Annotated in this window: 105 protein-coding genes and 2 pseudogenes (1 of these 107 running past the window's edge); 46 read left to right on the forward strand and 61 right to left on the reverse strand. The window is 63.0% G+C overall.

Annotated elements, in window-relative coordinates; all coding sequences use genetic code 11:
- The 6 genes from FJ527_RS00005 to FJ527_RS00030 all read right to left on the reverse strand — a co-directional run.
- On the reverse strand, positions 1–992 hold a 992-nt coding region (locus tag FJ527_RS00005), incomplete at its 3' end, for a VCBS domain-containing protein (protein ID WP_210241240.1).
- 717 nt (positions 993–1,709) lie between these two features.
- Positions 1,710–3,272, reverse strand: a complete 1,563-nt coding sequence (gene guaA / locus FJ527_RS00010; protein ID WP_140821097.1) for a glutamine-hydrolyzing GMP synthase — start codon at positions 3,270–3,272, stop codon at positions 1,710–1,712.
- Positions 3,273–3,327: 55 nt separating this feature from the next.
- Positions 3,328–3,996, reverse strand: a complete 669-nt coding sequence (locus FJ527_RS00015) for a 5'-methylthioadenosine/S-adenosylhomocysteine nucleosidase (protein ID WP_140821099.1) — start codon at positions 3,994–3,996, stop codon at positions 3,328–3,330.
- A 105-nt stretch (positions 3,997–4,101) separates the two neighbouring features.
- Complete coding sequence (locus tag FJ527_RS00020; RefSeq protein ID WP_015316525.1) at positions 4,102–4,560, reverse strand: PaaI family thioesterase; 459 nt, start codon at positions 4,558–4,560, stop codon at positions 4,102–4,104.
- 98 nt (positions 4,561–4,658) lie between these two features.
- On the reverse strand, positions 4,659–5,111 hold the full coding sequence (locus FJ527_RS00025) for a TspO/MBR family protein (protein WP_246677661.1): 453 nt from the start codon (positions 5,109–5,111) through the stop codon (positions 4,659–4,661).
- 72 nt (positions 5,112–5,183) lie between these two features.
- Positions 5,184–6,473, reverse strand: a complete 1,290-nt coding sequence (locus FJ527_RS00030; RefSeq protein ID WP_015316523.1) for an RsmB/NOP family class I SAM-dependent RNA methyltransferase — start codon at positions 6,471–6,473, stop codon at positions 5,184–5,186.
- A 315-nt stretch (positions 6,474–6,788) separates the two neighbouring features.
- Here FJ527_RS00030 and FJ527_RS00035 point away from each other — a divergent pair, with 315 nt between their 5' ends.
- Positions 6,789–7,466 carry an MIP family channel protein gene (locus FJ527_RS00035; protein ID WP_140821101.1) on the forward strand — a complete coding sequence of 226 codons (678 nt, stop codon included), beginning with the start codon at positions 6,789–6,791 and terminating at the stop codon, positions 7,464–7,466.
- A 65-nt stretch (positions 7,467–7,531) separates the two neighbouring features.
- On the opposite strand, the gene katG is transcribed toward FJ527_RS00035, so the two are convergent.
- Positions 7,532–9,742 (reverse strand): catalase/peroxidase HPI, encoded by a 2,211-nt coding sequence (gene katG, locus FJ527_RS00040; RefSeq protein WP_140821103.1) that lies wholly within the window; start codon positions 9,740–9,742, stop codon positions 7,532–7,534.
- A gap of 162 nt (positions 9,743–9,904) precedes the next feature.
- Between katG and FJ527_RS00045 the strand changes: the two genes are divergently transcribed.
- Complete coding sequence (locus FJ527_RS00045) at positions 9,905–10,813, forward strand: hydrogen peroxide-inducible genes activator (protein ID WP_015316520.1); 909 nt, start codon at positions 9,905–9,907, stop codon at positions 10,811–10,813.
- Between the two features lie 19 nt (positions 10,814–10,832).
- Here FJ527_RS00045 and FJ527_RS00050 read toward each other — a convergent pair whose 3' ends face one another.
- From FJ527_RS00050 to FJ527_RS00065, 4 genes are all read right to left on the reverse strand, one after another.
- Complete coding sequence (locus tag FJ527_RS00050; protein WP_015316519.1) at positions 10,833–11,639, reverse strand: amino acid ABC transporter ATP-binding protein; 807 nt, start codon at positions 11,637–11,639, stop codon at positions 10,833–10,835.
- Positions 11,636–12,577: an amino acid ABC transporter permease gene (locus FJ527_RS00055; RefSeq protein WP_140821105.1), complete on the reverse strand. Its 942-nt coding sequence runs from the start codon at positions 12,575–12,577 to the stop codon at positions 11,636–11,638. The genes FJ527_RS00050 and FJ527_RS00055 overlap by 4 nt, the downstream gene beginning before the upstream one ends.
- Positions 12,578–12,633: 56 nt before the next feature.
- Positions 12,634–13,491, reverse strand: a complete 858-nt coding sequence (locus FJ527_RS00060) for an ABC transporter substrate-binding protein (protein WP_140715524.1) — start codon at positions 13,489–13,491, stop codon at positions 12,634–12,636.
- An 80-nt stretch (positions 13,492–13,571) separates the two neighbouring features.
- On the reverse strand, positions 13,572–14,585 hold the full coding sequence (locus FJ527_RS00065) for a 2OG-Fe(II) oxygenase family protein (RefSeq protein ID WP_140614558.1): 1,014 nt from the start codon (positions 14,583–14,585) through the stop codon (positions 13,572–13,574).
- 102 nt (positions 14,586–14,687) lie between these two features.
- Between FJ527_RS00065 and FJ527_RS00070 the strand changes: the two genes are divergently transcribed.
- Both FJ527_RS00070 and FJ527_RS00075 read left to right on the forward strand, forming a co-directional pair.
- Positions 14,688–15,632: a nucleoside hydrolase gene (locus FJ527_RS00070; RefSeq protein ID WP_140614559.1), complete on the forward strand. Its 945-nt coding sequence runs from the start codon at positions 14,688–14,690 to the stop codon at positions 15,630–15,632.
- Positions 15,633–15,735: 103 nt separating this feature from the next.
- Positions 15,736–16,410, forward strand: a complete 675-nt coding sequence (locus tag FJ527_RS00075; protein ID WP_015316514.1) for a TetR/AcrR family transcriptional regulator — start codon at positions 15,736–15,738, stop codon at positions 16,408–16,410.
- A gap of 16 nt (positions 16,411–16,426) precedes the next feature.
- Here the strand turns inward: FJ527_RS00075 and FJ527_RS00080 are convergent, their stop codons facing one another.
- On the reverse strand, positions 16,427–17,068 hold the full coding sequence (locus FJ527_RS00080; RefSeq protein ID WP_015316513.1) for a class I SAM-dependent methyltransferase: 642 nt from the start codon (positions 17,066–17,068) through the stop codon (positions 16,427–16,429).
- Between the two features lie 174 nt (positions 17,069–17,242).
- On the opposite strand from FJ527_RS00080, the gene FJ527_RS00085 reads away from it, so the two are divergent.
- Positions 17,243–18,787 (forward strand): alpha/beta hydrolase, encoded by a 1,545-nt coding sequence (locus tag FJ527_RS00085; RefSeq protein ID WP_181166250.1) that lies wholly within the window; start codon positions 17,243–17,245, stop codon positions 18,785–18,787.
- 7 nt (positions 18,788–18,794) lie between these two features.
- Here the strand turns inward: FJ527_RS00085 and FJ527_RS00090 are convergent, their stop codons facing one another.
- The 4 genes from FJ527_RS00090 to hisS all read right to left on the reverse strand — a co-directional run bounded on the left by FJ527_RS00090 (position 18,795) and on the right by hisS (position 24,177).
- Positions 18,795–20,567: an AMP-binding protein gene (locus FJ527_RS00090; RefSeq protein WP_140821108.1), complete on the reverse strand. Its 1,773-nt coding sequence runs from the start codon at positions 20,565–20,567 to the stop codon at positions 18,795–18,797.
- Positions 20,568–20,661: 94 nt separating this feature from the next.
- Positions 20,662–21,360, reverse strand: coding sequence for an ATP phosphoribosyltransferase (gene hisG, locus FJ527_RS00095; protein WP_015316510.1), 699 nt, complete (start codon positions 21,358–21,360; stop codon positions 20,662–20,664).
- On the reverse strand, positions 21,357–22,475 hold the full coding sequence (locus tag FJ527_RS00100) for an ATP phosphoribosyltransferase regulatory subunit (protein ID WP_140821109.1): 1,119 nt from the start codon (positions 22,473–22,475) through the stop codon (positions 21,357–21,359). The genes hisG and FJ527_RS00100 overlap by 4 nt, the downstream gene beginning before the upstream one ends.
- A 178-nt stretch (positions 22,476–22,653) precedes the next feature.
- Positions 22,654–24,177, reverse strand: a complete 1,524-nt coding sequence (hisS, locus tag FJ527_RS00110) for a histidine--tRNA ligase (protein WP_140821111.1) — start codon at positions 24,175–24,177, stop codon at positions 22,654–22,656.
- Between the two features lie 249 nt (positions 24,178–24,426).
- Between hisS and FJ527_RS00115 the strand changes: the two genes are divergently transcribed.
- Positions 24,427–24,678: a hypothetical protein gene (locus FJ527_RS00115; RefSeq protein ID WP_015316507.1), complete on the forward strand. Its 252-nt coding sequence runs from the start codon at positions 24,427–24,429 to the stop codon at positions 24,676–24,678.
- 11 nt (positions 24,679–24,689) lie between these two features.
- Here FJ527_RS00115 and FJ527_RS00120 read toward each other — a convergent pair whose 3' ends face one another.
- Positions 24,690–25,328 carry a DNA-3-methyladenine glycosylase I gene (locus FJ527_RS00120; RefSeq protein ID WP_140821112.1) on the reverse strand — a complete coding sequence of 213 codons (639 nt, stop codon included), beginning with the start codon at positions 25,326–25,328 and terminating at the stop codon, positions 24,690–24,692.
- Positions 25,329–25,540: 212 nt separating this feature from the next.
- Here FJ527_RS00120 and FJ527_RS00125 point away from each other — a divergent pair, with 212 nt between their 5' ends.
- Together FJ527_RS00125 and FJ527_RS00130 are read left to right on the forward strand one after the other, a co-directional pair.
- Positions 25,541–26,287, forward strand: coding sequence for a L,D-transpeptidase (locus tag FJ527_RS00125; protein WP_140821113.1), 747 nt, complete (start codon positions 25,541–25,543; stop codon positions 26,285–26,287).
- Positions 26,288–26,576: 289 nt separating this feature from the next.
- Positions 26,577–27,497 (forward strand): bifunctional 5,10-methylenetetrahydrofolate dehydrogenase/5,10-methenyltetrahydrofolate cyclohydrolase, encoded by a 921-nt coding sequence (locus FJ527_RS00130; RefSeq protein ID WP_140821114.1) that lies wholly within the window; start codon positions 26,577–26,579, stop codon positions 27,495–27,497.
- Between the two features lie 8 nt (positions 27,498–27,505).
- Here the strand turns inward: FJ527_RS00130 and glcF are convergent, their stop codons facing one another.
- The 4 genes from glcF to FJ527_RS00155 all read right to left on the reverse strand — a co-directional run bounded on the left by glcF (position 27,506) and on the right by FJ527_RS00155 (position 33,261).
- Positions 27,506–28,831: a glycolate oxidase subunit GlcF gene (glcF, locus tag FJ527_RS00135; protein WP_140821115.1), complete on the reverse strand. Its 1,326-nt coding sequence runs from the start codon at positions 28,829–28,831 to the stop codon at positions 27,506–27,508.
- 10 nt (positions 28,832–28,841) lie between these two features.
- Complete coding sequence (locus FJ527_RS00140) at positions 28,842–30,047, reverse strand: FAD-binding protein (protein WP_140792916.1); 1,206 nt, start codon at positions 30,045–30,047, stop codon at positions 28,842–28,844.
- 238 nt (positions 30,048–30,285) lie between these two features.
- Positions 30,286–31,782: an FAD-linked oxidase C-terminal domain-containing protein gene (locus tag FJ527_RS00150; RefSeq protein ID WP_140792918.1), complete on the reverse strand. Its 1,497-nt coding sequence runs from the start codon at positions 31,780–31,782 to the stop codon at positions 30,286–30,288.
- A 156-nt stretch (positions 31,783–31,938) separates the two neighbouring features.
- Entirely contained in the window at positions 31,939–33,261 is a 1,323-nt protein-coding gene (locus FJ527_RS00155) for a DUF3422 family protein (RefSeq protein WP_140821116.1), read from the reverse strand.
- A gap of 207 nt (positions 33,262–33,468) precedes the next feature.
- Here FJ527_RS00155 and FJ527_RS00160 point away from each other — a divergent pair, with 207 nt between their 5' ends.
- The 3 genes from FJ527_RS00160 to FJ527_RS00170 are packed head-to-tail and all read left to right on the forward strand — an operon-like array spanning position 33,469 to position 36,241.
- Positions 33,469–34,272: an FCD domain-containing protein gene (locus FJ527_RS00160; RefSeq protein ID WP_140821117.1), complete on the forward strand. Its 804-nt coding sequence runs from the start codon at positions 33,469–33,471 to the stop codon at positions 34,270–34,272.
- Positions 34,273–34,297: 25 nt separating this feature from the next.
- Positions 34,298–35,434, forward strand: coding sequence for an alpha-hydroxy acid oxidase (locus tag FJ527_RS00165; RefSeq protein ID WP_015316498.1), 1,137 nt, complete (start codon positions 34,298–34,300; stop codon positions 35,432–35,434).
- 33 nt (positions 35,435–35,467) lie between these two features.
- Entirely contained in the window at positions 35,468–36,241 is a 774-nt protein-coding gene (locus FJ527_RS00170) for a metallophosphoesterase (protein ID WP_140821705.1), read from the forward strand.
- 66 nt (positions 36,242–36,307) lie between these two features.
- Here FJ527_RS00170 and FJ527_RS29775 read toward each other — a convergent pair whose 3' ends face one another.
- Positions 36,308–36,439 (reverse strand): hypothetical protein, encoded by a 132-nt coding sequence (locus FJ527_RS29775; RefSeq protein ID WP_013893872.1) that lies wholly within the window; start codon positions 36,437–36,439, stop codon positions 36,308–36,310.
- Positions 36,440–36,728: 289 nt separating this feature from the next.
- Complete coding sequence (locus FJ527_RS00180) at positions 36,729–37,427, reverse strand: type 1 glutamine amidotransferase (protein WP_140821709.1); 699 nt, start codon at positions 37,425–37,427, stop codon at positions 36,729–36,731.
- An 87-nt stretch (positions 37,428–37,514) separates the two neighbouring features.
- Between FJ527_RS00180 and FJ527_RS00185 the strand changes: the two genes are divergently transcribed.
- From FJ527_RS00185 to FJ527_RS00200, 4 genes and pseudogenes are all read left to right on the forward strand, one after another.
- On the forward strand, positions 37,515–38,162 hold the full coding sequence (locus FJ527_RS00185) for a hypothetical protein (protein WP_015316495.1): 648 nt from the start codon (positions 37,515–37,517) through the stop codon (positions 38,160–38,162).
- A gap of 31 nt (positions 38,163–38,193) precedes the next feature.
- Positions 38,194–38,928 (forward strand): 16S rRNA (uracil(1498)-N(3))-methyltransferase, encoded by a 735-nt coding sequence (locus FJ527_RS00190; protein WP_140821707.1) that lies wholly within the window; start codon positions 38,194–38,196, stop codon positions 38,926–38,928.
- Positions 38,929–39,072: 144 nt separating this feature from the next.
- Positions 39,073–40,446, forward strand: a complete 1,374-nt coding sequence (locus FJ527_RS00195; protein WP_140660864.1) for a glutamate--cysteine ligase — start codon at positions 39,073–39,075, stop codon at positions 40,444–40,446.
- A 90-nt stretch (positions 40,447–40,536) separates the two neighbouring features.
- Positions 40,537–41,567, forward strand: a pseudogene (locus tag FJ527_RS00200) (DUF937 domain-containing protein).
- A 160-nt stretch (positions 41,568–41,727) separates the two neighbouring features.
- Here the strand turns inward: FJ527_RS00200 and FJ527_RS00205 are convergent.
- A complete protein-coding gene (locus FJ527_RS00205; protein WP_140725632.1) occupies positions 41,728–42,018 on the reverse strand; it encodes a DUF1127 domain-containing protein in 291 nt (96 codons plus the stop codon).
- Positions 42,019–42,252: 234 nt separating this feature from the next.
- On the opposite strand from FJ527_RS00205, the gene FJ527_RS00210 reads away from it, so the two are divergent.
- The 3 genes from FJ527_RS00210 (at position 42,253) to FJ527_RS00220 (ending at position 46,036) form a co-directional block, all read left to right on the forward strand.
- Positions 42,253–43,209, forward strand: coding sequence for a LysR substrate-binding domain-containing protein (locus FJ527_RS00210; RefSeq protein ID WP_015316490.1), 957 nt, complete (start codon positions 42,253–42,255; stop codon positions 43,207–43,209).
- A gap of 72 nt (positions 43,210–43,281) precedes the next feature.
- Positions 43,282–44,913, forward strand: a complete 1,632-nt coding sequence (gene xseA, locus FJ527_RS00215) for an exodeoxyribonuclease VII large subunit (protein WP_140821118.1) — start codon at positions 43,282–43,284, stop codon at positions 44,911–44,913.
- Positions 44,914–44,917: 4 nt separating this feature from the next.
- On the forward strand, positions 44,918–46,036 hold the full coding sequence (locus FJ527_RS00220) for a P1 family peptidase (RefSeq protein WP_140821119.1): 1,119 nt from the start codon (positions 44,918–44,920) through the stop codon (positions 46,034–46,036).
- A 62-nt stretch (positions 46,037–46,098) separates the two neighbouring features.
- Here the strand turns inward: FJ527_RS00220 and FJ527_RS00225 are convergent, their stop codons facing one another.
- The 4 genes from FJ527_RS00225 to FJ527_RS00240 form a co-directional block, all read right to left on the reverse strand.
- Entirely contained in the window at positions 46,099–46,350 is a 252-nt protein-coding gene (locus FJ527_RS00225) for a DUF768 domain-containing protein (RefSeq protein WP_015316487.1), read from the reverse strand.
- Positions 46,351–46,750: 400 nt separating this feature from the next.
- The gene (locus FJ527_RS00230; protein WP_140821121.1) at positions 46,751–47,440 is read right to left on the reverse strand and encodes an SDR family NAD(P)-dependent oxidoreductase; all 690 of its coding nucleotides are present in this window, start codon (positions 47,438–47,440) and stop codon (positions 46,751–46,753) included.
- 284 nt (positions 47,441–47,724) lie between these two features.
- A complete protein-coding gene (locus FJ527_RS00235) occupies positions 47,725–48,744 on the reverse strand; it encodes an isopenicillin N synthase family oxygenase (RefSeq protein ID WP_140821711.1) in 1,020 nt (339 codons plus the stop codon).
- Positions 48,745–48,998: 254 nt separating this feature from the next.
- Positions 48,999–50,039: an ornithine cyclodeaminase gene (locus tag FJ527_RS00240; protein ID WP_140821123.1), complete on the reverse strand. Its 1,041-nt coding sequence runs from the start codon at positions 50,037–50,039 to the stop codon at positions 48,999–49,001.
- Between the two features lie 158 nt (positions 50,040–50,197).
- Between FJ527_RS00240 and FJ527_RS00245 the strand changes: the two genes are divergently transcribed.
- From FJ527_RS00245 to FJ527_RS00260, 4 genes are read left to right on the forward strand one after another with little or no spacing between them, the layout of a single operon-like run.
- On the forward strand, positions 50,198–51,136 hold the full coding sequence (locus FJ527_RS00245; protein ID WP_140715566.1) for a MurR/RpiR family transcriptional regulator: 939 nt from the start codon (positions 50,198–50,200) through the stop codon (positions 51,134–51,136).
- On the forward strand, positions 51,133–51,780 hold the full coding sequence (locus tag FJ527_RS00250) for an isochorismatase family cysteine hydrolase (protein WP_015316481.1): 648 nt from the start codon (positions 51,133–51,135) through the stop codon (positions 51,778–51,780). Before FJ527_RS00245 ends, FJ527_RS00250 begins: the two co-directional genes overlap by 4 nt.
- Positions 51,777–53,099: a glutamine synthetase gene (locus tag FJ527_RS00255; RefSeq protein WP_140821125.1), complete on the forward strand. Its 1,323-nt coding sequence runs from the start codon at positions 51,777–51,779 to the stop codon at positions 53,097–53,099. The genes FJ527_RS00250 and FJ527_RS00255 overlap by 4 nt, the downstream gene beginning before the upstream one ends.
- Complete coding sequence (locus FJ527_RS00260) at positions 53,099–53,896, forward strand: N-formylglutamate amidohydrolase (RefSeq protein ID WP_140821127.1); 798 nt, start codon at positions 53,099–53,101, stop codon at positions 53,894–53,896. The genes FJ527_RS00255 and FJ527_RS00260 overlap by 1 nt, the downstream gene beginning before the upstream one ends.
- Before the next feature lie 160 nt (positions 53,897–54,056).
- Here FJ527_RS00260 and FJ527_RS00265 read toward each other — a convergent pair whose 3' ends face one another.
- Both FJ527_RS00265 and uxuA read right to left on the reverse strand, forming a co-directional pair.
- Positions 54,057–55,403: an FAD-binding oxidoreductase gene (locus FJ527_RS00265; RefSeq protein ID WP_140821129.1), complete on the reverse strand. Its 1,347-nt coding sequence runs from the start codon at positions 55,401–55,403 to the stop codon at positions 54,057–54,059.
- Positions 55,404–55,722: 319 nt separating this feature from the next.
- The gene (gene uxuA, locus FJ527_RS00270; protein WP_015316477.1) at positions 55,723–56,907 is read right to left on the reverse strand and encodes a mannonate dehydratase; all 1,185 of its coding nucleotides are present in this window, start codon (positions 56,905–56,907) and stop codon (positions 55,723–55,725) included.
- Positions 56,908–57,005: 98 nt separating this feature from the next.
- Between uxuA and FJ527_RS00275 the strand changes: the two genes are divergently transcribed.
- Together FJ527_RS00275 and FJ527_RS00280 are read left to right on the forward strand one after the other, a co-directional pair.
- A complete protein-coding gene (locus tag FJ527_RS00275) occupies positions 57,006–57,791 on the forward strand; it encodes an SDR family oxidoreductase (protein WP_140821131.1) in 786 nt (261 codons plus the stop codon).
- Between the two features lie 123 nt (positions 57,792–57,914).
- Entirely contained in the window at positions 57,915–58,700 is a 786-nt protein-coding gene (locus FJ527_RS00280; RefSeq protein WP_140821132.1) for a DUF1236 domain-containing protein, read from the forward strand.
- A 160-nt stretch (positions 58,701–58,860) separates the two neighbouring features.
- On the opposite strand, the gene FJ527_RS00285 is transcribed toward FJ527_RS00280, so the two are convergent.
- A complete protein-coding gene (locus tag FJ527_RS00285; RefSeq protein WP_140821134.1) occupies positions 58,861–59,472 on the reverse strand; it encodes an alpha-ketoglutarate-dependent dioxygenase AlkB in 612 nt (203 codons plus the stop codon).
- 167 nt (positions 59,473–59,639) lie between these two features.
- Here FJ527_RS00285 and FJ527_RS00290 point away from each other — a divergent pair, with 167 nt between their 5' ends.
- The gene (locus FJ527_RS00290; RefSeq protein ID WP_015316473.1) at positions 59,640–60,077 is read left to right on the forward strand and encodes a GFA family protein; all 438 of its coding nucleotides are present in this window, start codon (positions 59,640–59,642) and stop codon (positions 60,075–60,077) included.
- A gap of 70 nt (positions 60,078–60,147) precedes the next feature.
- Positions 60,148–60,348 carry a KTSC domain-containing protein gene (locus FJ527_RS00295; protein ID WP_015316472.1) on the forward strand — a complete coding sequence of 67 codons (201 nt, stop codon included), beginning with the start codon at positions 60,148–60,150 and terminating at the stop codon, positions 60,346–60,348.
- Between the two features lie 11 nt (positions 60,349–60,359).
- Here FJ527_RS00295 and FJ527_RS00300 read toward each other — a convergent pair whose 3' ends face one another.
- The 9 genes from FJ527_RS00300 to cyoA (FJ527_RS00340) form a co-directional block, all read right to left on the reverse strand.
- Complete coding sequence (locus FJ527_RS00300) at positions 60,360–61,622, reverse strand: DUF763 domain-containing protein (protein ID WP_140821136.1); 1,263 nt, start codon at positions 61,620–61,622, stop codon at positions 60,360–60,362.
- Between the two features lie 78 nt (positions 61,623–61,700).
- Positions 61,701–62,309, reverse strand: a complete 609-nt coding sequence (locus FJ527_RS00305; protein WP_015316470.1) for an isochorismatase family cysteine hydrolase — start codon at positions 62,307–62,309, stop codon at positions 61,701–61,703.
- 229 nt (positions 62,310–62,538) lie between these two features.
- Entirely contained in the window at positions 62,539–63,075 is a 537-nt protein-coding gene (locus FJ527_RS00310; RefSeq protein WP_181166251.1) for a response regulator transcription factor, read from the reverse strand.
- Positions 63,065–64,417: an ATP-binding protein gene (locus FJ527_RS00315; RefSeq protein WP_140821138.1), complete on the reverse strand. Its 1,353-nt coding sequence runs from the start codon at positions 64,415–64,417 to the stop codon at positions 63,065–63,067. The genes FJ527_RS00310 and FJ527_RS00315 overlap by 11 nt, the downstream gene beginning before the upstream one ends.
- Positions 64,414–65,220, reverse strand: coding sequence for an SURF1 family protein (locus FJ527_RS00320; protein WP_140821140.1), 807 nt, complete (start codon positions 65,218–65,220; stop codon positions 64,414–64,416). The genes FJ527_RS00315 and FJ527_RS00320 overlap by 4 nt, the downstream gene beginning before the upstream one ends.
- Positions 65,217–65,594, reverse strand: coding sequence for a cytochrome o ubiquinol oxidase subunit IV (gene cyoD / locus FJ527_RS00325; RefSeq protein ID WP_140821142.1), 378 nt, complete (start codon positions 65,592–65,594; stop codon positions 65,217–65,219). Before cyoD (FJ527_RS00325) ends, FJ527_RS00320 begins: the two co-directional genes overlap by 4 nt.
- On the reverse strand, positions 65,591–66,223 hold the full coding sequence (cyoC, locus tag FJ527_RS00330; RefSeq protein ID WP_210241241.1) for a cytochrome o ubiquinol oxidase subunit III: 633 nt from the start codon (positions 66,221–66,223) through the stop codon (positions 65,591–65,593). Before cyoC ends, cyoD (FJ527_RS00325) begins: the two co-directional genes overlap by 4 nt.
- Positions 66,220–68,217, reverse strand: a complete 1,998-nt coding sequence (gene cyoB / locus FJ527_RS00335; RefSeq protein WP_140821146.1) for a cytochrome o ubiquinol oxidase subunit I — start codon at positions 68,215–68,217, stop codon at positions 66,220–66,222. The genes cyoC and cyoB (FJ527_RS00335) overlap by 4 nt, the downstream gene beginning before the upstream one ends.
- A gap of 10 nt (positions 68,218–68,227) precedes the next feature.
- The gene (cyoA, locus tag FJ527_RS00340; protein ID WP_140821148.1) at positions 68,228–69,409 is read right to left on the reverse strand and encodes a ubiquinol oxidase subunit II; all 1,182 of its coding nucleotides are present in this window, start codon (positions 69,407–69,409) and stop codon (positions 68,228–68,230) included.
- 206 nt (positions 69,410–69,615) lie between these two features.
- Here cyoA (FJ527_RS00340) and FJ527_RS00345 point away from each other — a divergent pair, with 206 nt between their 5' ends.
- Positions 69,616–70,938 carry an MFS transporter gene (locus FJ527_RS00345; RefSeq protein WP_140715589.1) on the forward strand — a complete coding sequence of 441 codons (1,323 nt, stop codon included), beginning with the start codon at positions 69,616–69,618 and terminating at the stop codon, positions 70,936–70,938.
- 56 nt (positions 70,939–70,994) lie between these two features.
- Here the strand turns inward: FJ527_RS00345 and FJ527_RS29780 are convergent.
- Both FJ527_RS29780 and FJ527_RS00355 read right to left on the reverse strand, forming a co-directional pair.
- Positions 70,995–71,087: pseudogene (locus FJ527_RS29780) on the reverse strand (SDR family NAD(P)-dependent oxidoreductase); the annotation flags it as partial.
- A gap of 171 nt (positions 71,088–71,258) precedes the next feature.
- Complete coding sequence (locus FJ527_RS00355; protein ID WP_140790268.1) at positions 71,259–73,328, reverse strand: FAD-dependent oxidoreductase; 2,070 nt, start codon at positions 73,326–73,328, stop codon at positions 71,259–71,261.
- Between the two features lie 224 nt (positions 73,329–73,552).
- On the opposite strand from FJ527_RS00355, the gene argE reads away from it, so the two are divergent.
- A complete protein-coding gene (argE, locus tag FJ527_RS00360; protein WP_041163727.1) occupies positions 73,553–74,710 on the forward strand; it encodes an acetylornithine deacetylase in 1,158 nt (385 codons plus the stop codon).
- Positions 74,711–74,725: 15 nt separating this feature from the next.
- Here the strand turns inward: argE and FJ527_RS00365 are convergent, their stop codons facing one another.
- Genes FJ527_RS00365 through FJ527_RS00385 form a run of 5 tightly spaced genes read right to left on the reverse strand, consistent with a single transcriptional unit; the run spans position 74,726 to position 79,637 of the window.
- Positions 74,726–75,661, reverse strand: coding sequence for a LysR family transcriptional regulator (locus FJ527_RS00365; RefSeq protein ID WP_015316459.1), 936 nt, complete (start codon positions 75,659–75,661; stop codon positions 74,726–74,728).
- A 49-nt stretch (positions 75,662–75,710) separates the two neighbouring features.
- Positions 75,711–77,201, reverse strand: coding sequence for an aldehyde dehydrogenase (locus FJ527_RS00370; RefSeq protein WP_015316458.1), 1,491 nt, complete (start codon positions 77,199–77,201; stop codon positions 75,711–75,713).
- Between the two features lie 20 nt (positions 77,202–77,221).
- Positions 77,222–77,896 carry a DUF1028 domain-containing protein gene (locus FJ527_RS00375; protein ID WP_140821150.1) on the reverse strand — a complete coding sequence of 225 codons (675 nt, stop codon included), beginning with the start codon at positions 77,894–77,896 and terminating at the stop codon, positions 77,222–77,224.
- 5 nt (positions 77,897–77,901) lie between these two features.
- A complete protein-coding gene (locus FJ527_RS00380) occupies positions 77,902–78,318 on the reverse strand; it encodes a RidA family protein (protein ID WP_015316456.1) in 417 nt (138 codons plus the stop codon).
- Positions 78,319–78,362: 44 nt separating this feature from the next.
- Complete coding sequence (locus FJ527_RS00385; protein ID WP_140821713.1) at positions 78,363–79,637, reverse strand: NAD(P)/FAD-dependent oxidoreductase; 1,275 nt, start codon at positions 79,635–79,637, stop codon at positions 78,363–78,365.
- A 382-nt stretch (positions 79,638–80,019) separates the two neighbouring features.
- Between FJ527_RS00385 and FJ527_RS00390 the strand changes: the two genes are divergently transcribed.
- Positions 80,020–81,639 carry a GMC family oxidoreductase N-terminal domain-containing protein gene (locus tag FJ527_RS00390; RefSeq protein ID WP_140821151.1) on the forward strand — a complete coding sequence of 540 codons (1,620 nt, stop codon included), beginning with the start codon at positions 80,020–80,022 and terminating at the stop codon, positions 81,637–81,639.
- A gap of 89 nt (positions 81,640–81,728) precedes the next feature.
- On the opposite strand, the gene FJ527_RS00395 is transcribed toward FJ527_RS00390, so the two are convergent.
- From FJ527_RS00395 to FJ527_RS00405, 3 genes are all read right to left on the reverse strand, one after another.
- On the reverse strand, positions 81,729–82,487 hold the full coding sequence (locus FJ527_RS00395; protein WP_167331150.1) for an ABC transporter ATP-binding protein: 759 nt from the start codon (positions 82,485–82,487) through the stop codon (positions 81,729–81,731).
- Between the two features lie 122 nt (positions 82,488–82,609).
- Complete coding sequence (locus tag FJ527_RS00400) at positions 82,610–83,413, reverse strand: ABC transporter permease (RefSeq protein WP_140660837.1); 804 nt, start codon at positions 83,411–83,413, stop codon at positions 82,610–82,612.
- A gap of 95 nt (positions 83,414–83,508) precedes the next feature.
- Positions 83,509–84,492: an ABC transporter substrate-binding protein gene (locus FJ527_RS00405; protein ID WP_140715593.1), complete on the reverse strand. Its 984-nt coding sequence runs from the start codon at positions 84,490–84,492 to the stop codon at positions 83,509–83,511.
- Between the two features lie 516 nt (positions 84,493–85,008).
- On the opposite strand from FJ527_RS00405, the gene FJ527_RS29525 reads away from it, so the two are divergent.
- The 4 genes from FJ527_RS29525 (at position 85,009) to FJ527_RS00430 (ending at position 87,459) form a co-directional block, all read left to right on the forward strand.
- On the forward strand, positions 85,009–85,320 hold the full coding sequence (locus FJ527_RS29525; protein ID WP_140725916.1) for a GFA family protein: 312 nt from the start codon (positions 85,009–85,011) through the stop codon (positions 85,318–85,320).
- Between the two features lie 49 nt (positions 85,321–85,369).
- Positions 85,370–85,786 (forward strand): HD domain-containing protein, encoded by a 417-nt coding sequence (locus FJ527_RS00415; protein ID WP_015316448.1) that lies wholly within the window; start codon positions 85,370–85,372, stop codon positions 85,784–85,786.
- Between the two features lie 158 nt (positions 85,787–85,944).
- The gene (locus FJ527_RS00420; RefSeq protein ID WP_246677662.1) at positions 85,945–86,292 is read left to right on the forward strand and encodes a hypothetical protein; all 348 of its coding nucleotides are present in this window, start codon (positions 85,945–85,947) and stop codon (positions 86,290–86,292) included.
- 447 nt (positions 86,293–86,739) lie between these two features.
- Positions 86,740–87,459, forward strand: coding sequence for a Crp/Fnr family transcriptional regulator (locus tag FJ527_RS00430; RefSeq protein ID WP_140790257.1), 720 nt, complete (start codon positions 86,740–86,742; stop codon positions 87,457–87,459).
- Between the two features lie 237 nt (positions 87,460–87,696).
- On the opposite strand, the gene FJ527_RS00435 is transcribed toward FJ527_RS00430, so the two are convergent.
- From FJ527_RS00435 to FJ527_RS00450, 4 genes are all read right to left on the reverse strand, one after another.
- The gene (locus FJ527_RS00435) at positions 87,697–87,960 is read right to left on the reverse strand and encodes a hypothetical protein (RefSeq protein ID WP_246677663.1); all 264 of its coding nucleotides are present in this window, start codon (positions 87,958–87,960) and stop codon (positions 87,697–87,699) included.
- A gap of 152 nt (positions 87,961–88,112) precedes the next feature.
- Positions 88,113–89,459 carry a sorbosone dehydrogenase family protein gene (locus tag FJ527_RS00440; protein WP_140821155.1) on the reverse strand — a complete coding sequence of 449 codons (1,347 nt, stop codon included), beginning with the start codon at positions 89,457–89,459 and terminating at the stop codon, positions 88,113–88,115.
- Positions 89,456–89,887 (reverse strand): DUF2231 domain-containing protein, encoded by a 432-nt coding sequence (locus FJ527_RS00445; RefSeq protein ID WP_140614612.1) that lies wholly within the window; start codon positions 89,885–89,887, stop codon positions 89,456–89,458. The genes FJ527_RS00440 and FJ527_RS00445 overlap by 4 nt, the downstream gene beginning before the upstream one ends.
- A 467-nt stretch (positions 89,888–90,354) precedes the next feature.
- Entirely contained in the window at positions 90,355–91,104 is a 750-nt protein-coding gene (locus FJ527_RS00450) for a Crp/Fnr family transcriptional regulator (protein WP_015316441.1), read from the reverse strand.
- Between the two features lie 602 nt (positions 91,105–91,706).
- Between FJ527_RS00450 and FJ527_RS00455 the strand changes: the two genes are divergently transcribed.
- The 4 genes from FJ527_RS00455 to FJ527_RS00470 all read left to right on the forward strand — a co-directional run bounded on the left by FJ527_RS00455 (position 91,707) and on the right by FJ527_RS00470 (position 95,012).
- Positions 91,707–92,798 (forward strand): flavodoxin family protein, encoded by a 1,092-nt coding sequence (locus FJ527_RS00455; protein ID WP_140821157.1) that lies wholly within the window; start codon positions 91,707–91,709, stop codon positions 92,796–92,798.
- Positions 92,798–93,652 (forward strand): alpha/beta hydrolase, encoded by an 855-nt coding sequence (locus FJ527_RS00460; protein WP_181166252.1) that lies wholly within the window; start codon positions 92,798–92,800, stop codon positions 93,650–93,652. Before FJ527_RS00455 ends, FJ527_RS00460 begins: the two co-directional genes overlap by 1 nt.
- Before the next feature lie 228 nt (positions 93,653–93,880).
- Positions 93,881–94,555: a LysE family translocator gene (locus FJ527_RS00465; protein WP_140725700.1), complete on the forward strand. Its 675-nt coding sequence runs from the start codon at positions 93,881–93,883 to the stop codon at positions 94,553–94,555.
- 28 nt (positions 94,556–94,583) lie between these two features.
- A complete protein-coding gene (locus FJ527_RS00470; RefSeq protein ID WP_246677664.1) occupies positions 94,584–95,012 on the forward strand; it encodes a GNAT family N-acetyltransferase in 429 nt (142 codons plus the stop codon).
- A gap of 220 nt (positions 95,013–95,232) precedes the next feature.
- Here the strand turns inward: FJ527_RS00470 and FJ527_RS00475 are convergent, their stop codons facing one another.
- The 3 genes from FJ527_RS00475 to FJ527_RS00485 are packed head-to-tail and all read right to left on the reverse strand — an operon-like array spanning position 95,233 to position 97,069.
- Entirely contained in the window at positions 95,233–96,072 is an 840-nt protein-coding gene (locus FJ527_RS00475; RefSeq protein ID WP_140660827.1) for a DUF3618 domain-containing protein, read from the reverse strand.
- Positions 96,069–96,461, reverse strand: a complete 393-nt coding sequence (locus tag FJ527_RS00480; protein ID WP_015316434.1) for a phage holin family protein — start codon at positions 96,459–96,461, stop codon at positions 96,069–96,071. The genes FJ527_RS00475 and FJ527_RS00480 overlap by 4 nt, the downstream gene beginning before the upstream one ends.
- On the reverse strand, positions 96,458–97,069 hold the full coding sequence (locus FJ527_RS00485; RefSeq protein WP_140821161.1) for a hypothetical protein: 612 nt from the start codon (positions 97,067–97,069) through the stop codon (positions 96,458–96,460). The genes FJ527_RS00480 and FJ527_RS00485 overlap by 4 nt, the downstream gene beginning before the upstream one ends.
- A gap of 406 nt (positions 97,070–97,475) precedes the next feature.
- Here FJ527_RS00485 and FJ527_RS00490 point away from each other — a divergent pair, with 406 nt between their 5' ends.
- Positions 97,476–99,059, forward strand: a complete 1,584-nt coding sequence (locus tag FJ527_RS00490; RefSeq protein WP_210241242.1) for a M20/M25/M40 family metallo-hydrolase — start codon at positions 97,476–97,478, stop codon at positions 99,057–99,059.
- A gap of 66 nt (positions 99,060–99,125) precedes the next feature.
- Here the strand turns inward: FJ527_RS00490 and FJ527_RS00495 are convergent, their stop codons facing one another.
- Entirely contained in the window at positions 99,126–99,971 is an 846-nt protein-coding gene (locus tag FJ527_RS00495; RefSeq protein WP_015316430.1) for a manganese catalase family protein, read from the reverse strand.
- A 179-nt stretch (positions 99,972–100,150) separates the two neighbouring features.
- Entirely contained in the window at positions 100,151–101,068 is a 918-nt protein-coding gene (locus FJ527_RS00500) for a hypothetical protein (RefSeq protein ID WP_181166253.1), read from the reverse strand.
- A gap of 358 nt (positions 101,069–101,426) precedes the next feature.
- Between FJ527_RS00500 and FJ527_RS00505 the strand changes: the two genes are divergently transcribed.
- The 3 genes from FJ527_RS00505 to FJ527_RS00515 are packed head-to-tail and all read left to right on the forward strand — an operon-like array spanning position 101,427 to position 104,321.
- Positions 101,427–102,599 carry a glycosyltransferase gene (locus FJ527_RS00505; RefSeq protein ID WP_140821165.1) on the forward strand — a complete coding sequence of 391 codons (1,173 nt, stop codon included), beginning with the start codon at positions 101,427–101,429 and terminating at the stop codon, positions 102,597–102,599.
- 2 nt (positions 102,600–102,601) lie between these two features.
- Positions 102,602–103,765: a UDP-galactopyranose mutase gene (gene glf / locus FJ527_RS00510; RefSeq protein WP_140614620.1), complete on the forward strand. Its 1,164-nt coding sequence runs from the start codon at positions 102,602–102,604 to the stop codon at positions 103,763–103,765.
- Positions 103,766–103,799: 34 nt separating this feature from the next.
- Entirely contained in the window at positions 103,800–104,321 is a 522-nt protein-coding gene (locus FJ527_RS00515; RefSeq protein WP_015316426.1) for a ferritin-like domain-containing protein, read from the forward strand.
- Positions 104,322–104,379: 58 nt separating this feature from the next.
- On the opposite strand, the gene FJ527_RS00520 is transcribed toward FJ527_RS00515, so the two are convergent.
- On the reverse strand, positions 104,380–105,549 hold the full coding sequence (locus FJ527_RS00520) for a beta-glucosidase (protein ID WP_181166254.1): 1,170 nt from the start codon (positions 105,547–105,549) through the stop codon (positions 104,380–104,382).
- A gap of 313 nt (positions 105,550–105,862) precedes the next feature.
- Here FJ527_RS00520 and FJ527_RS00525 point away from each other — a divergent pair, with 313 nt between their 5' ends.
- The 5 genes from FJ527_RS00525 (at position 105,863) to cyoD (FJ527_RS00545) (ending at position 111,031) form a co-directional block, all read left to right on the forward strand.
- The gene (locus FJ527_RS00525) at positions 105,863–106,732 is read left to right on the forward strand and encodes an MBL fold metallo-hydrolase (protein WP_140821167.1); all 870 of its coding nucleotides are present in this window, start codon (positions 105,863–105,865) and stop codon (positions 106,730–106,732) included.
- A 180-nt stretch (positions 106,733–106,912) separates the two neighbouring features.
- The gene (gene cyoA / locus FJ527_RS00530) at positions 106,913–107,929 is read left to right on the forward strand and encodes a ubiquinol oxidase subunit II (RefSeq protein ID WP_140821169.1); all 1,017 of its coding nucleotides are present in this window, start codon (positions 106,913–106,915) and stop codon (positions 107,927–107,929) included.
- 2 nt (positions 107,930–107,931) lie between these two features.
- A complete protein-coding gene (gene cyoB / locus FJ527_RS00535) occupies positions 107,932–109,935 on the forward strand; it encodes a cytochrome o ubiquinol oxidase subunit I (protein WP_181166270.1) in 2,004 nt (667 codons plus the stop codon).
- Positions 109,932–110,618 carry a cytochrome (ubi)quinol oxidase subunit III gene (locus FJ527_RS00540; RefSeq protein WP_140715610.1) on the forward strand — a complete coding sequence of 229 codons (687 nt, stop codon included), beginning with the start codon at positions 109,932–109,934 and terminating at the stop codon, positions 110,616–110,618. The genes cyoB (FJ527_RS00535) and FJ527_RS00540 overlap by 4 nt, the downstream gene beginning before the upstream one ends.
- Positions 110,615–111,031 (forward strand): cytochrome o ubiquinol oxidase subunit IV, encoded by a 417-nt coding sequence (gene cyoD / locus FJ527_RS00545; protein ID WP_015316420.1) that lies wholly within the window; start codon positions 110,615–110,617, stop codon positions 111,029–111,031. The genes FJ527_RS00540 and cyoD (FJ527_RS00545) overlap by 4 nt, the downstream gene beginning before the upstream one ends.
- 279 nt (positions 111,032–111,310) lie before the next feature.
- On the opposite strand, the gene FJ527_RS00550 is transcribed toward cyoD (FJ527_RS00545), so the two are convergent.
- Positions 111,311–113,024 carry the 3' portion of a DEAD/DEAH box helicase gene (locus FJ527_RS00550; protein WP_181166255.1) on the reverse strand. Its footprint extends 1,628 nt past the window's final position, so 1,714 of the gene's 3,342 nt are visible here — the last part of the coding sequence; the start codon falls outside the window, past its right edge — the gene reads right to left on this strand; its stop codon occupies positions 111,311–111,313.

Below are 113,024 nucleotides of genomic sequence, written 5' to 3' on the forward strand. Positions count from 1 at the left end.
TCGGTGCTCTTGAATACCGCCGACACCAGATGCACGTCGGTCAGGTCGACGTCGCTGAAGGCGATGGTGCCGGTCGCGGTCTCGGTGGGGGTATGGGCGTCCTCGGTGACGGCACCCACAAGCGTGGCGACGCCGATCACCGGACTGTCATTGGTGCCGGTGATGGTGATAACGACATCGCGGGTGATGACACCGCCGTGCTGGTCGTCAAGCGTGACCGTATAGGTCTCATGCACGACCTGGCCGGCCGCAAGTTTGTTGAGGGCCGAATCCGCAGCGCTGAAGGTCCAGGTGATCAAGCCGCCGGAGCCGTTGCCTGTGGTGTCAGTCGTCTTCACTGCGGCGAGTGAGCCAAGCTGGCCGCTGTAGTCGGTGCTCTTGAATACCGCCGACACCAGATGCACGTCGGTCAGGTCGACGTCGCTGAAGGCGATGGTGCCGGTCGCAGTCTCGGTGGGGGTGTGGGCGTCCTCTGTGACCGCGCCCACAAGCGTGGCGGTGCCGATCACCGGCTTGTCGTTGGTGCCGGTGAACTGAACTGTGGTCGTGGCCCAGCTCAGTGTGCCGTTGCCGAGTTGAATGGCATAAGTCAGCTTGTCGGTAAGAACCTGCCCCTGCGCAAGCGACTGCAACAGCGTATTGATATTCGCAGTGTCGTAGTGGATCGTGCCGTCGCTGGCTATCCAAATACGCGCTCCAAGCAAACTCGTGTCGGTGGTTCCGGCAAGGCCGGCACTGTCGTTGGAGTATGTGGTGTCGCGCGTGAGCAGGTCTATTGGCGATGGCGTTTTCGTTGCCGTCAACCCGCTCTCTGGGATTGAGTTGTCGATGGAGTAGAGCTGTTTGGCTGCGCCACCCAGATCATTCGCCAAAACGTTCAGGACAAGGACCCCGGTTACATCTTCCGAATAGAGGAAGGTGTCGTCCTTTGCCTGCGGTGTATTGGAGAACGACGCCGTGGTGCCGCCGGCACCGGTAACCTGAGTAGCCATTTTCAACCCCTGTTTGTGTAGCAGACGCCCCAACGCCTGTTTGTTGATAGTCCTGTACGACCACGCTCTGTCCGAGCATCGATCCCAAAGTCGCCACGCAGCTGGGTTGAAAGCGAGTGCGGCGCATCATCAGCGAGCCTGCCGGACAAGCAGTGCCGGCTGGAGCTAGCGGATGATGATCGCATGATGGCGGCTGCGACGGCGTTGTCGCAGCGCTGCGTCTCCCAACCCAATTGCATCATCTAAATCGCCGGTTTCCGATCAAGAGATTTTAGACAATGCTTATATTAGGAGATTATTAACTCTACTGGGGAGGAAGCGTCAACGTCCAACTTGGGCAAACAGTTAATATTCGAACATGAAGGAGCTACAGCCACCTGGATCGACTTGTGAGATCGAACGAGCGCACGTCTGATATGAGCCAGCGCGGCAGAAGATGCGGGGCAGCGTGCCACGGGCGAGCCGGACATCCGGAAGTTTCGCGCTCCAACGCAGATCACTCCGAGGATGACAAGGCGCGAAGCAGACCTTGCCTTTGTGCACGCCGTTTTACGCCGTATCCCCCTTCTTAAAGGTCTTTACCTCGTAAGGGACTTGGGCAGATCGGACTTGCCAGATTGGAGATGAAGAATACCAGTTCAGCGAAAGTGAGACACGGACACGAGAACAATTCTCGATGGCGAAAATCGCCGCCGAAACTACGCGATTGCCGCTCCTTCACTCCCACTCGATTGTGCCAGGCGGCTTCGACGTGACGTCATACACCACGCGGTTGATGCCGCGGACTTCATTGATGATGCGGGTGGCGGCGGCGCCCAGGAAGGCCATGTCGTAGTGGTAGAAGTCAGCCGTCATGCCGTCGACGGAGGTCACGGCGCGTAGCGCACAGACGAATTCGTAGGTGCGGCCGTCGCCCATGACGCCGACAGTCTGCACCGGCAGCAGCACGGCGAAGGCCTGCCAGATCGCGTCATAAAGGCCGGCCTTGCGGATTTCGTCGAGATAGATGGCGTCGGCCTCGCGCAGGATCTCCAGCTTTTCCCGCGTGATGCCGCCCGGGCAGCGGATGGCGAGGCCGGGGCCTGGGAACGGATGGCGTCCGATGAAGCTTTCGGGCAGGCCGAGTTCCTTGCCCAGCGCCCTCACCTCGTCCTTGAACAGTTCGCGCAACGGCTCGACCAGTTGCATGTTCATGCGCTCGGGCAGGCCGCCGACATTGTGGTGGGACTTGATGGTGACCGAGGGGCCGCCGGTGAAGGAGACGCTCTCGATGACGTCGGGATAGAGCGTGCCTTGCGCCAGGAAATCGGCGCCGCCGAGCTTCTTGGCCTCGTCCTCGAACACTTCGATGAACAACCGGCCAATGGTCTTGCGCTTCTTTTCCGGGTCGGACTCGCCTTCCAGCGCAGAGATGAATTTTTCCGAGGCGTCGACCAGGATCAAAGGCAGATTGTAGTGCTGGCGGAACATCGCCACCACACCAGCGGCCTCGTCCTTGCGCATCAGGCCATGGTCGACAAGAATGCAGGTGAGCTGGTCGCCGACCGCCTCGTGGATGAGCAGCGCCGCCACCGAGGAATCCACGCCGCCCGACAGCGCGCAGATGACCTTGCCCTTGCCGACCTGCTTGCGGATCGCCTCGACCGCGTGCTCGCGATAGGCGCGCATCGTCCAGTCGCCTTCGATGCCGGCGATGTTGTGGACGAAGTTCCTGAGCAGCCTGGCACCATCCGGCGTATGCACCACCTCGGGGTGGAACATGATGCCGTACATCCTGCGTTCGACATTGCCGAAAATGGCGAAGGGCGAGCTTTCCGATTTGCCGAACACCTCGAAGCCAGGCGGCAGGGCGATGACGCGATCGCCATGACTCATCCACACCTGATGGCGCTGGCCTGTGGCCCACAGGCCCTCGAATAGCGGGCTGTCCTTCTCGATCTCGACAAAGGCGCGGCCGAATTCGCGATGGTTGGAGCTTTCGGCGACGCCACCCATCTGCACGCACATGGCCATCTGGCCATAGCAGATGCCAAGCACAGGCACGCCGGCATCGAAGACGATCTGCGGCGCGCGCGGGCTGCCGATATCGGACGTCGAAGCCGGGCCGCCGGACAGGATGACCGCTTTCGGGTTGATGCGCTTGAATGCCGCCTCGGCCGACTGGAACGGCACGATCTCGGAAAACACGCCGGCCTCGCGGATGCGGCGGGCGATGAGCTGCGTAAACTGGCTGCCGAAATCGACAATCAGGATGGTGTCGGTGTGATTGGCTGTCGTCATGGCGAGCCTTTAGAGAAAGAAACGAGTCTGCGCAATGGGTTGCGTCGCCTGACTTTCAGAGCGGTATCGCCTCGTCACCAGGTGAATCCGGCCGGAGCAAGCCCGAACCGATCGCCTGTTCGAGCCGCATGACGGCGTCGGCCAGCTTTTCATCGATGACGTGCAGATATTCGGTCCAGTCGCCGACGTGCCTGAGATCAGCCGCGCCGTCGGAAATGCCGCGCAGCCCGATGAGCGGGATGTCGAAAAGCTGACAGGCGCGCAGGCAGGCGAAGGTCTCCATGTCGACCATGTCGGCGGCGATCGCTTCGTACGCCGCGCCGGTAATGACGGCGCCGCCGGTCGACAGTGTCGCCTCCTTGATTTCGGGAATACGCAACGGCAACGGTACGATCACCGGCAGGTCGAGAAACGGCGTCGCGCCTTTTTCGAAGCCCAGCGGCGAGGCATCGATGTCGCGATAGCTGACGGAGACGGCCTGGTAGATTTCGGTCTGCTCCAGGGTCCGGCTACCAGCAGAGCCGAGCGATACCACCAGATCGGGCAATGCCTTGTCCGATTTCAACCAGGAGAGCTCAGCGCCCAGCCGCACGCCGGCCTCGACCGGGCCCACGCCCGTCATCAGCGGCGTGAACAGCCGCTGCAGATGCGGGCCATATTCGGCCCGCGCCGCCATGACGAAGAGGATATCCTTGCCGCCAATGCGCACGACGTTGCCAGTCATGGCGATCCTCCTGCTTGCGCTACATTATGACCAACGGCCTGGCCGCTGCCGGCGGCAGCTCCGTGCCGCCGGCACGATTAAATTCGCCTGCGGCGAACCGGCCACTCACCCAGCGATACCATCGCGGCCTAGCACCGTCATCATCGTCCCGGTCATGGTGGCGATCAGCTTGGCCTCGCCGTCGGCGGCGAAGGCATAGGCCTGGCCGTCGGCAACGATGATGGTACGGCCGGGTTTGGTCACCGAACCGCGGAACAAAAAACGCTCGCCCCGGCCCGGCGCCAGAAGGTTGACCTTGAATTCGATGGTCAGCACGCCGGAATTCTCCGGCATGAGCGAGAACGCCGCATAGCCGCAAGCCGAGTCCAGCGCCGTCGAAATGACGCCGGCATGCAGGAACCCATGCTGCTGGGTCAGCGCCGCCGAATAAGGCATCTCGATCTCGATGATGCCGGGGGTCACCAATGTCAGTTCGGCGCCGATCGTCGCCATCGCCTGCTGGCGGGCGAAGGACGCCCTGACGCGATCCTCATAGTCCGGAGCCGGTACGATCTTTGCTGCCATCGCCGTTGCCTTCACGTTTGCCGGGAAAGCTTATCGCAGAGGCATGAGCGGCAGGCAAATGCTTTTGCTGCACTGCAGCAAACCGCATCGAACGCCACCTAGTTCAGCCAAAGAAGCGAGGCGTTGAGCAAGGTGGCGAACGCCACCCACGCCGCGTAGGGCACGAAAAGCCAGGCGGCGAGCCGATCGCGGGTCCAGACGCTTGCGATAAACAGCGCGATGACGGCCAGAAGAAGCACGATGATGACCAGAGCAGGCCCCATCATTTTTGCGCCGAAGAAGATTGGCGACCACAGGAAATTCAGGACGAGCTGAGCGCCCCAGATCTTCATCGCGGTGCCGGCCAGGTCCCGCAACCATGTCCGCCAGCCGGCCACGGCGATCAGCACATAGAGCAGTGTCCAGGCAGGCGCGAAAATCCAGTTGGGCGGATTGAAGGAAGGCTTGGCCAGCGATGCATACCAGGCACCTGGCAAGGTGGCGAAACCGATCAGCAGGCCTCCGCCCAGCACCAGGACGAGGAACAGCAGAAGCGACAGATATCTTTGCAAGCACTCACCCTGTGGCGGCGCAACGCCGCGCATCTGCAATTGGGGCGCTGCGGGCAGCTGTCAACGACAGCGTCAGTTCGCCCGGCGCAAGGCGCAAAAATAAAAGCCGTCTGTGCCGCTCAGCGCCGGCGAGAGCGAAATGCCACCCAGGGCACCGATCCGCATCGCGGCGGTATGGCCGGGAAAACGGCTGTCCCAGAGCTGGCGATGATCGACCGGGGCAAAGCCGCCGTGCCGCTCGCGAAACGCGGCGATTTGTTCACCGTTCTCCTCGTCGAACACGGAGCAGGTTACGTAGACCAGCAGGCCACCGGGTTTGACGTAGGTTCTGGCGGCATCGAGGATCGTCGCCTGCTCGCCCTTGCGGGCATCAAGCTGTCTCTGCGTCAGCCGCCATTTGGCGTCGGGACGCCGCCGCCAGGTGCCGCTGCCGGTGCAGGGCGCGTCGACCAGCACGATGTCCATGTGGCCGGTCAATGGGGCAAGCTCGGCCGGCTTGGTGGTGACCTGCACATTGCGGTTTTCCGAGCGGCGAATGCGGTCGAAGATTGGCGCCAGCCGCGCCTTTTCGGCATCGTGAGCGAAGATTTGACCGTGGTTGTCCATCGCCGCCGACAACGCCAGCGTCTTGCCGCCTGCGCCGGCGCAGAAATCGAGCACCTGCATGCCAGCCGTCGCGCCGGCAAGCGCCGCCGCAATTTGCGACCCCTCGTCCTGGACCTCGAACCAGCCTTTCTGAAAGGCCGGCTCGGCTTGCACGTTCGGATGCCGGCCGTCACCGTCGATCGGCGGGATGCGGATGCCGTAGGGTGCGATCCGTGCGGCACTGGCACCGGTCTGCGCGAGTTCGGCCAACACCTTGGCGCGATTGGCCTGCAGCGTGTTGACCCGGATGTCGAGCGGCGGACGTGTGGCGAGCGCCGCGCCCTCCTCGACCCATGTCTCGCCGAAGGCCCGCTCGAAAAGCGGTTCGCACCAATCGGGAATGTCGGCGCGAACAGCGGGCGGCGCGTCGGCAAGCCGGCGTTCCGCCATTGCCTGGAGTTCCGTGGCGCTCAGCAGCGGCGGCGCGAATTTGTCACCTTCGAGCGCTGCGTTGAGCGACTGCGCCGTCTGGCTCCATTCGAGCAGCAGCGCCCCGAAGCCGATGGCACGCGGCGTGTCTTCGCCCAGCAACCAGCCGGCGGAGCGCTTGCGGCGCAGCGCGTCGTAGACGATGTTGCCGATCGCGGCGCGATCCCCACCGCCGGCGAAGCGATGGGACAGGCCCCAATCCTTCAGCGCGTCGGCCACCGGCCGGTGACGCCGACCAATGTCCTCCAGCACTTCAATGGCCGCAGCCAGCCGTCCGCCCAGTCGCATTCGTCATTCCATCAATCGAGCACATTATCCGGTCTGCTCTTAAAGCCTTTCACGTCCGGATTGAACCCCGCCCGGCCTCGCCGCGAGCGCAAGCTGGCGATGGTCGGCTAAACCTGTCCGACCGGTAAATCTTCGCGGCGTTAGAAGCAGGCGGACTAGTAGATACAAGATCTCTAATGTTCTTAACTGGCGGCCGGAAGGACGGCGTGTGGCGCTACAGCTCTGCTTTCCAAGTTTTTCGGTTGGGAATACTCTTGCCGTCATGATTCGCGGCGCGGAAAACGTGGACCGGCGGATCGTCACGAGGAGAGGGCAATGAAGATTTATCTGGCGGAAGTTCTAGGCACATTTCTGTTGGTGTTCATCGGTACGGCGTCCGTGGTGACGGGGGGCTTAGGCGGCGCGCTGCCGCTTGGCCAGGAAGGCATCGGTCTGGCATTCGGCATCGGCCTCATCGCGGCGGCCTATGCGATCGGCCCGATTTCGGGCGCGCATCTCAATCCGGCGGTGACGCTCGGCGTGTTCCTGGCTGGCCGGCTGCCGGCCAAGGACGTCATCCCCTATTGGATCGCGCAGATCATCGGTGCCATCATCGCCTCGCTGGCGTTGTGGATCATCGTTTCCGGCCAGACCGGCGGCCATACCGGCGGCTTCGGCGCCAATGGCTGGGACGAGACGAAATGGGGCATGAGCTCGGCGTTCCTGTGGGAGCTGATCGGCACCTTCACCTTCGTCACGGTGATCCTTGGCGTTACCGCTGAAAAGCACTCGACGGCGTTTGCCGGCCTGGTCATCGGCCTGACGCTGGCGGGCATTCACTTCGCCATGATCCCGGTCACCGGTACCTCGGTCAATCCAGCGCGCTCGATCGGCCCGGCGCTGTTTACCGGCGGTGTCGCACTTAGCCAACTCTGGTTGTTCATCGTCGCACCGCTGATCGGCGGCGCCATTGCCGGCGTCGTTGCCAAGGCGCGTGTCTTCGAGAAGGATTGATTCCAGAGCCTGAATGCAAGAGGCGCGGGTGGCCCGCGCCTCTTTCGTAGATCCTCAAGCTCGGGTCAGGCCGCGATGTCAAAGCGGTCGGCGTTCATCACCTTGGTCCATGCCGCAACGAAATCCCGGGCGAATTTCTGCCCGGCGTCCGCCGATCCGTAGACCTCGGCCAATGCCCGCAGCTGCGCATGCGAACCGAAGATCAGGTCGGCACGGGTGCCGGTCCACCTGACTGCCTTGGTTTTGCGGTCGCGCGCTTCGTACACTTCTTCCGAACCCGGAACAGAACCGACAGCCGGATCCCAGACCGTGCTCATGCTGAGCAGGTTGACGAAGAAGTCGTTGGTCAGCCTACCCGGCCTGTCGGTGAACACGCCGTGCTTTGAGTGCCCGGTGTTGGCGCCGAGCACCCGCAAGCCCCCAACAAGCACCGTCAGTTCCGGCGCCGTCAGGCCCAGCAACTGCGCGCGGTCGACCAGCATGGCTTCAACCGACATGGGCTGCTTGCCCCTGACATAGTTGCGGAAGCCGTCGACTTTCGGCTCGAGCGCGGCAAAGGAGTGGACGTCCGTCTGCTCCTGCGATGCATCCATGCGGCCGGGCGTGAACGGCACCTTCACGTCGTTGCCGCCATCCTTCGCGGCCTTCTCGACCGCGGCGATACCGCCGAGCACGATCAGGTCGGCCAGCGAGACCTTCTTGTCGCCGGTCTGCGCGGTGTTGAATTCCGTCTGGATGCCTTCGAGCCTGGCAAGCACCTTCGACAGTTCGGCCGGCTGGTTGACCTCCCAGTCCTTCTGCGGCACCAGCCGGATGCGTGCGCCATTGGCGCCGCCGCGCTTGTCGGAGTTGCGGAAGGTCGAAGCCGAGGCCCAGGCCGTCGAGACCAGTTCGGAAACCGACAGGCCGGAGGCCAGGATCTTGGCCTTCAGCGATGCGATGTCCTGCTCGCTGACCAGTTCATGGTCGAGCGCCGGGATCGGGTCCTGCCAGATCAGCTCTTCCTTGGGCACCAACGGGCCGAGATAGCGCACCGCCGGACCCATGTCGCGGTGGGTCAGCTTGAACCAGGCGCGGGCGAAGGCATCGGCGAACTGATCCGGATGTTCATGGAAACGCCGCGAGACCTTCTCATAGGCCGGGTCGGCCCGCAGCGCGAGGTCGGTGGTCAGCATGGCCGGCGCGTGATGCTTCGAGGGGTTGTGCGCATCCGGCACCGTGCCGGCACCGGCGCCACCCTTCGGCGTCCACTGATGGGCGCCCGCCGGGCTCTTCGTCAGCTCCCATTCGAAATTGAACAGACTGTCGAAGAAGTTGTTGCTCCACTTGGTTGGCGTCGTGGTCCAGGTGACTTCGAGACCCGAGGTGATGGCGTCGCCGGCAATGCCTGACGCATGTTTGCTCGACCAGCCGAGGCCCTGCGCCTCGATGCCGGCACCTTCCGGCTCCGCGCCCACCAGCGAGGCATCGCCGGCGCCGTGGGTCTTGCCGAAAGTGTGGCCGCCGGCAATCAGCGCCACGGTTTCTTCGTCGTTCATCGCCATGCGGCCGAAGGTTTCCCTGATGTCGCGTGCCGAAGCCAGCGGATCGGGCTTGCCGTTCGGCCCTTCCGGATTGACGTAGATCAGGCCCATCTGCACGGCGCCGAGATGGCCGCGAAGCTCACGATCGCCCGAGTAGCGCTCGTCGCCCAGCCACTTGGTTTCCGAACCCCAGTCCACGTCCTGCTCGGGCTCCCAGACGTCGGCGCGGCCGCCGGCGAAGCCGAAGGTCTTGAAGCCCATCGATTCCAGCGCGACGTTGCCGGTGAGGATCAACAGGTCGGCCCAGGAAATCTTGCGGCCATATTTCTGCTTGACCGGCCAGAGCAGGCGGCGCGCCTTGTCGAGATTGGCGTTGTCAGGCCAGCTGTTGAGCGGCGCGAAACGCTGCTGGCCGGCTCCGGCACCGCCGCGGCCATCACCGATGCGGTAGGTGCCGGCGCTGTGCCAGGCCATGCGGATGAACAGCGGCCCGTAATGGCCGAAGTCGGCGGGCCACCAATCCTGCGAATCCGTCATCACTTGGTGCAGGTCCTTGATGACCGCATCGAGATCGAGGCTGGCGAATTCTTTGGCATAGTCGAAGTCCTCGCCCATCGGGTCCGACAGGTTCGACTGCTGATGGAGAACGCCAAGGTCAAGCTGGTTCGGCCACCAGTCACGGTTGGTCCGGCCGGCGGATCCATGCGCGACAGGGCATTTGCCCGCGCTGCTGTCGTCGGTTTTCGCGTCCATCTCTCACTCCAATTTGCCGAGGTTGATTTTTGCCGAGATTTTGGGGGCGGCCAGCGGCCCGCGCCAATCTGGAACCATTCCAGCCTAGGCCAGACCGTCGATAAAAACAAATTGTCTTTCCTGTTTATTTCGATAGGATTTTCTTATGATGGCCTTGACCGCATGATCGGACTGACAGTTCGCCAGATGCATTATTTCGACGCGCTGGCGCAGACGCTGCATTTCGGGCGTGCGGCGAAACTTGCCGGTGTCAGCCAGCCGGCGCTGTCCTCGCAGATCGCCGAAATGGAGCAACGGCTGAACTGCCGGCTGTTCGAACGCGGCGGCAAGTCGGTGCGCATGACGGACGAGGCGATCGCCCTGTTGCCGCGTATCGAGCGCATCCTGGCTGACATACGTGACGTGGAAACGACGGCCCGGCGCGGCCGCACGGCCATGGAGGGACGCTTCCGGCTGGGCATCATCCCGACTGTCGCGCCCTATCTTCTGCCACGCGCCTTGCCCGAACTGAAGAAGCATTTCCCGGCCTTGCTGCTCGAATTGCGCGAGGCGGTCACCACCTCCCTGGTCGAAGACACCGCATCGCGAAAACTCGACGCCTTCATCGCGGCACTTCCGCTCGACCATCCAGGACTGATCACCGAGGCGCTCTTTCCCGACCGGTTCTTCCTGGCCGTGCCGTCGGACGATCCGGCCTTTGCCTCGCCGCCGGTTCCACCCGAGAGCCCGGCGCTGGAAAGACTGATGCTGCTGGAAGAAGGCCATTGCCTGCGCGAACAGGCGCTGGCCGTCTGCGGCAATGTGCGGCCGGTGGCGATGGCAAGCTATGGCGCGACCAGCCTGACCACGCTCCTGCAGATGGTGGCGCACGGGCTCGGCGTCACGCTCATCCCCGAAATGGCGACCGGCCCCGCCGGCACCATCCCCGACCTCAAGATCGTGCCGTTCCAGGAACCGATGCCGCAGCGCATGATCTGCCTGGCCTGGCGACGCAACAATGCGCGGCACGGGGAATGCGTCGAGCTAGCCAAGATTATACGGGGGCTAGGCCCGGCGCTGTTGGCGGCCTGAGAGGTGGCCCTAACGCTCGTTACAGCACCCGCGATAGGAACTCGCGGGTGCGCGGCGACACCGGGTTGGCGATCATCTCGCGCGGCGCGCCGCGTTCGACGATCACGCCGCCGTCCATGAACACGAGCTGGTCGCCGATCTCGCGGGCAAAGCCGACCTCGTGGGTGACGACGACCATCGTCATGCCGCTCTCGGCAAGGTCGCGCATAACCTGCAGGACTTCGCCGACCAGTTCCGGATCGAGCGCCGAGGTCGGCTCGTCGAAGAGCAGCACCTTGGGCTTCATCGCCAGGGCGCGCGCGATCGCGACACGCTGCTGCTGGCCCCCGGACAGTTCGCGGGGATAGCGGTCGACCTTGTCGGCCAGGCCGACACGCCGCAGCAGCACCTCCGCCTCGGTCTTTGCCTGGTCGACTGGAATGCGCCGCACCTGCGTCGGCGCCTCGATCAGGTTCTCCATCACCGTCATGTGCGAGAACAGGTTGAACGACTGGAACAGCATGCCGATCTCGGCGCGGCGCCGGCACAGAAGATCGTCCTTCACCTCATAGAGCTTGTCGCCCTGGAGGTCGTAGCCGACGAACTGGCTGTCGACGAGCAGGATGCCGCCGCTGAGTTTTTCCAAATGGTTGATGCAGCGCAGGAACGTGCTCTTGCCCGATCCCGACGGGCCGATGATGCAGGCGACCGATCCCTCCGGTACATCGAGGTCGACACCTTTGAGAACTTCAAGCTGGCCATAGGTTTTGCGCACGCCGCGCGCGAACACCATGGAGTTGGCGGGCACCCCGAAGCGGGCACGATTTTCGGACTTCACATCACTCATCGAGCAACGCCGCGCAGGCTGATCAAGTTGCGCAAGGTGCGCATCGTCAGGGGGTCGCGTCTGGCATCGCTGCGGCCGAAATGGCGCTCCAGGAAATGCTGCCCCACCGACATGATGCTGACCACCGCGAGATACCAGAAGGCGACCACGATCAGCAGCGGAATGGTCTCGAAGGTGCGCGCATAGATGCTCTGCGCGGTATAGAACAGGTCGTCGACGGCGATGAACGTCACCAGCGACGTCATCTTCAGGAGGTTGATCGCCTCATTGCCGGTCGGCGGCAGCACGAAGCGCATGGCCTGCGGCAAGGTGATGCGCTTCAGGATCATGCGGTAGGGCATGCCGAGCGCGCTCGCCGCCTCTGACTGGCCAGACGGCACCGACTTGATGCCGGCCCGGATGATCTCGGCCATGTAGCCGGCCTCGCACAGCGAAAGCGCCACCACGGCGGAGAAGAACGGCGTCATGAAATCATTGGTGCGCACGGAAAACAGCGTGCCTATGAACGGCAAAGTCAGCGAGATTTCGCGCACCAGCAGCGACAGGTTGAACCAGAAGATCAGCTGGATCAGGGCTGGGACACCCCGGAAGAACCAGACATAGACGCCGGAAAAGGCGCGCAGCACCGGGCTCGGCGACACCCGCATGATCGCGATGACGGTGCCGACAATGATCGCCAGCACCATGATGATGACGGTGAGCATCAGCGTGTTCCCGAGGCCTCGCATGATCGAGGGATGGAACAGGTATCCGGCTGCCGTGCCCCAGGCAAAGGCCGGGTTGCTGGCGAAAGCACGAATGATGAGGAAGGCCAGCAGCAGGGCGAACGCCGTACCGACCCAAATGCCATAGCGGCGCTGCGGCACGACGGTCAGTCGTGACACGGCGGCGGAAACGCTTGGCTCGACGCCGATGTCGGTCGGGAGGGCAACGCCCATCGGATGTCTCCAGCTTGCGGGCCGGCGCCTGACGTTCATCAGGCGCCGGATGGTCTCTATTCGGCGCGAAGCGCGTCCATGGTGCCGACGAAGTAGGGTTCCTTGATCGCATAGGCGCCCATGCCGTATTTCTCCAGGATAGCTTTGTACGTGCCGTTCTTGAACAGTTCGGCAAGTGCCGCCACCATCATGTCGGCGGTCTGCTTGTCGTCCTTGGCGATCGCCATGCCGAGCGGCGCGACCTCGTAAAGCGTCGGCAGGACCACCAACTGGCCCTTGCTCGTCACCTCGAAATAGCTCGATGCGGTGGCATCGTCCATACGCGCGTCGACGCGGTCCGAAAGCACGGCCTGGACGATATCGGTGGAGGAGTTGAACACCGATTTCTCGATAGCCTTTTGGCCCTTGTCGGTGCATTCCTTACCGAGCTTGTCGACCAGGAAATCCGAGGCGCTGCCGGCCGAGACGCCGATGCGCTTGCCACAGAGCGGCATGTCGCCGCTGAAGCTCGCCTTCTTGTCAGGCGATGTCGAGACGGCGAGCCCTGCCTTCAGGAACATGATGAAATCGACCTGCTTCAGGCGCTCCGGCGTGGCCGAGAAGGTCTCCCAGGCGATCTTGAAGCGGCCCGCCGCAAGACCCGGGATCATCGACGGGAACGGCGTGCGCTGGATATCGAGCTTGGCGTCGACGAGCTTGGCCACCTCGCCGGCGAGTTCGACGATGATGCCGGTCTGCTTGCCGTCGGCGTCGAGATATTCGAACGGCGCGAAGTCCACAGTGTTGGCGACGGCGAGCGTTCCGCTCTCTTTCACCTCAGCCGATTTCGGCACGTCGGCGGCTTTGGAAACCCCGCCCCAGACGGTGGTGGAGAGCGCCAGTGCAAGGCTGGTCATTCGCAGATATCTGTTCATTGCTGTTCCCCTTTTCTTGTCCTTGTTTGCAGTCTTTCCGGCAGAGCCCGGGCCAGTGGCCGGCACGTGCTCGGTGTCCCTTACGAAGCGGCTGTCTCGGCCGCCTTCTTCTTTCGATAGTGATAATTCTTGTCGATGCGCTCCATCAGGTAATCGCCATAGAGCACTGGCTCGTATTTCGGCTGTGTGCCGGCCGGCACACAGACCGAAAGTGCGGCAATCGTCTCGTCCATGGAGGGGTCGAAGAAGAAGGGCTGCGAATAGCGCTCGCGTCCGGAGCGGTTGATGACGCGGTGCGGCGTCGAGACGAACTGGTCGTTCGACCAACGCGCCAGGATGTCGCCGACATTCATGACGAAGGAATCCGGAACCGGCGGCGCGGGAACCCAGTCGCCCGCCTTGTTCTTAACCTCGAGGCCGCCGACATTGTCCTGGGCGAGCAGCGTGATGAAGCCGTAGTCGGTGTGCGGCGCCGAACCGAAAAGCCCCTCTTCCTGGGGCTGCGTCGGATAGTGCAGCAGCCGCAGGAAAGTCGTCGGCTGCTCGAAATAGCGGTCGAGACTGTCGGAGGGCAGCCCGAGCGAAAGCGCGATGGCGCGCACCATCTTGCGGGCGAGCGTGCCCATCTCCTGGACATAGCGCTCGATGGTCTCCCTGAAGCCGGCAAGGGCGGCCTCGTCAGGCCACTGGTTGGGGCCTTGCAGCGGCTTGCCGGCCAAGGCCCGGGGGTCGTCGGCGCCGACCTCGTGCATGAAGAAGATCGATTCGCTCTGGTTCGGCTTGCTGACGGCCGCCACGGACGAGGTCACGATGGTCGAGCCGGCAAAGGGCAAGTAGCCGCGGAAATTCTTGTCGATCTTCAGCTTCGCCTTCTCCTCCTCGGGCAAGGCGAAGAAACGCTTGGAGGCCTCGCGGACCGCTTCGACATCGGTGCGCGGAATGGGGTGGCCGGTGACATAGAGGAAGCCGATCGTCTCGAGATAGCGGCGCAGTGTCGCTGCCGTTTCCCTGATCGCGCCTTCGTCGTCGCCATAGAGCGGCGAAACGTCGAGGATCGGAATTTCGGAAAAATCGCCGCGCTCTTGTGCATCCATTTCGAACACCCTGTCTTGAACATAAGATACAGTACTGTATTTCTACACATCCGAACGGCCTCATCAATAGGCTTTCGATCGCAAAAGGAAGGACGCGGCATCATGGCACCACGCAAGATCATCATCGATACCGATCCGGGCCAGGACGACGCCTTCGCCATCCTCTTCGCACTGGGGTCGCCTGATGAACTCGACGTGGTCGGCATCACCACGGTCGGCGGCAACGTGCCGCTTGCCCTGACCTCGAAGAATGCGCTGAAAGTCGTCGAACTCGCCGGGCGGCCCGATGTGCCCGTTTATGCCGGCTGCCCGGCGCCGATGGTGCGCAAGCTGATCACCGCCGAATATGTCCATGGGGAAACCGGCCTCGACGGCGCCGACCTTGCCGAACCGGTGACGCCGCTGCGGGGCGAACACGCGGTGAACTACATGGTGTGCACCATCATGGACGCGCCGGAAGGCGAATTGACCGTTTGCACGCTCGGGCCAATGACGAATCTGGCCATGGCCATGACCATGGAGCCGAGGATCGTGCCCCGTCTGCGCGAAGTGGTGCTGATGGGCGGCGGCTTCTTCCAGGGTGGCAACGCGACGCCGGCGGCTGAGTTCAACATCTTCGTCGACCCGCATGCCGCGCACAAGGTGTTCGACAGCGGCGCGCCGGTGACCATGGCGGGCATCGATTGCACCTACACGGCGCTGATGACGCCTGAGTGGCTCGACCGCCTGCGCGCAAGCGGCAGCCGCGCGGCGATCGAGGCCGCGAACCTGGCCGACTTCTACCGCCAGTATGGCACCCACAAATTCGAGACGCCGGCACGCCCTATCCACGACGCCTGCGTCACCGGTTATCTCCTGGCACCGCAAATCTATGAACAGCGCCAGTGCGCGGTGACGGTCGACATTGTCTCGCCTGAGACAATCGGCATGACCGTCGTCGACTGGTGGCACGTCACCGGCCGGCGCAAGAACTGCAACGTCCTGCGGCGCATCGATCCCGCGCCGTTCTTCGAACTCATGCTGGAGCGGATCAGCGCATTGCCCTGAGTTGCGCCTTCCGCGATAGATGGACACTTGATGAGTCGCGAAGCGCATCGGAGCCGGCGAACGGTTTTGTGGGCGTTGCGTGTGCGATGAAGGTCTTGATCGGATGAAATCGGACAGCGCCCCGGCCAAAGGCAAGAGACCAGCCAAAGCCGCGGGACCTGGGAAGACGGCGCGGCAGACGCTGAGTCGCGAGGCCTGGATCGCAGCGGCGCGCAAGGTGCTGGAGAAGCACGGCATTGGCGAGGTCAAGATCGACCGCCTCGCCAAGCAATTCAAGGTGACGCGCGGCAGCTTCTATTTCCATTTCACCAGCCTGGCCGATCTTCGCGACGGCCTGCTGCAAGAATGGCGAGATATCAATTGCGAGCCCTTCTGGGCTATGCGCGAGATGCAGAATATAGACGGCCTGCAGTTCTTCACCGACATCGTGCATGTTTGGGTCGACGAGGCGCCGTTTAGTCCCCTGCTCGACCTCGCCGTGCGCGACTGGTCACGAACGTCGAAAAAGCTGGCGCAGGAGGTCAAGGATATCGATGACCTGCGCATCGAACTCCTGACCCGCTCCTTCCGCGCCATGGGTTATCCCGAGGACGAAAGCCTGGTCAGGGCCCGCATCACCTATTTCCACCAGATCGGGCAATATGCGCTGTCCTTCAAGGAGGACCCGGCGGTGCGCCGCAGCTACCAGCCACTGTTCGGCGAGGTGCTGCTGGGGCCGCTGGTGCAGGAGCCGGGTTCGGCGCCACGGCCGGCGGAAATACGGCGCGGGCGGCGTTAGCGGACGAGGCATCCCGTCAACCCGTTAGGGGTATCGCGATGCCGGCATGGTGACTTCCCAACTGCCAGAAGGGTAGCTGGAACCGCTCGCGCTGCGCTTCGACGATATGAAAGCCCGCCGTCCGGATCAGGTGCAATGGATCGCGATTGAGGTGGCAGCCGCCGGCGAGCCGGCCCCATATCAGGTTCAGACGCTCTTGCCACCGGCGGCAACGCGGCCCTTCGGCCTGGCCGTGCTCGATGAAGATCAGCCGGCCCGTGGGCTTGAGGATGCGCCGGATCTCGGTCAGCGCCGCCTCGGGGTCCGGAATGGTGCAGAAGGCATAGGTGACGACCACCGTGTCGGCGAAGCTGTCGGCCAAGGGCAGCCTTTCACCGCTGGCCCTGATGCAGTCGACATCGAATGGCAGGGAACGGCTCTTCGGTTCGGCAAGGCCCAGCATCGTGCCGTCGGGATCGACGCCGACCAGCCGCTTCACCCTGGCGGCGTCGTAATGGGGAAGGTTCAGGCCGGAGCCGAAGCCGACTTCGACGACGACGCCCCCTGCCCGCGGGATCAGACGCCTTCGCATGTCCGTGAAAGCGTTGGCCGAACAGCCGGCGTGGACGAGGTAGGGAGCAATGCAGCGCGCGTACCAGGAGAGACAGGATTGGCACATGTCTCAGCCTCCTTGCCGTGTGTTGGCGGCACCGACAGGGCGGGTGAGAGTATTGACCAGTGACATTTCTCGCTCCAAGGGAGTCCCGTGATCGGGCCCGATCGGCCCGACGTCGTGGGAATGGATAGAAGGCCGGCGTCCCCTCAACGTCCCTGCATGGCCGTGGTCGGATCGATGGAGCGATTGGAATTCCGATTTCTGGGCTTTCCGGAGTTCCGGTTGAACGGCCGGCGGGTGGAACTCGCCCTGCGCAAGGCGGCAGCCCTCCTCATCTATCTCGCCGAGGCCAGCGGGCCGGTGGCGCGCGAGGTCGCCGCCACGCTATTGTGGCCGGAAGCCGACGAGCAGGCCGCACGCGCCCGCCTTCGGCGCACGCTGTACAAAATCCGCATCGCGTTCGGCAACGAGATCATCGCCGCCACAGGCGTCTCGCTAAGCCTGCACCCGGCGTTGTCCGCCGAGATCGACACCAGGATTTTCGAGCAGGCCTGCAATTCCGGCGCTCTCGACAAGGCAGCCGAGATCTACAAAGACGATTATCTCGCCGGCTTCTTGCTGCCGGACTGTCCGCAATTCAAGGAATGGGTCTTCTTTCGGCGAGAGACGTTGCGTGGCCGGCTGGTGCAGGCGCTGGAGCGGCTCATCGACGCCAAGATCGCCGACAGCCAGCCTCGTGGCGCGGTCGTTCACGCGACACGGCTGGCGGCACTCGACCCCTTGAGCGAAAGCGCGCACCGACATCTGATCCGTGCCCATCTGGCGGCCGGGGACAGGGCGGCGGCCGAGCGGCAGATCGACACGTGCATCCGGCTCTTGCGGGACGAACTCGGCGTAGTGCCGGACCCCGCCACGCTTGCCTTGCTGAGCCAGCCAACTCAGGACGCCGCCCTGGATGTGCCCAGGACGCGCTATGTCGCGGTGGGCGGCATCCACATCGCGTACCAGATCTTTGGCAGCGGCCCGACGGACATCGTGCTTGTTCCCGGCTTCATTTCACATGTCGAGCGTATCTGGGAAGACCCGGGTTGCCGCGCCTGGCTGACCGCGGTTTCGCGCCTGGGTCGCCTGATCCTCTTCGACCGGCGCGGCATGGGGCTTTCCGACCGCGTCGGTGCCCGCCCCACGGTCGAGGCGACGGCGCAGGATATTCTGGCGGTCATGAACGCGGCCGGCAGCCGCAGGGCCTTGCTGGTCGGCGCGTCGGAGGGTGGGCCGGGCTGTATCCGTTTTGCGGTCCAGCATCCAGATCGGCTGACGGGCCTTGTCTTGTGGGGCTCGCTCGCCAAAGGCAGCCGTGCACCTGACTATCCCCACGCCTTGACCATCGCGCAGTATGATCTGTGGAAGCAACGGCTGCTGGCGGGCTGGGGTGGCGCGGCGGAAATCGACACCTTCGCACCGAGCCTCGCTGGCGACCGCCAGGCGAGGACCTGGTGGGCCGGATTGCTCAGGGCAGCCTCCAGCCCGGGTGCGGTCGCCGGGCTGCTCGACGCGTTGCGGGACACCGATGTCCGTCACCTCCTGGCAAACGTCTCCGCCCCGACGATGATCCTACACCGTTCCGGCGACCGCGCCGTGCGCATCGAGGCGGGGCGGTTCCTAGCGACCAAGATTCCAGGCGCGCGGTTTATGGAGGTCGATGGCGACGACCACTGGTTCTGGGTCGGCGACCAGCAGGCGCTGCTCGACGGTATCGGCGCGCTTGTGCGACACGGCTGATCCGGCCTCACGCCGTCTTCTGCGCCACCAGCCCGAGTTCCTCGGCCATCGCCTGACGCATCAGGAATTTCTGCGGTTTGCCGGTCACCGTCATCGGCAATTCCGTGCGGAAGCGAATATGGCGCGGCACCTTGTAGTGGGCGATCTGGCCCGCGCAGAACGCCTTGATCTCCTGCTCGGTGGCGACCTGGCCGGGTTTGAGCACGATCCAGGCGCACAGCTCCTCGCCATATTTGGCGTCCGGGATGCCGAAGACCTGCACTTCCCGCACCTTGGGATGGCGGTAGAGGAATTCCTCGACCTCTCTGGGATAGACGTTCTCACCGCCGCGAATGACCATGTCCTTGACGCGGCCGACAATGTTGCAATAGCCCTCGGCGTCGATGGTGGCGAGGTCGCCGGTGTGCATCCAGCCATCGCTATCGATCGCCTCGCGAGTCTTTTCGTCGTCGTCCCAATAGCCCTTCATCACCGAATAGCCGCGCGTACAAAGCTCGCCCGGCGCGCCGACCGCAACGGTGGCGCCATAGGCGTCGATCGCCTTGACCTCGACATGCGGGTGGACGCGCCCGACGGTCGAGACACGCTTTTCCAGCGGATCGTCGGTGCTGCTCTGGAACGAGACCGGACTGGTCTCGGTCATGCCGTAGGCGATGGTCACTTCAGCCATATGCATGAGCGACACCACCTTTTTCATCACCTCGATCGGGCATGGCGAACCGGCCATGATGCCGGTGCGCAGGCTGGAGAGATCGAAGGTCGGAAAATCCGGATGGTCGAGCATGCCGACAAACATGGTCGGCACGCCGTAAAGGCCGGTGCAGCGCTCCCGCGCGATCGCCTTCAGCGTCAGGCCCGGATCGAAACCCTCGCAGGGGAAAACCATGGTCGCGCCCTTCGACACACAACCCATCGTGCCCATCGACATGCCGAAGCAGTGATAGAGCGGCACCGGGATGCAGAGCCGGTCGTCGACGGTGAGCTTGATGGCCGAGGTGACGAAATTGCCGTTGTTGACGATGTTGAGATGGGTGAGCGTCGCGCCCTTGGGTGCGCCCGTTGTGCCTGAAGTGAACTGGATGTTGATCGCATCGCCCGGCTTCAGCCCTTCCGAGATGCGGTCGAGGCTATCATGCTCGTCGCGACCGGCCATGGCCAGCACGTCGCCGAAATTGAACATGCCTGGCGAGTTTTCCTCGCCCATACGGATGACGATCCTGAGCGCCGGCAATTTCACGGCCTTCAGCTTGCCGGGCGTCGCCGTAGCGATCTCCGGCGCCAGAGTCTCGATCATGGCGAGATAGTCCGATGTCTTGAAGCTCGCCGCCGTCACCAGTGCCTTGCAGCCAACCTTGTTCAGGGCATATTCCAGCTCGGTCAGCCGGTAGGCCGGATTGATGTTGACCAGGATCAGGCCGATGCGGGCGGTGGCGAATTGCGTCACCAGCCATTCCCAGCGGTTGGGCGACCAGATGCCGACCCGGTCGCCCTTCCGGAGGCCGAGCGCCAGGAAGCCGGCGGCCAACGCATCCACCGTGTCCGACAGTTCGCTCCACGTGAAGCGCTTGTCCTGGCCGACGAACACGGCGGCATCGAGCGTGCCGTATTTGCCGACGGTGTCGGAGAACAGCGCGGGAATGGTCTTGTCGAGCAGCGGCACTTTGCGGTCGCCCGAGACATGCGCCCTGCCATCGACCGGTGCAATAAAGACGCTGCCGGCGCGCGCGCCGCGTCCGCGCAGATTGGTGGCATTCTTCAGCTCGTCGAGATTGACCGGCATCGCTCTCTCCTCCCAAGACTGGCCGAACCTATCAGCCTGCCGGGATGCTGGAAATCCCGTCGATGGTACTGGAGCCCCCTTCCCTGGAGGATCGTTACGCGACCGCTGCCGCCATTTTCGCGACGATGTCGCGCAAAACGGCGTCATCGGCCGCTGCACGTGTCTTCCTCGACGCGACCAGACAGGCCTGCGACTTCAGCACGACTCCGTCGGCCAGCACCTTGAGATGGTTGGCGCGCAGCGTCGAGCCCGTGCTGGTGATGTCGACGATGACGTCGGCGAGGCCGGCCGCCGGCGCGCCCTCGGTGGCGCCGAGGCTCTCGACGATGCGATAGACCTGAATGCCGTGCTTTTGGGAGAAGAACTGCTGCGTCAGCCGCCAATATTTGGTGGCAATCCGCAGCCTGCGGCCATGGCGCTGGCGGAAATCGGCGGCGACATCGTCGAGATCGGCCATCGTGTCGACATCGAGCCAGATCTCGGGCACCGCGACCACCACATCGGCATGGCCGAAGCCGAGGCGGGCGACGATCTCGGCCCGCGCTTCCCAGTCAGCGAGATTTTCCCGCACCAGGTCCTCGCCGGTGATGCCGAGATCGACCGCGCCTTGGCCTATTTCGCCCGATATTTCGGAAGCCGACAGGAAGAGCACTTCGACATTGTCCAGACCCTCGACGCGGGCGTGATACTTACGCTCGTCGCCGGGCAGGCTGACGGCGAGGCCGGCCTTGGCCAACACCTCCAGCGCCTGCTCCTTGAGCCTACCCTTCGAGGGAACGGCGAGCGTGATCATGATGCCGCCCCCCGCAGCGCCTCGATGCGGTCGAGCCACACCGAAAAGCCGACGCCGGGGATCGCGGTCTTGGCACCGAGCAGCGTCAGCAACCGGTCGTAGCGCCCGCCACCGGCCAGGGCGCGCTCGCCGTCGGCGGCCGCGATTTCGAAGACGACACCGGTGTAGTAGTCGAGCGGACGGCCGAAAGCGGCGTCGTAGCGGATTTTTTCGGAGGGCAAGCCATGCGCCTCGATCGCCTTGGCGCGGGCCGAGAATTTTTCCAGCGCCGCACCCAGCGAAAGTCTAGCGCCGGCCGCGAAGGTTTCCAATGCCTGGGCCGCGCCATCGAGCGGCACGTCGATCGCCAGAAAATCTTTCAGCGCCGCGAAAGTCTCGTTCGACAGCCGCACGCTGCGCAACTCGGCTTTCTCGATCAGCCGCCGCGCGATATCCGACGGCGCGCGCCCGGCCGATGCCGACAAGCCGGCTTCCTCCATGCCGCCGGCAATATGCTGGGAAAGACGGTCCAGATCGCCATCGAGGACAAGCGTCGCGACCGGCCCGGAGAGCTGGCTGTTGCGCGGCGGGTTGGCGAGATCGGCGAGTGCTGTCTCCAACATAGGCGCCGAGCCGAAGGCGCGGGCCAGCCGCATGCGCCAGCCGCGCGGCAGGCCCAGCGCCGCCAGCACCGCCTCGAAAATCGCCTGGTCGCCAAGCGTGACCGCCAGCGGCTGGCCGGGCAGCACCAGCGACAGCAGCGCATGCGCGTCGGCGACCGAGCGGGCATCGGCTTCGGCCGTGTCGCGGTCGCCGAGATCCTCGATGCCGGCCTGGAAGAACTCATTGCCGCCCTCGCGGCGCTGGCGAAACACTTCGCCCAGATAGGAATAGCGGCGCGGCGTGCCGGCCTGGCTGGCTATGTGGTCGAGGCAGACGGGAATGGTGAATTCGGGCCGCAGGCAGAGCGCCTGCCCGGTCTCGCTTTCGGTCAGGAAAATGCGACGGCGCAAATCCTCACCGGCCATATCGAGGAAGGGATCGGCCGGCTGCAGCACCGCGACTTCCACCGCATGCGTGTTGCGCGCGGCGAAGAGGGTGGTGATGTCGGTGGCGATCGCGGGGCGGGAGGTCATAGACAGGTTGGGCGCGAGGCACCCCCCTCCGGCCTGCCGGCCGTCTCCCCCGCAAGGGGGGAGATCGGCAGCTTCGGGCTCGGCGCGTTTTTCCCAACATCGGAGATTGGCGAAAACCTACGCGACATCCCATCTCCCCCCTTGCGGGGGAGATGGCCGGCAGGCCAGAGGGGGGTGCTCAAGCGCCACCCTTGGCGCGATCAGCAGCCTGCGCCGCCAAAATCTTCTTCACCTCGGCGACCAGTTCACCCTCGACCACCGTCACCTGGGCCGGACGCGCGGCGCGCCATTCGGCGTTGTCGGTGATCTCCGCCGACATACGCGCGCCTTCGATCAGGTCCTTGATCTGCAATTCGCCCTTGGCCCGCTCGTCGCCGCCCTGGATGACGGCGATGGGGCAACCGCGCCGGTCGGCATATTTGAGCTGCGCCTTCATGCCGGCGCCGCCGAGATACATTTCGGAGCGAATGCCGGCGGCGCGCAATTCCGAGACCATCTTCTGATAGCGGCCGAGGCTTTCAGTATCCTTGTCCATGACCAGCACGACGACCGGCGCGATCACTTCCGATACGTCCAGCTTGCCGAGGTTCTTCAGCGCCGTCATCAGTCGCGAGACGCCGATGGAAAAACCGGTCGCCGGCACCGGTTCGCCACGGAAGCGCGAGACCAGGCCGTCATAGCGGCCGCCGCCGCCGACCGAGCCGAAGCGCACAATCTGGCCGTCCTCGTTGGGGATTTCAGCCAGAAGCTCGGCCTCGAAGACCGGGCCGGTGTAATATTCAAGGCCGCGCACGACGGATGGGTCGATCTTAACACGGCCATCATCGTAACCAGCGGCGGCAATCATGCTGCGAATGTCGTCGAGTTCTTGAACGCCCTCCGCACCTCGGTCTGAGCCTGCGACTGCTCCCCACATCATGTGAAGACTTTGCATCGCATCGCTTTCGTTAGGACTGGATAAAAGCAAAACGCGATCAGCTTGCGACTTGGTGAGCGCTACACCCTTTGTAAAATCGCCCTCACCTTCCTTGCCACCGTCCCATCTGCCAGGGCCAAGCAACAGTCGCACCCCCGCCGGGCCAAACTTGTCCAGCTTATCAATTGCCCGCAGCACTTGCAGTCTTCGTCCAGCATTCTCCTCGCCGCCAAGGCCGATCGCTTCCAGCACGCCATCGAGCACCTTGCGGTTGTTGACGCGGATGACGTAGTCGCCGCGCTTGATACCGAGCGCTTCCATGACGTCGGCCATCATCATCGCCATCTCGGCGTCCGCCGCGACGCCCGGCGTGCCGATCGTGTCGGCGTCGAACTGCATAAACTGGCGGAAGCGGCCGGGCCCGGGCTTTTCGTTGCGGAACACCCAGCCGGAACGGTAGCTGCGGTAGGGTTTTGGCAGGCGTTCGAAATTCTCGGCGACGAAGCGCGCGGTCGGCGCGGTCAGGTCGTAGCGCAGCGACAGCCACTGGTCGTCGTCGTCCTGGAAAGAGAACACGCCCTCGTTCGGCCGGTCCTGGTCGGGCAGGAATTTGCCCAACGCATCGGTATATTCGATCAGCGGCTGGTCGGCCGGTTCGAAGCCATAGAGCTCATAAACCGAGCGGATCGTCGCCATCATCTTCTCGACGGCGCGGATATCCTCGGCGCCGCGGTCGGCAAACCCGCGCGGCAGCCGCGCTTTCGTCTTTTCCGATTTGTCGGCCATAATCTGGGCACCCGATGTTCATGACTTCGTGACGCGGCAAATCTAGCGCGTTCACAGCGCGCGTTTCCTAACCGATGAAGCCGGGAGCGGCAAGGGTTGGCGCCCCGGAGCGCACCCGACAAGATCAGGAAGAATCGAAACCCCCTGAAACAAAAACACACCAGAAATGAAACAATGCCGCCACGGGCGCGGCATCGTGCCGACACAATCGCGGCCGATATAGCGCACCGAAACGAAGGGGTTCGGGACATGACCAGCGCAACGGAATTTGAGGCCAACAGCGAGGCCGGCGAAGTGCCGACGCGCCTGCGCCCGGCGGGCACCCATGCACCGCAAATGGTTGGTCAGGCTGCCGGGCCGTTCGATGTGCCGGCAGGCACCAGCAAGGATCCTTCCCTGCGCGACGCGTTGGTGACCGGTCTGCTGGTGATCTATCCGACGGTCGCCACGGTGGCCGCAATCGTCGCCGGGCTGTTCCTGGCCAGCGCCAACGGCACCTGAGCTGCCCCCGGCTATTTCGGCCGCTGGAAAGCCTTCCGCTGCTTCTCGACCTCCTTACGGCACACGCAGCCTTCGAGATGGTCGTTGACCAGGCCCATGGCCTGCATGAAGGCGTACACGGTGGTCGGGCCGACGAAAGTCCAGCCGCGCTTTTTCAGGTCCTTCGAAATCCGAACGGAAACCGCGGTGGTCGGGTTGGCGCGCAGATGGGCGAGGTCGACGATCTCCGGCCGCTCCTCCTTGCCGGGTTCGAACTTCCAGAACCAGGCGGCCAGCGAGCCGAACTCATCCACCATCGCGCGGGCGCGTTTGGCGTTGTTGATGGTCGAGACGATCTTGCCGCGATGGCGGATGATGCCGGCGTTGCCGAGCAGGCGCTCGACATCCCGTTCGTTGAAGGCGGCGACCTTATCGAAGTCGAAGCCAGCGAAGGCCTCGCGAAAATTCTCCCGCTTGCGCAAAATGGTCAGCCAGGACAGGCCCGACTGAAACCCTTCCAAGCAGATCTTCTCGAACAGCCTGCGGTCGTCGGCCACCGGGCGGCCCCATTCATGGTCATGGTAATGCAGATAATCGGGCAGATTGCCGTGCCAGAAGCAGCGCACGACACCGTCAGGACCGGCAAGCAGGCCGGTGTTTTCATTGCTCATCCCAAGAAATCCATCCGTTAACGCGCTTGCGCGCTGTCTTTACCGTGGCTTTACCAGATTCCTGAACCGGGCGGTAACCACACCAAAGAGTTTACTGACAGAACCGCATTTTACGCATTCCGATTCATGTTTCGGTTGCTGCTCGCCGCCAATGATCGCGCAAGCCGGGAGCGTTCTTGCCCGGCGTATTAGACGATCAAGGTGCGTTCCCGATGAAAAGAGTTCTGTTTCCCTTGCTCGGCGCCGTGGCTGTGTTTGCCGCCGGCGTCACACCCTCAACCGCCAACGACCGTTATACCGACAGACCGCCGGTGATGGTGAGCCCCGACCTTTCCGCGCCCTGGGTGCTGCAGCTCGGCCATGCGCCCGGAATCGTGCGGCAGAACCGACAGGCCGTGCAGCAGCAGCCGCGCCAGCGCACCGCGCAGCCGGCACAGCCCGACAGCGTACAGACGGCCGCTGTGCAGGCGCCTGCCAAACGCATGGTCATGCGCCGGCAGATCAACCCCGTCTACCTGCCGCAGGAAGTTGCCTATGACGGCGCCCAGAAGCCGGGCACCATCGTCATCGATACCACGCAGAATTTCCTCTATCTGGTCGAGAAGAACGGCAAGGCACGGCGCTACGGCGTCGGCACCGGCAAACCCGGCTTCGAATGGTCGGGCACCCACAAGATCACCAACAAGCGCGTCTGGCCGGACTGGCGTCCACCGGCCGAGATGATCAAGCGCGAAGCGGCCAAGGGCCGATACCTGCCGACCTATCTGGCCGGCGGCATGGAAAACCCGCTCGGCGCGCGCGCTCTCTATCTCGGCACGACCGAGTACCGCATCCATGGCACCAACCAGCCCTGGACGATCGGCGGCGCGGTATCATCGGGCTGCATCCGGATGCGCAACGAGGACGTGGTCGACCTTTATGAGCGGGTCAATGTCGGAACCACCGTCGAGGTGATATAGTGGCAGCGAATCAGCCGGTTAAGCAGTGCTGAGCAGGGTTTGGCGCGCTGTTGCCCTTAAGTCATAGCGCACTTTTGGAAGACGTGCTTAGACTGGCAACGAGTTAACGGGGGACGGGCCGTGTGGGGATACGGCCAGTCACGAGAGGGCAGCACGGGTAACCGGGCTGCCCTTTTCGTTTCACGGTGCGACAGGTCGCCCCGGAGGCACGGTGTTTCGTTTTCAGGGCTGATTTCCGGGCCGTGCTCTGCTATTGCAGTGCACAATTTCCCCACCAAAGGTTCGAACCATGTCCCTGTCCGACGACAGCCGCTATCTCAGGGGCGGCCCGGTTGCCCAGCGCATCATCGCCGCCGTGCGCGAGGACGCGACCATTGCCAAGGCCGAGGGCTTTCCGCCCAAGCTGATCTCGATCACCGTCGGCGATACCGACGCCGTCGATGTCTATGTGCGCAACCAGCGTGCCAAGGCTCAACTCGCCGGCATCGATTTCGAGGAACGGCGCTTTCCCGCCACGATCACCTCAGGTGAACTCGAAGCAGCCATCCATGGGCTGAATGCCGATCCGCGTGTCACCGGCATCATCATCCAGCGGCCGGTGCCGACGCATATCCCGATCAAGATGCTGCAGGCGGCCGTGCATCCGCTGAAGGACGTCGAGGGCATGCATCCGGCCTCGATCGGCAACATCGTTTACAACCAGCTCGATCTCGCGCCTTGCACGGCGGCCGCCTCGGTCGAACTGCTGAAGGAAACCGGCCTCGACCTCAAGGGGCTGGAAGTGGTCATCGTCGGCCATTCGGAAATCGTCGGCAAGCCGATCGCCTTCCTGCTGATGAGCGAAGGCGCGACGGTGACAGTCTGCCATCACATGACACGGTCGGTCGCCGCCCATGCGCGGCGCGCCGATGCGCTGTTCGTCGCCGTTGGCAAGCCGCGGCTGATCAAAGCCGACATGGTCAAGCCGGGTGCCGCCGTCATCGACATCGGCATCAATTCGGAGGTCGGACCGGACGGCACGAGCCGCATCGTCGGCGACGTCGACACCGACAGCGTCAAGGAAGTCGCCTCGTGGATCACGCCGGTGCCGGGAGGCGTCGGTCCGCTGACGGTGGCGATCCTGCTGCGCAATACCATGGTCGCGCTCAGCCGCCAGCGCGCGCTCTACGAGGCGACCTACGGCACGGCCGACAGGCTTGCGGCGGAATAGCGCCCGGCCTACTCCGCCGCGACCAGGCTCTCATCCAGGATGCCATCCGGCCTCGGCCCGCCATAGGCCCAGTCGAGCAGTTTGATCGTGTGCACCACCGGCATGCTGGCGGCGGATGCGATCTGCGTGATGCAGCCGATATTGCCGGTGGCGACGATCGAGGCGCCCGTCGCCTCGATGTTTTTCACCTTACGATCACGCAACCTGGCCGAAATCTCGGGCTGCAGGATGTTGTAGGTGCCGGCCGAGCCGCAGCAGAGATGGCCCTCGCGCGGCTCGCGCACAATGAAACCGGCCTTGGCGAGCAGCTCCGTCGGCTGCCGGGTGATCTTCTGGCCGTGCTGCATCGAGCAGGCCGAGTGATACGCAACGACCGTGCCCGGCTTGCGCACCGGTTCAGGGAGCTCGAGACTTGCCAGATATTCGGTGATGTCCTTGGCCAGCGCCGACACGCGCGCGGCCTTGTCGGCATAGGCCGGATCGAGCCGCAGCATGAAACCGTAATCCTTGATCGTCGTGCCGCAACCCGATGCGGTGATGACAATGGCGTCGAGCCCGCCCTGCTCGATGGAGCGTGTCCAGGCATCGACATTTTGCCTGGCCGAGGCAAGGGCGGCTTCTTCCCGCCCCATGTGATGAACCAGGGCGCCGCAGCAGCCCTCGCCCGGTGGCACCACGACCTCGACACCGAGCCGCGTCAGCAGCGAGATGGTGGTGTCGTTGATGGCAGGGTCAAGCACCGATTGCGCGCAGCCGGTCAGGATGGCGACACGGCCCTTTTTCGCCCCCTGCCCGGCATGGATACCCGGTAAAGCCATCGGCGAGGCCGCCGGGATCGATGCAGGCGCGAGCTTGAGCATCGCCGCGAGCGGCTTCAGTGCAGGAATCTTCTCGAACAGGCCAATGAAAGGCTTGCCCAGCCTCGCAAGCTTGAGCGCGGTGCGGAAGCGTTGGGGATAGGGCAGCACGAAAGCCAGCATGGCACGAGTCAGTCGGTCGAGCAGCGGCCGCTTGTAGGTTTCCTCGATATGAGCACGAGCATGGTCGACCAGATGCATGTAATTGACGCCCGACGGACAGGTGGTCATGCAGGCCAGGCAGGAGAGGCAGCGGTCGATATGGGTGACGATTTCCTTGTCGGCGGGACGGCCGTTTTCCAGCATGTCCTTGATCAGGTAGATGCGCCCGCGCGGCGAATCGAGCTCGTTGCCAAGCGTTACATAAGTCGGGCAGGTGGCGGTGCAGAAACCGCAATGCACGCATTTGCGCAGGATCTTTTCGGACTCGGCGACATCAGGGTCGGCAAGCTGGGCGGGCGAAAAATTGGTCTGCATCTCTGATGTCCTAGGCCATGCGGCCGGGATTGAGGATGTTCTTCGGGTCGAATTCCTGTTTCAGGCGCTGGCTGAGCGCCGCCAATGCCGGCGCCTGCGGCTCGAACACTGGCAGCGCGACACGATGGGCGGGAGCGGCGCGCACCAACGTCGCGTGGCCGCCGCCATGTTTCCGCAACAGCCCTCGAAGCAGGGTGGCTTCGGGATCGCCCTCCTCCATGCGCAGCCACACCAGCCCGCCCTGCCAGTCGTAGAAGGCACTGACGGCGGCCTGCATGCGTAGGGCCAGAACCATCTGGTGCCCCTGAGCGGGCGTCATCGAGACCCGCCAGACCGGCTTCTCGCTGCCGTCAACGAAGGGTCTGATATCGCGCACGTCGCGCCAGATTGCCTTGGAGGTCTCACCGGAAATCTCCTCCAGCGGCCCGGCTTTGCCGAGCAGGGTCTTCAGCGCGGTGATGCGATAGGCAACCGACGGGCCAAAGCCCTCGACGCGCAGCAGCGTGGCGGCTTCACTGCCGAGCGTCCCGCCGGCCACGCGGGCGGCGATGCGCTCCGGCAGATGGGCAGCGCTCGATACTTCCGCGCTGGAACCAAGGGCCAAGGCCATGGCGGCGCAGGCTGCATCATCGAGCAGGCCACGCACAGCGAGCGTGACTTCGGTCTCGGCCGCAGGCAGCACCTTGAAGGTGACGTCGGTAAAGACGGCCAGCGTGCCCCAGCTGTTGGCCATCAGCTTCGACATATCGTAGCCGGTGACGTTCTTGACCACGCGGCCACCCGACTTGAAGGCCTCGCCGCGACCGGAGACGACATTGATGCCCAGGATATGATCGCGCGCGGCGCCCGCCTTCAGCCGGCGCGGACCGGACAGGTTGGCGCCAAGCACGCCGCCGATGGTGCCTTTGCCCGGCTCGCCACCGAGCAGTGGGCCGTAGTCCATCGGCTCGAAGGCAAGCTGCTGGCCGTTTTCAGCCAGCAGCCTTTCGATCTCGGCCAGCGGCGTGCCTGACTTGGCCGACAGCACCAGTTCTGCGCGTTCATAGAGGGTCACGCCCGAGAGTTTCGACAGGTCGAGCGTATGCTCGGTCTGCAACGGACGGCCGATGCCGCGCTTGGAGCCATGGCCGAGAATTTCGAGCGATGCTTCTTCTGCCGTCGCCCAGGCAACCGTGGAGAGGACTTCGGCTGAAGTGGTGGGGGTGAAGGCGGTCATGCACGCGTGCCCTTCCTCTGCCCCGCAAAGCGGGCGAGAAGTGATAGGTCGCGTTTCTTCACACCCCCCTCTGTCCTGCCGGACATCTCCCCCGCAAGGGGGGAGATCAGATGCCGCATCGGATTTCGCCAACATCCAATGTCTGTTGAACGGCGAGATGCCGGAACTGCTAATCTCCCCCCTTGCGGGGGAGATGTCCGGCAGGACAGAGGGGGGTGTTCAAGCGACAACATGTCCCTCAAAACCTCGGAATATCGGGAAACGCCACCTGCCCCCGATGCACATGCATGCGCCCCAGTTCGGCGCAGCGGCGCAGTTGCGGGAACACCTTTCCGGGATTGAGCAGATGATTGGGATCGAAGGCGCACTTGACGCGCATTTGCTGGTCGAGGTCGACCTGGTTGAACATCTCCGGCATCAGGTCGCGCTTCTCGACCCCGACGCCATGTTCGCCGGTGAGCACGCCACCGACCTTGACGCAAAGCCTCAGAATGTCAGCGCCAAAGCTTTCGGCCTTGTCGAGTTCACCAGGCACGTTGGCGTCATAAAGGATCAGGGGATGCAGATTGCCGTCGCCGGCGTGAAAGACATTGGCGACTCCGAGACCGTATTTTTCCGACAGCTCGCGCATGCCGGCCAGCACGCGCGGCAGCTCCTTGCGTGGGATCGTGCCGTCCATGCAGTAGTAGTCGGGCGAGATGCGGCCAACGGCGGGGAAGGCCGCCTTGCGGCCGGCCCAAAAACTCAGCCGCTCCTGCTCGGACTGCGAGATGCGGCAGGTGGTCGAGCCGTTGCGAATGGCGATTGCCTCGACCGCCGTAATGAGATGGTCGACCTCGACGCCCGGCCCGTCGAGTTCGACGATCAGCAGCGCCTCGACGTCAAGGGGATAACCGGCATGGACGAAATCTTCCGCCGCATGGATCGCCGGCCGGTCCATCATTTCCATGCCGCCCGGAATGATGCCGGCGCCGATGATGTCGGCCACGCATTGGCCGCCCTGCTCGCTGGTCGGAAAGCCGATCAGCAGGGCGCGCGCCGTCTCCGGCTTTTTCAGGATGCGCACGGTGACCTCGGTGACGACGCCGAGCAGGCCTTCGGAGCCGGTCATGACGCCGAGCAGGTCGTAGCCTTCCGCGTCCAGATGCCTGCCGCCGAGCCGCACCACCTCGCCGCTCATCAGCACCATCTCGATACCGAGCACATTGTTGGCGGTCAGGCCGTATTTGAGGCAGTGCACGCCGCCGGAATTCTCCGCGACGTTGCCGCCGATCGAGCAGGCGATCTGGGAGGATGGATCGGGGGCGTAATAAAAGCCCTCCTGCTCGACGGCGGACGTGATGCCGAGATTGGTGACGCCGGGCTGGGCGACGACGATGCGGTTGGGAAAATCGATCTCGAGGATGCGGTTGAATCGGCTCATGACCAGCAGAACCGCGTCTTCCAGCGGCAGCGCACCGCCCGACAGCGAAGTGCCGGATCCCCGCGGCACGACGCGGATGTTGCGGTCGTTGCAGTATTTCAGCAGACGGGAAACCTGCGCCACCGTCTCGGGCAGAACCACGACCAGCGGCACTTGCCGGTAGGCGGTCAGGCCATCGCTTTCGAAGGCCCGCATTTCGTTGGCCGCGTCGACCACGCCCTCGCCCGGCACAATAATGCGCATGTCGGCGACGATTTCGCTGCGCCGGCGCAGCGTCTCGGCGTCTGGCTTGGGCATGGCAAGGCCGGACATCGGCGCTTTCTCCACTCAACTGGTAAAAATGATTTACCAGCTAGCGGCATTTGTTGCAAATCTTGCTTTGATGGTATCGGGGGCGGATGCAGGCAAGGCTTCCGCAGCGGCAATCTGCCGCTGCACAATCCATCCCGCTTCGGAGCTTGGCGCGATCTATTCGGCCGGATGCTTCGCCGGCTCGGAATGCATCTGTCGCACCCTGCGCACGCCCCACCAGACCAGCAGGATGGCGACCGGCACCGATGCGGCGGTAACGACCTCCGGCGCGAAGGCGTGGCCAAAGACCGACGCGCCCTTGGCGACATAGCCGATGAGGCCCACCACATAGTAGGAGACGGCGGCGACCGAGAGCCCTTCGACGGTCTGCTGCAGGCGCAGTTGCAGCCGGGCGCGGTTGTTCATCGAGGCGAGCAGATCGCGGTTCTGCTTCTCGACCTCGACATCGACCCAGGTGCGCAACAGCGTGGTGGCACGGGTCAGCTTTCGCGACAGGTTGGCCTGGCGCTCCTCGACCGAGCGGCAGGTGCGCATGGCTGGCGCCATGCGGCGCAGCAGAAAGCCCGCCCAGGTGTCGTAGCCCAGCACTGGCTCCTCATCCAGTGCCTCGAGCCTTTCAGTGACGATGCCGTCATAAGCGCGACTGGCGCCGAAGCGGTAAAGGCTGGAAGCGGCATCAGCCTCCAGTTCGGCGGCAAGCTCCGTCAGGTCGGCGAGCAGCGTCTGGCTGTCGCGGGTCTCGGCAACTTTCATTTCCAGGGTCGTCTGTGCCAAGCGATCCTCGATGCGGCGGGCGCGGCTGGACAAGGTGAGCGCCAGCGGCAAGCCGAGCATGGCAAGCGTACGGTAGGTCTCGATGTCGATCAGCCGCTGCGACAGCGCGCCGGTGCTGGCCGGGGTCAGACCACGATCAAGCACCAGCATGCGGGTCATGCCATCGCCGTCCTGGCGGAAGTCGGTGACAATAGCCGCGCTGCCGCGCTCGACGAGCGAGTGACAGAGGCTGGTCGGGTCGAAGCCGGCGATCAGCCTCTCGTTCGCCTGCGTCCACTTGCGGATTTCGAGCCGGATGCCCGAGATGACGGTTCCCGGCGGCGAAAAGCCATTGCCGAACGGCGAATCCTCTTGCCCCCGGCCATTCTCGGCCAGCGGTCCTTCCCAGAGATAGGTCGAGAACTCCGTATGCCGCTCCCAGCGCAGCGTGCCCTTGCCCCATTTCATGGCGTGGTGGCGGGCATGACGCTCGGGGGCGGCGATGCCGAGGCGGCGCGACAGTTCCGAAAGCACGGCATGGTCGACCGCGGAGCCTCCTTCGGTCATGAAGGAGAGCTGGACGAGGACGCGCGGCTTCTCGACGAGTGGATGCGGACGGGCATGAACCTCGCCGAGCGCGCCGGGCCGGCCTTCATGCGCCGGAAAGCCCATGACGCTGCCTTGGCTGCGCGACTGGAATTCAAGATTGGACGTCTCGTCCGACACGTCTGGTCCCCCTGGTTTCGACCCTTCGTGCAATGGTGCCGTCTTGCGGCAATCGACAAGGGACGTAAACAGCAAAGTTTAGCGCGAGGCGACGTGCCGGCGCGATGCGAAAATCGACCGAACCAGGCGAATTGGATAAATAATTTGACCAGTTGGCGACAGACGCTTTAATCTGCGCGACATTCATTCCGTCCCCAGGCGCTTCCTTTGAGCGATATTTTCTCCAGGATTGAGCATTCGCGCACCGCCGACGAAGTCGTGCAGCAGATCGAAAGCCTCATCCTCGAAGGCGTGCTGCGCACTGGCGACCGGCTGCCGGGCGAGCGCGAACTGGCGCGTCAGTTCGATGTGTCACGGCCCATCCTGCGCGATGCGCTGAAGGCGCTCGAAGGACGTGGGTTGCTGACGACCAAGGCCGGCGGCGGCACGCATGTCGCCGATATTATCGGCCAGTTGTTTACCAAGCCGGTGGCGGACCTGATCTCGACGCATCGCAAGGCGGTGACGGACTATCTGGAGTATCGCCGCGAGGTCGAGGGCATAGCCGCCGAATACGCGGCACGGCGCGCCACACCCGACGACCTCGCCCTGCTCGACCGCATCATGGCGCGCATGGATGAGGCGCATCGCACCGGCGACTTCGACGACGAGGCGGAAATCGACGTTGAATTCCACCATGCGATCTGCGAATGCGCGCACAACATCCTGCTCTTGCACACGCTGCGCTCCTGCTACCGCCTCTTATCGGAAGGCGTGTTCCAGAACCGGCTGCTGGTGTTCACCGTGCCGGGCGCGCGAGAGGCGCTGCTGGCGCAGCACCGGGCGATCCACACCGCGGTCAGGGCTGGCGATCCGGCCGCCGCCCGCCAGGCGGCGATGGACCACATGACCTATGTCGAGCGCTCGATGGCGGAAGCCGAGCGCAGCGGCGACTGGCAACGCGTGTCGCGGCTGAGGCTAAGGCAGCGCTCGGAAACCGGCGGCAGCGAACCAGCGCGCAGCCGCTCCTAGTCAATTTGATCAAGCGGGGACCATCATGAGCGACATTCTCACCATCGCAGACCTCAAGGATCTCGCGCGCCGGCGCGTGCCCAAGATGTTCTTCGACTATGCCGACTCCGGCGCCTGGACCGAGAGCACCTACCGGGCAAACGAGGAAGACTTCCAGAAGATCAAGTTCCGCCAGCGCGTGCTGGTCGACATGAGCAACCGCTCGCTGGAATCGACCATGATCGGCCAGAAAGTGTCGATGCCGGTGGCGCTTGCGCCGACAGGCCTGACCGGCATGCAGCACGCCGACGGCGAGATGCTGGCAGCGCAGGCGGCTGAGGAATTCGGCGTGCCGTTCACGCTTTCGACGATGAGCATCTGCTCGATCGAGGATGTCGCGTCGGTGACGAAGAAACCGTTCTGGTTCCAGCTCTATGTGCTGCGCGACAAGGATTTCGTCCTCAACTTGATCGACCGGGCGAAGGCGGCGAAGTGCTCGGCGCTGGTGCTGACGCTCGACCTGCAGGTCCTCGGCCAGCGCCACAAGGACGTCCGCAATGGGCTTTCGGCGCCGCCCAAGATGACGCTCGCCAACATCGCCAACATCGCTGTGCGGCCTGGCTGGTGGATGGGCATGGCTGGCACGAAGCGCCGTACCTTCCGTAACATCGTCGGCCATGCCAAGGGCGTCGGCGATGTGGCTTCGTTGTCGTCATGGACGACCGAACAGTTCGATCCGCACCTGTCGTGGAAGGACGTCGCCTGGATCAAGGAGCGCTGGGGCGGCAAACTGATCCTCAAGGGCATCCTCGACAAGGAGGACGCGCTGATGGCAGCCAACACCGGCGCCGATGCCATCATCGTTTCCAATCATGGCGGCCGCCAACTCGACGGCGCATCGTCCTCCATCATGGCGCTGGAAGAGATCGCGGATGCGGTCGGCGACAGAATAGAAGTGCATATGGACGGCGGCATCCGCTCCGGCCAGGATGTGTTGAAAGCACTCTGCCTGGGCGCCAAGGGCACTTATATCGGCCGGCCGTTTCTTTACGGCCTGGGCGCGCTCGGCAAGGAAGGGGTTACCAAGGCGTTGGAAATCATCCGTAAGGAGATGGACATCACGCTGGCGCTGTGCGGAAAGCGTCTGGTCACCGACATGGGCAAGGACCAACTCCGGCGCTAGGCCATGACATCTGACCACGGAGATACCAAAACCTTGGCGGAACCCGGCATCCATTTCCTCGACGCACGCGGGCCGGACGGCGTGCGTCTCTACGCGATCGGCGACGTGCATGGCCGGCTCGACCTGCTGGCCGCCATGCACGGACAGATCGAGGCCGAGATCGCCAGGGACCTGGTCGCGGACTGGCGCATCATCCATCTTGGCGACTATGTCGATCGAGGGCCCGACTCCAAGGGCGTCATCGACTTCCTGATCGAAGCGCGCGAACGCGATCAGCGAAACATGATGCTGGCCGGCAACCACGACCTCGGCTTTCTCGACTTTCTCGAGACACCCGACCCCGAAGGGCTCTTCCTCCGTTTTGGCGGCATCCAGACCGCGCAATCCTATGGGGTGACGATCAACAACGGCAGCGGCATTTGGTTCGGCAAGGCCGAGTCAGCCATGCGCAAGGGCCACCAAGCCTTGCTCGCAGCCGTGCCGCAAAGCCATATCGACTTCCTGCGGTCGCTGCCGTTCTCGGTGACGTCAGGCGACTTCTTCTTCTGCCATGCCGGCATAAGGCCAGGCATTGCGCTGGAGAAACAGAATATCCAGGACCTGATCTGGATCCGTGACGTCTTCCACGATCACACCGGTCTCCTCCCGAAGATCGTGGTGCATGGCCACACGCCGGTCCCCGAGGCGGAAGTGATGGCCAACCGCGTCAATGTCGACACGCTTGCCTGGCAGTCAGGCAAGCTTACCGCGCTCGTCGTGGACGGCGCGGACAAACGCATCCTGGAAATGTCGATAAAGGAACCTTGAGGCCCCGGCGCCCAAGGACGCGAGGATACTGGCGCGAGGGATACTCGCGCGAGCGATGCCTGGGCTTTAGCGCAGGGAGGCGGTGACGCCGTAGCCGTCGACCGCATTGTGGTTGTTGGCGGCATCGGCGGCATAGATGCCAAGGCCGCAAAGCACGATGGCGGACAGCATGGCAAAGGACAGAAGAGCTGCTTTCACGGACGTCATCTCTTGTTGAGCTTTCTGCATCTGTGCACGAGGCGGTTACCAATGCGTTGAAACGGAAAAATCGCTTCAAAGTTTCGACGATTTCGCGCTTCTAGGCGTGTTCTGTATCGATGGTGTGTCGCACGGGTCACACAAAAGGTTCATCCCGGTTGCACAGCCGATATAGCGCGCGCCTTCTAGGATAGCGGGCGGACACAAGCCAAGGATGAAAGGGTTTTCCCCAGACGGATTCCGGCCCACGTGCCAATTATGTCACGCGGTAGGACGCGGAAGCGAATGCTTAGATCGTCGCCACCCAGGCGCGGGCGATGGCGAGGCCGGCAGCATCGGCATCAGGGCCGTTGCGGGCCATTTCGTCCTTGAGCTCGCCGGCCCAGTCGGGATGGCGCGCGGCAATGGTCGGCGCGAAGGAGGAACTCCAGTCCTTCACCAGCGGCCGGTCGGCCTCGAAATGGAACTGGAAGCCGTAGACGGCGCGGCCGACCCGAAACGCCTGGTTTTCGGCGACATCGTTGCCGGCGAGCCGCACGGCGTCGTCCGGCAGCTCGAATGTATCGTCATGCCACTGGAAGATCGGGAATGTTTCCGGCAGTGCAGACAGCACTGGGTCGGCCTTGGCATCCGGGGTCAACGACACGCCGCGCCAGCCGAATTCATTGGCGCCGCCAATGCGGTTTTCGCCGCCAAAGGCGCGGGCGACGAGTTGACCCCCGAGACAGATGCCGAGCACTGCGCGGTCCTTGCCGGCAAAATCGCGGGTCAGTTCCAGCAGCGCCGGGAAATAGGGATAGTCTTCGTCGTCCAGTGCATTCTGGCCACCGCCGAGCACCACCATGGCATCATGGCCGGTTGCGTCCCGTGGCAGCGCATCACCCTTGTAGGGAAGGCGCACATCGAGATCGGCACCCGCTTCCGCGAGCGCCGCGCCAACCTGGCCAAGGCCGGTATTGTCGAAGTTCTGGACGACCAGCACCCGCATGGCAAACCCTGCTGACATGAAAACGAGGAAACCAGCGATATCATGCCGCCAGTATCGCAGCCAAGATGCGTATCCCAGGAGAAAACCATGCCACTGCAGAACCGGGTCGATCCGTTCGGCGCCATTCATGCCGTGCCGGAGCGCGGCCTGTTCACCGGCAATCGCGGCATCATCCACGACCCCGCGACAAAGACGCTCCTGAAAAAGCGCTGGGCGCTTCAGGCCTGGATCATCTGCGTGTGCCAATTCCGCAATGTGCGGCGCGAGCCGATGGGCCGCAACCGGGCCGATGGCAAGGCCGGCTGGACCGAACTGTTCTTCCTCGACGAGGTGACGGCGCTCGCCGCCGGGCATCGTCCCTGCTTCTTTTGCCAGCGCGAACGAGCCAGGGATTTTGTCAGGCGCTTCGGCCAAGCCTTCGTCATTGCCGAGCCGCGCGCGCCGCAGGTGGACAAACGGCTGCACAAGGAACGGTTGGCGTCGGGTGGCAAACGGCCTGCCGTCGCGATGGACGCGCTTGCCCGCCTCCCCGACGGCGCGATGATCGCAACCGGCGGCAGCACCTACGCCTTGTGCCACGGCAAGGCGTTGCCGTGGTCTTTTGCCGGATACGGCCCGCCTACCAGCCTGGGTCGGTTCGAGGACGAGACGCTGGTGCTGCTGACCCCGGAAACGACGGTTGCCATCCTGCGTCACGGCTTTCAGCCTGTGTGGCATCCCTCCGCCAAGGCTTGACGCCGGCGGCCGCCTCGCCCATTCCTCGGCCATGCGCGCCAACTACAAGATGCAACGTCTGTTCGTGCCCGACGACCTCGGACCGGACATCGAGGTCGAACCCGGCCAGCAGCAGAGCCATTATCTCCTGCATGTGCTGCGGCTCGCCGAAGGCGCCGAGATCCTTGTCTTCAATGGCCGCGACGGCGAGTGGTCGGCCGCGATATCAGCGAAATCGAAGCGCTCGGTGCGGCTGAAAGTACTGGCGCTGCAAAGGCCGCAGCCGCCTTTGCCTGACCTGATCTATTGCTTCGCACCGCTGAAGCAGGGCCGGCTGGATTATCTCGTGCAGAAGGCGGTCGAGATGGGCGCCGGCGTCCTGCAGCCGGTCATCACCCAGCACACGCAGATGGCCAAGCCGTCGATCGATCGCCTGCGCGCCAATGTCGTCGAGGCCGCCGAACAATGCGGCATCCTGGCGGTGCCGGAGGTTCGCGAGGCGGAAAAATTCGAGCGCCTGCTGACCGGCTGGGACAAGGAACGCCGGTTGATCTTCTGCGACGAGGACGCCTCGACCAACAATCCGCTGCCCGCCTTGCAGACGATGAAGGAGAAGAAGCTCGCCCTGCTGGTCGGGCCCGAGGGGGGCTTTTCCGACGAGGAGCGCAAGATGCTGCGGGCGCTCCCCTTCGTGACCGCCATTCCGCTCGGACCGCGTATCCTGCGTGCCGACACGGCGGCCGTGGCAGCGCTTGCGGTGATGCAGGCAACGATCGGCGACTGGTAGTGCTCTGTCTCTTGCAAGAGGTGTTTGCTGGGCGTGGCCTTCAATTCCTCTTGACCTGTGGCTCAGGATTTTTCGCTTGATCGGCTACTGACATTTCGTCCATTTAGCGCCGGCGGTGGTCCAACCGCCTTTGAGGGCTTGAGAATGGCGCGCGACACAACCGATTTCCGGCCCATCGAAGGCATAGACGAGCTTGTCGAGCACCTGGCCGAAGGCAACAAGCCGCGCGAAAAATGGCGCATCGGCACCGAGCACGAGAAATTCCCGTTCTATGTCGATGGCAACGCACCGGTGCCCTATGGTGGTGAGCGCGGCATCCGCGCCATCCTTGAAGGCATGCAGAACAAGCTTGGCTGGGATCCGATCATGGATGACGGCCGCATCATCGGCTTGGTCGAACCGACGGGCCAGGGGGCAATTTCGCTCGAGCCCGGCGGCCAGTTCGAGCTTTCCGGCGCGCCGCTGGAGACGATCCACCAGACCTGCCGCGAGGGCAACGCCCATCTGGCGCAGGTGCGCGAGATCGCCGAGCCGATGGGCATCCGCTTCCTCGGCCTCGGCGGCAGCCCGAAATGGTCGTTGGCCGAGACACCGAAAATGCCGAAGTCGCGCTATGAGATCATGACGCGCTACATGCCCAAGGTCGGCACCAAGGGCCTCGACATGATGTACCGCACCTGCACGATCCAGGTGAACCTCGACTTCGAGAGCGAGGCCGACATGCGCCGCAAGATGCAGGTGTCGCTGAAGCTGCAGCCGCTGTCGACCGCACTGTTCGCCAACTCGCCCTTCACCGACAGCCGGCCGAACGGGCTGCAGAGCTGGCGCGGCGACATCTGGCGCGACACCGACAACCAGCGCTCGGGCCTGCTCGAATTCTGCTTCTCGCCCGATTTCGGTTTCGCCGACTATGTCGAATGGGCACTCGACGTGCCGATGTATTTCGTCATTCGCGATGGCCGTTATCACGACATGACGCATATCACCTTCCGCCAGTTCATGGCCGGGGCCGCGCGCAATGAAGTGCCGGACGGGCTGCCGACGATGGGCGACTGGGCGAACCATCTGTCGACGCTGTTCCCGGACGTGCGGCTCAAGCGTTTCCTTGAAATGCGCGGCGCCGATGGCGGTCCCTGGCGGCGCATCTGCGCGCTGCCGGCCTTCTGGGTCGGGCTGCTCTACGACGAGGTGGCACTCGACGCGGCCGAGGCGTTGACGTCGAGCTGGACCTACAAGGAAGTCCTGGCCATGCGCAACGCCGTGCCGGAGCTCGGCATTGCCGCGCCCTTCCGCAACACGACGTTGCGCGAGGTCGCCCGCGACGTCATGGCCATTTCGCGCACGGGGTTGAAGAACCGCGGCAAGAAGAACCGTGACGGCTACGACGAAACCTCGTTCCTCAACACGCTCGACGAGGTCGTGGCGCGCGGCACCACCAGTGCGGAGGAGATGCTGTCGGCCTACCACACGCGCTGGGGCGGCTCGATCGAGCCGGTGTTCATGGAGTATGCCTATTAACCGCGAGCCATGGCGGGTGGCAAAAGTAACTTCAATCGGGCGCTGAAACGAATTAGGCTCTCTTTCGAGGATTTCCCGGAGGAGAAGCCGATGCCTACCTTGTTCGACATGCTGGCGCAGGCCAGAACGGCAACGGCATGCAGGCGCTTGCCCAGCAATACGGGCTTTCGCTGCAGCAGACGCAGGCGGCGGTCGCCGCACTGCTGCCAGCCTTTTCACAAGGGTTGCAACGCAACACCGCCGATCCCTATGGGCTCGGCGCCTTCATGACGGCGATGGCAAGCGGCCAGCACGCCAAATATTTCGAGGACGCCACGCGCGCCTTCTCGCCGCAAGGCGTCGACGAGGGCAACGGCATTCTGGGACATCTGTTCGGTTCGAAAGACCTGTCGCGCGCCGTGGCCAGCCAGGCCGCGCAGGCGAGCGGCGTCAGCCAGCAGATCTTGCAGCAGATGCTGCCTGCTATCGCCTCGATGGTAATGGGCGGACTGTTCAAGCAGACGACAAACCAGATGCAGGCAGCGGCTGGTCTTGGCGGCGGCGGCAACAATCCACTGGGCGAGATCATCGAGCAGATGATGCGGCAAGGCGGCATGCAGGCGCCAGCGCCGCAACAGCGCCAGGCGCCACCGCCTCAGAACCCCATGGACAACCCGCTCGGCAAGGTCTTGCAGGACATGTTCGGCGGCGGCTCACCGCAGCCGCAAAGCCAGCCGCAGCCGGCGCCCAATCCTTATGGCGACAATCCGCTCGGCAAGGTGCTGCAGGACATGTTCGGTGGCGGCGCGCCGCAGCAACCACAAAGCCGGCCCCAGCCCCAGCAGACACAGAGCCCCTACGGCGACAACCCGCTGGGGAAAATCTTCGAGGAGATGCTGCGGCAAGGTGGAGGCGGCGCCCTCGGGATGCCCGGCGGGCAGCCGGCGCCGCAACCTCAAGCGCCGCAACCGCAGCAGCGCCAAGCACCACAGCCCCAAGCCAATCCGAGCGGACGGCCACGGAACCCGTTCGACGACATTTTCGGCAAGATGTTCCAGACCGGAGCCCAGCAGCGCGACGAATACCAGAAGGGCGTGGAAACGATCTTCGACCAGTTCAAGCGGGACATGGACCGGCGGTAGTCGCCCGGCCTTCGGTAAACCTTAAAGGAAAAGCCCGGTCCTTGGGAGGACCGGGCAGCGTGCAGGCAGGCCGGCGGGGAACCGGCAGGGAGTGGGGAGCCTGCAGAACCTTGGTCGCGCTGAACCGTGAAAGGGTTCAACGCAACCGAAGCTGAACCAATCAGGCCACCTTGCGGGCGATTTCCTCGATCGTTTCCACGCGATCGCTGGCGATCTCACGCAGGATTGCCGTCGGGTCACGGCCAAACGACACGTCGATTGCAACATGCAGGTCGGCGCGCGTGAGGCCGATATCGGCGAGTTCTGCATCCGACATCTCGCCAAGGCGGTAGAAGGCGCGGCGGTTTTTCCAGGCGCGGTAGGTGTTGGAGACAATGTTGGCCACGCGCGTCGCAACAGCCGGACGCGAGGTGATGCGCGAGGTCTCGGTGGCGAAATCGATCGTGGTCATATCGGTCTCCTTCAGACTCGAACGGACGAAACCCGACGATCGGCGCTGGCGACAGCGGCCGTTCCGGTCTCAAATACAATTTTAGAAATGCATGTCGTCGTCTCAAAACCGGTGTCCACTTTTGGGCGACATGCATGGCTTTCACTTGGACAATGCCAATTTGCCATCGACCGATTGATTAATCCAACGAATGTTTCTAATCTTTAATATCAACAGTAGTGATGGATTGGACCGATGAAAGCGCCGCTCGATCTCGATCAATTGCAGACCTTCATCTCGATTGCCGATACCGGCAGCTTCACCCGCGCTGCGGAAGAAGTGCACCGCACCCAGTCGGCGGTGTCGATGCAGATGCGGCGGCTGGAGGAGCGGATCGGCAAGCCGCTGTTCGAGAAGGAGGGGCGCTCGAACAGGCTGACGGAGGAAGGCGACAAACTGCTCTCCTACGCAAGGCGATTGCTCTATCTCAACCGCGAAACGCTCGCAGCCTTCGATGACCAGAGGCTCGAAGGCACGATCCGCATCGGCACGCCTGACGATTATGCGGACCGTTTCCTGCCCGAGATCATGGCACGGTTCACGCGCTCCAATCCGCGCGTCGAACTGACCGTCATCTGCGAACCGACGCCGGGGCTGGTCGAGCACATCAAGCGCGGCAATCTCGACCTAGCGCTGGTGACGCACAATGATGTGCGCGGCCAGTCGGAGGTGGTGCGGCGTGAACCGCTGCTCTGGGTCTCCTCGGCCAACCATGCGACACATGAACAGGAGACGCTGCCGATGGCCTTCGGCCGGCCGAACTGCATCTGGAGGCGCGCCGCGGTCGACGTGTTGGACCAGCAGAACCGCGACTACCGCATCCTGTTCACCAGTTTCTCAGCGACCGTGATCACCGCCGCCGTGCTGTCGGGGCTGGCGATCTCGGTGCTGCCGGAATGCGCGCTCAGGCCCGGCATGCGGGTGCTGGGCGAGGCGGACGGCTTCGGCGCCCTGCCCGACTGCCGCATCGGCATCATGCGCGGCCAGACCTCGCGGCCGGAGATCGTCGATGCGCTTGCCCGCCACATCTCGGAAAGCCTGGACAACATCTCGGTGCCGCTCGGCGAGGAGACGGGAACGTTCGATTTCGCGGCCCTCGCCTTCGCCAAGATGAAGCGAAGCAAGCCGAGCCAGATCCTGCCGGGCTGGTAAAAACCGGGTCATGAATATCGGGCCTGACACGGCCGCCTTGACGTCGGCGTCCAACCGGCCCCCAATCGACCGATGAGCGAAGCAGCATCCGAATCACGCACCAACGCCACCGAATACACGGTGAGCGAAATATCAGGCGCGCTGAAGCGCACGGTCGAGGACGTCTTCGGCAATGTGCGGGTGCGCGGCGAAATCTCAGGTTATCGTGGGCCGCATTCCTCCGGCCATGCTTATTTCGCGCTCAAGGACGACCGTGCGCGGCTCGACGCCGTGGTCTGGAAAGGCACGATGAGCCGGCTGAAATTTCGTCCCGAGGAAGGGATGGAGGTGATCGCCACCGGCAAGCTCACCACCTATCCCGGCAAGTCCAATTACCAGATCGTCATCGACAATCTCGAGCCGGCCGGCGCCGGGGCGCTGATGGCGCTGCTGGAGGAGCGCAAACGCCGGCTGCAGGCGGAGGGGCTTTTCGATGCGGTGCGCAAACGCCGGCTGCAGTTCATGCCACGCGTCATCGGCGTGGTCACCTCGCCGACCGGCTCGGTCATCCGCGACATCATCCATCGCATCAAGGACCGCTTTCCACTGCATGTGCTGGTCTGGCCCGTGCGGGTTCAAGGTGACACGGCGAGTGCGGAAGTGACCAGTGCCGTCACCGGTTTCAACGCGCTGGCATGGGACAGCCCCATTCAGCGCCCCGATCTGCTGATCGTGGCGCGCGGCGGCGGCAGCCTGGAAGATCTGTGGGGCTTCAACGACGAGGCACTCGCCCGCGCGGTCGCCGCCTCGGGCATTCCGGTGATTTCGGCTGTCGGCCACGAAACCGACTGGACGCTGATCGACCTTGTCGCGGATGTGCGGGCGCCGACACCGACGGGCGCGGCCGAAATCGCCGTGCCGGTGAAGGCTGACCTCGAAGCGACGCTGGCCAGCCTCGGCGCGCGGCTCAAGGCTGCCGTCTTGCGCAATTTCGAACGCAAGCGGCAGGCAGCCCGTGCGGCGGCGCGTGCGCTGCCCTCGCCCGATCAATTGCTGGCGCTGCCGCGCCGGCGCCTGGACGAGGCGACATCGAGGCTCGGTCGTGGCCTGATGGTTTCGACCGAGCGCAAGCGGGCGCGATTCTTCGCTGTAAAATTGACGCCGGCAATGCTGTCGCAGCGGATTGCCGAAGCGCGGCGCACCAACGACCGTAGCCTTTTGCGGGCGCAAGGGGCGCTGCGCACTTTGGCCAGAAGCCGGCGCGCGGAGCTCAATCGTGCCGCGGATCAGTTGCCAAAATGCGCCAAGGCATCGCTGCAGCGGCACAGGCAGCAATTGGCTTTGCTGCAGGGCCGCATCACCATCGAGCCGACAGCCCGGCGCCAACGTGTGCAGAGGGATCTTCTGACGGCTTTGACGAGACGCGGCGGCCAGGCGATGCTGCTCAGGCTGGAGCGGTTGCGCGGCCGCATCGTCCAGGCCGACCGGCTGATGGCGACGCTTTCGCACAAGGCCGTCCTGGCGCGCGGCTTCGCGCTGGTGAAGGATGCCGACGGCGCGGTCATTAAGCAGGCCGCCGACGTGGTGTCGGGGATGGCGCTGTCGCTGGAGTTCGCCGATGGCACGGCGGATGCGGTGGCAACCAGTGGCGCGGCGCGGCCAAAGTCCGTGGCCAGACCGGCGGCAAAGGCAAAGGAACCCGGCAATCAGGGATCCTTGTTCTAAGAGCATGATCGACAATCCGCACCATCTGGCAACGCCGTCCGGCAAGCCGCGCGCGCGAAGCTTCGCTATCGGCTTCGACGGAACGCCCGGGCCGTTCAACGCGATCACCGACGTGCCCGGCGTCGCTGTAGGCTATGCGACGCTGATATCGGGCGATGGTCCGCTTATCGTCGGCAAGGGGCCGGTGCGCACCGGCGTGACCGCAATCCTGCCGAGGCCGCGCTCCGAATTGGCCACCCCGGTCTTCGCCGGCATTTTCAGCCAGAACGGCAATGGCGAGATGAGCGGCTCGCACATCATCGAGGAAACCGGCGCCTTCAACTTCCCGATCACCATCACCAACACGCATTCCTGCGGTGTTTCGCGTGACGGCACGCTGCGCTGGATGAACCGGGTGCTGCCGGCCGCGATCGACAGCGCATGGGGGCTGCCGGTGGCGGCGGAGACTTATGACGGATTTCTCAACGACATCAACGGCCACCATCTAACGTCGGAGCACGTCGCCGAAGCCCTTGACGGCGCCGCCGGCGGACCGGTCGAGGAAGGCAGCGTCGGCGGCGGCACCGGCATGATCACCTTCGGCTTCAAGGCAGGGTCCGGCACGGCCTCGCGCATCGTCGCATGGCAGGGGCGCACCTACACGGTCGGCGCCTTCGTGCAGTCGAATTTCGGCAAGCGGCATAATTTCACCATTCGCGGCCTGCGCGCCGAGCCCGAACTCACCGAACCGGCGATCCGCGAAGCCACGTCGCGCGCGGAAAAGGGCTCAATCATCGCCGTCATCGCGACCGACGCGCCTTTCCTGCCGCATCAGATGAAGCGATTGGCGCGCCGTGTGCCGCTCGGCGTCGCCTTGACGGGCGGCTTCGGCTATCACAGTTCGGGCGATATCTTCCTCGCCTTCTCGACGGCCAATCCCGCCGCGGCGCTGGGGCTGTCCGGCCGCATCGCCAGCGCCGATTTCATCCCCGATACAGACATCGACCCGTTCTTCGATGCGGTGATTCAGACGGTGGAGGAATCCATCCTCAACGCTCTTATCGCCAATGACGACATGACCGGGCGCGACGGCAATTTCGTGCCGGCGCTGCCAAAGGCGTGGCTGGAAGAAAAGTTTGGCTGAGAGGAATGGCTGAGACGAAAACGCGGGCCGAAGCCCGCGCGTTTCGAACAGGTTTGACACAGTTATTCCGCGGCTTTGCTTGAGGCCTGCTGGTTTTCGTCGGCCTCGGCCGCTTCCTCGAGCCGGGAAGCGATCAATTCCTGGATGTCGCCGACTTCCTCCTGGATGTCCTCCAGCGGTATGCCGACCTCGGCCGCCTTGGCGGCGCATTCGCGGGCCAACGTCTCGGCCTGCTTCTCGATCCTGGCGTGGGACTGGCAATGGACCTTTTCGCCGATCCATCCCCGCAAGAACTCGATCGCGTGTTCACTCATACTGCTGTTCCCTGGCGGCAAAGCCGGTTGGTAATCATAAGCGTCGGCATCCCGCGAAGGATGCATGTTCCCATTCGAGCCGAGTCGCGGCCAGCCGGCAAGCCGAAGCCGTCCAGGGTCCACAGAGCCGAAGGAAATCGAGGGGTGAAGAACATTTTCTGATTCTGAAGGACTGTACCGTTGGCGGGGTCTTCCCGCTCCGAGCAATTGCTTCTACCTTTTACGGCTTCCAGTCCGCTTCTTAATCTCACTGGCTGTCGCTACAGCCGCCTATGACGTTGCGCTTCAAGGCGTGAGCCCGCGAAGCCGCCGCTATATAGTGACATCCACATCCGATGTCGACTCTCCTCAAGGCCCGTGCAGACGAGCCATGCAAAAGTCGCATGGATCGCTGATCCAGTCAGAAATTTTCAATCCACGGCCTGAGTTCCATTTCCCAGGTCCAGGCGCTGCGGTGCTGGCGGTGGATGGCGAGATAGGCCTCTGCGATCGCATCCGGAGACAGCCGGCGATCCTGCGGCCCGGGCTCCTGTCCGGAAGCGGCCGAAGCAATGGCGCCGTCGATGATGAAATGCGCAACGTGGATGTTTTTGGGCGCCAGTTCGCGGGCCATGGATTGCGCCAGCCCGCGCAATCCGAATTTGGGCATCGCAAAGCCGGCGGAGCCGGCGAACCCCTTCACACTTGCTGTCGCTCCGGTGAAGAGGATCGACCCCGCCCCTTGAGCGATCAGCCGGCGGGCCGCTTGCTGAGCTACCAGGAACCCGCCATAGGCCCCGACCAGCAAAGCCTGTCGGACAGCCTCGGGATCGAGTTCGGCTATTGGACCGCGAGCGCGGCCACCGGCGTTGAAAATCACGAGGGAAAGCGGGCCAGCCTTGTCCGCGATATCGAACAGATGCTCGACCGATGCCGGATCCGAGACATCCGTCGCCACGGCTTGCGCGCCGGCTTGCGCTTGCAAGGCATCGAGCTTCTCGATGTTTCGGGCGGCCAGGACGACATGGAACCCTTCCCTGGCGAGAAGACGCGCGAGCGAGGCGCTCAATCCGGAGCCCGCTCCGGCAATCACGGCGACGTTGGATGTCATGAGACCCTCTCCTCTTCCAGTGATTGCAACGGTCGGCGCGTGTTGAACTCTGCCGGATCGGCGCCGCACCGGCAACACGCAGGGCGAAAAGAAAAATGGCCGGGCGCGAAACGGCCCGGCCAAAAAAAGAAGGTCATAACCTTCAGAGGGGAACACCGCTCAGTGAAATGGGAGGAAAACACCGAACGGTTGTTCCTTTTTGAGCCGATTCCCCGAGGGATACGACGAATGATTTTCTAAGAATCGGTCCGAACGGCAAAATCCCGTTCTTTCTTGTCCAAGATTCAGCCGGCCCGGCTTTCCGGTTCGAGCAGATCCGCATAGTGGCGCCGAGCGACGTCGGGATGCGAGCGCAGCCGGCTTTTCAGCACATTGGTTCCGACATCACGAAACAGCGGATTGTCCGGATCGCTGGCCGGCCCGCGCGCCTGCGCCGCCAGATCCTCGGAAAGGCTAAGCAGCGGTATCGTCGCATTGAGCCTGGCGCTGAAGAAGAACGGCACCGAAATGCGTTCAATGCCGGCCGCCGGCGTCACGACACGATGCACGGTCGCCCGCAAATAGCCGTTTGAGGCCAGTTCGAGCAATTCGCCGATGTTGACGACGAGCGTACCGGGAATGGGGTCCACATCCACCCAGCTTCCGTCATAGTCGACCTGCAACCCCTTATTGTCATCCTGAAGCAACAGCGTCAGGAAACCGCCATCCTTGTGCGCGCCGACACCCTGGTCATCGCCGGTCGCCTCTCGGCCGGGATAGCGCACGATTTTCATGCGGTGGTTTGGCTGCTCGCGGTAGATCGGGTCGAAAGCGTCCTCGGCTTGATCGAGCGACAGCGCGAAGGCTTTTAACAGCCTGATGGCCACTGCTGTTGCCTTGGCCTGCCATGCCAGCAGGGCGGGTTTGAGTTCCGGCAACGCAGCGGGCCACTGGTTCGGCCCCTGCAGCCGGGTCCAGGCGGGAATTCCTGGCCCTTGCGCTATGGGCTGACGCTCGACGCCGATGTCGAGCTGTTCGCGCCAATCGGCCTTGCCCTTGGTCAGCTCGCCGCCGGCGCGGGTATAGCCACGGAACTGCGGGGATTCCACCATTTCGATCGCGAGCTTGTCGGCCTCGGCCAAGGCAAAGAAGCGGCGCGACGCGGTGAGCACTTCACTGATTTCCGCCCACGAAATGCCATGTCCGGCCAGGTAGAAAAAGCCGATGTCGCGCGACGCGGAACGCAGATCCGCCAGAAATGTCCGGCGTTCCGACGCGCCTTGTTCAAAGCGGCTCAAGTCGAGCACGGGTACTATTCTGGGCATATCAGGCTCCTTTCCCGGCTTTGTGCGGATGTTATCGTCCGCAAACCAGGACTGTTGGACAGGCGTGCACTTTTCGGCGGTCACACCCGCCGGCAATGCCTGCAAGTCTCATTGACTCCAGATTGCCAAGAAAGAAACGATCGGCCCTTCGAGGCCGCCGCGATGAACAATTTTTTGCGCGCGCGCCGGCAAGCTGACAATGACCGCGATCATTCGCGCAGATACGGACCGCCAGCAGGCGCGCGACCTCCACGCTATTGGGCTGCTCTGAGCAGCATGCCGAACAGGTCGCGTGGCTCGTCGGGGTCGGCGAGCATATCGAGCTCCTGGTACAGGCCGGTCGACCTCAGTTGATCCCTGACATAGCGCAACGCCGAAAAGTCCTCGATAGCGAAACCCACCGAATCGAACAGCGTGATCTGGCCGGCGTCGCGCCGGCCCTCAACGGCGCCGGTGACCACCTGCCACAGCTCAGTCACCCGATGATCCGGCGCGAGCTGCTGGATCTCGCCTTCGATGCGGGTCTGCGGCGGGTATTCGACGAAAATGTCGGAGCGCAGCAGGATGTCGCGGTGCAGTTCGGTCTTGCCGGGGCAGTCGCCGCCAACGGCGTTGATATGTACGCCCGAGCCGATCATGTTGTCGGTCAGGATGGTGGCGTACTGCTTGTCGGCGGTGACGGTGGTGATGATGTCCGCACCCTCAACCGCTTCCTGCGCGCTCGTGCAGGCCGTCATGTCGAAGCCGAGGCCGGCGAGATTGCGAATGCATTTCTGTGTTGCCGAACGGTCGATATCGTAAAGCCGCAGCCTGTCGACGCCGAGCAGTGCCTTGAAGGCCAGCGCCTGGAACTCAGCCTGGGCGCCGTTGCCTATCAGCGCCATGCAGCGGGACTCGGCCGGCGCCAAGTGCTTCGCGGCAAGGGCCGACATGGCCGCCGTGCGCAGTGCGGTCAGAATGGTCATCTCGGACAGCAACACGGGATAGCCGTTGTGGACGTCGGCCAGCATGCCGAAGGCAGTCACGGTCTGGCGGCCCTCGCGCATGTTCTTGGGATGACCATTGACATATTTGAAACCATAGACCTCGCCGTCGCTGGTCGGCATCAACTCGATAACGCCCTCGGCGCTGTGCGAAGCGACGCGCGGGGTCTTGTCGAACAGCTCCCAGCGGCGGAAGTCGTCCTCGATATAGCCGGCGAGCTCAACCAGGAACCGCTCGACGCCGATCCTGAGCACGAGCTTCATCATATTGTCGACGCTGACGAACGGCACGATGTTGAGATTGGGTATCATTTGTTCCTTGCCGGTACACCAGTCAGCCCTGGCGATGCGGGTTGTAAACCTTCATCATCGTCGGCAGTCTCGGAAAGTATGTCAATACCTCTTCATTATTGACCATAATTAAAATATCTGAAATAGACTCGACACAGCATATATTTCAGGGGAGGCCTATGGCGATACGCGATGTTCTGATGCGCGGGGATCTGGCGCTGACGCCGTCGGAAGAGAAGATCGTCAGGCTGCTGCTGACGGACTATCCGACCTCGGGCCTCGGTACCGCATCGTCGCTTGCGCGACGCGCCGGCGTCAGCGATCCCACCGTTGTCCGGCTGGTCGTCAAGCTCGGCTATGAAGGGTTCCCGGACTTTCAGGCAAAGCTGCTCGCCGAGGTCGAGGCCAGGCTGCATTCGCCGCTGTTGATGATGGAGACCAAGCGGCAAAGCGGTTCCAGCGACAGCGCGGTGCTTGCCTATCTCGATTCCGTTACCACGGCCCTGCAGAAAGCCACCGCGGCGACACCGGTCCAGACCTACGAGCGTGCCGCCCGCCTTTTGATGGAGGCCAAGGGCGAAATCTTGCTGGTCGGCGGCCGGTTCAGCCGCCACATCGCCGGGATGCTGGCTGGATATCTCGTGCAGTTCCGCACCGGGGTCCGCGATCTCGGCGTGCTCTCTCCGCAGTCGTTCGACACGCTGGCCGACCTCGGTCGTCGCGACGTGCTCGTCGTCTTCGACTATCGCCGCTACCAGTTCGACGTGATGGCCTATGCGCGCCAAGCCGCCGCGCTCGATGTACGCATTCTTCTGTTCACCGACCAATGGCTGTCGCCGATATCGGACCTTGCCGAAGTCACGATCGTCAGCCCGCTCGAAGTCGCCTCGCCCTATGACACGCTGGCGCCGGCGATCGCACAGATGGAGGCGCTGACGGCCCAGATCGTTTCGACGCTGGGCGACGACGCTCGGGCTCGCATCGAGAGGATCGAGAAAGTGCGGCACGCCAATGCGGTGACGCTCGACAGCGATGCGGAAGGGAGCGGCATGCGCAAGACATCAGGACCGCGCAAGATACCTGGACCCAAAGCAGCAAAGCAGGACGAGAAGGCATGACCCAAGCCCTACCCAAGCGAGACGAAGCTTTTCGTACCGGCGAGACAGCGCTGCTGCTGGTCGACATGCAACGCATCTGGTTGGAGCCGGGTGCCGATCCTTCGCATCCAGAACGCGGACCCGATCATTATTTCTACCGGCAGACATGCTCGCAGACGATCCCCAACCAGGAGCGCCTGCTGGCGGCGGCGAGGGCCAATGGCGTCGAAGTGCTGCACACCATCATCCAGAGCCTGACCGAAGACGGCCGCGACCGCTCGCTCGACCACAAGCTGACACCGATCCATGTTGCGCCCAGCCTCCCCGAAGGCCTGCCAGTGCCATCGCTGGGGCCGGTCGGCGACGAGATCATGCTGCCGAAAACCTCGTCGGGCATCTTCAACTCGACCAATGTCGACTACCTGCTGAAAAACCTTGGCATCCGCTATCTCGTCGTGGTCGGCGTGCTGACCGACCAGTGCGTCGACATGACAGTGCGCGACGGCGCCGACCGCGGCTATCTCGTCACCTGCGTATCGGATGCCTGCGCCACCATTACCCAGGAGCGCCACGACATCGCGCTGAAGGCCTTTGGCGGCTATTGCTGGGTCACGGACACCGACACCGTCGTCGACCGCTTCAACGCTCTGGGAAAAAAGGCATGACATCTGCCGTCGAGCCTCTCGTCGCCGTCGTCACCACGGATCTCTCCGCCATTACGCGGGGCCGCTTCGTGGTCGAAAGCAGATTGCAAAAGACCGCCGCGACAGGGATCGGCTGGCTGCAGGCCAATCTGTCAATGACGCCGTTCAATTCGATAGTCGATCCCAATCCCTGGGGTTCGTCCGGTGACCTTCGGCTGATCCCGGATCTCAAGGCGCGCTTCCGCACCGAGCGGACGGGATCGGCGACGCCCTTCGACATGGTGGCCGGCGACATCGTCGAGCTCGATGGCAGCCCGTGGCTTGGCTGCACGCGGACCATGCTCCGGGATGCGCTGGCGGAATTGAAGGCGGCCACCGGCCTTTCCGTCATCGCCGCCTTCGAGCACGAATTCCACGTTGCCGGCGGCAGCTTCGCGCCGGCACATTCGATGTCCTTTGCCGCCCTGCGCCGCACCGACCCGTTCGCCCCCAATCTGATGGCGGCACTCGAAGAGGCAGGTGTCGGCCCCGAAGTGGTCATCGCCGAATTCGGCAGTGAGCAATTCGAAGTGACGCACGAGCCGGCCGATGCGCTCACGGCAGCAGATCGCGCCGTCGCCATCCGCGAAATCACGCGCGAAGTGGCACGCAATGCCGGCTGGCGCGCGAGCTTCGCGCCCAAGGTCGCCCCGGATGCCGTCGGCAACGGCGTGCACATCCATTTCAGCTTCGTCGACGAAGCCGGAAAGCCGGCAACTTACGATCCGGCGCGTCCCGGAGGCCTGTCCGCCAAGGCTGGCGCCTTCTGCGCCGGCGTGCTGCGCCATCTGCCTGCGATGACCGCCATGACGGCGTCGAGCGTGTCGTCCTTCTATCGCCTTAAGCCGCACAGCTGGAGTTCGTCCTACACCTGGCTCGCCGATCGCGACCGCGAGGCGTCGCTCCGCATCTGTCCGACGGTGACGATCGGCGGACGCGACCCGGCACGGCAGTATAATGTCGAGTACCGGGCGGCCGACGCCACCGGCAATCCCTATCTGTCGCTGGCGGCGATCATCCGCGCCGGGCTGGAGGGGCTGAAGGCGGACTTGCCATCACCGCCGCTGGTCACTGGCGACCCGACGCTGATGAGCGAGACGGAACGGGCGGAACTCGGTCTGGTGCGGCTTCCCGAGACCTTGCCGGCGGCACTGGATGCGCTCCTGGCCGACAAGACCGTTACGGGATGGTTCGCCCCGATCTTCATCGAGACCTTCGTCGGGTTGAAGCAGCATGAAGCCGAGCGCCTGGCAGGCCTTGATCCGGCTGCCATCTGCGATCTCTACCGGACGCTTTATTGATGACTGCGCAGGCCGAAAAAAGCTCGCGCCCCCAAGAAGATTGGCCCGAAGCCGTCGAGGTGCTCAACGAGCATGGCCGTTGCGAGATCGTGCTGCTGTGCGAGCATGCGTCCAACCATATGCCGGCGGAGTACCGCCGGCTCGGGCTCGATGCCAGTCATCTGCAGCGCCACATCGCATGGGACATCGGCGCCGCGGAGGTGACGCGCCTGTTATCGGCACGGCTTGATGCAGCGGCCTTTCTCAGCGGCTATTCCCGACTGCTGATCGATCTCAACCGGCCACTGGGCAGCCTGGGCAGCATTCCGGTGCTGTCGGAAGACACTGACATTCCCGGCAATGCCGGCGTCGACGGAGCGGAACGAGACCGGCGCGCGGAAATCATGTTTTCGCCGTTCCATGAGCGGGTGGCCGCGCACCTCGATCGCCGTGTGGCCGAGGGCCGGCCGACGCGGATCGTGACGATCCATTCCTTCACACCGGTGTTCCTGGGTGTCGCCAGGCCTTGGCATGCGGGTGTGCTGCATGGTCATGCAGCCGATCTCGCCGCGGCGATCCTTTCGGGCCTGCGCACCGACGCGGCACTCGATGTCGCGGCCAACGTACCCTATGTGATCAGCCGCGATGCCGACTACGCCGTACCCATCCATGGCGATGATCGCGGCATCCCCGCCGTGCTTGTCGAGATCAGGCAGGACTTGTTGTCGACACGGTCGGGCATCGAGGAATGGGCGGACCGGCTGGCGGCGGCGCTGCCCGTGCACGAGACGGAGGCATCTCAGCCGGTGCGGACGTGACGCCGCGACCATCGCGCAGGTCGGCAAGCCGCGCTTCTCGCCATCAGCGCGGCGCTCGCATGATGGGGATGGTCCGATCCGAATGTACAACTTCCCGAAAGCTCACAATCAGGTCGCCCGACCTGACCTGCCGCCCCAACCGGCGTCAGGGCAATTTCGCCTAAAGCGATGGTCCCATCCGGATAGGGCTGCCGTCGCTGAACCGGGATTGACGGAACCTGTGAAGGTTGTGCCCAGTCTCGTTGCCCTGGATCAAGTCGGACAGGACGCGGCCCATGCCGGGCCCTATGCCGAAGCCATGGCCGCTCATCCCGGTGGCGATGACGAGGCCATCGACCGTTGCGGCGCGATCGACCACAGGCACGACATCCGGCATCGAATCGATCATGCCGGCCCAGCTTGCCCTGAGCGGCACCGCCTCGAATTGCGGAAAAAGCGCCTTGAACCCATGATCGATGGCGCGAAGGGCCCTGGGTTCCGGGGCAGGATTGAGAACGCGCATGCGTTCGAACGGGCTTTCCTTGTCGGCATCCCATTTGCGCGGGGTGGACCAGCTGTCCGGATATGCACGCGGCGCCGCCGGCAGGTAGCGCGTGCCGAAAGGATTTGCCTTCAGGGCAGGCAGGTATTTCGGTGCGTGACGCAGTGCATCCGGCCCGACATAGAGCAGGTGGCTGCCTCCCGCCGCGAGCGTGTACCCGCCGTCCTTTCTACGCCGGAAGGCGATGCGTTCGTCCGCGGCAGCGCCGGCATGGATTTCCGGCATAGGCGCGGTCGCAGCGACGGTCGTGCGGACACTGAGCTGCGGGATCGAGACGCCATGCGCGCGTAGGAACAGCGACGTCCAGGCACCGCTGGCGACAAGCACGTTCGAGGTGGCGATGCGGCCTCGCTCAGTCCAGACACCGCTGATACGCCCTGCGGAGATGTCGAGCATGCGTGCCGCACAGTTCTCGATGATTGTGACACCCTGGCGAGCGGCCAGGCGGGCAAGCGCCGGCACGGCGACCCAGGGCTCGGCACGCATGTCCGACGGCGTGGTCATGGCGCCCTTGAAGGGGCGTGACATGGCCGGGATCAGCTTGGCGGTCTCGCCCCGGTCGAGGAGGCGCGTGTCGACGCCATGGGCCTCGGCGATCTTCAGGAACTTGGCGAAACCGGCCATCTCCTTGTCGGTCCGCGCAAGATAGGTCACGCCCGTCTGCGTCAAGCCTATGTCCTCGCCGCACTCCTCGGCCAGTTGGCGCCAGAGACGCTGCGCTTCGATGACGATGGGCAATTCGTCCGCGTCGCGGCCCTGCTGGCGAATCCAGCCCCAGTTGCGCGAGGACTGCTCCGCGGCGATGCGTCCCTTCTCCAGCAAGGTCACCGGTATGTTGCGACGGGCCAGGAACAAGGCCGCGGTCACGCCGATGATGCCACCGCCGACAATGACCACATCCGACGTCTTCGGCAGCGGCGCCTGGAACTGGATCGGACTGGCTTCGGTGAAAGGGAAGATCGTCAAAGGACTGTCCTTTTCTCATAAGCGTGCCCCGCGCCGATGGCTGGTCCCAGTGGCGCGAAAGTCGCCCGCTTTCGTCGGACACTGGCCAAGCGTGAAGTGCGCCGACGAGCACTACACGACCGGCCTCGAAAATTTGCGTGCCAGCTCGATGAAATTGTTGACCACCCGTCGAGGCCGCTTCTCGTCGCAGGGCAGCCCTGGCTTCATCGACAATCGGGTGGCTAGGGCACGCGAATGCCGGACGAAGCGAAGCGCTCGCTCAGACCTGTCGCGACATTCCGGCGAAAGATCGCAAACGATAGCTTGCCGCCCGATGACTTCAGGCCAGCCCGAACCGCTCCACCGCACGCATGATGCCGCGCAGTTCCGCGAGGCCTTTCAGCCGGCCGATGAGCGAATAGCCGGGGTTGATCTTCTTCTTGCCGATGTCGTCGGCAAGCAGATGGCCATGATCGGGCCGCATCGGAATTTGCCAGTCGGCTCGGCCTTCTCCGCGACGGCGCTTCTCTTCCTGCATCAAAGCGAGGATGACATGCGCCATGTCCGTGCCGCCCTCGAGATGCTCGGCCTCGTAGAACGAACCGTCCTCCTCGATGGTGATGTTGCGCAGATGGACGAAATGGATGCGGTCGGCGAATTCCTTGACCATGGCGACAATGTCGTTGTCGGCGCGCGTACCGTAGGAGCCGGTGCAGAACGTCAAACCATTGGCCGGGCTGTCGACCGTCTCGAGGATGAAACGCGCATCCTCGGCCGTCGAAACGACGCGCGGCAGGCCATAAAGCGAGAAGGGCGGATCGTCCGGGTGGATGCACATACGCACACCCGCTTCTTCGGCCGCCGGGATGATCTCGCGCAGGAACCAGGCAAGATTGTCGCGCAGTTCCTTAGGCCCAATCGCGTCGTATTCCGCCAGCGCCTCGCGGAAACTGTCCCTGTTATAGCTACGCTCCGTAGCCGGCAGGCCGGCGATCAGATTGCGCTCGATCTGGCCGATCTGCTCCGGTGTCAGCGCCTTCAGGCGCTCCTCGGCCTGGGCAATACGTGACGGCGTATAGCTTGCCGCGCCGTTCTTGCGCTGCAAGACAAAGAGATCATAGGCAGCGAAGTCGATGGCGTCGAAGCGCAAGGCATAACCGGTCGTCGGCAGCCGGTAGGCCAGGTCGGTGCGAGTCCAGTCGACCACAGGCATGAAATTATAGCAGATCGTCTGGATTCCGGCCTTCGCGAGCGCGCGGATGCTGTCGCGATAATAGCCGGCATAGCGCTCGCGCTCCGGCGCGCCGATCTTGAAGGAATTGTGAACCGGAATGCTCTCGACGACCGACCAGGTCAACCCAGCCGCCTCGATGATGCGCTTGCGTTCGAGCACATCGGCCTCAGGCCAGGCCCTGCCATCATAGATATGGTGAAGCGCTGAAACCACGCCGGTGGCGCCAGCCTGTTTGACATGTTCAAGCGTCACCGGATCATCGGGACCGTACCAACGCCAACACTGTTCCATTGCCACTTCCTTTCTGCGAGAGACCGGCAACCTATTGTTTGACCACGATGAGTGTCAAACTAAGAGCCGGTTTCGATAGCAATGAAGGAGCTTCCGCAATGAAGGATTTTGACGGCAAGGTGGCATTGGTGACAGGAACGACCGGTATCGGCCTGGCAGCCGCCAAACGCCTGGCGGCTGGGGGCGCCGCGATCGTCGCCTGCGGGATCGACAGCGCGGCCAACGCCGCCATGCAGGAAAGCCTCGCCAAGTCCGGAGCCGATGCGCTGGTGCAAACGGTTGACGTCTCCGTTTCCGAGCAGGTTCGCGACGCGGTCGTGGCCGGCGTGGCGAAATTCGGCGGCATAGACGTCATCGTCAATTCGGCGGCGGTGCATCCCTACGGAACGGCGACGACAACCGACTGGGAAACGTGGAACCGGGCTATGACGATCAATGTCGGCTCGATCTATCTGACCGCCCATTTCGGCATCCCGGAAATGATCAAGCGTGGCGGCGGCGCCATCGTCAACGTCGCTTCGGTGCAGGGCTTCGCCTGCCAGCAGAACGTTGCCGCCTATGCCACGACCAAGGGCGCCATTCATACGCTGACGCGTTCGCTGGCACTCGACTATGCCGCGTCCGGCATAAGGGTCAATTCGGTCAGCCCGGGCTCGATCCGCACACCGATCCTCGAAAAGGCCGCGCGTGGCGACGGCGGCAGCGATGCCGACGTGGAAGAGGCCTACAGGCGCTTCGGCGCGGCCCATCCGCTCGGCCGCATCGGCGAACCGGAGGAAGTGGCGGAACTCATCGCTTTCCTGTGCTCGTCGAAGGCCGGCTTCTGCACAGGCGCCGACTACAAGATAGATGGCGGCCTCACCGCCGGCATCGGCGTGAAGTAAGACCGTTAAGATCGATCTCGGGACCCAATCGGGAGTGGTGCATTAACGCAGCCAGTTCGGAACAATCTTTTTTGGCCGAAGTTTTACTCCTTGAAGGGACGAACTCTCCGAAGGAGATTTCCTATGAAACATGTTCTCATTACCAGCATGCTGGCGATCGGGCTAGGCTGCGGGACGGCGATGGCTCAGACGCAGCAGCCCGCCGATAGCCAATCAGGAGCGGACACAAATTGCGCTTCCGGCACGACCAACTGCCAGAAGGGCTCGAAGATGAAGGAGCAGGCACAGGGCACCAAGTCCCAGACTGATCAGCAGGTTCAGGACAAGACCAAGGCCAAGACAGAGGAGCAGGCCCAGGGCAAGGCCAAGGCCAAGACGGACGAGCAGGCCCAGGGCAAGGCCGGCACCACCACGGACCAGCAGGCCCAGGGCAAGACGAAGGTCCAGACCGACCAGCAGGCACAGGGTAAGGCCGGCACCACAACGGATCAGCAGGCTCAGGACAAGACAAAGGTCCAGACCGATCAGCAGGCACAGGGCAAGGCCGGCACCACCACCGATCAGCAGGCTCAGGACAAGACAAAGGTCCAGACCGATCAGCAGGCCCAAGGCAAGGCCTCCACGCAGGACAAGACCTCGACCGCTTCCATCAACAATGTGACGGTTGAACAGAAGACCCAGATCACTCATGTGATCAGGGAAACCAAGGTCGAGCCGGTCACGAACGTCGACTTCGACGTCTCCGTCGGCATCGAAGTTCCGCGGCACAAGGTCAGGCTGCATCGCTTGCCGGCTCGCATCGTGAAGATCGTTCCGGCCTACGAGGCGTACGAGTATTTCGTTCTCGCCGACGGCCGGATCGTCATCGTCGATCCGGATACATACAAAATCGTGCTGGTGCTGACCTAGCGCAATTCCAGGCAAAAGTGCGTAGCGGTTTTCCGTTCGGAATTGCGTAAAAACAAAGAGTTAGAGCACAGGATCGTTCAACCCGCCCCGCTGCACGCGGGTCGGGTTGAGCACTATGGCGAGATGATGCGGAACTTCCCGTGCAAACCTCTGCGCATGCTCAGGGATTGCGAGGCCGCAATGTCCTCAAGGTAATCGAGTAGCGGTGCTCGGCAAGCGGCGGGATGCTGTGCTCCCATTGCGACCGCGACGGCCCCGTCATGAGATAGGCCGATCTCGGCTCGACAGCGATGGTCCGACGCTCCCATTTAGACCCATTCTTGCGCCGAAGGCGAAAATCGCAGGGCGCCAGCAGCGAAACGCCCGCGACATCCTCGAAATGCGGCTTGTCGCGGTGCCAGCCGATACCGGCGCCGGGCCGGTACTCGTTGATCAAGACCTGCGCGAAGGTTTCGGCCGGCCGGCGCGCAAAAGCCGCGACCTTTTCGCGCAAGGGCAGCAGAAAATCAGGTATCGGCGGTGCCTCGACCACCTCGCGCCGGTCATAATCGTAGCGAAGGCCAAAACCGACGACACGCCGGTTTGCCAGATGGCCATGGAAGTCGAAGGCCTTGAAGGGCAGTGCCTCTAGATGATGGACGAGTTCGATTTCGTCCTGTGGCGTGATCAGTCCGGTCTGGTAGGCGAAACCCTCCGGCAGATCATCCTGAGCGGCACCGAAGAGATCGTGCTGGGCCACACGGCCGGCTGTTTTCCGTTTGAGCGGCGACATTTTGCCTAGATGGTGAAGGCCGGACCACAAGGCAATATGGGAACCGCGCTTGCCTGCCGCTGGATACGTCCAAAACCGGCGCAACGGAACCGCGAGAGGAGCGTGAAAGTTTAGCAACGGCGGTTCCGTCGGGGGCCGCCGGACACCTTCTAGTCTTGGAGTGCCGGATGCCGCGCGTTGAAACCGGGGCCTGCTTTTGCGGGGCGATCGCCGCCACCATGGACGGTGAGCCTTTCTGGATATGCTACGATCACGATGACGATTGCCGACGGGCCATCGGCAGTCCACTCACCGTCTGGGTCGGGTATCGGCCGAGCCAATTCAATCTTTTGAGGGGGGCGCCAAAGGCCTTTTCCAAGACGCCGGGTGTTATCCGCACTTTCTGTCCCGACTGCGGGAGTTCGATAGGCTATAGCGACGAAGGGCTGCCGGACGAGCTTTATCTGACGATCGGATTCTTCGACAAACCCGAAGGGCTGCGGCCACAGGCCCATGCCTATTGGGACCTCAGGCTGCCTTGGGTCGACTTTGCGGACAAGCTGCCGCGCATCGATCGATATTCGAGGAAACGCGATGCGAAGTTCGGCAACCCAAGCGACAGGTAGCAATGTCGGATGGCGGCACGGAACCGCACCACGCCTGGCGGGTTATTTGGCTGAGCCGTCAGGTGCCAGCATGCCATCGACCGTCATTCGAAACACGCAATACGATCCCGCGACCAGGATCCTCTCGGTCTGGTTCGTGCCGCACGGCAACCGCTATGACTATGAGGACGTCGCCCCGGCTACCTATGCGGCGTTCATGCGCGCTCCTTCGAAAGGCCGCTTCTTCAATAAATTCATCAAGGACCACCACAGGTACCGGCGCGTGGCGTGATGCCCGGCCCGTCACGCCTTCCTGTTCTCGTCGGCGCTCAACTCATCCGGCGCCGGTTCCCAACCAAAGACACTGCGGCCGCCAAGCAGATGCGACTGGTCGAATTCGCCGGCGACAATTTCCTTGAGGCTGGGACCCGTGACGTATCGCTCGACCTGCCGCGACTGATGGTCGAGCCGCCTCAGGGCGCCGATTTCCTCTTCGCGACCGAGCCTGGCCTTTTGCACGGCGGACTTCAGCACGCCGATCGTCTCGTCATAGACCTTGAGCGGTACAGGGAAAGGATGCCTGTCCTTGCCGCCATGCGCCAGCGAAAAACGACCCGGGTCCGAAAATCGGCAAGGCGCGCCATGCACCACTTCGGCAACGAGAGCGAGTGCCCTCACCGTGCGGGCGCCTACGCCCGGAACCAGGAGAAGCTCGGCAAAATCGGCTGGACCTCGCTCGGCGGCGGCGGCCATGTTGCCATGAAGGCGATGCATCACGACGTCGCTTTCGCGGACGTCGTGATGAGCCGGCATGATCAAATGCGGCAGCAGGGGCTGTACCGGAGCCGGTGCCGTACCGGGCTCCAGCGCGGCGAACTCCCGAAGGATGCGGTCCGGCCCAAGATCCTGGAGGAGATCAAGCTGTCCCTGGCGCGAGGCTTCGGCGCGGCGGTCGGTCAGGTTGACGATCTCGCCCTGGTTGGCGCCTTCGATGGCAGCATGCGGCTGGTCGACAAAGCTATTCAAACCTTCGGACAGCCAATGGTAGCGGCGCGCCACCTTGCTGTCGCCGTTCATGCCTTGCTGCACCACCACCCAGTCGCCGTCGTCGGTGACGATGAAGCCATGCAGATAGAGGTCGAACCCGTCCTGAACGGCGGCGCTGTCCACCTTGGCGACAAGCCGGCTGGCGGTCGCAAGGCGGGCTCCGTCGAAGCCGATGCGCTCACCAATGGCGGCAAGCTCGTGGGGGGTTTTGCGCGAATGCGCTCCACGGCCGCCGCAGACGTGGATACCGAGTTCGCCCGACAGCGGCGTGAGGCCGCGTTTCAAGGCGCCGACGACGCTGGTGGTGATGCCGGACGAATGCCAATCCATGCCCATGACCGCGCCGAAGGACTGGAACCAGAACGGATGCGCCAGACGCCGCAGCAATTCGTTGCGGCCATAGTGATGGATGATCGCCTCGCACATGACGGCACCGAGACGCGTCATGCGGTCGCCCAGCCATTTCGGCACGCGTCCACCGTGAAGGGGAAGATCAGCACTGCCCGATCGTTGCGCCACGTTTGCCTGCTCCAATGTCCGCGATTGGGACAGATAAGCACTACAGACCCCGCAGGGAAGGCTGACGCTACACTGGCGTCAAGTCCAGTTCGAGAGAACCGTTTCCATCTCGACTGTCTCGACCTGCTGCGCGAAGCGCTGGTGATAGACGGTAAGCAGCGCGTCATGCGTTGCGTCGGAAGAGCTGCACAATGCGTCGGTGACGAGCACCACGCGATAGCCGAAATCGATGGCGCCGAGCACGGTGGCTAGGACGCATACATCGGTTTCGCCTCCCGTGACGACCAGCGTGTCGATCTCGCGTTCCATCAGAAAGGCCCTGAGGCGCCCTTCGAACCAGGGGGAATAGATGTGCTTGTCGATGACTGCCGCCGGCGGACAGTAAGCGGCGAGCGCCGGCAACAGTTCGATCATCTCCGGCCCGATATTGTCGATCGCCATCGAGGCCCAGCGCTCATAATAGCGTTTCCATGTACCAGCGCCTTGCCCCGGCCTTTGCGCAGGCAGGAAGCGCGTGAAGACCGTCTGTTCCGCACGCCTTTCGACCAGCCTCTCAATTTGAGGCAGGACACGGGTTATCCAGGGCGTCGCCCAAGGTGACGGTTCGGCAAACAGCTTCTGCATATCCACACAGACATGCATGCACCGGTCGCCCAATGGGCCATAAGCCAAGCCTGGCATCGACATCAACGCATCTCCGACCGGCGGTGCGTTCTCATGACTTCCGGCACTGCCATCCGGATACGCAACGCCGCATGCGGGAACTCGTTCCTGAGCCGCCGGCAGGAACCGACGCGGGTGGCCAGCGTCTCCGCCGCGGTGAACGGAGGCGCTCGCATAAAACTGTCGGAGCTGTGGGGCGGTCCTCTTTTAAGGCTGTGCCGAGAGCGGCACCGCGGCTCGCCGGACCTTCCCGCTATCTCACCACACGCTTCTCGAGCTTGCGGGCCAGAGTGCGCCGGTGCAGGCCAAGCCGGCGCGCCGTCTCGGAGATGTTGAAGCCGGTTTCGACCAGGGTTTCGTGGATGCGCTCCCACTCCAGGTTCTTGATCGAGGTGGGCCGGCTGGAAAGCGGTACGGAAACGTCGCCCTCGGCACGGCCGAAGGCGGCTTCGATGTCATCGGTATTGGCGGGTTTGGCCAGGTAATGGCTGGCGCCGAGCTTGATCGCCTCGACCGCTGTGGCGATGCTGGCAAACCCTGTCAGCACGACGATCCTGATCGACGCATCGCGGGCGCTGAGCAGCTTGACGCACTCCAGCCCGGAACCTCCGGCTCCAAGCTTGAGATCGACCACGGCATAAGCCGGAACGGCTTTTTCGAGGGCGTCGAGCAAGGCTTCCCTGTCGTGGCAGACCATGACGTCGTACTCGCGCTTTTCGAAGGAGCGCTTCAGCGTCTTGGCAAAGGTCGCGTCGTCCTCGACGATAAAGAGGGATCGATCAGGCCTCATGATCATCTCCATCGGTCAGCGCCGCGAGCGGCAGCGAAAGCGTAACACAGGCGCCCTGCTCCATGTTGCGCGCGGAAAAATCACCTCCCAGTTTCCGGACCACGTTCACGACAAGGAAAAGACCAAGACCGCCCCCTGGCCGTCCCTTGCTCGACATATAGGGCTGGCCAAGCGCCGCCAGAATAGTCTCGTCGAAACCCGGCCCACGATCGCTTACGGCAATCACCAGTTTGTCGCCCTGCCGCTCGGCGGTGACGCCGACCCAAGCCTGCGACGCTTCCTGGGCGTTGTCGAACACGTTGAAGATGACCTGCTTCAACGCCGTGTCGGACACGATCTGCTCGTCCGGGTCGAAATCGTTCGTGTATTCCAGCTTGAATGGCTGGCGACTGATGCGCCATTCCTCGACTAGATCGTCGAGGAAACCGCGAATGGTGGTGCGTATCGTTCCCTCGCCCCTGGCCTGGCCGGAAGACATCAGAATGCCGGACACGATGCGCTTGCAGCGCTCGATCTGCGCCCGCATTTCGGCCATGTCGGCCGCCAGTTCGCGGTTGCGTGCAAGGGTGCGCATCTGGCGCCAGTCGGACAGGATGACGGATATCGTGGCAAGCGGCGTACCCAGTTCGTGCGCGGCGCCGGAGGCCAGCAGGCCCATGCGCACGATGTGGTCCTCCTCGGCCGAGCGCTGGCGCAGGTCGGCGAGATAGGCATCACGTTCGCGCAGGTTGCGGTCGATGCGCGTCATGAAGATCACGATCAGGCCGGCGGCCAGCACGAAGCAGATGAACATGCCCCTGATATGCAGGGACAGGAGATCGCTGCCGCCATGATGCGGGATGGCGATCGGCTGGAAAAGGAAGATGAGGAAGACGAAGCAGGCCGACGCGGCCGCCACCAGGATCCAGGTAAACCTTGGGGTCAGCAGTGCCGCGCCGAGCGTGATCTGCAGAAGGTAGAGCGATACGAACGGATTGGACGCGCCGCCGCTCAGGTAAAGCTGCGTCGTCAGTGCCGCCATGTCGAAGATGAGCGCGACGAAGAGCTGGGTGTTGGTGATCGGCCTGATACCGCGCAGGACCAGCAGGCTGAAGATGTTGAGGCCAACCAGGAAAAGCACCACGCCGGCCATCTTCGCCAGCGGCAGCGGGATCTCGAACCAGTATTGCGTCGCCAGAATGGTGAGCACCTGACCCGCCACCGCCAGCCAACGCAGTTGGATGAGCAGGAACAAGTTCTTCCTGTTCGTTGCTTCGGGATTTGGTACCGCGCCATTGTTGGCGGCAAGGGACGCCGTCACCAGCGATTTGTCGCGGCGGAGCGCTTGCGTGGGAACGCTCATCTTGCTGGTCCTTGCCGCTGGGGGCGGCCGGTCATCGGCCTGGCCAAGGCGAGGGCAAGCATCGCAGCGAGCGTGAACCAGGTCAAAGCATAGATGAGGTGGCTGTTGCGGAAAGTCACGACGGTCAGCCCGCCGCGTGGCCAGCCGTCGATGCCGGATGCCTCAGCATCGACAAAATAGGGTGCGACATCCGTCAGGCCGCGCGCGGTTGCGATGGCAGCGACATCCCGCGAATACCAGCGATTGCCCGTGGTGTCATTCTTGCGCAGGAAGCCACCGCCTGGCTCGCTCATGCGCAACAGTCCATCGATGATGGCCGGCGCGGTTGAGCCGCCGCTCTCTTGTCCGAACTCGGCCTTGCGCTCCGGGGGAATGAAGCCGCGATTGACCAGCACGACGAAACCACTGTCGGTCCGCATCGGCGTCAGCACCCAATAGCCGCCGCCAAGCTCCGTCACCGCCTGGACCAGCGTGTTGGCGCCGCCCAGGAAGCGTCCGGCCAATCGCACATGGCTGTATTCGTAGCGGGCCGCGGTGATGCCGTTCCAGCTCTCCGGGCCAGGCGCTTCGAAAACCGGGGCATGAATGCGTTGGTCGACACGGGCGATCAGGTCGAGCTTCCAGGCCCGCCTCTCCAGCTGCCATATGCCGAGCCCGACAAACACCAAAACGCCGAGGAGCCCGAGCAGCACAAGGACAAGGCGCGATGCGGACGACCGGCCGGCGCCCTCTTGCGACGCGGGCCGCGGACCGATGCCCGTCGCCTCGGCGTTGGTTCTCCCAGAGCCCGCAACCGGGCTCATGACATCTCGCGCATGTCGTGCAGCCCCGGCATCATGTTGGCGTTGAGATGATACATCACCCAGAGCGAGCCGGTCAGTACGATCACGACCAGGATCAGCGTGAAGATCAGCGCCAGCATCGACCATCCGCCTTCCGAGGTGGTGTTCATATGCAGGAAGAAGACCATGTGGACGACGATCTGCGCGACCGCGAAGGCCATGATGACGATGGCCCTCGCCTGCTTGTCGTCGATGGCGCCGCTCATGACCAGCCAGAACGGGATGGCGGTCAGGATCACCGACAGGATGAAGCCGGTCAGATAGCTCCGGAACGATCCGTGTGCTGCTCCACCATGGGCGTGGCCGTGACCCTCGGCATGATCATGAGCGCTCATCGCAACATTCCCATCAGATAGACGAAGGTGAAGACGCCGATCCAGACGACGTCAAGGAAATGCCAGAACATCGAGAGGCACATCAGCCGGCGGCGGTTCGCCTCGACGAGGCCAAATCGTGCGACCTGGGTCATCAGTGTCACCAGCCAGACGATGCCGAAGGTGACATGCAGGCCGTGCGTACCGACCAGGGTGAAGAAAGACGACAGGAAGGCGCTGCGCTGCGGTGTCGCGCCTTCATGGATCATGTGCGAGAATTCGTAGAGCTCGATCGACAGGAACGCCAGGCCGAACAGGCCGGTGACGGCGAGCCAGGCTTGCGTCGCCCCCACGCGACCCCTGTCCATGGTCAGCATGGCGAAGCCATAGGTGATCGAGGAGAAGAGCAGCATGGCGGTGTTGACCGCCACCAGATCGAGGTCGAACAGGTCCTTGGGTGCCGGCCCGGCCGCGTAGTTGCCGCCAAGCACGCCATAGGCGGCGAACAGCATCGCGAAGATCAGGCAGTCGCTCATGAGATAGAGCCAGAAGCCGAGCATGGTGGAGCCGCCTTCGGCGTGCGCATGCTCCTCTTCCAGGTGAAACACCGGTTCGGTGCCGGCCATGATTGCTGTCGATGCCATGCTCAAACCCCAGCCCCGAGGAGCGTCGTCCTCGCCTCTTCCGTCCGAGTGACTTCGGCTGCCGGAATGTGGAAGTCGCGGTGATAGTTGAAGGTGTGGCCGATCGCGGTGGCGATGAGGCAAACGAAGCTCAGCGCCGCCAGCCACCAGATGTACCAGATCAGGGCGAAGCCGAGCGCGACGCTGAAGGCGGCCAGGATGACACCGGTGCCGGTATTGCTGGGCATGTGGATCGGCTTGAAGCCGGCGAGCGGCCTGGTGTAGCCGGCCTGCTTCATGTCAAACCAGGCATCGTTGTCGCGAATGACAGGTGTGAAGGCGAAATTGTAGGCAGGTGGCGGCGAGGAGGTCGACCATTCGAGCGTGCGGCCGTCCCATGGATCGCCGGTCGGATCGGCAAGCGCCTCGCGCCTGCGGATGGAGACGAAGATCTGGATCAGGAAGGCGGCGATGCCGCAGGCGATCAGCACCGCGCCAAAGGCGGCGATGACGAACCATATCTGCAGGGAGGGATCATCGAACACGCGCATGCGGCGTGTCACGCCCATCAGGCCGAGCACGTAGAGCGGCATGAAGGCGAACCAGAAGCCGACCACCCAGCACCAGAACGATACCTTGCCCCAGAACGGGTCGAGCTTGAATCCGAAGGCCTTGGGCCACCAGTAGGCAATGCCGGCGAACAGCCCGAACAGCACGCCGCCGATGATGACGTTATGGAAGTGCGCGATCAGGAACAGGCTGTTGTGCAGCACGAAATCCGCCGGCGGCACGGCAAGCAGCACGCCGGTCATGCCGCCGACGGTGAAGGTGAGCATGAAGGCCACCGTCCACATCATCGGCAATTCGAAGCGGATGCGGCCCCGGTACATTGTGAACAGCCAGTTGAAGATCTTCGCTCCCGTCGGGATCGAGATGATCATCGTCGTAATGCCGAAGAAGGAATTGACGCTGGCGCCGGAGCCCATGGTGAAGAAGTGGTGCAGCCAGACGAGATAGGACAGGATGGTGATGACCACTGTGGCGTAGACCATCGAGGTGTAGCCGAACAGGCGCTTGCCGGAGAAGGTCGAGGTGACCTCGGAGAAGACGCCGAACAGCGGCAGGATGAGGATGTAGACTTCCGGGTGACCCCATATCCAGATGAGGTTGACATACATCATCGGATTGCCGCCGAAGTCATTGGTGAAGAAGTTGGTGCCGACATAGCGGTCGAGCGCCAGCAGCGAGAGCACCGCCGTCAGCACCGGGAAGGAGGCGACGATCAGCACGTTGGTGCAGAGCGACGTCCAGGTGAAGACGGGCATGCGCATCATCGTCATGCCGGGCGCGCGCATCTTGATGATGGTGCAGATCAGGTTGATGCCCGACAGCGTCGTGCCGACACCCGCCACCTGCAGCGCCCAGATATAATAGTCGACGCCGACGTCGGGACTGTAGCCGATGCCGGAAAGCGGCGGATAGGCGAGCCAGCCGGTGCGGGCGAATTCGCCGACGAACAGCGAGGCCATGACGAGGATGGCGCCGCCGACCGTCATCCAGAAGGAGAAATTGTTGAGGAACGGAAAGGAGACGTCGCGGGCGCCGATCTGCAGCGGCACGACGAAATTCATCAGCCCGGTGACGAAGGGCATCGCCACGAAGAAGATCATGATGACGCCATGGGCGGTGAAGATCTGGTCGTAGTGATGTGAGTTCAGGTAGCCCTCGGAGCCATTGAAGGCGATGGCCTGCTGGAGGCGCATCATGATGGCGTCCGAGAAGCCGCGCAGCAGCATGACCAGCCCCAGCACCATGTACATGATGCCGATCTTCTTGTGGTCGACGCTGGTGAACCATTCACGCCACAGGTAGCCCCACAGCTTGAAATAGGTGATGACGCCGAGAAGCGCGATGCCGCCGAGCGCCACCGCGGCGAAGGTGGCGACAACGATCGGCTCATGCAGCGGCAGCGAGTCCCAGTTGAGGCGGCCGAAAATGAATTTGGTCAGCGTATCGGGCATCGCAAGTCTCTCACAATTCGCGCCGCAGCAGGCCGAGGGCCGGCGTGTCGGCCTCCGCGCTGCGGCTGTCTGTCCGGGGCCGGAGCAGTCCCGCCCCGCGCAGCGGGGACAGGTTCTTCGCCGGCCAATAGGTCGGCCGGGCATCGCGCGACGCGCGCGAGACGGCAGCGGCCTCCTCCGCCGTGCAGATGCTGGCGACATAGGAGGGTTCGTTTCCGAACACCGCGCCGCGCCACGCGAGCTTGTCATATTGCAGCGGCAAGGTGTTGCGCACACCCGCAAGGCCGAGACCGCCCTTGGCGTCGATGGACATCATCTCGTTCATGCACATCTTGCCGCGCTCGACGCACAGATTGAGGATGGCACCATAGAGGTCGGGATCGACGGAGGCGTAGTGGCGGACGGGTTCGTTCTCGCTCGGCTTTTCGAGTTCGAGATAACTGTCGCGGTTGAGAGCCGCGGATGCGGTCCTGGCCTGTGCCACCCACTGGCTGAAGGCATCATCGGATAGGCCGTGGAAGGCAAAGCGCATGCCCGAAAAGCCGGCGCCGCTATAATTGGCGGAGAAACCGCTATAGGTGCCCGGCCGGTTGATGACGGCGTGCAGCTTCGTCTCCATGCCCGGCATGGCATAGATCTGCCCGGCGAGGGCTGGAATGTAGAAGGAATTCATCACCGCCGAGGAGGTGATGCGGAAGTCGATCGGCTGGTTGACCGGCGCCGCCAGCTCGTTGACGGCAGCGATGCCGTAATCGGGATAGATGAACAGCCATTTCCAGTCGAGCGCCACGACCTCGACCCTGAGCGGCTTGTTCAACTGGGTGACGGGCTGGCCGGGTTCGATCCTGTCGATCCGGCGGTACGGGTCGAGCAAATGCGTGCCGAGCCAGGTCAGTGCGCCAAGGCATATGATGATGAGAAGCGGTGCTGCCCAGATCACCAGTTCCAGTTTCGTCGAATGATCCCAATCCGGTGCATAGGTCGCCGAGGCATTGGAGTGCCGGTAGCGCCAGGCGAAAAAGACAGTCAGCGCCATGACCGGCACGATGATGATCAGCATCAGCAAGGTCGAGACCACCAGCAGGTCGCGCTGCTGGGCCGCGACATCGCCTGCCGGCGCGAGCACGACCATATCGCAGCCGCTCAACAGCCCGGTCAGGGGAAACAGAAGCAAGGCCCCAAATCGTTTCATCAGATGCTGCCCTCGATGGACCGCCGCAACGTGGAGGGATGTTGCGGTGCGGTATCAACAAAGGGCTACTGCCGGCGGCGGCGCGCTGACATTGGACAATTTGTCCAATGCCCAGCCGGGGTGGGTCTGGCACAGTGTGCAGCGCACAATGGAATCCCTATGATTGGGTCCCAGATATTTCATTCCACGCGGTGGCGACGGACAAGATGGCTCAGACTTCGACTGCCGAAACAAACAGCGGGCTGATCGGCTCGGACCACGGCCAGGTCAGCGCGGGCGATATCGCGGTCGGCGTGATCGTGGGCAGGACGTCGGAATTCTTCGACTTCTTCGTCTATGCGATCGCGTCCGTCATCGTGTTCCCAAAGCTGGTGTTTCCGACGCACGACCCGCTCGTCGGAACGCTCTACTCCTTCGCCATTTTCGCACTGGCCTTCATCGCCCGTCCGTTCGGCTCCGTTCTGTTCATGGCCGTCGATCGCGCCTATGGCCGCGGGGCGAAATTGACGATCGCGCTGTTCCTGCTCGGCACCTCGACCGTCGCCATCGCGTTCCTTCCCGCCTATGGCGATATCGGCGCGCTTGCGATCTGGCTTCTGGCGCTGGCCCGCATCGGGCAAGGCGTGGCGCTCGGCGGAACCTGGGACGGACTTCCCTCGCTGCTGGCGCTGAACGCGCCTCAGAACCGGCGCGGCTTCTACGCCATGATCCCGCAACTCGGCGCGCCGATCGGCCTCATCGTGGCGAGTTCCCTCTTCGCTTTCTTCGTCGCCAACCTGTCGGCCGACGACTTCCTTGCCTGGGGCTGGCGATATCCTTTCTTCGTCGCCTTCGCCATCAATGTCGTGGCCCTGTTTGCCAGGCTGCGCATTGTGGTGACGCCCGAATTTTCAAGATTGTACGAGAGCGGCGACCTGCAGCCGACGCGCATCAGGGATACGATCAGGGCCGAAGGCCGCAACGTCGTCATCGGCGCCTTCGCGCCGCTGGCGAGTTTCGCCCTGTTCCACATGGTGACGGTGTTTCCGCTCTCCTGGGTGTTCCTGTTCACCAATGAGGGGCCGGCGCGCTTCCTGACGATCGAGGCGGTGAGCGCTCTGTTCGGTATCGCGGCTATCGTCGCATCGGGGCCACTGGCCGATCGTGTCGGACGCCGTGCGCTGCTCGGCGGTTCGGCGATCGCCATCGCGACGTTCAGCGGCTTTGCCCCGCAGCTTCTGGATGGCGGCACCGTTGGGGAGGCCCTGTTCATGGTGCTGGGCTTCATCCTGCTGGGGCTGAGTTTCGGGCAATCGTCGGGCGTCGTCGCATCGAGCTTTTCGCGGCACTATCGCTATACCGGCTCGGCGATAACCTCGGATCTTGCATGGATGTTCGGCGCCGGCTTCGCGCCGCTCGCAGCCCTGCTTTTGGCCGGCAATTTCGGCCTCATCGCGGCGGGCGCCTACCTGCTCTCGGGCGCGGCCTGCACCTTGCTTGCCTTGTGGATCGACGGGCGGCGTTCGGTCGCGGACCGTCCGACCGACTGAACTCTATAAATGGCCGGAAGGGTCAGCGAGCGTCGCCGGAGCCGCTGCCCTCCCGGTCAGCGGAGCATCGAGCCGCCATCCCCGTCGAGCGCGGCGCCGTAGACGAAGCTCGTGGCGTCGGAGCAGAGGAACAGGATCGCTGCGGCAAGGTAAGGCTCGCCGAATACACCGGCGCCGTCACGCTCCTCCATGTCGAGATGGACAGTGGCCAGACCTGCCGCCCGAAACCGGCGCCGAGGTCGGCCTGCGGGCCGAACCCGGGCATCTGCACTTCTTCGACCAGGAAGGGCGGGCGATCTGATCTGCCGCGCCCCGGCGTTCTATTCCGCCGCCAGTGCGGCGACTTCCCGCCGAAATGGCAATGCGTCGCCGATGTCAGGTTCGTCCAGCTCCCGGGCGAAGCGATGGCCGGCATAGGTTGCCCAGGCGATCGGCCCCGGTGCTTCGGCGTCGCCAATGACCTTGACCGAACGGATGCCGTTGTCGCCCCACTCGTTTTCCCGCGCCTTGAGCTCGCGCCAAACGGCGTCGTCCTGATTGCGTGACGTGACCAGGACGACGGCATCGGCCGCCAGATCCTGTTTAGCGCCGGTGTAGACGCAGGCCGTCACGACGCCACCTGAAGCGACACTCGTGACGGTCCTGTTGAGGACGATATCGACGCCGAGTTCAGCCAGGCGGCGGTGAATGGCCCCTTGCTCCAGCGTGTTGCGGGTCCAGTCCGAGACATAAGCCGATGGCGTCACCAGGGTCACCTTCGTTCCCCGAAGCGCCATCAGCTCGGCGAGAACGCCGCCCATGTAATAGTGGTCGTCGTCGAACAGCACGACCTTGCCGGCCGGAACCTTGCCGGCCATCAGATCGTCGGGTGAGTAGACCGGCATCGCGGCGTCGATCGGCATCGGCACGACATGGGCACGCGCGACGCCGTCGCGGCGCCAGGTCGATCCGGTGGCAATGGCGACGTTCTGGAAGCCGAACGAGAGGATGTCACCGGCCGACAGCCGGCTTTCGAAATAGATGTCGACATTGGGCATCTGGCTGAGCTGATACTGCCGATAGTCGCGCACCCTGCCCCAGGCCGACAGGCCTGGAAGTTTGCTTTCGCGCGCCACGCGTCCGCCAAGCTCAGTGCCCGCTTCCGCGATGGCCACTTTATAGCCGCGCAGGCCGAGCGCACGCGCGGCCTCCAGTCCGGCAGGCCCGGCGCCGACGATCAGGACGCTGTCGCTGTCGCCTTTCGCCTGCATGCGCTCAGGATGCCAGCCTTTGCGCCATTCCTCCATGAAGGTCGGGTTCTGCGTGCAGCGTGAGATCGACATGGTCATGTCGCCGGTGATGCAGATGTTGCAGCCAATGCATTCGCGGATGTCCTCGATGCGGCCCTCCTCGACCTTCCTCGGCAGGAAGGGATCGGCGATCGACGGGCGCGCGCAGCCGATGAAGTCGAGCGTGCCCGACCGGATCATCCTGACCATCACGTCGGGCGAGGTGAAGCGGCCGACGCCGACGACCGGCTTCGAGGTCAGCTTCTTGATGCCCGACACCAGGCTTTCCTGCGCCGCCTCGTCCTTGAAGCGTGACGGACCCGAGCAATCCTCCCAAGCGCCGTGCGCGAGATCCCAAAGATCGGGCAGTTCGGCATGCATCTCGATCATGTCGCGGACTTCCGAATTGGCGAAGCCGAGTTCACCGATCATCTCGTCCAGCGACAGCCTGAGCGTCAGGCCGCACGTGTCGCCAATCGCGTCGCGCCCTTCCTCGATCAGCTCGCGCATCAGCCGCGAACGGTTTTCCAGCGAGCCGCCATATTCGTCACCGCGCTGGTTGGTGGCCGTCGATAGGAAATGCTGGATGATGCCGAAGCCATGCGCGCCATAGAGGCAGACAAGGTCGAAACCCGCCTGCTTGGCGCGTTTGAAGGCATTGCGGTGCCAGCGGCGCAGGTCGCGTATGTCCTCTCTGTCCATGGCGCGCGCCTGCACCGGATCATTGGTGAAGGTGCGGATCGGCAAGGCCGACGGCCCGCGCGGCACCTCCTTGGTGTAGAGGTTGGGACCGTTGATCCCGGAATAGGCGAGCTGGATGCCAGCCAGCGCCCCGTGCTCGTGCATGGCCTCGGCCATCTTGGCCAAAGCCGGAATGTCGGCGTCATCCCATAGCCGCAGTTCGATGAAGGGCGTGATCTCGGAGGTATGGTGCATCTCCGTCTGCTCGGTGAAGATCACGCCCCAGCCGCCTTCCGACTTGATGCGGCGCATCTCTGCCGCCGCCGATGGATCGCGATAGCCACCGCCATTGCAGTGCGGAACCTGATAGAAGCGGTTCTTGGCCGTCACCGGACCTATCTTCATCGGCTCGAACAGGATGTCGTAGCGTGGGTCGCGCATGTAGCTTCCTCCCTGCCGGCTCGGCACCGCCGGTGCTGCCGAGACTACTCATAAGTTCGAGCCGGCGCGGGAAAACTACGGATTTCTTCTGTGCCGATTAGGACGCGCCTAATCGCGCGCGCCGGCGCGAATTAGTCTGCGTTGAACCGGGGCTGAGCGAAATGCGACTTCAGAGCATCGGCGGCATGATGCTAGACAGCCAGAACCCGACCGAGAGACAGAAAATGGACAGCATCAGGATTCTCGAACGGCTGATCGCATTCCCCACGGTGAGCCGCGACTCGAACCTCGACCTGATCGGCTATGCGGCCGACTTGCTCGAAGCGAGCGGCGTTGCCTGCCAGATCGTCCACGGCGCGGACAGGCACAAGGCCAACCTCTTTGCCACCATTGGCCCGGCAGGCAGACCCGGTGTCATGCTGTCCGGCCACACCGACGTCGTTCCCGTGGACGGCCAGAACTGGACGCTGCCCCCATTCGAAATGACCGAGCGCGACGGCAAGCTCTATGGGCGCGGCGCGGCGGATATGAAGGGTTTTGTGGCCTCTGCGCTCGCGATCTGCATCAAGGCCTCCAGGATCGCGCTTCGGACGCCGTTGCATCTGGCGCTCTCCTGTGACGAGGAAGTCGGCTGCCTGGGCGTGCGCGACCTGATCGAAATGCTGCGTGCGGCGCCGCAACGCCCGCTGCTGTGCATCGTCGGGGAGCCGACCAACATGCAGGTGGCGACCGGGCACAAGGGCAAGCTTGCCGCTCGCGCCGTCTGCAGGGGACGCGAAGGCCATTCGGCGCTCGCCCCGCTGGCGCTCAATGCGATCCACCTCGGGTGCGATTTCGTGCGCGCCTTGCGTGACGAACAGGAACGGCTGGCCCGCGACGGCGCCCGCGACGGCGACTACGACATTCCCTACACGACGGTTCATGTCGGCAAGATCAACGCCGGTGTCGCGCTCAACATCGTGCCCAACCTCTGCCACGTCGATTTCGAGATCCGCAACATTGCCGCCGACGACGCCGCCAGCATTCTCGACAGGCTGCGCGCCGCCGCGGTGCGCATTGCCGAGGACGCCGCTTCGATCGCGGCAGAGGCAGCGATCGACATCGAGATCACCAACACCTATCCGGGCCTCGACACCCCGGCCGCATCGGAGGCGGTGGCTTTCGTCAAGTCGCTGACCGGTGCCAACGACACGATGAAAGTCGCGTTCGGCACGGAGGGCGGATTGTTCAGCCGCGATCTTGGCACGCCTGCAGTCGTCTGCGGGCCGGGCTCCATGGCGCAGGGACACAAGCCCGACGAATTTGTCAGCGTCGAACAGCTGCGTCGTTGCGACGCGATGCTGGACAGATTGCTGGAACGGCTCACGGACGGCTGGCCGTGAGCCGCATGGCAGGCCTCACTTCACGATGCGCTCGGTACCGAAGACGCCCTGCTCGACGACGAAGCGGCGACAGTGGTCGATGAAGGCCTGCACCGTCAGCGTGCGATGCTCGGCGTTCGGCAGGGCAATCCCTATGGTCAGCGGCCTGAGGTCGCCCAACAAAGGCACAAAGACCAGCAATTTGCCGTCCGGCGACATGGTGTTGAGCGGCCGCATATTGGCGATGCCGTAGCCGAAGCCGTTGGCGACCATCGAGCGCATCACGGCGATGTCGCCGGTGCGCTCGACGATCTTGGGCCGCAGGCCCCTGGGCTGGAAAGCCGACAGGAAATATTCCCTGCTGTAGGGCAGGTCAAGCAGCACCATCGGCTCATCGACCAGTTCCTCGGGCGTGATACCTGCCTTCGCCGCCAGGCGATGCGCGGCCGGCAGCATGACATAGGCCGGCAACTGCATCAGCGGCTCGAAAGTCATGTCTTGCGACAGCTCCAGATCGTAGGTCAGCGCGGCGTCTATTTCGCCACGTTGGAGCATCTCGAACAATTGCCCCTGGTTGCGCTCGAATTGCCTGACCCGCACATCGGGATAGGCGTCCTCGAATTTCTTGCGCAGTGCCGGCAGCACGATCTGGGCGAAAGTGAGCAGGCAGCCGATCGCCAGCGGTCCGCGCACCTTTTCGGCGATATCCCCGGCAATGTCGTGCAGCGCGTCCGCATCGTTAAGCAGACGCGCTGCTTCCTTGAGGAACAGGCGCCCGCCCGCCGTCAGCGCCAGCGCGTGCGAATGCTTGCGCACGAAAAGCTGCACGCCGAACTCGGCTTCGAGCTGAGCGATCGACGCCGAGATCGATGGCGGCGAGACATTCACCTGCTCGGCCGCCTTGGCGATCGAACCCGCTTCGCCAACGGCGACGAAATATTCGAGTTGTCTCAGCGTGAAGCGAAGCGGCATGGTGGCTATGTTGCCGGTTTGCAGCCGGCGATCAAGTCGCGGCCGCTTCTCAATATTTTATCCAGGTAGTCTTCAGCGCGGTGTACTTGTCGAGCGCGTGCAGCGACAGGTCGCGCCCGAAGCCGGACTGCTTGAAACCGCCGAAGGGAGTCATCGGGCTCAGCGCATCGACGGTGTTCACGGAAACCGTGCCCACGCGCAGCCCTTCCGCGAGACGATGCGCCCGCGACAGGCTGTCGGTCCACAGAGATGCGGCCAGGCCGTAGACGCTGTCGTTGGCGATGCGAAGCGCCTCGTCTTCGGTGTCGAAGGCGATCACCGACAGGACCGGACCGAATATCTCGTCGCGCGCAAGCGGGTCGTCGGGCGAGACGTCGTCGAAGATCGTGGGCTGCACAAAACTGCCGCGCCCGTCGACGGTAACCCGGTCGCCGCCGGTCACCAGCCGTGCCGACTTCTTGCCGCCATCGACGAAACGCATGACGGTCGCCGCGTGGCGCGCGTCCACCATCGCACCCATCCTGGATGCAGGGTCGAGCGGATCGCCGGGCTGGGTCGCCGTCGCGCGCTGCGCCAGTTTCTCGACGAGCGTATCCTTGATGCCGCGCTCCACCAGAAGCCGGGAGTTGGCCGAGCATACCTGCCCCTGGTTGAAGAAGATGCTGAAGGCGGCCATGTCGGCTGCCGCGTCCAGATCACCGCAATCGGCGAACACCAGATTGGGGCTCTTGCCACCGGTCTCCAGCCAGACCTGCTTCATGTTCGACTGGCCGGAATATTGCAGGAACATCTTGCCGACAGCGGTCGATCCGGTGAAGGCAAGGCAATCCACGTCCATATGGCGGCCAAGCGCCTGGCCGGCCGTCTCGCCGAGGCCGGGCACCACATTGAGCACGCCGGCGGGCAGCCCTGCCTCCATGGCAAGCTCGGCCAGCCTGAGCGCCGAGAAAGGCGACTGCTCGGCGGGTTTGAGCACCACCGAATTGCCCGCAGCCAGCGCGGGCGCGCATTTCCAGGTCGCCATGTCGAGCGGAAAGTTCCACGGCACGACGGCGCCCACGACCCCGAGCGGCTCGCGCCGTACCAAAGCAAGGTCGCCTCGTGCCGTCGGCGCCACCTCGTCATAGACCTTGTCTATCGCTTCGCCATACCACTGGAAGATCGCCGCCGACCCCGGCACGTCGACGGTCGCTGCGTCCTTGACCAGCTTGCCCATATCAAGAGATTCCAGCAGCGCGAGCTCCTGCAGGTTCTCGCGCAGCAATTCCGCCAGCCGCAGCAGCACCCGTTTGCGATGCTGAGGGGTCGCTCTCGACCAGACGCCGGCCTCAAAACTGCGGCGTGCCGCGGCGACGGCAAGGTCGATGTCCTCTTCGCCGCAGGAAGCCACCTCAGCGAGCGTTGCTCCGGTGGCCGGATTGATGCTGGTAAATGTTCTGCCGGAACGCGCGGGCATTGCCTTGCCGTCGATGAACGCCCTGTCGCGAAAACGGATAGCCGAGGCTTTGCTGATCCAATCCTTATGACTGAGTTCGCTCATGCTGGCTCCAGATTGTCGAACTACTCATCACCGGGAACGCCGTAGCTTGGCGCACCGGACGGGTTGAGGGCGCGCGTGACATAAGCATCGAGCTGGGGCTTATAGATGTCCCACAGCATTGCCAGCTGCTCGATCGGACACCCTTCGGTCCAGTCGCAACGCAGGTCGGCGACGGGCCATGACACATCGCGTACCAGTTTCATGCCGGCGGAGCGGACAGGCCCCGCCTCGCCGCCGGCCTCGAGCGCGGCTCGCATGGTGGCGATCAGCCGGTCGCCAAGATCGCCTTCGGAGGCGAGAAAGGCGTCCACCATGGCTTGCGGAACCCTATCGCTGGCAAGCAGGTTGCCGCCGCAGGCGACGTCCTCGCCGCGTGCCTCGCTCCAGATGCCAAGCGCTTTCGGTCCCGAATGGATCGCGCTGCCGCCGGCCTTGTCGACCGCCAGGACCTGCCGGTATTCGCTGAAAGCACCCGTGCGCTTCAGGATCGCGACGGCTTCGGCGGCGGAGGCGCCTCGCGCCATCAGCTCCAGCGCCCGTGGCCCGAGCGTCGGGTCCGTGACATTCTGGCTGGCAACGGCGCCGACGCCGGCCTGTGCATAGGCGCAGCGGGCCGCGACCGCGGGGGATGACGAGGATACCGCCACTCCGAACATGCCGGTGCGCCGGCACCGTGCGACGATGGAGAAGGTCATGGCGCTCAGTCCGGAATTACGGCCGTGCCGTCGATCTCGACCAGCCATTCCGGCCTTGCCAGGGCCGACACGACAAGGCCGGTCGAAACCGGATAGACGCCCTTGATGTATTCGCCCATCGTTCGGTAGACGGCTTCGCGATGGCGGACATCGGTGATGTAGACCACCACTTTCACCAGATGCTCCATGGTGCCGCCGCATTCCTCGATGAGCTGCTTGATATTCTGCATCACCTTGTGGGTCTGCTCGACCGGATCGTGGCTGGCGATATTCTTGGCGGTGTCGAGATCCTGCGGGCACTGCCCGCGCAGATAGATCGTCCGGCCACCCCGTGTGACGACCGCCTGGCACAGATCGTTGTCGAGCTTCTGCTCGGGATAAGTGTCCTTCGTATTGAAGGTACGAATTCGGGTATGCTTCATCTTGATCTCCATCAGGTCGGGCTCGCGGCCGTCGCCAGCTTTGGTCAGGCGTCCACGGCCTCACGCTTCGCGGCGGCGTGATAAGCGAGATATTTGCGCTGCGTCGAAATACGGTCGGCCACGTGCTTGGCATCGTGCCACACGCCCCAGATGAAGCTCGATCCCCTGCGCGACTGCCAGGGGAGGCCCAGGAAATAGATCCCTGGCTCGGTCGAGACGCCGCGCTGATGCCTCGGCCGGCCCTGCTCGTCAAAGGCATCGACCTTCAGCCAGCTGTAATCGACGGCAAAGCCCGTCGCCCAGATGATCGAACTTATCCCGGCTTCGGTCAGATCGAGCTCGAGGATCGGATTGGTCACGCAGTCCGGGTCAGGGCCGATCCGGCGGGCAGCGGGTTCTTCGGGAAGGTCGAGACCGTTGCGCGCGACATAGGCGTCGGCCTCGTCCAGCAATGCCATCAGATTGGCATCACCGCGGGCAATGTTTTTGGCAAGATCGGGCGCGAAGGTCATGGCACCGTCCTGGTACGCCCTCGTCATGCCAACGAGCGTAAGCCCCTGCGCCGCCAGACGGCGAAAATCGATCGTTTCTCCGCCCCGCGCACCGCTCACCGCGATCGTGACATGCTCCGTGCCGGGTCCCGGAGTTTCGAGGTCCCATTTGCCGAGAACGCCCAGCCACCAGCAGAAGTCGCGGCCGCGATAGGCGCGCGGCGGGCGGTCGTGCGCGCCGACCGAGAGATAGACGCGTTTGCCAGCACGCTGGAGTTCGTCCGCAATCTGGACGCCCGAGGATCCCGCGCCGACCACCAGCACCGCGCCTTTCGGCAACTGCGCGGGATTGCGGTAGGCGCTGGAGTGGATTTGCAGGATGCCGGCATCGGCAGGAACGACGGGCGGGATGACCGGGACCTGGAAAGGGCCGGTCGCCGCGACAACGCTGTTGGCCTCGATCACGCCATCGGACGTCGCGACACGGAATCCGGGCCGCCCTATGTTTCTTTGCACAAGCCTGACCTCGACGCCGCAGCGGACCGGCGCATTGATCTGCTTTGCGTAGGCGACAAAATAGTCGGCGACCTCTTCCTTGGAGGGAAAGCCATCGGGGCCTGTCACAGGAAATTCCATGCCCGGGAAGCGGTCGTGCCAGGCCGGGCCATTGGCAACCAGGGAGTCCCACCGCTGCGAGCGCCAGCGCTCGGCGATGCGGCCGCGTTCGAGAACGAGATGCGGCACCCCGCATTTGCTCAGGTGCTCGCTCATGGCCACCCCAGCCTGGCCGCCACCAACGACAAGCGTGTCTATCGTCTCAACCGACATGCCCAGTCCTTTTCTGACCATCCGACAGCTCCCGCCGCACGCGATGAAACCGATTTCCGGCGGCCGGCAAACGCAGCCCCGGAGATCCATTTCGCCGTGTTCCGGACAGGCCGTGCGCCATCCGGTCGCCTCCCCATTGGCGCTCACAAGTAGCAGCACGTGCCGGTGGGCGCCCATAACGAATCTCCGAAGTCACGCGTAACCATTTCCGAATTTCTCGTGCCGATGGACGCATCTACAGTTTCAGCGGCCGGATCCGCAGCGCCGCATGAGCTGGCCGCGAAGCCGGGCACGTGTCGGCACCGAATTGTTGCGGAACAGGATGCAGCCTCGCAGCGGCCCGTTCGGCAATGCCACGAGCCGGCATTCTCGAGGGGCTGGCATGAAGACTGAGAGCTATGATTACATTGTCGTCGGCGCGGGTTCGGCCGGATGCGTGGTGGCCAATCGGCTGAGCGCCGATCCGTCGGTCAGGGTGTGCCTGGTAGAGGCAGGCGGCAGCGACAACAGCCTGCGGGTAAGGATTCCGGCGGGCATTCTGTCGCTCTATGGCAACCCGAACTACGACTATTGTTTCGTCGGCGTGCCGCAGCCCCATCTCAACAACCGCCGCATTCCGGTCAACCGGGGCAAGGCGCTGGGCGGATCGAGTTCGATCAACTCGATGGTCTATATTCGCGGTGCCGCGCAGGACTATGACGAGTGGGCCGGGCTCGGCTGCACCGGCTGGGCTTACAGCGACGTGCTGCCGGTGTTCAGGAAGCTGGAGCGCAACCTGATCGCCCAGGACCCACACTATCACGGCACGGACGGCGAGCTCATGGTCGACAATCCGCGCGATCCGAACATGCTTTCCACCATGTTCGTCAAGGCCGGCAAAAATGCCGGCCTGCCCGCCAACGACGACTTCAACGCCGAGAGCCAGTTCGGCCTCGGCATCTACAACGTCACCCAGAACCGGGGCCAACGCTTCAGCAGCTTTACCGCCTTCATGCGTCCGGTGCTCCATCGCGGAAACCTGACGCTGCTCAGTGCATGCGAGGTGGTCGACCTTGTCGTCGCCGAAGGGCGCGCCACCGGCCTGCGGGTGCGCCACGACGGCGAGCAAAAAATACTCGCGGCTGGCCGCGAGATCGTGCTCTGTGCCGGGGCCATCAACTCGCCCAAGATCCTGATGGCATCCGGCATTGGCCCCGCGGACGAGCTGCGGCAGATCGGCATCACGCCGATTCTCGATCTACCAGGTGTCGGCAAGAACCTGCAGGACCATGTCGACGGCATGATCACCGTGCGCTCCAGGAGCATCAGGACGCTCGGCCTGTCGTTTGCCAACCTGCCCCGCATCGCGGCAGCGCCTTTCCAGTATTTCGCGCGCCGAAAGGGAATCCTCACGACCAACTATGTCGAGGCCGGCGGCTTTGCGAAGACTCGGCATGCGAACGGCCTGCCCGACATTCAGTTCCACTTCGTGCCGGGCTATCGCAGCCATCGCGGCAGGCTCATCGAATATGGCCACGGCTACGCCGTTCACACCTGCGTTCTCAGGCCTAAAAGCGTTGGCGAGATCAAATTGTCACGGGACAGTTCTCGCCGTGACGTTCTCATCGACCACCGCTTCTTCGCGGACGAGGACGACGCCATAGTGCTTTTCGAAGGCATCAAGATCGCGCGCAGGATTCTCGCCGCGCCGGAGTTCGATAACATTCGTGGCAAGGAGATGCTTCCCGGCAAGGATGTTCGAAGCGACGACGAGATCCTGGCCTATCTGCGCGCCGAAGCTCTGACCGTCTACCACCCTGTCGGAACCTGCAAGATGGGGACGGACGCGATGGCGGTCGTTAATCCGGCGACGCTGAAAGTGCGAGGCGTGGACGGTCTCCGGGTCGCCGATGCGTCAGTCATGCCGAAGCTGATCGGCGGCAACACGAACGCGCCAAGCATGATGATCGGACAGAAGTGCTCGGAGATGATCCTGGGCTCGGCGTATCGCGGCGAAAGGTAAGGACCCGCCCCGCCTTTCAACATTGTCGGCAGTTCAGCGTTGGCAACGCCGACCTGCCGACGACCGTTTGTGTTTCCTCGAGATTGCTCTCAATGATCCTCATCGATCTCGTCGTGCAAGAGGCCGAGGATGCGGCGCTTGAGGGCGATGAACTCGGGTTCGAGGATCACATCCATCGAACGCGGCCTTGGGATGTCGACCTTGATCTCCGCCTTGATCTTGCCGGGCCGGGCCGTCATCACCAGGACGCGATCGCCCAGGACCAGCGCCTCGTCTATATCGTGAGTAACGAACAGCACCGTCTTTTGCTGCCGCTCCCAGACGCGCAAAAGCAGTTTCTGCATGGTGCCGCGCGTCTGGCTGTCGAGGGCGCCGAAGGGCTCATCCATCAACAGAACGGCCGGATCGTTGGCAAGGGCGCGCGCGATCGCCACGCGCTGCTTCATGCCGCCGGAAAGCTGGGCGGGGTAGTGGTCGGCAAACGGCGCGAGGCCGACTTCGTCGAGATACTGGTCGACGATCTGCTTGCGCCGCCCCGCCGGCAGGCCTTTGCGCTTGGGTCCATACTCGATGTTGGCGCGCACGGTGAGCCAGGGAAACAAGGTGTAGCTCTGGAACACCATGCCTCTGTCTGGACCCGGTTCGATCACTTCCCTGCCATCGACCTTGATGCTGCCTGAAGTCGCGTCGTTGAGGCCGGCCGCAAGGTAGAGCAGGCTCGATTTGCCGCATCCCGAGGGGCCGACGATGACGCAGAATTCGTTCTTGGCCACCTTCAGCGACACATCGTCCAGCGCCAGCACGCCGTTGGCGTCGCCGTAACGCAATGTCACGTCCTCAACGGCCATCGTCGTGCCGGTCGAGCGCGGATCGCCGGTCGTCGCGGCCGTGCCGGCCAGATCGTTCGCCTTTATGGTCTCGCTCATTGCTACCCTTGATCCGACTGCGGTTTGCGAGCTTGCGTTCAAAATCAGGATGCCCATGGCGCGACCCTGGCCCGGATGATGCGGAACGCCGTGTCGGTGATAAGGCCCAGAAGCCCGATCGCGGCGATTGCCATGAAGATCACATCGACCTGGAAGCCTCGCATCGCCTTCAGGCTGATATAGCCGAGGCCGCTCGACGCGGCGACGAGTTCGGCCACGACCAGATAGGTCCAGGCCCAGCCCATGGTGACGCGAAGCGTGTCGAGGATGGCTGGAAGCGCGGCCGGGAAAATGACGTGCCACACCGCTTCGCTGCGCTTGGTGCCCAAAGTGTAGGAGGCGTTGACCAGGTCCCTGGAGACGCTGCGCGCACAGTCCGAAATCATCACGAGCTGCTGGAAGAAGGTGCCGAAGAAGATGACCGCTATGCGCTGTTCGATACCGATGCCGATCCAAAGGATGAACAGGGGCACGAAGGAGGTCACAGGGAGGTAGCGGATGAAGTTGACCAAGGGCTCCAGCGGCGCCTGCACCACCCGATAGGTCCCCATCCACAGCCCCAGCGGCACCGAGATCAGCGAGGAGACGATGAAGCCCAGGATCACCACCTTGGCGCTGGTGAAAGTGTGGTAAAAAAGGCTGCCGTCCTGGGACATGCGATAGGTCGTCTGCAGCACGGTTCCGGGCGTCGGCAGGAACATGTTCGGCACGACGCGGCCATAGGACAGCAGCGCCCAGCCGCCGATCACGACTACCCACATCGCCAGCGCGAGTGTCGTTGCCGTGCTGGCGGGAATGTTGGCGAATGGGGTCGTCAGGCGTGTCCACGCCGTCCGCCTCTGTGCCATGGCATGGCCTCCGTTGATTTTCTGAAGCGAGAAGGCTCCGGCCTGTCGGTAAACAGGGGTCGGCCCAAGCGGACCGACCCCGGTTTCTCGAAGGCTCATTGTTCCCTGATGAAGTCGGTATCGAGGATGGTTTTCGCGTCGATCGTCATCTTGAGCTTGCCGGCCTTGCCCCAGATGTCCTGCGCGAAATTCACCAGCTCGGACGCCTCGCTCTTTTCCGGCATACCGAAGAATTCCAGGTTGCGATCGCGATCGTAATAGCGCACGCCCTTGGCACCGGCGGCGAAATCCTCGGGCTTTTCGAGATAGCCGCCAATGCCCTTGGCCATGATCTCATAGGCCTTTTCCGGATTGGTCTTGATGTATTCCACCGCTTTGTAATAGCCCTTGACGAGGGCCTTTACGTCCTCGGGATGTTTTTCGATCAGATCGCATTTGAGGGCGATCACGTCGACGATCAAGCCAGGGGTGGTCGTGGAATCGATCAACACCTTTCCCTTGCCGCCCTTGCGGACCTCGGTGAGGTGCGGCTCCCACGTCACGGCGGCGGGAACCTGGCCGGCGATGAAGGCGGTCGCCGCGTCATCGGCGGTCATGTTGGTAATGGTAACGTCGTCCTCGGTCATGCCTTCCTTTTTCAGGAGCACGTTGAACCAGAATTCGGAAACGGAGCCCTCGTTCAAGGCCACCTGCTGGCCCTTCAGATCCTTGAGGGACTTGATGTCGGGCTGCGTGACGACGCCATCACCGCCGTGGCTGTCGTCGAGTGCAAGGACGTATTTGAAGCAGAGGTCGTCCGAGCGGTACTTCATCAGCTCGTCTACGGTGGAGGCGGCGCCATCGAGATCGCCGCCGGCGACCGCAGCCATGTAAAGCGCTGATTCTTCTATGACCTTCAGGTCGACGTCGACGCCGGCCTCCTTGAAGTAACCGAGGTCGCGGGCAAGAAACAGCGGCCCGTAACCTACCCAGGTCGTCATGCCGAGACGGATGGCGCCCGCATTGGCGGGAGCTGCAAGCCCCAGGCCCAGCAGGCCTGCGCCGACCGCGCCCATCAGGCAGTTTCGAAATGTCTTCATTGTCGTGGTTCCCCTATGGCTGTTGCCGGCATCGGCCTCATTCTCGCGGCCTATGCCGGTTGCGTTTCGGCAGCCGCTCTTGTTTGGGCGTCGCCTCCCAGCGAGCCTTGCGTGTTCTAAGGTTTGCAACAGAGCATCCGGGCCGGATCGCAAAAAGAAGTCTTTTTCTGCCCATTGCTTCGTCGAAACCGAAGCGGCTCGATAGCCGATCGGCGGCCTGGCTCTGGACCTGGCTGGCCATTTTCCGCAGGGTCGCCGACAGAAGCGGCCTCAATGCCACGGCGCTCGAAAAGACGAGAGCCCCGTGCGCGAACCCCTCCTGCGGGGCATAGGAACCGACGAGGGCGGCCGACGTTTTCGCCAGATGAACGAAGCTGCCCGCACGAGATTGGAGAGCCTGCCGAAACGCAGGCTCATCGGACTGGAGCCAAGGTGGAACTGAACGGCGGATGTCTTTGCGGCCGGATTCGCTTCAACGTCACAAGCGAACCGAGAGTGCACTATTGCCATTGCGATATGTGCCGGCGCGCGACCGGCAGTGCATTTGCGGTCCTGGCGTGGGTGCCTTCGCCAGACCTGACCTGGATCGACGCCACTCCCGCCTATCGCCGATCTTCGCCAATCGCCCAAAGGGGGTTCTGTCCCGCCTGCGGATCGCCGCTCAGCCTTGCCTATGACGTCTCGCCCGGGGAAATCGCGCTGCATGTCGGCACATTCGACGATCCAGCGCGGCTGGAGCCTCGCTACAACTACGGATCAGGGCAGCGGCTTGGCTGGGTCTGCTGCGGCGTGGACTTGCCGCACCGCGAAACCGAGGAACGCTGGTAGGCGCCTGAAAGCAACGTGGCTCGCTGGCGAAAAGGCGGAGATGGATGTGATGAGTATTTTCTATCGGGCGGCCAAGATTGCGGAGCAGGCGCATGCATCGCAGCATGACAAGACAGGAGGCCCCTATATCGACCATTGCCGTCGAGTGGTCGACGCCGTCGAAACGATAGATCAGAAAGTCGTCGCCTATCTGCACGACGTCCTGGAAAAAAGCGAAGGCTGGAGCCGGGCCAAGCTCGAAGAGGCGGGCTTTGGACCGACGATCGCCGCCGCGGTCGACGCCATGACACGCAGAGAAGGCGAGGACTATTTCGCATTCGTTCGCCGGGCCGCATCGAACCCATTGGCGCTGCCGGTAAAGCGGGCGGATCTGGCCGACAATATCTGGCAATCAAAGCAGATCGGAGCATCCACGGCCAAGTATGAAGAAGCATTGCGCATTCTTGACGACGAGTTCACCAAGTGAGTGCCGGGATGCTGGCGGCAATCGCGTCCTGGCATGCGACAAGCGCCACTGGACGGTGCCTGTAGTCGCGCGATGCCAAAATACATGGATTACGGGAACCAACCCGTTTGGTAATTTTCGTACCAACGTTTTTAGTGACACGCTGGGTGGGTGGTTTTATGAATCCGATGATCGATCCGCGTCCGGCATGCCCTCTGATGCGCAATGCCTGGCTGCCTTCGGATCGCTTCGAGGCCAAGGTGACGCCCATGCGGGAATTGCCGAAAGACATTGACGCCGATGTGGTGATCGAAATCAGCAGATTGCTGGACGACAGCGCGCTTTTCGTGCCTGTCCGCGTTCATGAACTCACAGCAAGGGTAAGGCAGAAAGTGAAGACGGGATTGCCGGATCGTTCGATCGAAGAGTTGATCGTGGAAATGGCTTCCTTGCGTCGGTTCGCCATGGCCTTTGAGCTGCCCGGATCGGAAAATGTGGTGCAAATTCCACAGCGACTCCTACGCTGAAGGCATCAAGGTCACGCGCTCCACCCGGCGGTCAGGACAAGCGATGCCTCGAACACCTGGGCGCCCGCCTCATTGCGCACCTTGCCGGTATCTTGACCAGGTCGCGATCCGGCATTTCATCGCGAGCGACTTCCTGCGAAATGCGATTGGCTTCTGCCCTCGCCTGTTCTCGCGATTCAAATGGCTGGCCGTCGTCGTTGGGTACGGGGCCATGACCGTTATAGAGATCGAAATGACACCGTTTCATTTTCGGGGCAGCCTTGGACACCTCTAGCGTGCTAATACCCAGCGACACTGGTGGTTCCCGCTCCGGCGCTTGCGCCAGAATACGCGCAGGCTGCCGATGATAGGGTCCGCCATCTTCCGAAGGCCTAAGGTCCGGCTGCTATCCTTGCGTCCAGGACATCTGGCGATCGGCGTTTCAACCCCGATCGCCTCGAGGCTATGATGTTAGAGTCCCTCTATCTGCAACTCGGCCAGCACGACACTCTGTCGGACGTCGAGAAGGTCTTGCTGGCCGAAACGGTTGTTTTCGGACGCGAGTTCGAAAAGGGGCAAGATGTGGTCAAAGCGGGGTCCCGGCCAACCTATAGCACCATGCTGCTGGATGGCCTGGCGGCACGCTACAAGGTGCTCGAGGACGGCGGCCGGCAGTTCACGTCCTTGCAGGTGCCCGGCGACTTCGTCGATCTCCACGCCTTTTTGCTCAAGACCATGGATCACGGTATCGTCGCGCTGTCGCCTTGCCGGGTGATGTACGCGGACCACAACAAGCTGAAAGCCATTACGGAACAGGCCCCTCACCTGACCCGGCTGTTGTGGCTCGATACGCTGGTCGATGGGGCCATACATCGCGAATGGATCGTGGCAATGGGCCGCCGCTCCAGGACCTCGCATCTGGCCCATCTCATCTGCGAACTGTTCGTACGGCTGCAGGCGGTGAAACGCACCAGCGGCATGAGCTTTCATCTACCGCTGTCACAGACTGAAATGGCCGACGTGCTTGGGTTGTCGGTCGTGCACATGAACCGGGTGATCGGAGGCTTGAAGAAGATTAAGGTAATCACCTGGACGAACCATATGGTCACCATTCTGGACTGGGACCAGCTTGCCAGGCTTGCCGAGTTCGACCCTACCTATCTGAGCATCAACAACGAACCGAGATGAGCAGCCTTGAACTCAGTTATGAGGCGGATTGCTCCACCACAACTCAAGCGGCCCGCGTTACGAGCGGGCCTTGTCATTCCCTACGGGTGGATAGCGCCTGATTTGGCGGAAAGCCGGTCCAGCAGCTTGCGCGATTCCTCGATTACGCGCCGCGTGTCTTCAATATTCGAGCGAAGATCGGCAATCTGTGCCGCCGCCCTCCGTTGATATAGGCGCGCACTTTCATTGAGGAAGTAGTCAGGTTCCCACGGGTCCATCGCGATCAGGTCCGTTGCGCACCAGTTCGAACGTTACCTTCACCATAACGAGGGGTTTGCTAGCACCAGCACGGACATGCAGGGCAACCTCTCGGAAATTGCCTTCAGGCATCTGGTCCTTTGCTGTTTCGAGCAACGCCTTTGCCGCCTCATCCTCAGCTGCCTCCAAGCTCGGAAGCTCGGTTCCTTCAGTGTCCGGGTAGGAGGTTCCGTTGTCGACTAGATCAAAATAATAGCGCGCCATCATTGCTAACAAGGCGGCGCGACCTTTGTTCCTCTCGACCTATCGCGAGTGCCGGGTAACGCATGCTTTGAATCCTCAGTATAGGTTACGCCGCCGATAACAGCGTGAGGATCAGTCTCACTACCGGGCTTCCTGCGCATACAATCCGATAGCTACCGAGCTGCGGTCACGCGCCAGACCGTGTTTCCGACATCGTCCGCAATCAACAGCGCGCCCGCCTTGTCGACGGCAACGCCCACGGGCCGCCCATGTGCCTTGTTGTCATTGTCAAGGAAACCGGTGACGACGTCCTGAGGCTTGCCGACGGGATGACCTCCATTGAACGGTATGAAAACGACCTTATAGCCGTTGAAGCGCTTGCGGTTCCAACTGCCATGTTCGCCGACAAAGGCGCCATTGCGATAGGATTCGGGCAGATTGGTGCCGGTGTAAAATGCCAGGCCCAGAGGCGCGACATGGGAACTCAGTGCATAGTCCGGAGGGATGGCCTTGGCGACCAGGTCCGGCCGCCGCGGCATCACCCGCGGATCGACATGCTGGCCATAGTAGCTGTAGGGCCAGCCATAAAACGCGCCGTCCTTGATCGAAGTCATGTAGTCGGGAACCAGATTGGGGCCGAGTTCGTCGCGCTCGTTGATGACGGCCCACAGCGCTCCGCTCTGCGGCTCCCAGCTCAAGCCGTTGGGATTGCGCAGCCCGCCTGCGAAAATGCGCGAACGGCCTGTCGCCCTGTCGACCTCCCAGATCGCGGCGCGATCCTTTTCCGCCTGGATGCCGTTCTCGGTGATGTTGCTGTTGGAGCCGACGCCGACATAAAGCAGCGATCCGTCCGGACTGGCGACGAGAGACTTGGTCCAGTGATGATCGATCGGGCCGCCGGGCAGCGGCGTCAGCACGGTGCCTGGCGCGGTGATCTTGGTCTCGCCGGATGTGTAGGGATAACGCACGATCGCATCCGTGTTGGCGACGTAGAGATCGTTGCCGACCAGGGCTACGCCGAAGGGCGAATTGAGATGATCGAGGAAGACATCCTGCACGTCGGGCACGCCGTCGCCGTTCGTATCACGCAACAGCGTGATGCGGTTGCTTCCCTCGGTGCCGCCGCCCGACGTCGCCATGGACTCGATCCAGCCCATGATCAGGTCCTTCGGACGCTTGATTGCGGCGCCGGGCGGCGCCACGGACTCGACCACGAGAACGTCACCGTTCGGCAAGGTGTAGAGCGAGCGTGGATGCTTCAATCCCTTGGCGAATGCCTGGATCTGCAAACCCTTCGCGACCGTTGGTTTCTCGTCCTGCTTCCAGCCGACGACCGAAGCGACATGCATGGGCGGAACAAGATATTGCGTTGGTTCAGGCAGTGTCGGATTTGGCCCGACCTGGCCGCTTGGGTCTGGGTCGTCGTTGCTGCAGGCGGGCAATGCCAAAAGCGATCCGCACAACAGACTGAACCCAAGGGCACGCCGGATGTGAGTGTTCGAAACCTGCAGGGCGTTCATTCGAGCACCTCCACGCGGGTGCGGCCGGTGCTCCATTCCAGCAACCACACGAGAACCAAGACGATCACGGCCGCCGCGGAGAGGATGAGCCCTGTCGGCACGACCGACGTCCAGGCGTCACGGCTGTGCACCAGCGCGTTGAAGAACGACAGCACAAGCACCACCAGGCTGCCGAGCAGATAGGCTCCGTGGGTACGGAGAATTCGACGGGTGAAGAGATCGAAAAGCGCCGCAAGCACCGCAAGAGCGCCCATCACGAGGCCGGCAAACAGCAGCCATGCGGAAAAATCGGCCCACATCATCTCCGCCGTTCGCCAATAGGTGAGGTCGGTCAGCAGCGTGCCGATGAAACAGGCATTGGCGACCGCCATCGGTGTCCGATGGATCGGACGGCCGACGACCACCGGTATCGATCGCGAATTGGCCACGGATCTTCTCCGCCCCTGCTCCAGATGGCATCTGGGCTTCAAACAAACCTGAAGTTGAGATGTTCCGGGAACTGTTTGCGTTCAAGGACTTGTGATTGCCCTGACCAATGTCGATCACTGTCGGCGGTGAATGGCGCGAAGCGCGGTGTGCTCCGGGAATTCAAGTTCGCAATGTCCGCAGCGCGAGTAACATTGCCTGGCAAGCGGTGGGACGCCAGTTCCATTCCGTGTGCGAGATGAGCAGGGCCCGTATCGCCTCCCGTCAGTGAGATTAGGTTCGGCTTCGTACGTTTCTTACCGAGCCTTGGCCCTTTATTGTCAGTCATTGGCAGATGACTAGATTAACCAGGCGGCATCCCCAAATCATGCCGCAGTGGCCGATGCGGGCTTAGGCAATGTGCCGTCACCGGCATCGTCGCGTCGGCCACTTCCGCGATCCTCGCCCTGCAATGCCGGCATGATGGCGGTCAGCTGGGCGGGCGGTCCTGCCTCGAAGGGTTCTTTGAACCGAGGTCCCCGACCAGCCGACGGTATTGCAGTTCGGGAGGGCCGTAAGATTCCCGTGCCAGCGCCACGAGACCTTTCCGATCCCGGATCGTGATTTCGCCGCGGCGGGCACGGATGTAGCCATGGCTCTCGATTGTCTGAAGCCCCACTGTAACCCCGGGGCGCCTGACGCCCAGCATGACGGAAAGGAATTCGTGGGTTATCATAAGCCTGTCGCCAACGGTCCGGTCGCTGCACATCAGAAGCCATCTCGCCAGCCTGACCTCCAGGCTGTGTCGCGCGTTGATCGATGCCGTGTAGCTGGTCTGGACGTGGAGATACTGGACGTAGCGCAACAGGAACGGCCGCAAGGTAGGGCTCTCTTCCAAGGCTTCGACGAACGGCGCGGCGCTCATCCGTATCGCTTCGCTCGTCGACTGGATGTAGCAATCGAAGCTTGCCAGATCGTCGCCCATGATCAGCGCCGAACCGGTCATACCTTCGAAGCCGATTATTCCCACCTCTGATTCAGCCGTTCCCGCAGTCTTGGCGACGACCGATGCGATGCCACTCTCCAGGAAATAGACAGCTTCGATCTTTTGGCCTTCGATCTCCAACGGCGAGCGCAACTCTAGAAAAACACTTTCGAGATGCGGCCGCAGCCGCTCGAAATCGGCCACGCTCATTCGGCGCAACAACTCGCTCTTGGCCTGCAGAATCTTGGGATCCACGAGACGCTCTCCACTTGGGCAAGAGCACTGGGATCTCTCGGCCGGCCGCGCCCCTCGAACGAGGGGACGGTGGCAAAACATAAACTGTCCCACCCGGCCAGCACTAGGCAGGCGGCCGCGTCGGTATGAAACCGACAATAGCTGCTGTGGACAAATCGCAAGTTTTGTCGGCTATCCATCCTTCGCCAGAAGACGAGCTTCTCTGAGGATCGAGGCACGGTCAAACCCTACCAGCAACACTATGTCACGGATCTGCTGTTCCGTAGCGCCCGATTCCCGGGCAAGTGTACGCACGGCTTCGGCCGCCAGACCGGGGCGCTCAGGGTCTTTTGTCATGACATCCTAGCCTCACGCTGGGGCAGGAGTGCGATGGTCGCTCCCAAGCGTCAACGCCCGGATCGTGCTGCTGACGACCTCTTTGTGTACGCCTTCGTACCGAACTTGGCGAATCAATTCGAAACACGCCGGTTCGGGTGATTCCGGCGCGCCTTGTTTTGTACTCGCCCAAAAGTCATTGCAGATCATGGCTATGCGCGTTCGGAACGCCGCGCCTGTTTGCCGCGTTTGAGCTTGGATCGCTTTCCATGCAGAGGTGAAACTCCATGTTCGATTGGCTGAAGCGCGGCGCGCCAGAACCGCGCAAGGGCATGCCCAGCCCCCGCCTCGACGAACAGGCTTTCAAGCGTCGCTATGGCGAACAGTTCAACGATCCGGCGTTCGAGCCCCTGGCCGCCGACATCGAGCGGATAACGGAGGTAGCCTGGCAAGCCTACAGGGATTCCAGAAAGAGCCCGCGGACCCGAAAGGCGGGACATGGCTTCGCCGATCCCGATTACGATCTGGCGGTCGATTGGCTCGAGGCGAGACAAGCAATCGAGCGCGCAAAGCGCATGAACGAGCTGGGCAAACGACGCCGCGTCCTGATCGTGAACGGATCGCCGCGCAGCGAGCACACCTGCCCCGGCGAGATGTCCAAATCCTATCGTTTTGTCGAAATCGCCCGGAAGATCTTCAAGGCCGGCGGCGCGGAAGTCGAGATCCTGGATTTGTCCCGGCTGGCCGCCGAATACGGCCGCAAAATCTACCCTTGCAAGGCCTGCTTCTCCACCGCTGCCGCGCTTTGTCACTGGCCTTGCTCCTGCTATCCAAATCATTCGCTCGGCCAGACGCAGGACTGGATGAACGAGATCTATCCAATGTGGGTTGCCGCCCATGCGGTGATGATCATAACGCCTGTCCACTGGTATCAGGCCACCTCGCCGCTGAAGCTGATGATGGACCGTCTGGTATGCGCCGATGGCGGCAATCCCGATCCTAGTTCCACGCACGGCAAGGAGGCGCGGGAGGCGAAGGCGCTGGAACTCGAGGGATGGGACTATCCCCGGCACCTTGCCGGCCGGCTCTTCTCGGTAATCGTGCACGGCGATACCGAGGGAGCCGAAAACGTCCGGCGCTCTTTATCGGATTGGCTGAAATCGATCGAAATGGTCCCGGCGGGGCCGAAGGCCGAACTCGACCGCTACACCGGTTATTGGAAGCCATACGCTACCAGCCACAACGAGCTCGACGACGACATGGACCTGCAGGAAGAAGTCCGAAACGCGGCGCGTACGCTTCTGGCCGCTGCGGTCGCTCGCAAGGAGGGCACTTTCGTCGCCGCTGGACAGTCGCTGACCGATCCTCGGCAAAAATGATGTTCGACGGCTTTAGCCTGGAGATCGTCAAGCTTGCGGATGCGACATTGCGCGTGCGCCATGGTGGGGCTGGCCCGCCAGTGTTGCTCCTGCATGGGCACCCGCGAACCCACACCACATGGCATCGCGTCGCGCCGATCCTGGCAAGACATCACACCGTCATTTGCCCGGACCTGCCGGGGTTCGGGCAATCGTCCGTCCCGGCCGATGCCTGGGAAAGCGCGGGATCTTCAAAGCGGGCAAAGGCCGGCATTTGCGTGGCTCTCATGCACAGGCTTGGTTTTGATCGTTTCGCCGTCGCCGGGCATGACCGTGGCGCCCTTACCGCGTTCAGGATGGCGATGGATCATCCTGCCAGTATTTCGCACCTTGTCGAAATCGATGGCATTCCGGTCCTTGAGCATCTGGAGCGTTGCGACAGCCGCTTTGCGACAGAGTGGTGGCATTGGTTCTTCTTTGCCCAGCCAGACAAGCCCGAGCGCGCCATCAATGCCGATCCGCAGGCCTGGTATGGCGGATCGGCCGAGGCGATGGGCAGAGAAAACTTCGAGGACTATCAGGCGGCGATCAGCAGTCCGCATGTCGTGCATGGCATGCTGGAAGACTACCGGGCCGGGCTCACGATCGATCGCCGGCACGATGCGGAGGATCGCGCCCGAGGGCTCCGGGTCGAATGCCCAACGCTTGTCCTGTGGTCGCTGCGCGACGATCTTGAACGGCTCTATGGTGATGTGCTGGCGATCTGGCGCCCATGGGCCCGGCACCTGCAGGGCCGAGGCATCGACAGCGGCCACCATGTCGCCGAAGAAGCACCGGACCTGTTGGCAAAGGCGATCCTGGACTTCCTTGCTTGAACAGCCGCTGCCGGATGACACGCAGCGTTCGTTCCCCGGGAACAAATCTCCCTTTGGAAAATTGTGACGCCGAGAAAAATGCCGCATGCTCCGGGCCGGAAATATCGCCTTGCGACGGAGTTCTCATCGAGCAGGGCTCGCCATACGGTCTGACAAGGCCGGCCAGACGGCGCCAGGGGCGATCGCGCCGGCAAGGATGTCGCCGCTTGCCGGGACAGGGGGCCACCATTGAACGCACCAAATAGGCTTGGGCCAAGGAGGTGTAAGATCGATCCCAATCTGTGGTTCGCCTTTCTCGGCACCGTGATCCTGTTGCAGATGCCGCCTGGGCCCGACAGCATGCTGGTCATGGCACGTGGCATCGGGCAAGGCCGTGGTGTGGCGTTGTTCACGGTCGTGGGAATGACATTGGGCGCAGGCATGGTGCAACTGCCGCTGATCGCCCTGGGTGTCTCCTCGCTCTTGCGTGCATCGCCATTGGCATTTGACACGCTCCGTTGGGCTGGAGCAGCCTATCTGGTCTGGTTGGGCATAAGTTTGCTCTCGGACACGAAAAGCGATCTGGATCTCGATTGCGTCGAGCGCGTCGGGCCGCTCGCCGCGATGCGGGAAGGTATGATAGCCAACCTCATCAATCCTTGGCCCATGACCTTCATGATCGCCTTCCTGCCTCAGTTCGTCGATCCGAACCGTGGCTCTGTCTGGTTCCAGATGCTGATGCTCGGCGCGACCCAGAAATTGACTGGCGTCTTGGTCCTGGGGACCTATGCGGTTGCTTCTGGTGTGCTCGGCGAATGGGTCATGCGTCGACCCCGCGTGAGACTTTGGCAACAACGGATAGCCGGCTGCTTCATTGTCGGCCTTGGCATTCGAATGGTTGTGGGCGGCGGGGCCGGCAAGTGAAGCGAAAGTCTCCTCCGCAGATCCAACGATGACAAGATCGAAGCAGGTTTCAGGCTGGGCATGTTCGGCGAGCCGCGCAGCACGGAAGCCGGATCTCCTGATCGAGTTGGTTGAAACCGGCGGGGATGCCAAGGCAGAAGCGGGCGCTGCGCTCTATCCCTACAATGTGGCCAAGTCCGGCGTCGCGGGTCGAATGCCGATCGGCGCCATAGTGCGGGATGCCTCGGGAAAGGTCGTTGGGGGTTTGTGGGGCAGGACTGAGCTTGGACTGTTGTTCCTGGACATGTTTTTCGTGGCTGAGGATGTACGAGGAAAGTCGTATGGCAGCCGGCTCCTGTCAGCCGTTGAAACAGAGGCAAGAAAGCGTGGCTGCGCGCGCGCCGTGGTCGAGACCAGCAGCTTCCAAGCACCTGGCTTTCTATGTTCGCCACGGATACGAGGAATTTGGCAGGGTTGAATTTGGCATTCCTGTCGCGGCGCGCATCTTCCTGCGAAAAGAGCTCTGAAAATTGGCGCTACAACCCTTTGGCGAGCTGTTGTATCGAAGGCGGCGCTTCATTCGAAGCGCCCGATCGTGGTTGCTGAAATGGCGGAGCCCCCACTGCCAATCGGGTTGAAGCTCCCGCCTTGCCTTGCAAGAATCGCGCACATCGTTACGGCGGCTCCAGCATCCTCGGCTAGGATTTTTGTTCCGACGGGGGAGAGATCCGTTCCCGTAGGGACTGCTCCGTCGTGTCGGCCGCGGACTTGACGATTTCACCAATCTGGTCGGCCACCGTGCCTGCTTGCGTGTCCTGCCGTCCAGCTTGCTGCTTGATCGTCTCATAGGCGTCCGCGGCAACCTGCTTGGCCTGATCGAGGCCTTGCTCGAGCATGGTCTCCGAGGTGTTGCGAAGCTTCTCGCCATAGCCGCCCAGCTGCTCATCCTCCATTGCGGTATGGGGCAACATGGCGCCTATCGCGGCGCCGATGGCGAGACCGACCGCCGCAACGGCGAGGGGCTGATCGTTCAACAGCTCCTGTGCCGAGCGGCTGGCTTTCGCAGCCATGTCGCCAGCCGTCGATCCTGCGCTGGCGGCGTTGCTCGTCAGCCCTTCGGCGACGCCGCTTGCTGCGCCCGATATGGCTGCGCCAGCGCTGCTTGCGGCCGACGTGAGCGATTCAGCGGTTCCGGAGAGCGTGCTGCCCAAGCCGCCGCCCTCCGCCTCGTCATCCCCGCTGGGCGGGGTTGGCGCCGTATAGCCGGCCGGGCGACGGCTGCCGTTCGACGGACCGCTGCCCAGCATCAGCCAAGCCAGACCGGCGCCCACCATGGTCACGGGCAAGGGATTGTCCCTGACCTGCGTTCTCAGGTTGTTGAGCATTGCCGAACTCTCTCCTCCAGAGAAGATGCCGGTGAATTCGTCCAGCAATTGTCCCGGTGTCATTTTGCCTCGAATGGATTCGGCGGTCTCCACCACCCTGGCGCGCGCGGCTTCCGCCTCGCGTTCGAGTTCGGCTGCGGATTTCTCGGTCATCTCACTTGTTCCTTGATCACAGTCGCGTCGCGCCTGAGCTGTTCCTGGGTTCGGTCGGGAGTAAGTTCGGAAGGCGCCATGCTTGCCATGCCGGTGCGCAGCAGAATGACGCCAAGAATTGCCACCACCACGCCGACCAACAGGGAGGACCACCCGGCCCCCAGCCCTGCCCGCGTCAATGCGATGACCAGTGCCTGAAGCAGCACGAGCAGAGCCGCGAGCAGGCAGATGGCCCCGCCCAGCACCTCGGCGGCGCCAGCTCCCGTCTTGGTAAACTTTTCAGAGAGCTCCGCCCGCAGAAGCCTGGCTTCGGTTTGCACCAGCGTGGTGACGTTTTGGGCCAAGTCGGTCACCAGGGTCGCGAGGCTGGGATTATCTTGAGTGTTCATCTGTCTTGCTCCCCATACTGCGTGGCCAGATCGTCAACGCCGCCGCCGAATCCTTGCGCCCCATCGGCCGACCAACCAGCAGCTTCGCCGGTCTGCGAATTTGCACCACCCGAGGCATTTCGAGATGCTTCGGGGCTTCTGGGCGGGGAAGCCTTGATGAACCGACCCAGCGCCAATCCGGCCAGTACAGACCCGGCAAGCAGGACACCGGGGTTTTGCCGGCCGAAAGACTGCACATCCTCAAGCACCTGGCCAAACGGCTTTTGTTTCAACGAGGAGGAAAGCCGCTCCAGCCCACCAGCGGCGTCCAGGGCAAATTTCGACGCGGTCCTTTCATCATTGTTGGCCAGATGCTCGCTGGCCGCGCGCAACGCGCCGCCCAACGCCGCCAAGCTCGATCCTATGTCGCGCTGCGCCTCCTCCGCCTTGTCCGAAACAACCTGCGTGGCTTCTGTCGCGTAGTCGCCAGCCTTGCGGGTCAGTCCGTCGCGAGCATCGTGAAGCAACTCGCTCGCGCGCTCTTTTTCCCGGCCAAGTCTGTCGGAGACGTCGCTTGTCGCCTTGTCGAAATCAGTGGGTTTACGGCCCTGGCCGTCATTACGTTGCATGGGTCACCTAGTGAAAACCGAGGAAGGAGAGGACCGCGAGCACGACAACGACGAGGCCGATAAGATAAATGACACCGTTCATGGCACGTTCCTCCTTGGCAGCCCAACTTCATGGACCCTGCGATGTTCCGTCGGCGAAGAGCTTTTTGCGATCCAAGAGCAATGCAGGAAGAACCGGTCCAGAGCGTCGCCAGTTGGTCATCGAGACGAGCTGCCCCGGCCCGGGAGTTCCCCTCCGAGCACGAATGCCTTCCAAGTGGATTCCACTGAGCCACCGCCGAAGTGCGCTTGAGAGAAATCGCTTGACCAGGATAGGATCCACCGTTCCCACCCGAATGGCAGGATCGCAATGACCCGCAACCCTATCGAGACGCTGTCCAGTCGCGCGCGGCGATGGGCAATCGGGTTGACCGAGCAGAAGAGCGTCACCGGCACGGACGGCGAGGCTGCCTTCGGCCCGTGGCTGGCGGCGGAACTCCGAGAGGAGACGGCATTTCAGAACGCGGAGGTCTGGACGATCGAGGTCGGACCTCACGACGGCCGTCACTGCGTGGCGATGCTCCTGCGCGGCACTGGTCGCTCGACCGTGCTCTTGACCGGTCACTACGACACCGTCGGGACAAGCGACTACGGACAGTTGGAGCCTCTGGCCACTCGGCCCGACGCGTTGACAAAGGCGTTGCACGGTTCCCTCGTCGCCGCGAACGCTCCAGCCGCCATTCTGGCCCACCATGATTTCGCGGGCGGGGAGTTCCTTGCCGGACGCGGTCTTCTCGACATGAAGACGGGCCTTGCAGCCGGGCTGGCCGTATGCGCCGAATTTGCCGAAAGCGCAAAGCCGGCTGGAAATCTGCTTTTTATCGCAGTGCCGGACGAGGAGAACAATTCCGCCGGCACCCGCAAGGCGGCGCAGATGCTGCCTGGACTCTGTAAAGAGCGCGACCTCGATTTGCTCGCGGTGATCAATCTCGATGCGATCGCGGATGATGGCGACGGCAGCAAGGGTCGCGTCATCGCTCTGGGAACCGTCGGCAAGCTGCTTCCGGCCGCCTGCGTGGTTGGTGTTCCCACACATAGCGGCTTTCCCTTGAATGGCCTCAATGCCGGCGCGATCGCCGCGGCAATCGCCGCGCGGATCGAATGGGCGCCCGAGCTCACCGACATGTGCGGCACCGAACCCGGCACCCCGCCCAGCCTGCTCGGGATTCGGGACGGAAAGACGGGGTATGATGTCACGACACCGCGGACCGCCCATGCCACTTTCAATGTGCTGAGTTATCGCCGGGCGCCCAGTGAGGTGCTCGACCGGTTCGACAGCCTATGCGCCGAAGCGGCCTCGCGTCTTTTACAGGAGCTCCGGCGGCGCGTCTCCGCTCAGCACGAAACAGGTCTGCTGGAGATGGTGCAATCGATCCCGGTCCATCGGTATGAGACTCTGCTGGTGCGTCTCGAAGAACCGGAGCGGATGCGGCTCGAAGCTGTTTCCGCTTCGATCGCCGCCGGCGACCAGCCCCTGCCCGAGAAGTGCCGATTGATAACCGAGCAGGCCTGGGAACTCAGCCGCTTGGCCGGACCAGCCATCGTGACGGGCTTCGGATCCATTCCCTATCTGCCGACGAACCTTTCCGCGCAGCCGGCAGCCGCCAGGCTGCGAGCCGCTGCCGTCGAGGTGGCCGACGAGGCAGCGGCTCGCTATGGCAGCGTGGTCACCTGCGCGGACTATTTCGCCGGGATTTCGGACATGAGCTTCTTTGGCGAAGCGGCCGAGTCCTCCCTCGACATCGTCGCCCGCAACACACCAGCCTGGAAAGACAGCGTGCGCTGGCCCCTCACGCGAGCCCTGGCCAACATACCGACAATCAACATCGGTCCGTGGGGACGCGATTATCACACGCCGCTCGAACGATTGCATGTCGGCTATGCGTTCGACGTCCTGCCGCAGCTCATTCGCGATGTCTGCGCCAGGATCCTTCGGCCCGACGCGACCTGACAAGTACGAACGGCACAAAGCGGAAGCGGCCCCCATTTGGCCGCCGCCTTCGGCCTGCGACTATGACTATTCGGCTGCCTTCCTGTCGAACATCTGCTCGCTCTGCGCACCAGAGCTTGGCCGTGGCGGCGAAAGCATTGGCTCCTCGCCCATCGGTGCGCCGGGCACCAGGGAGAACTCGCCCTTGCCGTCCATCGACGGGCCTTCGCTCCAGCGTCCCTGCGCCGGTGCTACACCTTCGATGAAACAGTTGATGAAGGCATAGGATACGTCCTGACGCTCTTTCTCCTGCGGGAAGGAATTGGGCACCGGCAGAGACGCGGTCAGGCCGCCCATGTCCTCGATCGCCGCCAGCCACTGCTGCTGATGCATGGTGTCGCGCGCAATGAGGAATGACAGCATGTCCTTCATTCCAGCATCGTTGGTCATGTTGTAGAGGCGGGTCGCAAGCACGCGTCCGCTTCCTTCCGCGGTTACGTTGGCGACCATATCGGCGGCAAGATTGCCGCTGGCATAAACATGCGAAGCATTGAAGGGAACACCGTTGGAGTTTTCCGGTAGGGCGGCGAGCCCAGTCGACAAGATATGACGGAAATTCATCCCGTTGAGGACAGAGCCGCCGACCGCATCGGACGACACGTCCTCCTGCAGCGAAAGCGGTGCCCCTTCGAGATTGAGCGCGACCGCGGTCGCCAGCATCTCGATATGGGCGAGCTCCTCGGTGGCTGTGTTCAACAGCAGGTCGCGGTACTTGGCCGGTCCACGGCACCCCCACGCCTGAAAGAAATACTGCAAGGCGACACGAATTTCGCCTTCCACTCCGCCTATGGCCTGCTGTAAGGCGCGTGCAAAGATTGGGTTCGGCGTCTCGACTCGAACCGGGAACTGCAATTTCTTGTCGGTGTAATACATGGCTGACTCTCCGTTTGAAGTCAGCCGAACCTCAGCCCGGAAGCATTGTTCCGCCCGGGTAGGCGTTTAATTTGGAAAGAACTGGCAACGGATCGCCTCGTGTCAACGGAACTCAATTGCACGACGACGACAGCCGCTCCGGCCGGTCGAACGCAGTCGTGCCGGCCGGCAGACCAGGATCATGCAACCTTGGAAAACAGAGCCACGTCACATCGGGCCAAGCCGTAGCGCCACCGGTGGTCGGTCGCGGCAACCCGGCTTTGGTAAAACAGGGAAAGCTGGCTGCCTTCGATCATCACCGTTGAATGACCGTTCTCGCCCGGCTGGCCTGGTTCGAGTACCGGGCCTATGGACACGTAAGGTCCGGCAACCTCGTCAGCGATGGCAAAAAACACGCGCTGGCGATTCCCACGAAGGCCATTTGGAAGAAAGCAAGTGGCGTTCAGAAGCACTCGGCCATCCGGCAACTCGACCAGTTGGGCACCTTCTATGCCCCATTCATAGTCGGGGTCCTCTCTCGTATTGTGATGAGGGACATCAGCGTGATCGAGGATCTTGCCGATCCGCTTCCACGGCCCGAACCACGAGTCGGACTGGCTGCGTGCGAGATAGATGTCGGGCTGCGGCACCCTGTTGAATTTCGGCATGGCAGAGTAAACGAGATAGCGCTTGCCACCAATGACCGCCGGATGCGGATCGTAGATGCCATCCTCTTCCGTGTCGGGGATGGCGAGAATGGCCGGGCTGAGAACCACCCAATGGAAGCCGTCGTTGGAAACCGCATGCTCGCAGCGGCCCCCGGATTTCATGAACTCGGTCTGGATGAACATATGGAAGACGCCACTTTCGTGGATGACGCCCGGAGCCGCGACCCCGGTCCCGTTGATGGGAAGCTCGATCGCTTCGTGCTCGGTCCAAGGCCCATAGAGGTCGGGGGCCGTGGCGTGCAGGATCCTCCACGTCTCGGTCGTCACCGTCCCGCTTGAGCCGAACACATGCCACAGCCTGCCATCGAAGACGGGGCATGGGTCCTTGAGATCATCCACGCTTTGCGGATGGAACAGCGGAAACACGTTGGTATCGAAGTCGATCTTCATCTTAGCCCCGGAATTTGCCCTTGCCCCGGACCCGCCCAAGCCGCGGGCGAATCAAGTTGATGTCCGGCACATTTTATAGCCAGCAAGTTCAACGCAAATACGGCGAAGGCGGTTCTCCACCAGCAAACTTGGTCGGGGCAGTTTCGATGACCGCCATTTGAGACAGCCAGTCTGCCTCCGCGCAGCCGGCGCTTTGCATTCGTCCAATCCGAAGCGGCGACCGAGGCTCTCCGTTTCACCTTGGAACAACTCACCTACCCGAAAGTTAGGAGCTGAAACCGAAGTCTAGTTCTCCCTCATCCCCGATTAACAAATGTTAGTCGAAACACAAACCACCGTCTATAAAAGGAATATCTCAATGGAAGCAGCCTTGGGCAGGGTCACCGTCAGTAAACAGGCTGGCAGGCAAAATCTACTGGTTTGCTTCTCTCATTTAAGGTGGAATTTCGTTCATCAACGCCCGCAGCATATCCTCACACTCGCATCCATGCAGCAGAGGGTTGTCTACTTTGAAGAACCTGTCTTTGAAGAACTGCCGCAGCCGCTAATGCGGACGAGCGAGGCCTCGCCAAACATTCTGATTGTGACACCAGTGCTCCCGGTCGGCACGTCGGCTGCGAAAGCAGATGCCACGCAGCGCAGATTTGTTCAGCAGACAATCGCTTCTATGCCGCACAGCCGGCTGATCGCTTGGTATTATACGCCAATGGCTCTCCGCTTCACGGAGTACCTTGAGCCTGACATATGTGTCTATGATTGCATGGACGAACTCTCGGCGTTCAAGAATGCGCCGCCTGAATTGAGGCAGATGGAAAAGGCGCTTCTGCACCGCGCCGATCTTGTTTTCACCGGCGGCCTGAGCTTGTTCGAGACCAAGCGCCACCTGCATCACGCGATCTATCCCTTTCCGAGCAGCATCGACGTGAACCACTTTCACAAGGCCAGGAAGCCGGGAAAAGACCCGGCCGATCAGGCCGGCATTCCTCACCCGAGGGTCGGCTATTTCGGCGTCATCGACGAGCGGCTGGACGTCGATCTCGCGGCCCAGGCGGCGGAGACCATGCCGGACGTGCATTTCGTCATGCTCGGCCCGGTGGTCAAGATCGACGCTGCAAGCCTGCCGCGCGCCGAGAACCTTCACTGGCTGGGCGGGAAAGCCTACCGCGATCTGCCCGACTACCTGCGCCATTGGGATGCCGGCTGGATGCCGTTCGCCCTCAATGAAGCGACCCGCTTCATCAGCCCGACCAAGACGCCGGAGTTCCTCGCGGCGGGGCTGCCGGTAGTCTCGACGGCGATCGTGGACGTGGTGCGCAGCTACGGCGCTGCCGGGCTGGTGGAAATCGCCGACAGCGACGATCTGGAAACCAAGCTCCGCTCGGCTCTTTCGCGACCGCGCCAGATGCTCCGGCAACAAGTCGACGCCTACCTTGCGGATACCTCCTGGGAGCGAACATGGAATGCCATGGCGGCTCACATCGAGCGCGCCCATGAACGCAAGAAAATCGTCCCTCTTCGCAGGAGCGCTTAGCCATGTTCGACTGGCTGGTCGTCGGGGCGGGTTTTGCCGGCAGCGTGCTTGCCGAAAGGATAGCCTCGCAGCGTCACGAAAGCGTCCTGCTGGTAGATCGTCGCGGCCATGTCGGCGGCAATGCGTATGATTGCTACAATGAAGCCGGCATCCTGATCCACCGCTACGGTCCGCACATCTTCCACACCAACAGCCAGGCGATCGTGGACTACCTGTCGCAGTTCACCGAGTGGCGGTCATACGAGCACAGGGTGTTGGCGGCGGTGGACGGGAAACTCGTTCCCATCCCGATTAATCTCGACACGATCAACAGCCTTTATGGACTGGACCTGACCTCGGCCCAGTTGGAGGAATTCTTCGCGTCGCGACGCGAGACTGTGGAGGACGTTCGCACGGCCGAGGATGTCGTTGTCAGCACGGTGGGCCGCGAGCTCTACGAAAAATTCTTCCGTGGCTACACCAGGAAGCAATGGGGCGTCGATCCCAGTCAACTGAGCAAGTCGGTGACGGCACGAGTGCCGACCAGGACCAACCGTGACGACCGCTATTTCAGCGACAGCTTCCAGAAAATGCCGGCCGGCGGATACACCAGGATGTTTGAACGCATGCTCGACCATCCGAACATCAAGATCATGCTGCAGACCGATTTCCGCGAAATCCGTGAGAAGATCCCGTTCAGGCGGATGATCTATACCGGTCCGATCGACGAATATTTCGGGTGGCAGCTTGGGCATCTTCCCTATCGCTCGCTGCGTTTCGAGCACGTCACCCTGGACCGCGAGCAGTTTCAGCCGGTCGCCGTCGTCAATTATCCGCAGACGCAAGATTACACCCGCATCACCGAGTACAAACATCTGACCGGCCAGCAGAACGCGCGGACCAGCCTGACTTACGAATACCCGACGGATATCGGCGACCCGTACTACCCGGTGCCGCGAGCCGAAAACGAAGCGCTCTACAAGCGCTACGAAGCGCTCTCCGCAACCTGTCCCGACGTGTGGTTTGTCGGCCGCCTGGCAACATACCGCTACTACAACATGGACCAGGTGGTCGGACAGGCTCTGGCCACTTTCGCTCGCATCCAGAAAAGTCTGCCGGAATGGGCGGGCACGGGAAGGACGTCCCTGGCCGGACTGGTGGCGAGTTCTCCCGCACATGGGAGCTGAATTAACCGCGGCAGAAAACAGAAGGAGAATTGCGATGGATACAAACTTCAACTCGGAGAGCCGTTCGATATTCATTGTTGGCTTGCGCAACGCCCATGCCATGGAGAACCAAGCGCTGTCGATCATGAAACCACAGGTCGAGCGTATCGAGAATTATCCTGAGGTGGCTGATCGCTTGCGCCGGCATATTCAAGAGACCGAGGGCCAGATCACTCGGCTCGAGACGGTCCTGGAGGGTCTCGATGAAGAGCACTCGACTCTCAAGGACACGGCCCTGTCGATGGTTGGCAGCATGGCTGCCATGGGACACTCGATGGCAGGCGACGAGATCATCAAGAACAGCCTAGCGAATTTCGCCTTCGAGAACTACGAGATCGCTGCCTACAATTCGCTCCTGGTGCTCGCCGAGGCCGGCGGCTTCCAGGATGCCGAAACGGTCCTCAAGCAAAATCTGAGCGAAGAGGAAGCGATGGCCGATTGGCTTAAGGAAAATCTGAGCGACGTGACCCTGCGGTACGCCAAGTTGCGCGCGGCGGGGGAGACCGCAAAAAGCTGATCCAACGGCCAGGGGCGGCATCCACAACGCCGCCCCCGCCTGGTCGCCGGCCGCTCCTTCAACGCGTCCGGTTTGGTGCGAACAGATCTTGCTGCCGAACCAGTTCGTCCGCGACGGGCTGGCGGAGGCGTCGCGTGCCATCCGCCTGGATGACGGAAAACAATCCCACCTCCGCATGTCGGGAATTATCCCACCCGGGGTAAGCGGTTATCGGATACAGGCAAATACCCTCGATCGGCGCTTCGAGTTTTATCGCCGCACGCACCTCGTCGCAGACATAGTGGAGCCAAGCCGCCCCGCCCGATCCCTCCGAGCCGGTTTCGGCAATGAACATCGGCTTGCCGTATCGATGAGCGACCTCGATCAGCATTTCCGACAGAGCACGGTACTCGTGGTGCCCCATCGGAATGGTCGGTCCATTTATGTACCATTGATTGTGTGGGTAGAAGTTCAGGCCCACGGCGTCGACAACATCCTCGCTGCCGCCCAACTCCGGTTCGACGCGGCCCAGCAACATGTCGTAGGCCTCGAACTGTCCCAGTCGGGCGTTTTCGGCGCGGCGCCGTTCGCCGCGGGTCCGGTCGCGAGGCGCGATGTGGATGAGCGGCTCGGCCCAGACAAATCCGCATGCCGGATCGACCTCCCGCATTGCACGAACACCGGCGATGGCAGCCTTGACGAGGTGCCGCTTGAACCATCCCCGCTTGTTCGGCCCTACGCGCGGGAAATAGCCGACCTCGACGGCCCAGGCGAAGAAGGAGATTTCGTTGATCGGACACAACAGAGGCGATGTTCCGGTTATCGAACGGTACACCCTCACGGCTTCCGCCGCGAACGAGGCATAGGCATCGATGAACTGGATGGACCCCTGATCGACATGATCCGGGGATCCATAATGAAAGATGTCCCAGATGACCTGGACCCCTGCCGATTGGGCTGCCTCGACCATAGGCATCCAACTTGACCAGTCATAGGTTCCGGGAGCGGTTTCGATCAGGTGCCAGCGTAGCCCATCGCGAATGGTGCGCAGGCCGAGTTCGGCGCAGGCCCGGTAATCGCCGAGGGCATGCAAATTATGCGAGGTCGCACGAATAAGGTCGAGGCGGACGCCATCCTTGCGCCGATGCGAGGAGCACTCAAAGCCCGCCATGAAAAAACTGGCAAAGCGCGAAGCTTTCGGAGCCGACTCACCCACTTCGTGCCAGTCCGTGCGTTCCACTTCGTCCATTCGAAGTCTCCTTTGGGCAGTCGGTTTCAAACTCGGCCGCCCTGTTTGGACCGCGAATTGCCTTGGCGAAACGCCGTATCCGATCAGGCAAGCCGCGTCCCATTGCTCAGCTCAGCTGACCCCTCATCCTGCCTGAGCGGGGTAAAGCCGAACCGACTGGCCGAGCCTTTGTTCCGGTGGTCGACCAGCCGCGAGCTGGGTGGCGATTGGCGACATCAGGAACAAGGAGGCTCGAGCCAAGTTCGGGGCGATGTAGCACCGGCGTCGCTTAACTCGACCGGCTGCCCGGCAAACAACAGAGGCACGGGATCACATGACCGTTCAAATTCAACTTTCCGATATCGACCACGCCAGGCGCGAGGATCGTGGCGACGGTGCTTGGAGCATCGCACCGGATCTGGGTTATTTGCGGCTGGCAATCGTCAATGTCGTGTTCTTCGGCGCACCGGGCAGCGGAGACCGGAAATGGGTGCTGATCGATACCGGGTTGCCGACGTCCCGGAGCAGCATCCTTGCTGTGGCGGAGAAGCGCTTCGGGATTGACGCGCGGCCGGCTGCGATCATCTTGACGCACGGCCATTTCGACCATGTGGGAACGGTTCTGGACCTGGCGACTACGTGGGACGTGCCTGTCTTCGCGCACCCGCTCGAGCGCCCCTATTTGGACGGGACCACATCCTATCCGCCGCCGGACCCCTGGGTCGGGGGTGGACTGATGGCGCTGCTCTCGCCGCTATTTCCACGCGGGCCGATCGATCTTGGCAACCGTCTGGAACTCTTGCCGGCCGACGGTTCGATCCCCGGAATGCCCGGATGGCAGTGGCTGCACACGCCAGGACACGCCCCGGGGCATATCTCGCTCTGGCGCGAGGAGGACCGCTCGCTGATCGTAGGGGACGCTTTCATCACCACAGGCCAGGAGTCGGTCTATGAGGTCGCCGTTCAGGATCTCGAGATGCACGGTCCGCCACGCTATTTCACGCCGGACTGGGATGCGGCGGAAAGATCGGTGAAGCGCCTGGCCGCGCTGAAGCCGCAGATGGTCATCAGTGGACATGGGGCGGCGGCGGCTGGCATGGGCATGCGTCAAGCTCTTGACAGCCTGGCTGATCGGTTCACGGAGTTTGCCGTGCCGCCGAAGATGAAATTCGTGCGCGAGCCGGCGACGGTTCCAAATAGCTGAGCCTGTCCGAGCGCAGCGCTCTGCTGCTGCTCTCAAGATTGTCAAAAACGCGCCGGCTTTGCCGCTCGGGCGGCCCAAGACGGAGGCGGCGGAACAAACGCCACGGGCGCCAGTTAGGGCGTTCGTTGGGCGGCAGGCGACACCAGGCGTTTCTCGAATTCTGCGTCAGGGAAGACTTAGATGGAAAACGCGAAGAACGCGTGCCCTCACGACGCGTCCTCCCCGAGATGCGTGGCGCAGCCACTGTTATTGCCACCCACCTTCAAGCCGGCGCGTTCGCTGCTCTGGATACCCGCAGCCGCATTCTTGCCCGGCTGCGCGGGGGGCGTGCTCGACCCGCAAGGGCCAATTGGCGCGGGCAATCGCACGATCCTTTTGAACTCGCTGGCGGTGATGCTGGTGATCGTCATTCCGACGCTGATCGCACTGCTGGCCTTCGCCTGGAATTTCCGCGCCTCGAACAGCAATGCCCGCTACGACCCGGAATTCACCTATTCCGGTCGGATCGAGTTGATCGTCTGGTCGATTCCGACGCTCACCATCCTCTTCCTTGGCGGACTGATCTATTACGGTTCCTATCACCTTGATCCGCGCAAACCGATCGCCTCGGCGCGGCCACCGCTCGACATCCAAGTGGTGGCGCTCGATTGGAAATGGCTGTTCCTCTATCCCGAGCAGGGTGTTGGGGCGGTCAACCAGCTGGTCATCCCGGCCGGCGTTCCCGTGCGTTTCAAGCTGACCTCGGCCAGCGTGATGAACACGTTCTTCGTGCCTCAGCTTGGCAGCATGGTCTATGTCATGAACGGCATGCAGACCGAGTTGCATCTGCAGGCCGACCGCGAGGGCAGCTATTTCGGTCAGTCGGCGCATTTCAGCGGCGACGGCTTCTCGGACATGAACTTCAGCGTGACCGCGGTTTCGCCTGATGCGTTCACCCGCTGGACGTCATCGTTGCGTGGCGGCGGCGGCGTGCTCAACGCCGACGCTTACCGCGAGCTCACCCGGCAAAGCACAAACCTGCCGCCGGCTTCGTTCGGCCACGTGCAGCCCGGGCTGTTCGAAGCGGTTGTTCAGCAGACGCTGCCGCCCGGCCCCGGCCCCGCTGAAAGTGCCGGCAGCGGTGAGCCACAGGTCAGTCCGAAGGCGTTACGAGCGGCGGCCATGGCGCACCACCAGCAGGCAGAAGGGGGAGAATGACGATGCTCGGCAAGCTCGATTGGTCGGCGATTCCGTTCGACCAACCTATCCCCCTCGCTGCGGCCTTCGCGGTGTTCCTCGCCGCGGCAGCGGTGCTCTGCTGGATAAGTCTCAAGGGATATTGGCCCTATCTGTGGAGCGAGTGGATAACTTCGGTCGACCACAAACGCATCGGCGTGATGTACATCGTGCTCGCGATGCTCATGCTTTTGCGTGGCTTCATCGATGCCATCATGATGCGCACGCAACAGGTGCTGGCCATCCACGGTCCAGGCTATCTTCCGCCCGAGCATTACGACCAGATCTTTTCGGCGCACGGCACGATCATGATCTTCTTCGCGGCAATGCCCTTCATCATCGGACTGATGAATTTCGTCGTGCCACTGCAGCTTGGCATCCGCGATGTCGCCTTTCCGACACTCAACTCGGTCAGCTTCTGGTTGACGGCTACCGGAGCCCTGCTGGTCAACATCTCGCTTGTCATCGGCGAGTTCGCGCGCACCGGCTGGTTGCCCTATGCACCCTTGTCGGAAACCACCTACTCGCCGGGCGTCGGTGTCGACTACTATCTGTGGTCGATCCAGATCTCCGGCGTCGGCACGCTGCTGACCGGCGTGAACCTGGTGACGACCATCCTCAAGATGCGTGCGCCGGGAATGGGGTACCTGCGCATGCCGATGTTCTGCTGGACATCGCTGGCATCCAACCTGCTCATCGTCGCGGCCTTCCCGATCCTCACCGCCACGCTCGCGATGCTGACGCTGGACCGCTATCTCGGCTTCCATTTCTTCACCAACGAAGCCGGCGGAAATCAGATGATGTTCGTCAACCTGATCTGGGCCTGGGGCCATCCCGAGGTTTACATCCTGGTGCTTCCAGCCTTCGGGATTTTTTCCGAGATCTTCTCGACCTTCTCGTCAAAGCCGCTGTTCGGATATCGTTCGATGGTCGCGGCGACGATGTTCATCTGCATCGTCTCGTTCATGGTCTGGCTGCACCATTTCTTCACCATGGGCGCCGGTGCCGACGTCAATGCCGCGTTTGGCATCGCCACCTCGGTCATCGCCGTCGGCACCGGCGTAAAAATCTACAATTGGCTCTTTACCATGTATGGCGGGCGCGTTCGCTTCGACACGCCCATGCTTTGGGCACTGGCTTTCGTCACCACCTTCACCGTCGGCGGCATGACCGGCGTTCTGCTAGCCGTCCCGCCCGCCGACTTCGTGCTGCACAACTCGCTTTTCCTCGTGGCACATTTCCACAACGTCATCATCTCGGGCGTGCTGTTCGGCGCCTTCGCCGGCTTCACCTACTGGTTCCCCAAGGCATTCGGCTTCCGGTTGCACGAAGGTTGGGGGAAGGCGGCGTTTTGGGTCACCTTGGTCGGCTACATGCTGGTCTTCGTGCCCCTCTATATCGTCGGCCTGCTTGGCATGACGCGGCGCCTTCAGCACATCGACATGGATCTTTGGGCACCGTGGCTGGTGGTGGCCGCGTTCGGCGTGCTGGTGATGATCATCGGCGCCGCACTGCAGATCATGCAGCTGGTGGTTTCGATCCGGCAGCGCGACAAGCTTCGCGACGAGACCGGCGACCCGTGGGACGGGCGTTCGCTGGAATGGTCGACATCCTCCCCTCCGCCCGCCTTCAACTTTGCGTGGCTGCCGCACGTCGAGAACGAAGAACCCTACTGGAGCATCAAGCAGCGGGGGATCGAGGAGCAGGGCGCGGGGACGGAGGCCGCGTACGAGCCTATCGAGATGCCGCGCAACAGCCCGACGGGCTTCGTCACCGCTTTTTTCAGCACGCTGATCGGCTTCGCGCTGATCTGGCACATTTGGTGGCTGGCGATCGTCGGCTTCATCGGCGCCTACGCCACCTTCGTCGTCTTCGCCTGGCGCGATCATGGCGACTACGAGATCCCCGCCGATGAGGTCGCGCGAATAGACCGAAACGGCCGAGCCGCGCGGCTTGCCTTCCTGCGCAGCTGGGAACGTCCGGTATGAGCGATCACGCCTTCACCAGCGACATCAGCGCCGACGGCCAGACACGCGACCAATACCGGGTCAATCGCACCGGCAGCCATGGTGCAAGATCCGCGACGGGCCACGGACAGGGCGGCCCAGCGTCGAAGTTCGTCACCGTTGCCTACGGGTTCTGGATCTTTCTGCTGTCCGACATCATCATGTTCTCGGCCTTCTTCGCCGCCTATGCCGTGCTCGCCAAGGCAACCGCCGACGGGCCGGCCGGCAAGGATCTGTTCGAGCCCACGCGCGTTGCGGTGCAAACGGGCCTTCTGCTCAGTTCGAGCTTCACCGGCGGCTTGGCAACGCTCGCGAGCCACCGCAGATCGATGGCTGCCACCCAGTTCTGGCTGCTGGTTACCGGCCTGCTCGGGGCAGCCTTCCTGCTCCTGGAGGTGCAGGAGTTCGCGGCGATGGCCGGCGAGCAGGCAGGCCCGTCTCGCAGCGCATTTCTTTCGGCCTTCTTTGCGCTCGTTGGTTGCCACGGGACCCACGTCGCCCTCGGCCTGCTCTGGCTCGGCACCATGATGGCGCAGCTGTGGGTCAAGGGTTTTCGGTCCGATATTTTGCGGCGGCTCCACTGCTTCGGGCTCTTCTGGCACGCGCTCGACATCATCTGGGTTGCCATCTTCACCCTGGTTTACCTGTTAGGAGCATCGCCATGACCGAGATCGGGGGCGAGAGCGGGACAGGCGAGACGCCAGACCGCCGCGATTCAGCACCGGGCGAGGAACGCATAACCGAGCACGAAATGGCGGGGGGCCTCTCTGGCTACCTGCTTGGCTTCGGCCTGGCCATCCTGCTGACGATCGCTTCGTTCCTGGCGGCTCAGACCAACCTGATCTACCAGCCGGCGGTAATTTCGGCCCTGGTGGTGCTCGCTGTCGCGCAGATGGGCGTGCATCTTGTCTTCTTTCTCCACCTGACGACCGGACGGGACAACACCAACAACGTCCTGGCCCTGGCCTTCGGCGTGCTGATCGTGGCGCTGGTGGTTCTGGGCTCAGTCTGGATCATGGCCCATCTGGATCAGAATATGGCTGCCATGACCGCCCATCAAGCCGGAGTGATGCCTTGAGCGAACCGCACGCCGGACACGGTATTAGCTGACTTTCGCTCGCCTCGTCACGCGTCTCAGGCGGGAACTTTGGTTCGGGCAGCAAGTTCGGACGCCATCGGAGACAACAGGCTCGCGGTAGATGGGCGCCCAGATCAATCACTTCGTCAAGGATATCCTCATCGAGGTCGCCGAAATGCTCCGGCCGTGACTCAAAGGGAAAGAACGCCGGCTGACGAACTGCCCATCGAAGCGCCGGACTTTCCCCACGATCTGGAACCGGTGATCCGAGCGAACCCATCATGGGCGGCGCCGCGCCGGCCGGGCCGCACGCAAGGCACCGAGCACCGAGCGGACGGCATCGATACCTGAGCCGCGAGACTGGATCGGGGGCCTGAAAATCAGCCGGCCGTTGCGGAACTCGAAGCCCTGTGCGTTTTTAAAGCGCCATTTTGATGCCACCGGCTTCTTGCGGAAGGTAATCGCGATCCCTTCTGGTCCCACATCGACTTTGCTGATGCCCAGGTCCGCCGCGGCTATGCGCAACCTGGTCAGTTCCAGTAAATCCGCCACTTCGCCGGGCATGTCTCCAAAGCGGTCCTCAAGCTCTTCGCCGAATGCATCGAGGTCCGTCTCGGCAGCTAAACGAGACAGCCTCGCATAGAGGCTGACGCGCACCGTCGGCTCGTTGACGTAACTTTCGGGAAAGGCCCCTTTTCCGGCGCCGTTGATGTCGGCAAGCTGCTTGTCGGTATCGGCCCCTCCCGCAGCCAGCGAGACCGCCCGCTGCAGAAAATGTTGGTAAAGGCCTGCTCCGATCAGCTTCATGTGTCCGGCTTGATCTTCGCCGAAAAGGTCTCCTGCCCCGCGCAGGTCGAGGTCCCTTTGGCTGATCGCAAGGCCGGAGCCAAGCCGATCGAGCGCAATCATGGTCGAAAGTCGGGCTCTTGTGCCTTCGGCCAGTTCGACGCCAGGCTCGGTCAGAAGAAGAGCAATAGCCTGCACCGCCCCCCTTCCGACCCGGCCGCGAAGCTGGTGCAGCTGTGCCAGACCGAACCTGTCCGCTCGCCAGATCAGTATGGTGTTGGCCCGCGGCACGTCGAGGCCGCTCTCGATGATGTCGGTGCTCAACAGGACGTCGCCGTCACCGTTAGCGAACCCGACCATGATGTCGTCCAGTTGTCTCCCTTTCATTTCGCCATGCGCCGTCTTGACCGCGAGTTCCGGCACCAGTCTGTTTAGCTGCAGGCGAACCGGATCGATGTCTTCGATGCGCGGAACCACCAGGAAGCTCTGTCCGCCCCGACGAAACTCGCGCAAAAGGGCGGCTCTTGCCGAAGCTGGATCGAAGGGCGCCAGGATGGTGCGAACGGGACGTCTTTTGGCGGGCGGAGAGTTGAGGACGCTGACCTCCTGGACGCCTGACATCGCCGATTGCAGCGTCCGCGGTATCGGCGTGGCGCTCATGCTCAGCGTATGAAGGCGGGGCGCCATGTTCCGCAGCGCCTGCTTCAGCTTGACACCGAACCGGTGCTCCTCGTCGATCACCAGCAGCCCGAGATTGGCGAAGCTGACGCTCTTGGCCGCCAGGGCCTGGGTACCCACAACCACCGCGACCTGACCGCTCCGCAGCCGCTCCTTCACCGCTCTCGCCTCCGCCGCTCCGACCATTCTCGAGAGGTGGGCGACGTCGAGGCCGGTTCCCGCAAATCTTCTGCTGAACGTCTCGTAGTGCTGACGTGCCAACACCGTTGTTGGCGCTATCACCGCCACCTGCTTCCCGCAGAGGGCCGCGGCGGCGCAGGCCCGCAGGGCCACCTCTGTCTTGCCGAAGCCGACGTCGCCGCAGACAAGGCGATTCATTGTTCTCCCCGACGACAGGTCGCCGAGTACGTCGCTAATGGCGGCAGCCTGGTCGGGAGTCTCGGTATAAGGAAACCGCGCCGCGAATCGGGCAAGGTCGGCGCGAGAGGGTTTTATGATCGCGGCAGGCCGGCTGGACCTGGCATTGGCA

Source organism: Mesorhizobium sp. B2-4-18, assembly GCF_006441385.1.
Taxonomy (GTDB): domain Bacteria; phylum Pseudomonadota; class Alphaproteobacteria; order Rhizobiales; family Rhizobiaceae; genus Mesorhizobium; species Mesorhizobium australicum.

What these genes read in the sequence shown, in the direction of transcription:
- cyoA (WP_140821169.1), top strand. Translation starts at nt 106,913, where the DNA reads ATGGAAAACGCGAAGAACGCGTGCCCTCACGACGCGTCCTCCCCGAGA.
- FJ527_RS00015 (WP_140821099.1), bottom strand. Translation starts at nt 3,996, where the DNA reads ATGACTGGCAACGTCGTGCGCATTGGCGGCAAGGATATCCTCTTCGTC.
- cyoD (WP_015316420.1), top strand. Translation starts at nt 110,615, where the DNA reads ATGACCGAGATCGGGGGCGAGAGCGGGACAGGCGAGACGCCAGACCGC.
- FJ527_RS00310 (WP_181166251.1), bottom strand. Translation starts at nt 63,075, where the DNA reads ATGAGGCCTGATCGATCCCTCTTTATCGTCGAGGACGACGCGACCTTT.
- FJ527_RS00255 (WP_140821125.1), top strand. Translation starts at nt 51,777, where the DNA reads ATGACATCTGCCGTCGAGCCTCTCGTCGCCGTCGTCACCACGGATCTC.
- FJ527_RS00130 (WP_140821114.1), top strand. Translation starts at nt 26,577, where the DNA reads ATGTCCCTGTCCGACGACAGCCGCTATCTCAGGGGCGGCCCGGTTGCC.
- FJ527_RS00065 (WP_140614558.1), bottom strand. Translation starts at nt 14,585, where the DNA reads ATGGATGCACAAGAGCGCGGCGATTTTTCCGAAATTCCGATCCTCGAC.
- FJ527_RS00240 (WP_140821123.1), bottom strand. Translation starts at nt 50,039, where the DNA reads ATGATACCCAATCTCAACATCGTGCCGTTCGTCAGCGTCGACAATATG.
- FJ527_RS00165 (WP_015316498.1), top strand. Translation starts at nt 34,298, where the DNA reads ATGAGCGACATTCTCACCATCGCAGACCTCAAGGATCTCGCGCGCCGG.
- FJ527_RS00280 (WP_140821132.1), top strand. Translation starts at nt 57,915, where the DNA reads ATGAAACATGTTCTCATTACCAGCATGCTGGCGATCGGGCTAGGCTGC.
- FJ527_RS00260 (WP_140821127.1), top strand. Translation starts at nt 53,099, where the DNA reads ATGACTGCGCAGGCCGAAAAAAGCTCGCGCCCCCAAGAAGATTGGCCC.
- FJ527_RS00225 (WP_015316487.1), bottom strand. Translation starts at nt 46,350, where the DNA reads ATGAGTGAACACGCGATCGAGTTCTTGCGGGGATGGATCGGCGAAAAG.
- FJ527_RS00420 (WP_246677662.1), top strand. Translation starts at nt 85,945, where the DNA reads ATGAATCCGATGATCGATCCGCGTCCGGCATGCCCTCTGATGCGCAAT.
- FJ527_RS00080 (WP_015316513.1), bottom strand. Translation starts at nt 17,068, where the DNA reads ATGTGCCAATCCTGTCTCTCCTGGTACGCGCGCTGCATTGCTCCCTAC.
- FJ527_RS00395 (WP_167331150.1), bottom strand. Translation starts at nt 82,487, where the DNA reads ATGGCCGTTGAGGACGTGACATTGCGTTACGGCGACGCCAACGGCGTG.
- hisG (WP_015316510.1), bottom strand. Translation starts at nt 21,360, where the DNA reads ATGATCACGCTCGCCGTTCCCTCGAAGGGTAGGCTCAAGGAGCAGGCG.
- FJ527_RS00045 (WP_015316520.1), top strand. Translation starts at nt 9,905, where the DNA reads ATGATCGGACTGACAGTTCGCCAGATGCATTATTTCGACGCGCTGGCG.
- FJ527_RS00285 (WP_140821134.1), bottom strand. Translation starts at nt 59,472, where the DNA reads ATGTCGCCGCTCAAACGGAAAACAGCCGGCCGTGTGGCCCAGCACGAT.
- cyoB (WP_140821146.1), bottom strand. Translation starts at nt 68,217, where the DNA reads ATGCCCGATACGCTGACCAAATTCATTTTCGGCCGCCTCAACTGGGAC.
- glf (WP_140614620.1), top strand. Translation starts at nt 102,602, where the DNA reads ATGTTCGACTGGCTGGTCGTCGGGGCGGGTTTTGCCGGCAGCGTGCTT.
- FJ527_RS00500 (WP_181166253.1), bottom strand. Translation starts at nt 101,068, where the DNA reads ATGAAGATCGACTTCGATACCAACGTGTTTCCGCTGTTCCATCCGCAA.
- FJ527_RS00365 (WP_015316459.1), bottom strand. Translation starts at nt 75,661, where the DNA reads ATGCCGCTTCGCTTCACGCTGAGACAACTCGAATATTTCGTCGCCGTT.
- FJ527_RS00150 (WP_140792918.1), bottom strand. Translation starts at nt 31,782, where the DNA reads ATGTCCGGCCTTGCCATGCCCAAGCCAGACGCCGAGACGCTGCGCCGG.
- FJ527_RS00055 (WP_140821105.1), bottom strand. Translation starts at nt 12,577, where the DNA reads ATGGGCGTTGCCCTCCCGACCGACATCGGCGTCGAGCCAAGCGTTTCC.
- FJ527_RS00520 (WP_181166254.1), bottom strand. Translation starts at nt 105,549, where the DNA reads ATGGACGAAGTGGAACGCACGGACTGGCACGAAGTGGGTGAGTCGGCT.
- FJ527_RS00390 (WP_140821151.1), top strand. Translation starts at nt 80,020, where the DNA reads ATGAAGACTGAGAGCTATGATTACATTGTCGTCGGCGCGGGTTCGGCC.
- FJ527_RS00345 (WP_140715589.1), top strand. Translation starts at nt 69,616, where the DNA reads ATGGCTCAGACTTCGACTGCCGAAACAAACAGCGGGCTGATCGGCTCG.
- uxuA (WP_015316477.1), bottom strand. Translation starts at nt 56,907, where the DNA reads ATGGAACAGTGTTGGCGTTGGTACGGTCCCGATGATCCGGTGACGCTT.
- FJ527_RS00470 (WP_246677664.1), top strand. Translation starts at nt 94,584, where the DNA reads ATGACAAGATCGAAGCAGGTTTCAGGCTGGGCATGTTCGGCGAGCCGC.
- FJ527_RS00495 (WP_015316430.1), bottom strand. Translation starts at nt 99,971, where the DNA reads ATGTATTACACCGACAAGAAATTGCAGTTCCCGGTTCGAGTCGAGACG.
- FJ527_RS00030 (WP_015316523.1), bottom strand. Translation starts at nt 6,473, where the DNA reads ATGCGACTGGGCGGACGGCTGGCTGCGGCCATTGAAGTGCTGGAGGAC.
- FJ527_RS00460 (WP_181166252.1), top strand. Translation starts at nt 92,798, where the DNA reads ATGTTCGACGGCTTTAGCCTGGAGATCGTCAAGCTTGCGGATGCGACA.
- FJ527_RS00250 (WP_015316481.1), top strand. Translation starts at nt 51,133, where the DNA reads ATGACCCAAGCCCTACCCAAGCGAGACGAAGCTTTTCGTACCGGCGAG.
- FJ527_RS00020 (WP_015316525.1), bottom strand. Translation starts at nt 4,560, where the DNA reads ATGGCAGCAAAGATCGTACCGGCTCCGGACTATGAGGATCGCGTCAGG.
- FJ527_RS00140 (WP_140792916.1), bottom strand. Translation starts at nt 30,047, where the DNA reads ATGACCGCCTTCACCCCCACCACTTCAGCCGAAGTCCTCTCCACGGTT.
- cyoD (WP_140821142.1), bottom strand. Translation starts at nt 65,594, where the DNA reads ATGAGCGCTCATGATCATGCCGAGGGTCACGGCCACGCCCATGGTGGA.
- argE (WP_041163727.1), top strand. Translation starts at nt 73,553, where the DNA reads ATGGACAGCATCAGGATTCTCGAACGGCTGATCGCATTCCCCACGGTG.
- FJ527_RS00220 (WP_140821119.1), top strand. Translation starts at nt 44,918, where the DNA reads ATGATCGACAATCCGCACCATCTGGCAACGCCGTCCGGCAAGCCGCGC.
- FJ527_RS00060 (WP_140715524.1), bottom strand. Translation starts at nt 13,491, where the DNA reads ATGAACAGATATCTGCGAATGACCAGCCTTGCACTGGCGCTCTCCACC.
- xseA (WP_140821118.1), top strand. Translation starts at nt 43,282, where the DNA reads ATGAGCGAAGCAGCATCCGAATCACGCACCAACGCCACCGAATACACG.
- FJ527_RS00100 (WP_140821109.1), bottom strand. Translation starts at nt 22,475, where the DNA reads ATGACCTCCCGCCCCGCGATCGCCACCGACATCACCACCCTCTTCGCC.
- FJ527_RS00485 (WP_140821161.1), bottom strand. Translation starts at nt 97,069, where the DNA reads ATGCAACGTAATGACGGCCAGGGCCGTAAACCCACTGATTTCGACAAG.
- FJ527_RS00430 (WP_140790257.1), top strand. Translation starts at nt 86,740, where the DNA reads ATGTTAGAGTCCCTCTATCTGCAACTCGGCCAGCACGACACTCTGTCG.
- FJ527_RS00070 (WP_140614559.1), top strand. Translation starts at nt 14,688, where the DNA reads ATGGCACCACGCAAGATCATCATCGATACCGATCCGGGCCAGGACGAC.
- FJ527_RS00290 (WP_015316473.1), top strand. Translation starts at nt 59,640, where the DNA reads ATGCCGCGCGTTGAAACCGGGGCCTGCTTTTGCGGGGCGATCGCCGCC.
- FJ527_RS00050 (WP_015316519.1), bottom strand. Translation starts at nt 11,639, where the DNA reads ATGAGTGATGTGAAGTCCGAAAATCGTGCCCGCTTCGGGGTGCCCGCC.
- FJ527_RS00355 (WP_140790268.1), bottom strand. Translation starts at nt 73,328, where the DNA reads ATGCGCGACCCACGCTACGACATCCTGTTCGAGCCGATGAAGATAGGT.
- FJ527_RS00320 (WP_140821140.1), bottom strand. Translation starts at nt 65,220, where the DNA reads ATGAGCCCGGTTGCGGGCTCTGGGAGAACCAACGCCGAGGCGACGGGC.
- FJ527_RS00235 (WP_140821711.1), bottom strand. Translation starts at nt 48,744, where the DNA reads ATGCCCAGAATAGTACCCGTGCTCGACTTGAGCCGCTTTGAACAAGGC.
- FJ527_RS00195 (WP_140660864.1), top strand. Translation starts at nt 39,073, where the DNA reads ATGGCGCGCGACACAACCGATTTCCGGCCCATCGAAGGCATAGACGAG.
- FJ527_RS00210 (WP_015316490.1), top strand. Translation starts at nt 42,253, where the DNA reads ATGAAAGCGCCGCTCGATCTCGATCAATTGCAGACCTTCATCTCGATT.
- FJ527_RS00315 (WP_140821138.1), bottom strand. Translation starts at nt 64,417, where the DNA reads ATGAGCGTTCCCACGCAAGCGCTCCGCCGCGACAAATCGCTGGTGACG.
- FJ527_RS00380 (WP_015316456.1), bottom strand. Translation starts at nt 78,318, where the DNA reads ATGAAGCATACCCGAATTCGTACCTTCAATACGAAGGACACTTATCCC.
- FJ527_RS00230 (WP_140821121.1), bottom strand. Translation starts at nt 47,440, where the DNA reads ATGACATCCAACGTCGCCGTGATTGCCGGAGCGGGCTCCGGATTGAGC.
- FJ527_RS00275 (WP_140821131.1), top strand. Translation starts at nt 57,006, where the DNA reads ATGAAGGATTTTGACGGCAAGGTGGCATTGGTGACAGGAACGACCGGT.
- FJ527_RS00440 (WP_140821155.1), bottom strand. Translation starts at nt 89,459, where the DNA reads ATGAACGCCCTGCAGGTTTCGAACACTCACATCCGGCGTGCCCTTGGG.
- FJ527_RS00185 (WP_015316495.1), top strand. Translation starts at nt 37,515, where the DNA reads ATGCCACTGCAGAACCGGGTCGATCCGTTCGGCGCCATTCATGCCGTG.
- FJ527_RS00075 (WP_015316514.1), top strand. Translation starts at nt 15,736, where the DNA reads ATGAAATCGGACAGCGCCCCGGCCAAAGGCAAGAGACCAGCCAAAGCC.
- FJ527_RS00090 (WP_140821108.1), bottom strand. Translation starts at nt 20,567, where the DNA reads ATGCCGGTCAATCTCGACGAGCTGAAGAATGCCACCAATCTGCGCGGA.
- FJ527_RS00515 (WP_015316426.1), top strand. Translation starts at nt 103,800, where the DNA reads ATGGATACAAACTTCAACTCGGAGAGCCGTTCGATATTCATTGTTGGC.
- FJ527_RS00205 (WP_140725632.1), bottom strand. Translation starts at nt 42,018, where the DNA reads ATGACCACGATCGATTTCGCCACCGAGACCTCGCGCATCACCTCGCGT.
- FJ527_RS00525 (WP_140821167.1), top strand. Translation starts at nt 105,863, where the DNA reads ATGACCGTTCAAATTCAACTTTCCGATATCGACCACGCCAGGCGCGAG.
- FJ527_RS00035 (WP_140821101.1), top strand. Translation starts at nt 6,789, where the DNA reads ATGAAGATTTATCTGGCGGAAGTTCTAGGCACATTTCTGTTGGTGTTC.
- FJ527_RS00475 (WP_140660827.1), bottom strand. Translation starts at nt 96,072, where the DNA reads ATGACCGAGAAATCCGCAGCCGAACTCGAACGCGAGGCGGAAGCCGCG.
- FJ527_RS29525 (WP_140725916.1), top strand. Translation starts at nt 85,009, where the DNA reads ATGTGCCGGCGCGCGACCGGCAGTGCATTTGCGGTCCTGGCGTGGGTG.
- guaA (WP_140821097.1), bottom strand. Translation starts at nt 3,272, where the DNA reads ATGACGACAGCCAATCACACCGACACCATCCTGATTGTCGATTTCGGC.
- glcF (WP_140821115.1), bottom strand. Translation starts at nt 28,831, where the DNA reads ATGCAGACCAATTTTTCGCCCGCCCAGCTTGCCGACCCTGATGTCGCC.
- FJ527_RS00375 (WP_140821150.1), bottom strand. Translation starts at nt 77,896, where the DNA reads ATGACCTTCTCCATCGTCGCACGGTGCCGGCGCACCGGCATGTTCGGA.
- FJ527_RS00415 (WP_015316448.1), top strand. Translation starts at nt 85,370, where the DNA reads ATGAGTATTTTCTATCGGGCGGCCAAGATTGCGGAGCAGGCGCATGCA.
- FJ527_RS00180 (WP_140821709.1), bottom strand. Translation starts at nt 37,427, where the DNA reads ATGCGGGTGCTGGTCGTCCAGAACTTCGACAATACCGGCCTTGGCCAG.
- FJ527_RS00505 (WP_140821165.1), top strand. Translation starts at nt 101,427, where the DNA reads ATGGAAGCAGCCTTGGGCAGGGTCACCGTCAGTAAACAGGCTGGCAGG.
- FJ527_RS00245 (WP_140715566.1), top strand. Translation starts at nt 50,198, where the DNA reads ATGGCGATACGCGATGTTCTGATGCGCGGGGATCTGGCGCTGACGCCG.
- FJ527_RS00120 (WP_140821112.1), bottom strand. Translation starts at nt 25,328, where the DNA reads ATGAGCAATGAAAACACCGGCCTGCTTGCCGGTCCTGACGGTGTCGTG.
- cyoA (WP_140821148.1), bottom strand. Translation starts at nt 69,409, where the DNA reads ATGAAACGATTTGGGGCCTTGCTTCTGTTTCCCCTGACCGGGCTGTTG.
- FJ527_RS00125 (WP_140821113.1), top strand. Translation starts at nt 25,541, where the DNA reads ATGAAAAGAGTTCTGTTTCCCTTGCTCGGCGCCGTGGCTGTGTTTGCC.
- FJ527_RS00370 (WP_015316458.1), bottom strand. Translation starts at nt 77,201, where the DNA reads ATGAGCGAACTCAGTCATAAGGATTGGATCAGCAAAGCCTCGGCTATC.
- FJ527_RS00085 (WP_181166250.1), top strand. Translation starts at nt 17,243, where the DNA reads ATGGAGCGATTGGAATTCCGATTTCTGGGCTTTCCGGAGTTCCGGTTG.
- cyoB (WP_181166270.1), top strand. Translation starts at nt 107,932, where the DNA reads ATGCTCGGCAAGCTCGATTGGTCGGCGATTCCGTTCGACCAACCTATC.
- FJ527_RS00305 (WP_015316470.1), bottom strand. Translation starts at nt 62,309, where the DNA reads ATGTCGATGCCAGGCTTGGCTTATGGCCCATTGGGCGACCGGTGCATG.
- FJ527_RS00435 (WP_246677663.1), bottom strand. Translation starts at nt 87,960, where the DNA reads ATGGCGCGCTATTATTTTGATCTAGTCGACAACGGAACCTCCTACCCG.
- katG (WP_140821103.1), bottom strand. Translation starts at nt 9,742, where the DNA reads ATGGACGCGAAAACCGACGACAGCAGCGCGGGCAAATGCCCTGTCGCG.
- FJ527_RS00190 (WP_140821707.1), top strand. Translation starts at nt 38,194, where the DNA reads ATGCGCGCCAACTACAAGATGCAACGTCTGTTCGTGCCCGACGACCTC.
- FJ527_RS00405 (WP_140715593.1), bottom strand. Translation starts at nt 84,492, where the DNA reads ATGAAGACATTTCGAAACTGCCTGATGGGCGCGGTCGGCGCAGGCCTG.
- FJ527_RS00115 (WP_015316507.1), top strand. Translation starts at nt 24,427, where the DNA reads ATGACCAGCGCAACGGAATTTGAGGCCAACAGCGAGGCCGGCGAAGTG.
- FJ527_RS00400 (WP_140660837.1), bottom strand. Translation starts at nt 83,413, where the DNA reads ATGGCACAGAGGCGGACGGCGTGGACACGCCTGACGACCCCATTCGCC.
- FJ527_RS00385 (WP_140821713.1), bottom strand. Translation starts at nt 79,637, where the DNA reads ATGTCGGTTGAGACGATAGACACGCTTGTCGTTGGTGGCGGCCAGGCT.
- FJ527_RS00295 (WP_015316472.1), top strand. Translation starts at nt 60,148, where the DNA reads ATGCCATCGACCGTCATTCGAAACACGCAATACGATCCCGCGACCAGG.
- FJ527_RS00540 (WP_140715610.1), top strand. Translation starts at nt 109,932, where the DNA reads ATGAGCGATCACGCCTTCACCAGCGACATCAGCGCCGACGGCCAGACA.
- hisS (WP_140821111.1), bottom strand. Translation starts at nt 24,177, where the DNA reads ATGGCCGACAAATCGGAAAAGACGAAAGCGCGGCTGCCGCGCGGGTTT.
- FJ527_RS00480 (WP_015316434.1), bottom strand. Translation starts at nt 96,461, where the DNA reads ATGAACACTCAAGATAATCCCAGCCTCGCGACCCTGGTGACCGACTTG.
- FJ527_RS00455 (WP_140821157.1), top strand. Translation starts at nt 91,707, where the DNA reads ATGTTCGATTGGCTGAAGCGCGGCGCGCCAGAACCGCGCAAGGGCATG.